Origin of the sequence: Paracidovorax valerianellae, from assembly GCF_900102625.1 — a bacterium.
Lineage (GTDB): Bacteria > Pseudomonadota > Gammaproteobacteria > Burkholderiales > Burkholderiaceae_C > Paracidovorax > Paracidovorax valerianellae.
The window spans coordinates 1-112,827 of record NZ_FMZC01000005.1 but is presented as its reverse complement, the minus strand read 5'-3'; the positions used below and the strand labels follow the sequence as shown (position 1 = coordinate 112,827).

The following is a 112,827-nucleotide window of genomic DNA, read 5'->3' as shown; positions in this document are numbered from 1 at the left end:
TTGTTGGACACCATGTAGCGGCGGTGAAAGCCTTCCATTCGGGGAATGTGTGGCGCCAGCTCGGTGACCGGCTCGCGCGCCTCGGCGCCCGACGTCATCGACACGCCCAGGTCCCCCGTGAAGAGGATGCGGCTCACCGGGTCGTAGAAGTGGAAGTTGCCCTCGGAATGCATGAAGTGCGCCGGCAGCAGCACCAGTTCGTGCCGCCCCAGCGGCAGGTGGCCGCCGCCGTCCGGCACGCCGATCACCCGGTTTTCCGTCTTGCCCACCTTGGTGAAATGCGGCGCGAAACGCTCCCACACGCGCGAGATCACCAGCGTGGCTTTGGTGCTGGTCATCCAGCGGTCGAGAGAAGCGATGATGTCCGGATCGGCGTGCGAGGCGATCAGGTACGACAGCTTGTGCGGCGGGAAGTGCTTGGACATTCCCATGAACAGCTCGTTGAAGGCGAGGTTGCCGCCCGGGTCGATGATGGCGCCCGTGTCGCCGTCCACGATCAGGAATTGGTTGGCCTGAACGGCCTGCCCGTCCTCTTCGATGAGGTCGGAAAACATCAGGCAGGCGTGGTGCTTGTCTCGGTACAGTTCCAGCGGTTCCAGGGCCATGGCATGGGCATTCTTTGAAAAATGCCAATGTAGGCCGGTCCCCACGACAGGGGCTTGATGCGAATCAAGCCCCGGCCAGTCAGCCGCTCAGTCCACCAGTTTTTCGTGGCGGAAGGTGTCGGCGGCGGATTCCCGCGCGCGGATGAGGTGGGCATGGGTGCCATCCACCAGCACTTCGGCCGGCCGGGCGCGGGTGTTGTAGTTGCTGCCCATCGAACTGCAGTACGCGCCGGCCGACAGCACGGCCAGGTGGTCGCCGGGCTGCACGGTCAGCGTGCGGTCGCGGCCGATCCAGTCGCCGCTCTCGCAGACCGGGCCCACCACGTCATAGACCTCGGCCGCTGCGCCGGCCGCCGCAGCCTGCACGGGCACGATGGCGTGGAACGCCTGGTACATCGCGGGCCGGGGCAGGTCGTTCATGGCGGCATCGACGATGCAGAAGTTCTTTTGCTCGCCGGGCTTCACGTAGAGCACCTCGGTCACGCACACGCCGGCATTGCCGACGAGCGAGCGGCCGGGCTCGATCATGAACTGGCGATCACCGAAGCCCCGTGCATCGAGTCTGGCCAGCAGCTTGGCCCACAGCGCATCGGCGGCCGGGGGCGTGTCGCCGTTGTAGTCGATGCCCAGGCCGCCACCGAAGTCGATGTGGTGGATCGGAATGCCGGCCGCCTCGATGTCCTGGATCAGGTCGATCAGGCGGTCGGTGGCGTCGAGGTAGGGGGTCTCGTCGGTGATCTGCGAGCCGATGTGAAAGTCGATGCCCGCCACCTGCAGGCCCGGCAGCGAAGCCGCATGCTGGTAGGCCGCGACGATGCGCTCGTGCGCCACGCCGAACTTGTTGCCCTTGAGGCCGGTGGAAATGTAGGGGTGCGTCTTCGGGTCCACGTTGGGGTTGACGCGGATGCTGATCGGCGCCTTCTTGCCGCAGGCGACGGCCACCTCGCTCAGCACGTCCAACTCGGACTCGCTCTCCACGTTGAAGCAGCCGATGCCGACATCCAGGGCCTGCCGCATCTCGGCCCGCGTCTTGCCGACGCCCGAAAAAATGATCTTCCTGGGGTCGCCGCCGACCGCCAGCACGCGCTCGAGTTCGCCGCCGGAGACGATGTCGAAGCCGCAGCCCTGGCGCGCGAACAGTTGCAGCACCGCCAGCGAAGAGTTGGCCTTCATGGCATAGCAGATCTGCACCTTGCGGCCAGCGAAGCCGCGCTGGTAGGCCGCCAGGGCGTCCAGCATCGACGCCTTCGAATAGACATACAAGGGCGTGTCGTGCTCCCGCGCCAGATCGGCCAGAGGCTTTTGCTCGACGAACAGCGCGTTGTCGCGGTAGGCAATGTGGGGGTGGCCGGGCAGGGTAGGCAAGGTCATGGAGTCGGGGACGAAGCGGGGCGGGAAGGAGAAGGGGCAGGAGGTGCGGGAACGATGGGCGTCGGCACGGGCGTGTCGCGCATCGGGTCCAGCGTCTGCGGCAGGGTGGCCCGCTGGCTGGCGGCGGGATCGGTGGGAAGGTACAGGGGGCCGCGCTGGCCGCAGCCTGCGAAGGCCGCCGCACTTGCAGCAAGGGCAAGCGTCCTGACTAGAATTTGCGATGCTCTCAACATCCGCCGATTCTAATGACTGACCTCGAATTCCTGGACCACGCGGAAAAGCTCCTGCTCGCTGTCGAGCAAGGCTGCGATCGCATCAACGACACCTCCGACGCCGATCTGGACGCCCAGCGCTCCGGCGGCATGGTGACCATCGCCTTCCAGAACGGCAGCCAGATCGTCATCAACCTGCAAAAGCCGCTGCACGAAATCTGGCTGGCCGCGCAGTCCGGCGGCTACCACTACCGGTTCGACGGCCAGCGCTGGATGGACACCAAGGGTGCTGGAGAATTCTTCGAAGCCCTGAACCGGGCGGCGAGCCAGCAGTCGGGATTGCCGCTGTCCTTCAGCGCCGACGAATAGCTGCCAGCCACCTCTGTCGGCAAACTAAAGCCGTTACAAAAAAGCCCTTGCCGCGGTGACCGCGCAAGGGCTTTTTTTCGGGCGATCCGTCGATGGATCAGTTGCGGAACAGATCCAGGATGCGGTTGCGTTCCTCAGCCGGGGGCGGTGCCTGCGGCGGCGTTCCAGGCACTGCGGCCGTCGCGTCTTCCATGCCGACGCTGGCAACCCCTGCGTTGCGGGCGAATTCTTCGTAGAACCATTCGCCGCCCACGTTCACCACGCCGGGCGGCACGGTCGGCTCCGCCACCGGAACACCCTTGAGTGCGCGCTCCATGAAGCTGATCCAGATCGGAAGGCTCAGGCCCCCGCCAGTTTCGCGGCTGCCCAGGTTGCGCGGCGTGTCGTAGCCGATCCAGGTGACCGCGGCCACGGTGGGCTGAAAACCGGCGAACCAGGCATCGACTGCGTCGTTGGTCGTGCCGGTCTTGCCGTAGAGGTCGGGCCGCTTGAGCGTGGCCTGCGCGCGGGCTGCCGTGCCGGAGCGGGTGACCTCCTGCAGCAGGCTGTCCATCACGAAAGCGTTGCGCGCGTCGATGGCACGCGGGTTGTCGGATGTGGCCGGGGGCTGGAAGTCCGACAGGATGCGGCCCTTGTGGTCCGTCACGCGGCTGATCAGGTAGGGGTTCACGCGGTAGCCGCCGTTGGCGAACACCGAATACGCCGACACCATCTGCATGGGCGTGACCGATCCCGCGCCCAGGGCCATGGTGAGGTAGGGCGGGTGCTTTTCGGCATCGAAGCCGAACTTAGTGACCCATTCCTGGCCATTCTTGGGGCCCACGGCCTGCAGAATCCGGATGGACACCACGTTCTTCGAACGGGCGAGCGCCGTGCGCAGGGTCATCGGGCCGTCGTACTTGCCGTCATAGTTCTTCGGCTCCCAGGGCTGGCCGCCCGTGACGCCGGCGCTGAAGAAGAGCGGCGCGTCGTTCACCACCGTGGCCGGGGTGAAGCCTTTTTCAAGCGCTGCCGAATAGATGAAGGGCTTGAAGCTCGAACCCGGCTGGCGCCACGCCTGCGTCACGTGGTTGAACTTGTTCTTGTCGAAGTCGAAACCGCCCACCAGGGCCTTGATGCCGCCGGTGCGCGGATCGACCGCCACCAGGGCGCCTTCGACCTCGGGCAACTGCGTGATGTCCCAGGTCTTCTTGGGTGTCTGAATGATGCGGATGACGGCGCCACGGCGGATCTTGACGTTCGGCGGTGCCTTGTCGCTCAGACCGGAGAGGGCGGGCTTGAGGCCGTCGCCGGTGATCTCGATCGGCTCTCCGCTGGCACGTGCCGCGACGATCTTCTTGGGCGTGGCCTCCAGTACCACGGCCGACATCACGTCGCCGTTGTCGGGGTGCTGGGCCAGGGTGTCGTCGATCACGTCTTCGGCTTCCTGCGCGTTGGTGGGCAGGGCCACGAACTTTTCCGGGCCGCGGTAGTGCTGGCGGCGCTCGTAATCCATGATGCCCTTGCGTAGCGCGATGTAGGCGGCTTCCTGGTCGCCGGCATTGAGGGTCGTGTAGACGTTCAGGCCCCGCGTGTAGGCCTCGTTGCCGTACTGGGCGAAGATGAGTTGGCGGGCCATTTCGGCCACGTACTCGGCGTGGATGCGGGTGGTATCGGGGCCGGAACGAATCTTCAGGTCTTCCTGCTTGGCCACCGCTGCCTCTTGCGCCGTGATGAAACCGTTCTCCAGCATGCGGTCGATGATGTACAGCTGGCGGATGCGGGCGCGCTTGGGGTTGCTGATGGGGTTGTAGGCAGACGGTGCCTTGGGCAAGCCGGCCAGCATGGCGGCCTCGGCCACGGAAATACTTTGAAGCGGCTTTCCAAAATACGCTTCGGACGCTGCGGCAAAACCATAGGCTCGATTCCCGAGATAAATCTGATTCATGTAGATCTCGAGAATCTGGTTTTTGGAGAGCAGATGCTCCAATTTAAACGTTAGTAATATTTCGTAAATTTTTCGAGTGAATGTTTTTTCGGAAGACAAATAAACATTCCGGGCCACCTGCATCGTGATAGTGGAAGCCCCCTGGCTCTTCACGCGGCCGAGATTGGCCAGGGCCGCGCGCACCACGCCTTTGTAGTCAACGCCTCCATGCTGGAAGAACCGCGCATCCTCGATCGCCAGCACCGCATTGGTCATGACCTTGGGAATGTCCTGGATCGGCGTGAGGTTGCGGCGCTCTTCGCCGAACTCACCCAGCAGGGCGCCTTCGACCGAGTAGACGCGCATCGGCAGCTTGGGGCGGTAGTCCGCCAGATCCGAAATGTCCGGCAGGTTCGGATACGCCACTGCCAGCGCCACCGCAATCGTGAGCGCGACTCCAATCGCGCCTGCCGCTGCCAGCCCCAGCAACCAGACGGCGCTGCGAACGATCCAGCGCCACCATGCCGGCCTTTTGGGCGGGTTCTGGTTAGGGTTCTTGTCGGTAGGTGATGACGGCATAGCGTTCCAGGAGAGAGCAACCGGCCATTATAAAAATATGGATCTCGGCCGTCTGCCTTACCGCCTCAACGGGTGGCGCGCCTATACCACAGGCGCATGAAAATCGGTATCGGCGGGGGCGGCAAATGAGCGTCTGCTTTTGACAACGTCAGTTCCGTAACAGCGCCGTAAAACTCTTTGCTGGCCTACTACCTTACTGATAGCATTCATGTGAAGTGTTAAGTTTTGTTGCGTCAAATCGGCAAGTTACGGGGGCTAATCTTGATCTCTTTGGGGTCTTTGTTCAGTCGCCAGTCCGCGCCACTGCTGGGTATCGACATCAGTTCTTCGAGCGTCAAGCTGGTTGAGTTGGGGCGCGACAAGGCAGGAGGGCTGGTACTGGAGCGATGTGCGATCGAGCAGTTGGAGCGCGGTTGGATCACCGACGGCAACATCGAGAAATTCGATGAAGTCGCGGAGGCCCTGCGCAGGCTCGTCAAAAAGAGCGGAACGCGCACCAGGAACGTGGCGCTCGCGCTGCCGCCATCTGCCGTCATCACCAAGCGCATCACCTTGCCGGGCGGCATGTCCGAGCAAGAGCTCGAAGTGCAGGTCGAATCCGAAGCCAACCAATACATTCCGTTCTCCCTCGACGAAGTGAGCCTGGACTTCTGCGTGGTCGGCCCCAGCAAGAATTCGCCAGGCGATGTGGACGTGCTGATCGCGGCCTCGCGTCGTGAAAAAGTGCAGGACCGTCAAGGTTTGGCCGAAGCGGCCGGCCTCAAGCCGGTCATCGTCGACATCGAATCGCATGCGTCCCGAATGGCCGCTGGCCGTCTCATCGAAGCACTGCCCAATCACGGCAATGACGCTCTGGTGGCGCTGTTCGAGGTCGGCGCTTTGACCACCAGCATGCAAGTCATCCGCAATGACGAAGTGCTGTATGACCGCGACCAGGCGTTTGGTGGCGCTCAACTCACGCAGTTGATCGTGCGACAGTACGGCTTTTCTCTGGAAGAGGCTGAAGGCAAGAAGCGCAGCGGAGATTTGCCGGAAGACTACCAGTCCGCCGTGCTGCGTCCGTTCGTGGAAAGCATGGCGCAGGAAATCGGCCGTGCGCTGCAGTTCTTCTTCACCAGCACGCCGCACAACCGCGTCGATCACATCATGCTGGCTGGCGGCTCGGCTCCGTTGCCCGGATTGACCGAAGCTGTCACCCAGCACTCTGGCTGTGCCTGCACCGCCATCAATCCGTTCGAAGGCATGGAAATCGGAAGTGCCGTGCGTTTGAAGAAGATGGTTCGCGAGGCGCCTTCCTACCTCACGTCATGTGGCTTGGCCATGCGGAGGTTCCTGCAGTGATTCTCATCAACCTGCTGCCTCATCGTGAGGCAGCCAGAAAACGCCGCAAGGAAGCATTTCAGGCAACGATGTTCGCATCGTTCCTGGTCGGCTTGGCCATTGCCGGCGGCATCTATTGGTGGTACCAGATGGTGATCACCGGCCAGCAGGACAAGAACCTGTTCTTGCAAAGCGAAATCAAGGTCCTTGAAGGCCAGATCAAGGAAATCGCCTCGATCGAAGAAGAAATTGCCGCCCTGCGCGCGCGCCAGAAGGCTGTGGAAGATCTTCAGTCCGATCGCAATCTGCCGGTTCACTTGCTGAGCGAGTTGGTTCAGCAGTTGCCAGATGGGGTTTACGTTACCAATCTCAAGCAAGTCGATCAGGTCATCACCATGCAGGGGATGGCGCAGTCGAATGAACGCGTGTCAGAGATGCTTCGCAATCTGGCAGACAACACGCCATGGTTTTCGAAGCCTGAGCTTGTGGAAATCGTGGCTGCGAACATCGCGCTCAATCCCCGGGAGCAGCGCCGTGTTGCTTCATTCAACCTCCGTTTCCGGTTGATGCGCACAAGTGAAGCCCAAAAAGCCATGGGCGCTGCGAGTGCTCCGGCCGCTGCGGCCAAAGCGGCTGGGAAGTGAACATGGCAACGAAAAAATCATCATCCATCGATTTTTCGGGCGTGCAATCCGGTCTGGAGCGGCAGTTTCGCAATCTCGATCCCAAAGATCCTTCTTTGTGGCCCGTGTTACCTCGGGCTCTGCTCTGTATTGCGATTGCCGTCGGTATTGCGACCCTCCTGTGGTTCTTCAAGCTCAATGAGTACGAGGCCGAATTGGAAGCCGAGCAAGCCAAGGAAGTGACCTTGCGCGCTGACTATGAAAAGAAACTGGTCAAGGCGGTGAGCCTCGATGCACTCAAGAAGCAACGAGAGCAGGTCCAGCAGTACGTGATCCAACTGGAAAAGCAATTGCCCAGCAAGGCTGAAATGGCCGCTCTTTTGTCTGATATCAATCAGGCGGGCCTGGGCCGGAGCTTGCAATTCGAATCGTTCAAGCCGGGTCAGATTGTCGTGCGCGATTACTACGCCGAGTTGCCAATCGCTATTCGCGTGACGGGCAAATATCACGACATCGGTGCATTTGCAGCAGATATTGCGAATTTGTCCCGAATCGTGACGTTGAATAATATTTCGATCACCCCTGCAAAAGATGCCGGCAGCCTCACCATGGAGGCGACGGCACGAACGTTCCGCTATTTGGACCCTGAAGAAATTCAGGCGCAGCGCCAAGCCGCCAGTGGAGCGAAGAAATGAGAACTTGGCAAATCGCATGCTTGGCTTTATGCGCTGTGTTGGCAGGCTGTGGCTCTTCCGGCGAAGATGAACTCCGGCAATGGATGACGGAGCTTCGCGCCAATACGAAGCCACGCATTACTCCGTTGACGGAACCTAAGCAATTCCAGCCGCAAAACTACAACGCTGAAGGAGCGACGGATCCCTTCAACTCCGTCAAGTTGACTCAGGCTCTCCGCAGGGATTCCACCCAACTGGCCGCCAATGCCACGTTGATTGCCCCGGAGATGGCGCGTCGGAAGGAACCCCTTGAGGCCTATCCTCTGGACACCATGGCCATGGTGGGCAGCCTCAATAAAACAGGTAATCCGACTGCATTGCTCAAGGTCGACAACCTGTTGTACCAGGTCCGTGTGGGGAATTATCTTGGTCAGAATTATGGAAGGATTACCCAGATCACTGAAACAGCCATTCAGTTGAGGGAAGTCGTTCAGGATGCAACGGGTGACTGGATAGAGCGTCAAACCACGCTTGATCTCCAAGAGGGGAAGAAATGATTCAGAAAAACAGTTTTGGTAAACGCTACCGGGCGTTGTTGTTGGCTGCTGTTGCGTCGCTTGGCAGTACCTGGGCTTGCGCTCAGACCGCCATCGAGGCCGTCCAAGGCGTCATGCAGGGCGGGACCGAATTGGTGCGCATCGATTTGTCGCAGCCACTTTCCTCTCTGCCGACCGGTTTTGCCATTCAGGCCCCGGCCAGGATTGCGCTCGATTTTCCTGCGACGACCAACGCCACTGGCAAGTCGCTGGTGGAGGTCAATCAGGGCAATCTGAAGTCCGTGAACATCGTGCAAGCGGGCGACCGGTCTCGCGTTGTTTTGAACCTCAAGCAACCGACGTCCTATCGCGCTGAAATCCAGGGCAAATCCTTGATGGTGTCGCTGGAGCCTGTGTCCAACACGGCGGCGGCACAACCGACCCCTGTGGCGGTTTTTGCCGAAGACCGCAACAACGATGTGCTGCCTTTGCGTGACCTTGACTTCCGCCGTGGTAGTGATGGCGCTGGTCGCGTTATCGTGGGCTTGGCCAACAATCAAGTCGGAGTAGACCTGCGCCAACAAGGCAAGGGTTTGGTGGTGGAGTTCCTGAAGTCGTCGCTGCCGGAAGGTTTGCGTCGCCGCCTGGATGTGACGGACTTCGGCACGCCGGTGCAGATCGTCACCACGTCGCAGCAAGGCGAGCGCGTTCGGATGACCATCGACCCCATCGGTGAATGGGAGCACAGCGCCTATCAGAGCGACAACCAGTTCGTCGTGGAAATTCGCCAGAAAAAGGTGGACCTGAGCAAGCTGACCCAGGGCCCCGGTTTCAGCGGCGAAAAACTGTCGCTGAATTTCCAGAACATCGAAGTGCGATCCTTGCTGCAAGTGATTGCGGATTTCACGAACTTCAACATCGTCACGTCCGATACGGTGACCGGCGCGCTGACGCTGCGTTTGAAGGATGTGCCGTGGGACCAGGCCTTGCAAATCATCATGGATGCCAAGGGCCTCGGCATGCGCAAGTCCGGCACGGTCCTCTGGATTGCCCCCAAGGATGAAATCGACGCGCGGACCAAAAAGGATTACGAGGCAGCGCTGGCAATCCAGAAGCTTGAGCCACTGCGCACCCAGGCGTTCCAGCTGAACTATGCCAAGGCTGCCGACATGGTGACCCAACTGGCAACGAGCACGAGCAGCGGCGGTAGTAGCGGTGTGTCCACACGCTTTCTGTCCGAGCGGGGCAGTGCCATCTCCGAGCCTCGCACCAACCAGCTGTTCGTGACGGACACGCCGAGCAAGCTGGAAGAAGTCAGGCAACTGCTTTCCACGCTGGATGTGGCAGTGCGGCAGGTGATGATCGAAGCGCGGATTGTAGAAGCGCGAGACACCTTCGGCCGCTCACTCGGTGTCAAGTTGGGTGCATCCGATCTGCGGGCTAGCCGCGGTGGTGATGGCGGTTATGGCATTGGCGGCAGCAACCGTGTTGCCTTTGGTACCAGCTATAGCAATGCGGTGTCGACCAGCGGCGCCAGCTCGACGGCCACCGATCCTGGTGGCACGTTCGTCAACTTGCCCGCTCAACTGTCCACGACGAGTGCCGTGGGTTCTTTCGCCCTGTCCATCTTCAATTCAGCAGCCAATCGGTTCCTGACGCTCGAGTTGTCGGCGATGGAGGCAGACGGCCAAGGCAAGATTGTGTCCAGCCCACGATTGATCACGGCAGATCAGACCAAGGCCTTGATCGAGCAGGGCACGGAGTATCCGTATTCCGTCACAGCCCCCAACGGAGCCACCACCATTGCCTTCAAGAAGGCAGTGCTCAAGCTGGAAGTGACGCCACAGATCACGCCAGAAGGCAACATCATTCTTGACCTGGATGTGAACAAGGACAGCCGTGGCGAGAGCACGACGCAGGGCGTGGCCATCGACACGAAACACATCAAGACGCAGGTGCTGATCGAGAACGGTGGCACTGTGGTGATCGGAGGTATCTTCGAGATGGAAGAGACCAATCAGGAAAATAAAATCCCGGTGCTTGGCGACGTGCCGGTCGTCGGCAACCTGTTCAAGAGCCGAACCAAAGAATCGACAAAGCGCGAAATGCTGGTGTTCATTACGCCCAAAGTCATTTCCGATCGCGGACCAGTTCGTTAACTATAGGTAAATAATGAAGTCATTCATCAAAATCATTGCCCTATCGCTGGCTGCCACCTTGGTTGCTTGTGGCGGTGGCGGGGGGAGCGCTGGGACAACGCCTGGAGGCACCACTCCGGTCAGCACAGCAGCTTCGGTCGAAATATTGACCTCAGCCACGGGTTTGGCATCGGCTGATAAGACTGGTCTGACGTTGACTGCCGTGGTGAAGGACGCTGCCAACAATGCGCTGGCTGCACAGACGGTGTCGTTCACGGCTTCTAGCGGCACATTGGCGAGCGTGGTGAGTACCACTGCTGCAGACGGCAAAGCGACCGCCGTATTGACCGCAGGTACAGACCGCTCCAACCGCGACATCGCAGTGACGGTGAAATCCGGGTCAATCACGAAATCCATCACCATTCCGGTGACGGGTACAACCTTGACCGCGTCGGGTTCTTCGTCCCTGCTGACCGGTGCGACGACTAACTTTGCGGTGAGTGTGAAGGACAGTGGAGGGGCTGCCATTGGGGGCAGCACGGTTTCCGTAACGTCCTCTCTGGGCAATGCCATCACGATGGCCAGCACTTCGACGGACGGCAATGGCGCGGTCTCGTTCGGTTACGCGGCAACGCGCAGCGGAACGGACACCGTGACCATCCAGAGTGCTGGTGCACAAACGCAGATTTCCATCAACATCACCAGCGTCGATTTCGCTTTCTCGGCACCTACCGCCAACACTGAAGTCGAGGTCAACACGGCGCGTACGGTATCCGTGCGTTATGCATCCGGTGGTGCAGGTGTAGCCGGCAAAGTCATTTCGTTCAGCACGACCCGTGGCACGGTTTCTCCAAGCCAAGCGACGACCGATGCCAACGGCATCGCTTCCACCCAGGCCTCGGCTGCATCCGTAGGTGTGGCGACGATCAGCGCGGTGGTGGACAACGGTGCCGTGACTACGCTGCCGCTGAACTTCATCGCCTCGACACCAGCGACGCTCGTGCTGCAGACTTCTTCCGCTGCACTGCCTCCCAACGTGGCAGGTAGCTCTGCGAACCAAGTTCAATTGCGTGCTACGGTGCGTGATGCTGCGGGGAATGCAGTCAAGGGCAAGACCGTTTTCTTCACGGCAGTGCAGGATCTGAGCGGTGGCAGCATCAAGACGGGTTCTGCCGTCACGGACGCCAACGGTTTGGCGACGGATGTATTCATTTCCGGCGCAACGTCTACCGCTGCCAACGGCGTGCAGATTCGTGCGACCGTCGCAAATACCAACGTGACCGCTACGTCTTCCCTCACTATCAGCAGCCAAGCACTGTTCATCACGATCGCAGCCAATAACACGATCGAAAAGCTGAATACGACATACCGTAAAACGTTCTCAGTGCAAGTGAACGATGCCAATGGCGCGCCGGTGGCAAATCAGAACTTGACGCTTTCGTACTGGCCTCCGTTCTACCTAAAGGGTTCTCCTCTGGTGTTTAGCGATGCCGCTTCTGCCTGGGGCTACGACACGACACCCAATGGCTTCCTGCTTTCTTGTGTGAATGAAGATGCCAACCGCAATGGTATTTTGGATGCCGGTGAAGATGCCAACGGCAACGGTCAACTGACTCCGGGCTTGCCAGGCGTCATTGCACCTGCTTCCGTCACGACCGATGCTGCTGGATCTGCCGAGTTCACTTTGACTTACGGACAGCAGTATGCCTACTGGGTGAATTTTGAATTGGCAGCCAAGGCCATTGTTTCCGGCACGGAGTCCAGTTCGTTCTTCGCGTTCGTGGCAACAGCCGCTGCATCGGACCTGACCGACAAGACGATTCCTCCAGCTTCGCGTGTGAGTCCATTTGGTACGGCAAGCACTTGCAGTACGCCCAACTGAGCCTCCATCTCATCGGCCTCCCGGGCTCCGGGAAATCCACCGTCGGGCGTCAACTCGCCCGGCGGTTGGGGATTCCCTTCATCGATTCAGACCACGTGATCGAGCAGCGCATTGGCTGCTCGATCCGTGGTTTTTTCGATCGTGAGGGCGAAGTTGCTTTTCGCGATATCGAAGAGCAGGTGATCCACGAGTTGACCTCTGGCAACGGAGCTGAGCAGGCACCCGCACAGGTGCTGGCGACCGGCGGAGGCGCCGTGCTGCGTGCGCCCAACCGGGATCGGCTGAAGGCGCACGGCAAGGTGGTGTATCTCGACGCATCGCCAGAGGACATCGTTCGCCATCTGCGGCACGACACGTCCCGGCCTTTGCTGCAGGGCGCAGACCCTCTCGGCCGCTTGAAAGAGCTGCACCGGCAGCGCGATGCGCTCTACCGGGAGACCGCGCATTACGTCGTGCCCACCGGGCGCGGCAAGACCGTCGCGGCCCTGGTGAACCACATCGCGATGCAGTTGGAGCTTGCTGCTGCCGGCTGACCGACTGACAGGCCGGCTGACTGGCTGACTGGCTGACAGTTGGGTGCTTTGCGTTGCGGCAGAGCCGACGGCGCAAGTCAGGTGCGGGCACCGAATTTTTCGCCTCCATGGGTCTGGCGGCGCAGGCTGTAGAAAAGGCTTGCGCCCATCACCCCTCTCGTTGCCCAGACGTTAAGTCCCGCTCAACCCTGCTGCCGTTGGCAGGCGTTTCGCCCCGAGCAGGCCCGCTAGACTCTCGCCCATGGATTACGACATGCCTTTGGCTTCCCAGGCTTCGGCCGCTTCCCATGCGAACCCCTTTGCCGATGACGGCCAAGCCGACAGTGGCCCCGCGCAGGTGGACATCGCGCTCGGCGACCGCAGTTACCCCATCGTCATCGGCGAAAAGCTGCTGGGTCACTCGAGCACTTACCAGGCCCTGCCGGCCGCCGCTTCGGCATTGATCGTCACCAATTCGACGGTCGCTCCGCTGTACGCCCAGCGCCTGCACGATGCATTGACGGCCCGCTACCCCCGCGTGCTGCAGGTGGTGTTGCCCGACGGTGAAGAACACAAGACTTGGCAGACGCTCAACCTCATCTTCGATGCGCTGCTGTCCAACGGCTGCGACCGCAAGACCGTGATGTTCGCGCTGGGCGGTGGCGTGGTGGGCGATATGACGGGGTTTGCCGCGGCCAGCTACATGCGGGGCGTGCCTTTCGTGCAGGTGCCCACCACGCTGCTGGCGCAGGTGGATTCCTCGGTGGGCGGCAAGACGGCCATCAACCACCCGCTGGGCAAGAACATGATCGGGGCGTTCTACCAGCCGCAACTGGTGGTGTGCGACCTCGCCACCCTCGACACCTTGCCACCCCGCGAGCTGAGCGCTGGGCTGGCGGAAGTGCTCAAGTACGGCCCCATTGCCGACATGGCGTTCCTCGGCTGGCTCGAAACCTCCATCGACGCCTTGCGTGCTGGCGACCATGCTGCTTTGGCGCATGCGGTGCGGCGCAGTTGCGAAATCAAGGCGTTCGTGGTCGGGCAGGACGAGCGGGAAGCCGGCCTGCGCGCGATCCTCAACTTCGGCCACACGTTCGGCCACGCGATCGAGGCGGGCATGGGCTATGGTGTCTGGCTGCATGGCGAAGGCGTGGCGGCAGGGATGGTGATGGCGGCAGAGCTGTCGCGCCGGCTGGGGCTGGTCGATGCGGCATTCGTGCAGCGCCTGCGCGAACTGATCGAGCGGGCCGGCCTGCCGGTGCGCGGCCCGGTGATCGACGCTCGCGACAACGCGGGTCGCTATCTGGAATTGATGCGCGTCGACAAGAAATCCGAGGGCGGCGAGATCCGTTTCGTCGTGATCGACGGCCCGGGGCGTGCGGCGGTTCGCCCGGCGCCGGACGCCATGGTGCGTGAAGTCATCGATGCCTGTTGCGCATGATTGCTATAAAAATCATAGCTATACACCGGGATAAATAATGCGCTGGAGGCCATTTTGATGCAGCAAGCCGGGTTTGCGCCCTACGCCTGTGATCCCGCTGAGAGCCGGGGCCGGCGCCACGCCCAGCCCGCGGCCCCCACGCGCTCTGAATACCAGCGCGACCGGGACCGCATCGTGCACTGCACGGCCTTTCGCCGGCTGGTCTACAAGACGCAGGTGTTCCTGAACCACGAAGGCGATCTGTTTCGCACGCGGCTCACGCATTCGCTCGAAGTGGCCCAGCTGGGCCGGTCGATCGCCCGGTCGCTGCGCATCAACGAAGACCTGGTGGAGGCCATCTCGCTGGCGCATGACCTGGGGCACACCCCGTTCGGCCACGCGGGGCAGGACGCGCTGCACGAATGCATGGCCCGGCATGGCGGCTTCGAGCACAACCTGCAGAGCCTGCGCGTGGTGGACGAACTGGAAGAGCGCTATCCCGACTACAACGGCTTGAACCTGACCTTCGAGGCGCGCGAAGGCATCCTCAAGCACTGTTCCCGCGCCAATGCCGAGCGCATGGAAGCGCTGGAGCCCGGCGGCATCGGCCAGCGGTTCCTGAAGCGCGAGCAGCCCAGCCTGGAGGCGCAGTTGTGCAACCTGGCCGACGAGATCGCCTACAACGCGCACGACATCGATGACGGCGTGCGCTCCGGCCTCATCACCATGGCGCAGCTGAGCGAGGTGCCCTTGTTCGAGCGCTTCCGCGCCGAGGCGGAGCGCGACCATCCCCATTTGGCGGAGCCTGCCGGCCAGCGCCGCCTGTTGAACGAAGCGATCCGGCGCATGCTCAGCGCGCAGGTGTACGACGTGATCGATGCCACGAACGCAGCCATTGCCCAAGCCGCCCCATCCCACGTGGACGATGTGCGCGGGGCGCCGCCGCTGGTGTCGTTCAGCGCGGAAATGCGCGCACAGTCGCAGGCTTTGAAGCGGTTCCTGTTCCAGAACCTGTACCGCCATCCGCAGGTGATGGAAACCACCGGCCGGGCCCAGCAAGTGGTGCGCGATCTGTTCGATGCCTATTCGCGCTCGCCCGAGGCCATGAAGCCCCGCTTTGCCGCACGGGCGGCGGCAGCCAGCGAGGCCCAGCGCATGCGCACAGTGGCCGACTTCATCGCCGGCATGACGGACCGTTTCGCGGTGCGCGAGCACGAACGGCTGACCGGGCAGCGGCTGCTGGCCTGAAGACCTGAGGCATTGGTGGAGGCCTGGGCTATTCAGCGGCAGGCCGATAAAATGGGCGCCCCCGCTGAAAGCCCTTTCCATGACCGAAACCCTCCCTTTGCCGATGCCCGCTTCTTTCCCGCACGACACCGTGAAAGAGGACATGGTGCGCTGGCTGGAGCGTGCGGTCATCGGCCTCAACCTGTGCCCGTTCGCCAAGGCGGTGCATGTGAAAGAGCAGATCCATTACGTCGTGAGCGAAGCCACCGATGGCCGGGCCTTGCTGGAGGATCTGCAGCGCGAGCTGGAGGCGCTGGCGGAAATCTCTCCGGAGCGGCGCGACACCACCCTGCTGATGGCGCCGGGCTGCATGGAAGATTTTCTGGATTTCAACGACTTCCTCGCGCTGGCCGACGATCTGGTCGAGGCCATGGACTTAGGGGGCATCCTTCAGGTGGCCTCGTTCCACCCCCAGTTCCAGTTCGAAGGCACGGACGTGGATGACGTGACCAACAGCACCAACCGCGCGCCGTACCCCACGCTGCACCTTCTGCGCGAGGACAGCATCGACCGGGCGGTGGAGGCTTTTCCTGAAGCCGAGGCGATCTTCGAGCGCAACATCGAAGTGCTGGAAGAGCTGGGTGCCGACGGCTGGAAGGCGCTGGACGTGGGGCCGCGCTGCCCGGTGGCTGCTGCGGGTTCCACGGGTGCCGGAGAGCGCGCATGAAGCGCCCAAAAGGCATCGCCGGGCAAGACAAATCTTCTTCCCCATCGGCGAAGGTATCGCCCGAGGACCAGGTGCTGCAGGAGTTGCGGCCGGGCCAGTCCATCGAGCTTTTGAAAGCGCTGCACATCCTCACCCGGGAAGGGCGCCTCAACCAGGATTCACGGCGCAAGCTCAAGCAGGTCTATCACCTGTTCCAATTCATCGAGCCGCTGCTGCAAGAGCTGTCGCAGGACGGCCATGCTGCCACGCTGGCGGACCACGGGGCGGGCAAGTCGTACCTGGGCTTCATCCTGTACGACCTGTTCTTCAAGGCGCTGGGGCGTGGACACATCTACGGCATCGAGACACGCGCCGAACTGGTGGAGCATTCGCGTGCACTGGCCCAGCGGTTGGAGTTCGAGCGCATGTCGTTCCTGAACCTGTCGGTCGCCGAGTCCACCGACGCCGCCGCGCTGCCGCAGCGCATCGATGTGGTGACGGCCTTGCATGCCTGCGACACCGCCACGGACGACGCCATCGCCTTCGGGCTGGCCAAGCAGGCCCGCGCCATGGTGCTGGTGCCGTGCTGCCAGGCCGAAGTGGCGGCCTGCCTGCGCCAGGGCAAGGCGCTGCAGCTGTCGCGCACGCCGCTGGCGGAGCTGTGGCGCCACCCGCTGCACACGCGCGAGATGGGCAGCCAGATCACCAACGTGCTGCGCTGCCTGCACCTGGAGGCCAGCGGCTACCAGGTCACGGTGACCGAACTGGTGGGCTGGGAACACAGCATGAAGAACGAGCTGATCGTGGCCCGCTACACCGGCCAGAAAAAGCGCAGCGCCGCCGAGCGGCTGCGTGCGATCCTGGCGGAATTCGGGCTGGAGCAGACGCTGGCCGCCCGGTTCGGCCTGGATGCCGAGACCGCCCTGCAGGAAGCGCCTGCGTCGGCTTGAGGGCAGGAGCGGCGCATCCAGCGCCTCGTCGGCGACAGCGGCAGGATTTAGAGCTTTTCGTGCTCCTACCGCCGTATTCATTGCGGATGGTGCTATGAAAAAGATAGCATCATTACCTCATAATTACTGACGTTCCACTGCCGGGCGACCAGCCGGCCCAATGATGATCGGGCTGCAATCCAGCGCAGACCGGCGCCCGATTCTCATTACCATGGCGCCAGCTTCACTCCGCGCGATCCCCACGCCATGGCCCGACTGCCCCGCCTCACCCTTGCCGGCTACCCGCACCATGTGATCCAGCGCGGCAACAACCGCCAGGCCATTTTTGCGGACCGGCAAGACCACGAGACGATGCTGGCGCTGCTGACCGCGCAGGCGCGGCGCTGCAACGTGGCCGTGCACGCCTATGTGCTCATGGGCAACCATTTCCACCTGCTGGCCACGCCTCAAACCGCCGATGGCCTGCCGCTGATGATGCAGGCGGTGGGCCGCAGCTACGTGCGCTATTTCAACAACCGCCACACCCGCACGGGCACCCTTTGGGAGGGGCGATACCGCTCCACCGTGCTGCAGCCCGAGCGCTACCTGCTCACCTGCATGGCCTACATCGACCTGAATCCCGTGCGCTCCGGGCTGGTCGGCCAGGCGGTGGACTATCCCTGGTCGAGCCACGCCCATTGCCTGGGCCTGCAAAGCGACCGGCTCATCACGCCGCACGCGCTGTTCTGGGCGCTGGGCAACACGCCCTTTGCCCGCGAGGTGGCCTATGCCGCGCTGGTCCAGGCCGGAATCAGCGGCCTGCAGCAACAGGCGCTGACCGACTCGGCGCTGTCCGGATGGGCTTTGGGCGAGCCTTCTTTCGTACAGGATTTGCAGCGCCAGACCGAACGCAGGGTCGTGAAGGGCAAGGCAGGGCGCCCGCCCGCCATGCCCAAGGCTGTCACTGAATAGCCCAGCAGCCTATGTGTCCAATAGGCTTATTGCTCCTATATTTGATATGTCCCCAATAAAAGTAAATGCGATAAATTCTCATCGATAATTTGTATCTGACCCTAATTAAAGTGCTTGCCCGACATTGCTGCAATGCACTAACCTTGCGCTCCCTGCGACCTATTTCCCGAGGAGAGCGCCATGACGACGGCTGCCGAAATCAAACACCTGCAACAGCACGGCCTGTATTCATCCAGCAATGAGCACGATGCGTGCGGCCTGGGCTTCGTGGCCCACATCAAGGGGGTGAAGCGCCACGACATCGTGACGCAGGCGCTCAAGATCCTCGAAAACATCGACCACCGCGGCGCGGTCGGTGCCGACAAGCTCATGGGCGACGGCGCGGGCATCCTGATCCAGATCCCCGACGCGCTCTACCGCGAAGAAATGGCCCGGGCCGGCACGGCGCCCGACGGCACCACCGGCGTCAAGCTGCCCCCGGCCGGCGAATACGGCGTCGGCATGATCTTCCTGCCCAAGGAGCACGCCTCCCGCCTGGCTTGCGAGCAGGAGATGGAGCGCGCCATCAAGGCCGAAGGCCAGGTGCTGCTCGGCTGGCGCGATGTGCCGGTCAACCGCGACATGCCCATGTCGCCCACCGTGCGCAAGAAGGAGCCCATCCTGCGCCAAGTCTTCATCGGCCGCGGCAACGACGTGATCGTGCAGGACGCGCTGGAGCGCAAGCTGTACGTGATCCGCAAGACGGCCAGCGCCGCCATCCAGAACCTCAAGCTCAAGCACAGCAAAGAGTATTACGTGCCGAGCATGTCCAGCCGCACGGTGGTCTACAAGGGCCTGCTGCTGGCCGATCAGGTCGGCACCTATTACCTGGATCTGCAGGACGAGCGCTGCGTCTCGGCCGTGGGCCTGGTGCACCAGCGCTTTTCGACCAACACGTTCCCCGAATGGCCGCTGGCCCACCCGTACCGCTACGTGGCGCACAACGGTGAGATCAACACCGTCAAGGGCAACTACAACTGGATGAAGGCCCGCGAAGGCGTGATGGCCTCGCCCGTGCTCGCGGCCGACCTGAAGAAGCTCTACCCCATCAGCTTCGCCGACCAGTCCGACACCGCCACGTTCGACAACTGCCTCGAACTGCTGACCATGGCCGGCTACCCCATCAGCCAGGCCGTGATGATGATGATCCCCGAGCCGTGGGAGCAGCACACCACCATGGACGAGCGCCGCCGCGCCTTCTATGAGTACCACGCCGCGATGATGGAACCCTGGGACGGCCCGGCCTCCATCGTGTTCACCGACGGCCGCCAGATCGGCGCCACGCTGGACCGCAACGGCCTGCGCCCTTCGCGCTACTGCATCACCGACGACGACCTGGTCGTGATGGCGTCCGAATCGGGCGTGCTGCCCATTCCCGAAAACAAGATCGTGCGCAAGTGGCGCCTGCAGCCCGGCAAGATGTTCCTGATCGATCTGGAACAGGGCCGCATGATCGACGACGACGAGCTCAAGGCCAACGTCGTCAACACCAAGCCCTACAAGCAGTGGATCGAGAACCTGCGCATCAAGCTCGACAGCGTGGGCGGCGAAGTCCCTGCGGGCCCGCAGCCGGCCGAGCTGCCGCTGCTCGACCGCCAGCAGGCCTTCGGCTACACGCAGGAAGACATCAAGTTCCTGATGGCCCCCATGGCCAAGAACGGTGAAGAGGGCATCGGCTCCATGGGCAACGACAGCCCGCTGGCCGTGCTCTCGGGCAAGAACAAGCCGCTGTACAACTACTTCAAGCAGTTGTTCGCCCAGGTGACGAACCCTCCGATCGACCCGATCCGCGAGGCGATCGTGATGTCGCTCAACAGCTTCATCGGCCCCAAGCCCAACCTGCTGGACATCAACCAGGTCAACCCGCCGATGCGGCTCGAAGTGAGCCAGCCGGTGCTCGACTTCGCGGGCATGGCCAAGCTGCATTCCATCGAACAGCACACGCAAGGCAAGTTCAAGAGCGCGACCATCGACATCACCTATCCGCTGGACTGGGGCCGCGAAGGCGTCGAGGCCAAGCTGGCTTCGCTGTGCGCGCAGGCGGTCGATGCCATCAAGGGCGGCGCCAACATCCTCATCATCAGCGACCGCGCGGTGAGCGCCACGCAGGTGGCCATTCCTGCGCTGCTGGCGCTGTCGGCCATCCACCAGCACCTGGTGCGCGAGGGCCTGCGCACCACGGCCGGCCTGGTCGTGGAGACCGGCACGGCGCGTGAAGTGCACCACTTCGCCGTGCTGGCCGGCTACGGCGCCGAGGCCGTGCACCCCTACCTCGCCATGGAAACCCTGGCCGAGATGCACGCCGGCATGCCGGGCGACCTGTCGCCTGAAAAGGCCATCTACAACTACGTGAAGGCCATCGGCAAGGGCCTGTCCAAGATCATGTCCAAGATGGGCGTGTCCACGTACATGAGCTACTGCGGCGCGCAGCTGTTCGAGGCCATCGGCCTGAACACCGACACCGTGGGCAAGTACTTCACTGGCACCGCCAGCCGCGTGGAAGGCATCGGCGTGTTCGAGATCGCCGAAGAAGCCATCCGCATGCACAAGGCCGCGTTCGGCGACGACCCGGTGCTGGAAACCATGCTGGACGCCGGCGGCGAATACGCCTGGCGCGCACGCGGCGAAGAGCACATGTGGAGCCCCGACGCCATCGCCAAGCTGCAGCATTCCACCCGTGCCAACAACTGGAACACGTACAAGGAATACGCCCAGCTCATCAACGACCAGAGCCGCCGCCACATGACGCTGCGCGGCCTGTTCGAATTCAAGTTCGACCCCGCCAAGGCCATTCCGGTGGACGAGGTCGAGTCGGCCAAGGAAATCGTCAAGCGCTTCGCCACGGGCGCCATGTCGCTGGGCTCCATCTCCACCGAAGCGCATGCCACGCTGGCCGTGGCCATGAACCGCATCGGCGGCAAGAGCAACACGGGCGAGGGCGGCGAAGACGCGGCGCGCTACCGCCAGGAACTGAAGGGCATTCCGATCAAGCAGGGCGACACCCTGAAGAGCGTGATCGGCGCCGAGAACGTCGAGGTCGACCTGACGCTGCAGGACGGCGATTCGCTGCGCTCCAAGATCAAGCAGGTCGCGTCGGGCCGCTTCGGCGTCACGGCCGAATACCTGTCGTCGGCCGACCAGATCCAGATCAAGATGGCCCAGGGCGCCAAGCCGGGCGAGGGCGGCCAGCTGCCCGGCGGCAAGGTCACCAACTACATCGGCAAGCTGCGCCACAGCGTACCGGGCGTGGGCCTGATCTCGCCACCGCCGCACCACGACATCTATTCGATCGAAGACCTGGCCCAGCTGATCCACGACCTCAAGAACGTGGCGCCGCACGCCAGCATCAGCACCAAGCTGGTGTCCGAAGTGGGCGTGGGCACCATCGCCGCGGGCGTGACCAAGTGCAAGAGCGACCACCTCGTGATCGCCGGGCACGACGGCGGCACGGGCGCATCGCCCTGGTCGTCCATCAAGCATGCGGGCGGCCCGTGGGAAATCGGCCTGGCCGAAACCCAGCAGACCCTGGTGCTGAACCGCCTGCGCGGCCGCGTGCGCGTGCAGGCCGACGGCCAGATGAAGACCGGCCGCGACGTCGCCATCGGCGCGCTGCTGGGCGCGGATGAATTCGGCTTCGCCACCGCGCCGCTGGTGGTCGAGGGCTGCATCATGATGCGCAAGTGCCACCTGAACACCTGCCCCGTGGGCGTGGCCACGCAGGACCCCGAGCTGCGCAAGAAGTTCTCGGGCAAGCCCGAGCACGTGGTGAACTACTTCTTCTTCATCGCCGAAGAAGTTCGCCAGATCATGGCCCAGCTGGGCATCGCCAAGTTCGACGACCTCATCGGCCGCACCGATCTGCTCGACATTCGCGCCGGCATTGCCCACTGGAAGGCTCGGGGCCTTGATTTCAGCCGCCTGTTCGCCCAGCCGAACGTGCCGGCCGACGTGCCGCGCTACCACGTGGACGTGCAGGACCACAACATCGAAAAGACGCTGGACCGCAAGCTCATCGAACGCAGCCAGCCTGCCATCGAAAAGGGCGAGCGCGTGCAGTTCATCGAAGTGGCGCGCAACGTGAACCGCTCGGTGGGCGCGATGCTCTCCGGCGCCGTGACCCGCGCGCATCCCGAAGGGCTGCCCGACGACACGATCCGCATCCAGCTGGAAGGCACGGGCGGGCAGTCGTTCGGTGCGTTCCTCACGCGCGGCATCACGCTGTACCTGATCGGCGATGCGAACGACTACACCGGCAAGGGCCTGTCGGGCGGCCGCGTGATCGTGCGCCCCAGCATCGATTTTCGCGGCGACACCACGCGCAACACCATCGTGGGCAACACGGTGATGTACGGCGCGACCAGCGGTGAATCGTTCTTCGGCGGCGTGGCGGGCGAACGCTTCGCGGTGCGCCTGTCCGGAGCGTCCACCGTGGTGGAAGGCACCGGCGACCATGGCTGCGAATACATGACGGGCGGCACCGTGGTGGTGCTCGGCAAGACGGGCCGCAACTTCGCGGCCGGCATGAGCGGCGGCGTGGCCTACGTGTACGACGAAGACGGCCTGTTCGACACCCGCTGCAACCTGTCCATGGTGACGCTGGAGCGCATCCTGCCCGGCGACGAGCAGACCGCCAGCATCTCGCGCGGCATCTGGCACCGCGACCAGACCGACGAAGCCCAGCTCAAGAAGATGCTGGAAGACCACAACCGCTGGACCGGCAGCAAGCGTGCGCGCGAGCTGCTGGACAACTGGGCGGCTTCCCGCGCCAAGTTCGTGAAGGTGTTCCCGACCGAATACAAGCGCGCGCTGTCCGAAATCCATGAACGCAAGGTGCTGGAGGACCCCGCGACCCCCGCGGTCGCCAACCCTCCGAAGGAAACGGTGCCGGCCAAGTAACCCGGCGCACGCACCACCTTCCGCACAGCATTCACCGACAAGGACACGATCATCATGGGAAAGACCACCGGCTTCATGGAGTACGAGCGCATCGAAGAGGGCTACAAGCCCATCGGCGAGCGCCTGAAGCATTACAAGGAATTCGTCATCGGCCTCGATGACACGCAAGCCAAGATCCAGGGCGCGCGCTGCATGGACTGCGGCACGCCGTTCTGCAACAACGGCTGCCCGGTCAACAACATCATTCCGGACTTCAACGACCTGGTGTACCAGCAGGACTGGAAGAGCGCCATCGCGGTGCTGCACAGCACCAACAACTTTCCGGAGTTCACCGGCCGCATCTGCCCCGCGCCCTGCGAGGCGGCCTGCGTGCTCAACGTGAACGACGACCCGGTGGGCATCAAGTCCATCGAGCACGCCATCATCGACCGCGCCTGGGCCGAAGGCTGGGTCAAGCCCCTGCCCCCGAAGCACAAGACGGGCAAGAAGGTCGCCGTGGTGGGTTCCGGCCCGGCCGGCATGGCGGCGGCGCAGCAACTGGCTCGCGCAGGGCACGACGTGACGCTGTTCGAGAAGAACGACCGCATCGGCGGCCTGCTGCGTTACGGCATTCCCGACTTCAAGATGGAGAAGTCGCACATCGACCGGCGCGCCGACCAGATGGCCGCCGAGGGCGTAACCATTCGCACCGGCGTGTTCATTGGCGCGGCGAAGGACGGCCTGGGCAAGGGCTCCAAGGTCACCAACTGGGCCAAGGAAACCATCACGCCCGAGCAACTGCATAAGGACTTCGACGCCGTGCTGCTCACGGGCGGCGCCGAGCAGTCGCGCGATCTGCCCGTGCCCGGCCGGGACCTGGATGGCGTGCATTTCGCGATGGAGTTTTTGCCGCAGCAGAACAAGGTCAACGCGGGCGACAAGCTCAAGGGCCAGTTGCGTGCCGACGGCAAGCACGTCATCGTGATCGGTGGCGGCGACACCGGCAGCGATTGCGTGGGCACCAGCAACCGCCACGGCGCGGTAAGCGTCACGCAGTTCGAACTGATGCCCCAGCCGCCCGAGGTGGAAAACCGCCCCATGACCTGGCCCTACTGGCCGATCAAGCTGCGCACCAGCTCCAGCCACGAAGAAGGCTGCGAACGCGAATTCGCCATCTCCACCAAGGAATTCATCGGTGAAAAAGGCAAGGTCACCGGCCTGAAGACCGTCCGCGTGGAATGGAAGGAAGGCAAGATGGTCGAGGTGGCCGGCTCCGAGCAGATCCTGAAGGCCGACCTCGTGCTGCTGGCCATGGGCTTCGTGAGCCCGGTCGCTCCGGTGCTCGAAGCCTTCGGCGTGGACAAGGACGCCCGCGGCAACGCCAAGGCCACCACCGACTTCGACGGCGGCTACGCCACCAACGTGCCCAAGGTGTTTGCCGCCGGTGACATTCGCCGGGGCCAGTCCCTGGTGGTGTGGGCCATCCGCGAAGGCCGCCAGGCCGCGCGTTCGGTGGACGAGTTCCTGATGGGGTACTCCGACCTGCCGCGCTGACCCGCCTCAAAAGCGCATGCCGCAGAAACAACGGCGCTCTTCAGAGCGCCGTTTTTCTTGGGACTGGTGGCGCGTGCGGGCAAAAAAAAGCCCCTGCCGTCATGGCAGGGGCTTTTGGCATCGTTGCCTCGGTAAGAAGTGAAAGGTGATGGCGCACAGCCCTTTCACCTTTCCTTCCTTTTCTACCTCCCTCTCTCCCTCTCTACGGACTCAGGGAAATTTCTTTCACGTCGTGTCCAGACGTTGGATTCTGTCGGTCCACCTGTTTTTTGCCCTTAACAGCGGCTGAGAAATCCTTAAAAAACCTGAAATCTCGACGCCGTCACCAGACCGCGAGTTGGCTGCCGCGCGATGCAATCGTTGCAGGATGGCTTGGCGCCGCCCCGAGCGACTTCCAGCCCCGCTGCCCTGGTGGTTGCTTTTGCTTTCATCATGGATTTGCTATCAATATATGAGCAATATGCCGCCGTATTCATTGCGCTGAAGGCCTTTTTGATCCAAAGGCCTTGGCCATCAGAACTTGTACTGCATGCCCACCGTCACCTGCCGCGGGCTGCCCGGCATGACCCAGACGCGGTTGTAGGCGCTGTGGTAGTAGGTCTTGTCGAACAGGTTGTCCACGTCCAGCGACACGCGCAGGCGCTTGTTCAGGTTCCAGTAGGTGGTCAGCTTGGCGACCGTGTAGGCAGGCAGGCGGGGCTCTCCGGTGTCGCCGTGGCGCTCGCCCACGTGGGTGAAGCCGCCGCCCACGCCCAGCAGGCCGCCGCCGGCCAGCGCCATCTCGTGCGTGACGAAGGCGCTGGCGCTCTGGCGCGCGAACTGGGTGATGAGCGGGTCGGCGTCCAGATAGGTGTAGCTCAGCGCCACGCGCCAGCCGGGCGCGACCCAGCCGGCAAGTTCCGCCTCCAGCCCGCGGTTGCGCACCTTGCCCGGCCGCGGCACGAGGTACACGCCGTCGTCGTCCCAGGTCGCCGTGTTGCGCTTGCTGATGTCGAACAGCGCCACGCTGCCGCCCAGGCGCGCATCGGCGCTTTGCCACTTCACGCCCAACTCGCGCGCGTTGCCGATCTCCGGCTTGATCTGCTCGCCCGCGGCCTTGGTCTGGGCCTGCGCGCGGAAGGACCGGCCGGCGCTGGCATACACCGACAGCTCGGGCGTGGCCAGCCAGGTCAGTCCCAGGCGAGGGGAGGTGGCGCTCGGGTCCTGCGTGGTGATGCGGCCCGCGCTGCGCTCGTTGATCTCGCCGCGGTAGCGGTCGTGGCGCACGCCGGCCAGCAGTTTCCACTGGGGCGAGAGGCTGATCTGATCCTGCGCGTAGAAGGCGGTGGTGCGGTCGTTCACCGTGCGGTCGATGGCGCGCGCGGTGAGCGCCGGGCGCGGTCCGGCGCCATACACCGGGTTGGCCACGCTGATGCCGTAGCCGAATCGCCCGCCGCCCGCCTGCGTGAGCATGGTCTGGTCCATGTCGAAGCGCGACACCTCGGCGCCGACCAGCAGGTCGTGCTGGAACGCGCCGGTCGCCAGGCGGCCGTTGAGGTCGATCTGCACCGTGGTGTCGTCGGACTGGAAGTCGCGGCTGATGAGCCGGCGGCACAGCCAGCCGCTGGCCTCGACCGAGGTCTGGCAGGGCGCGGGGCCGTACTGGTGGGATTCGCTGGCCAGGCCGTCGAGCGTGCCGCGCTTGTATTGCAGGCCGGCGCGCAGGCTCCAGTCGGCCGACAGGGCCTGCTCCAGGAAGAACTGGTGCGTCTGGTTGTCCACCGTGATGTCACCGTCGCCGGGCTCGCCGTAAAAGCGCGAGGTAGGCACGGCGCCCAGCTGGCCGTTGACCGACGTCACGCCCCGGTCCAGCGGCGCGCGCTGGCGCAGCCACTCGCCGTCGTAGCGCAGCACCGTGTCGGGGCCGAGCTTCCAGGTGATGGCCGGGGCGATCAGTTCGCGGCGGCTGTGCACGAAGTCGCGAAAGCTGTCCTTGTCTTCCACCGATACGTTGAGCCGGTAGGCCAGCGTGGCGGGCTCGGTGGCGCTGCCGTTCAGCGGGCCGGTGCTGTCGAGCGCCAGGCGCTTGGCGTCGTGCGTGCCGTAGTACGCCTCCACCGAATGGGCCGACTTGAAAAGGGGCTGCTTGGTGACCACGTTCACCGTGCCACCGGGCTCGCTGCTGCCGTACAGCGCACCCATGGTGCCCTTGAGGAATTCGAAGCGCTCCACGTTGGCCGTGTCGCGCGGCGCATTGAAGCCGCGGTTGGCGGGCATGCCGTTGCGCAGCAGGCTCATGCCCATGTCTTCATGCCCCACGAAGCCGCGCATGGCCACGTTGTCCCAGATGCCGCCGAAGTTGTTCTGCCGCGAGACGCCGGCCACGTAGTCCAGCACATCGTCCAGCCGCTGGGCGCCCAGGTCGTCCACCAGTTGCCGCGTGACCACGCGCACCGCCTGGGGCACTTCGCGCAGCGGCGTGTCGGTCTTGGTGGCGCCTTCCGATTCCTGCGCGTGGTACTGCCCGGACTGCTGGCGGCCGACCACTTCGGTCGTGGGCAGCTGGGGCTCGGCCGACGTGCCCGGCGCCTGTCCCTGGGCGAACGAGGGCAGGGCGGCACCCTGCACCAGCGCTGCGAGGCTGGCGGCCGCCAGCAGCGACCGGCGTGGCGCGCGGGCCTTGTTGCTGCCGGTGGTGGCAGCGGCGGCGGTGGAGATGGAGGCGGGAATGCGGTGGCCGGCGGCCGATGGGCGGTGCATGAAAAGCTTCTCTCGTTGGTGGTACGAAAGAGAAGACACGCGGCGCCGGCCGAAGGGGACAGCGATTGCGCGATTTTTTTCAACGCGTGGGCACGCCGGTTCCGTCGCCGGCCCTGGCCTGCGCTGGCGTGGTGGCCGCGGGGCGGCCAGGACAGCCGTCAGAACGTGTGCTTCGCCGTGAAGGTGACGTTGCGCGGCGCGCCGGGCACCACCCACACGCTGTTGTAAGCGCTGGCGTAGTAACGCCGGTCGAACGCGTTGTCCACCTGCAGCGAAAGCCGCAGCGACGGCCCTGCCTGCCAGTGCGCGAGCAGCCGCGTGGTGGTGTAGGCCGGCAGCCGGGGCGAGCCTGCATCGCCCGTGCGCTCGCCCACGTGCGTGAGGCCGCCGCCGATGCCGACCGTGTGGCCTTCTGCGCTGCCAGCGCTGCCGTCCAGCGTCCATTCGCGCACCAGCAGCACGCTGCCGCTCGCACGCGGAAACTGCGGCAATGCCCGCTGCAGCCAGGCCGCGCCGGCCACCACGTTCCAGCCCGGCACGGGGCGGCCCGTCAGTTCGAACTCCACGCCCCGGCTGCGCACGCGGCCCGCCGCCACGCTGTGGTCGGGGTTCTGCGGATCGGTGACGAGTACGTTGCGCTTGGCGATGTCGTAGAGCGCGAGCGATGCCGACAGCCGGCCTTCGGGCGGTTGCCATTTCACGCCGACTTCGCGCGCCAGGCCTTTTTCGGGGGCGAACGCGCTGCCCTGCACATCGACCCCCACGTTCGGGCGAAACGAAGCGCCGACGCTGCCGTACACCGCCCAGCCCAGCGCCGGCAGCCAGGTGAGGCCCGCGCGCGGCGAGAACGCGCCCTGCGCCTGGCGCCGCGTGCCGCCGGCCAGCCGGTCGTCCACCGCCTGGTGGAAGCTGTCGTGGCGCAGGCCCAGCAGCGCCTGCCACTGCGGCGCGAGCTGGATCTGGTCCTGCACATACAGGCCCACGCCGCGCTGGCGTTCGTCGGTGGACAGGAAGTCCTGCGTGGCCGGCCGCAAGGCTCCGTGCACCGGGTCGCGCACGTCGATGCCGTCGCTCTCCCAGGCGCTCGCCGGTGCCTGCTGCATGACCTGCGCAAGCCGGAAGCGGAACACCTCCGCCCCCGCCAGCAGCGTGTGCTGCAGCCCGCCGGCCGCCCACTGGCCCTGCAGATCGATCTGGCCCGACCGGTCGGACGACGCGAAGTCGCGCCAGCGCCGCTGGCGCCACAGCCAGCCGCGCGCCTCCAGGTCGGCCAGGGCATCGCCGTAGCCGTGGCCGTAGGTGGTGGTGCCCCGCATGGTGCCGCGCCGCGCCATCAGGCCCGCATGCAGCCGCCAGCCCGGGGCCAGCGCGTGCTCCAGCAGCCACTGGTGCGTCTGGTTGACCATGGCGAGGTCGCCATCGCCGGGCTCGCCGTAGAACGCGTTGATCGGCACCGTGCCGACCTGCCCGCCGAGCGCGACCACGCCGCGGTCCAGCGGTGCGCGCTGGCGCAGCCATTCGCCGTCGTAGCGCAGCGTGGTGGCGTCGCCCAGGCGCCAGGTGAGCGCGGGCGCCAGCATGTCGCGGCGCGTGCGGACGTGCTCGCGAAAGCTGTCCCGGTCTTCGGCCACCGCCGTGAGCCGGTAGGCGATGCGTGCAGGCGCGGGCGGGCCGTCAACGCTTTCTACCCCCGCGTCCAGCGGCCCGCCCAGCGTGAGCGCGGCGCGCCGGGCGTGCCAGCGGCCCAGGCTCCATTCGAGGGTGCGCAGCGGCTCCCACGGCGCTGGTTGCGTCACCACGTTGATGGTGCCGCCGGGCTCCGAGACGCCGTACAGCGCGGCCACCGGACCGCGCAGGAATTCGAAGCGCTGCACGTTGGCGGTGTCGCGCGGCGCGTTGTAGCCGCGGTTGCCGGCCATGCCGTTGCGCAGCAGGCTCATGCCCGTGTCTTCATGGCCCGCGAAGCCGCGCACGGCCACGTTGTCCCAGGTGCCGCCGAAGTCGTTCTGGCGCGATACGCCGGGCACGTAATCCAGCGCGTTGTCCAGCCGCGTGGCGCCCAGCGTGTCCAGCGCCTCGCGCGACACGGCCGACAGGGCCTGCGGCACGGCCAGGGCGGGCGTGTCCGTTCGCGTGGCCGCGCCGGCCGCATCTGTGGGGGGCCAAGCCATTGGGCCGCCAGACGCTGCGTCGCGCCGCGCCGTCACTCGCACCACGGGCAGCACCTGGGCGTCGGGTCCGGGCAGCGCAGGCGAGGGCGCCACCGTCTGCCGCCGCAGCACGAACACGCCGGGCGATTCTTCGGCCGCCGCGAGCCCGCTGCCCGACAGCAACCGCGCCAGGGCTTCGGCAGCCGTGAGCCGGCCGGCCACGTCTGGCGCCTGCACACCGCGCAGCAGGGCCGCATCGGCCTGCACCGAAGCGCCGGTCTGGGCCGCCAGCGCGGGCAGCCGGTCGGCGAGCGGCCCTGCCTGCAGATCGATGGGGAGCGGCCCGGGGCCCGCTGCGTGCGCGATGGTGGCGCAGGCCAGCAGCCACAGCGCCAGAGAACCGGCCGATGCGCGCACGCGGGCCATCAGCCTGCTGTTTCGGCCGGCAGCACCCGCGCCCAGTAGCGTGTGCGCCAGGCTATGCGCACGGGCAGAGTGCGGGGCAGGGCATTGAGCACGGCATCGCTGCGGTCGATCTGGAACGCGCCGGTGATGCGCAGCCCGGCCACGGCCGGGTCGCACTGCACCACGCCGGCGCGGTAGCGCGCAAGCTCGTTGAGGAAGTCGCCCAGCGGCTGGTTGCGCGCCACCAGCAGGCCTTCGGTCCAGCGCCCGGCGAACGGGTCGGCCGGCGCGGCAGGCGCCAGTTCGCCGGCCGTGAAGCGCAGCGCCTGGCCTGCCGCCACCGTCTGCGCCAGCCCCTCGGCCGTGCGCACGGCCACGGCCCCTTCGTGCACCGTGAGGCCGCAGCCATCGGGCGCATCGCGCATCACGAAGCGCGTGCCCAGCGGGCGCAATTCGCCTTCGCGGGTGGTGAGCACGAAAGGCCGGGGCGCGGCGGCCTGCCGATCCGCAGCGGTTTCGATCAGCACCTCGCCACGCAACAGCCGCACGCTGCGCAGCGTGGGCGAATAGGCCACGTCGATGGCGGTGGCGGTGTTGAGCCAGATGCGCGTGCCATCCGGCAGGGTGATGTCCTGGCGCTCTCCCAGCGCGGTGCGGTGGTCGGCCGTCCACGCCGTGCCCCACTGCCGCCAGGCCAGGTGCGCGGCGGGCACCGCCATCACCAGCCCGCCCAGGGCACGCAGCGCGCGGCGGCGGCCCGTGTCGCGTGCGCGGCCCAGCACGGCCTGGGCGAGTGGCGGCGTGATCAGGCCCAGTTGCGCCTGCATGCGCTGCGCGCGCTGCCAGGCCCGTTCGTTGTCGGGCTGGGCGGTGCGCCAGCGTTCGCAGGCTGCGTGGTCCTGCGCGGTGGCGTGGCCGCTGTGCAGCCGGGCCAGCCATTGGGCGGCGGCGCGCACGGCGTTGCGGTCCAGCGGCACGGCTTCGGGCGAGGGCACCGGCGAGGCCGCGCCGGCCGGTTCTGCGCTGCCGCTCACTCCACCGCCAGGATGCACGCCTCGAACGCCTGCGCCATGTAGCGCTTGACGCTGCGCTCGGTCACGCCCAGCGTGGCGGCGATGCGCGCGTAATCCTGTCCGTCGATCTGCGAGAGCAGGAAGGCCCGCCGCGCACGGTCGGACAGGCCGGCCAGCGCGGTGTCGAGCCGGTGCAGCGCCTGGCGCGCCATGGCGTGCTGTTCGGCCGACGGTAGCTGTGCCTCGGGCAGCGTGGCCAGTGCATCGAGCCAGGCGCGCTCCAGCGACAGGCGGCGAAAGTGGTTGGCAACGAGCCGGCCCGCCACGGTGACCAGGTAGGCGCGGGGCTCGCGGGGGGCAGCGTCATCGCTGCTGTGGCTGTTGTTGTTACTGCCGAGGCTGCCCAGCCGGTGCACGAGCAGGCGCACGAAGGTGTCCTGTGCCAGGTCGGCCGCCTGGTGCGGGCAGCCCAGCTTGGCCCGCAGCCAGCCCAGCAGCCAGCGGTGGTGCTCCCCGTACAGGCGGCCGATCTCGTCGGACGGCCGGGCGGCGGGCAGGGCGGCAGGGTGAGCGGCGGACGCGGGAGCCACGGGCAGGAATCCGATCGAAGGGTGCCCAGGCGGGCTTGTCAATGAGAATGTGTCGCATTATCTCATCCGTAGCGCAGTGGACGGCGCGCCTGCCGAGCCGGGTGTGGTTTTCCGGTGCAGGCATTCGCAATGCCGGTTTGCTATTGTTTTAATAGCTAACTGCCGGCGTATTGATTGCGCTGGAGGCCATTTTGGTGCTGAACGCTGTTTGGAGTGACGCACCGCTTTGGAGCGCTTTCCGGGTCTCGGAGACAATATCGCCCTGGACCCACTCCCTTCGCGCGTGGCCGCCTGCCCTTCGCAGGCCGCCGCGCGCGTCTGCTTTTCGTCTCCCTGGAAACCCCTCACTCAAAGCCATGAAAAAGATTGCAGCCGTTTTATTGATGTCCCTGGGCGCCCTGCTGGCCGGTTGCGGCAAGAACGACAGTGCGCAGCAGCCTGCGACCGCTGCCGCACCTGCCCCCGCCGCCGTCACCAAGATCGTGGTGGGCCTGGACGACAACTTCCCGCCCATGGGCTTTCGCGACGAGAAGAACACGCTGGTGGGCTTCGACATCGACATGGCGCGCGAAGCGGCCAAGCGCATGGGCGTGGAGGTCGAGTTCAAGCCGATCGACTGGAGCGCCAAGGAGGCCGAGCTGTCCGGCCAGCGCGTCGATGCGCTGTGGAACGGCCTGACCATCACGCCCGAGCGCAAGCAGAACATCGCCTTCACCGCGCCCTACATGGAGAACCACCAGATCGTCGTGGTCTCCGCCAAGTCCGCCATCAAGACCAAGGCCGATCTGGCCGGCAAGGTGGTGGGCGCGCAGGAAGGCAGCAGCGCGGTCGATGCGGTCAAGAAGGAAGACGCCGTGTTCAAGTCGTTCAAGGAATTCAAGACCTTCGGCGACAACGTGACCGCGCTCATGGACCTGTCCACCGGCCGCCTCGAAGCCGTGGTGGTCGATGAAGTGGTGGGCCGCTACTACGTGGCCAAGAAGCCCGCCGACTATGCCGTGCTGGATGAAAACTTCGGCACCGAAGACTACGGCGTGGGCGTGCGCAAGGACGACACCGCGCTGCAGGGCCGCCTGGACAAAGCCCTGGCCGACATGAAGCAGGACGGCACCGCCGGCAAGATCGCCACGCAGTGGTTCGGTAAGAACATCGTTAAATAAAGAACAACCCCCTGAGGCGCTGCGCGCCTTCCCCCTTCTCTCGCTTCACTGCGTGATGCGGGAAGGGGGACGCAGCCGGCGCGGCGGGGCGGCCCTTGCGCGGCTGCCGCTGGTCTCGGGCCGCGCCAGTTGCCCAGTCTGTAGGCATTGCCGGCCACAGTCGTTTAGCCATGGACTCTCGTAGCGCATAGATGGATTACGTTCTCTCTCTTCTAGGGCCGATGGCGCAGGGCGCCGCAGTGACCCTGAAGCTCTTCGCCATCACGCTGGTGCTGGCTGTGCCGCTCGGCCTCGCGCTGGCGCTGGCACGCGTGTCGCGCTTCGCGCCGCTGTCGGGGCTGGTCAACGGCTATATCTGGCTCATGCGCGGCACGCCGCTCATGCTGCAGATGCTGTTCATCTATTTCGCGCTGCCGTTCGTGCCGGTCATCGGTGTGCGGCTGCCCGACTTTCCCGCGGCCGTGGTGGCCTTCGCGCTCAACTACGCGGCGTATTTCGCCGAGATCTTCCGCGCCGGCATCCAGTCGATCGACCGGGGGCAGTACGAAGGCGCCAAGGTGCTGGGCATGACATACGGCCAGACCATGCGCCGCATCGTGCTGCCGCAGATGGTGCGCCGCATCCTGCCGCCCATGAGCAACGAGACGATCACGCTGGTCAAGGACACGTCGCTGATCTACGTGCTGGCGCTCAACGACCTGCTGCGGGCTGCGCGCGGCATCGTGCAGCGCGACTTCACGACCACGCCGTTCATCGTGGCCGCGGCTTTCTATCTGACCATGACCCTGGTGCTCACCTGGGGCTTCCAGCGCCTGGAGAAACGCTATGCCAAACACGACGAATGACGCCGCTGGCGCCGCGCCGATGATCCAGGCGCGCGGCCTGCACAAGGCCTTCGGCGCCACGCCGGTGCTGCGCGACGTGTCGCTCACCCTCGGCCGGGGCGAGGTCGTGGCGGTGATCGGGCCGTCGGGCTCGGGCAAGAGCACGTTCCTGCGCTGCCTGAACCACCTGGAAACCATCGACGCCGGCCACATCGCCATCGAAGGCGAGGTGCTGGCCACCACCGACGCGGCGGGCCGCTGCACCTACGTGCCCGAAGCCCGCGTGCGCGGCATCTGCCGCAAGATGGGCATGGTGTTCCAGTCGTTCAATCTGTTCCCGCACCTGACCGTGCTGCAGAACCTCATCGAGGCGCCCATGGTGGTGCGCGGCGTGCCGCGTGAGGCCGCCGTGGCGCGTGCCGAGGCGCTGCTGGCCAAGGTGGGCCTGTCCGAAAAGCGCGACAACTTCCCCGGCCGCCTGTCGGGCGGGCAAAAGCAGCGCGTGGCCATCGCCCGCGCGCTGGCCATGGAGCCCGACATCCTGCTGTTCGACGAACCCACGTCCGCGCTCGACCCCGAACTGACCGGCGAGGTGCTGCGCACCATGCGCGAACTGGCGCGCGAGCGCATGACCATGCTGGTCGTCACCCACGAGATGGGCTTTGCCCGCGAGGTGGCCCACCGCGTGGTGTTCATGGACCGGGGCGAGCTCATCGAATCGGCCCCGGCGGCGGAGTTTTTCGCCAATCCGCAACATGCGCGCACCCAGGCATTTCTTCGCAGCATGCTTTGACCGGCGGGCCATGGCCTTGGAGAATCAAAGCCAAATCGGCCACCAGCGCAATCACCACTAGGGCACATTGCTATAAAAAGCAGAGCATCTATTTTTGCGATGGCTTTGCAAACATCCATGCATGTATGTTTGCGTTACCATCGCGTGCCCGGGGTTTGCCCTTACCCGCGACAATCGCCCGTTGGCCCTTTTTCCGAATCCCCTGAAACCCTGAATGCCTGAGCACCCACAACTGGTCGAACTGCGCAACGTGACGTTCTCGTACGGCGAGCGCGTCATCCTGCGCGACGTGTCGCTGTCCGTGCCGCGCGGCAAGGTGACGGCGCTCATGGGCGCCTCCGGGGGCGGCAAGACCACGGTGCTGCGCCTCATCGGCGGACAGCAACGGGCGCAGCAGGGCGAGGTGCTGGTCGCCGGCCAGGACGTCGGCCGCATGGATTCCAAAGCCCTCTACGCCGCGCGCCGGCGCATGGGCATGCTGTTCCAGTTCGGTGCGCTGTTCACCGACATGAGCGTGTTCGAAAACGTGGCCTTCCCGCTGCGCGAGCACACCGACCTTCCCGAAGAGCTGATCCGCGACATCGTCCTGATGAAGCTGCATGCCGTGGGTCTGCGCGGTGCGCGCGACCTCATGCCCAGCCAGATCTCGGGCGGCATGGCACGGCGCGTGGCGCTGGCCCGTGCGATCGCGCTCGACCCCGAACTCATTCTTTATGACGAGCCCTTTGCCGGGCTCGATCCGATCTCGCTCGGCATCGCGGCCCAGCTCATCCGCCAGCTCAACGATGCCATGGGCCTCACCACCCTGATCGTTTCGCACGACGTCGAAGAGACCTTCCGCGTAGCCGACCACGTGATCGTGCTCGGCCCCGGCACCGTGGCTGCGCAGGGCACGCCCGCAGAAGTGCGCGCCAGCAAGGACCCGCTGGTGCACCAGTTCGTGCACGCGCTGCCGACCGGCCCCGTGCCCTTCCATTACCCCGGCCCCGAGGTCGAGGACGATTTCGGCCCCACCCCCGGAGGTGTGCGATGAGCTGGTGGCGTCCTTCCGATGTGGGCTTCGCGGTGCGCAGCCAGCTGGCCGGCGTGGGCCGTGCGTCGCGCCTGTTCGTTCGCCTGATCGGCCTCTTCGGCGCCACGCTGCAGCGGCCCGGGCTGGTGCGCGACCAGATCCATTTCCTGGGCAACTATTCGCTGTCCATCATTGCCGTGTCGGGCCTGTTCGTGGGCTTCGTGCTCGGCCTGCAGGGCTACTACACGCTGCAGCGCTACGGCTCGGCCGAATCGCTGGGCTTGCTGGTGGCGCTGTCGCTGGTGCGCGAACTGGGCCCGGTCGTCACGGCGCTGCTGTTCGCCGGCCGCGCGGGCACTTCGCTCACGGCCGAGATCGGCCTGATGCGCGCGGGCGAGCAGCTTTCGGCCATGGAGATGATGGCCGTCGATCCGGTGCGCCGCATTCTGGCGCCGCGCTTTTGGGCCGGCGTGTTCACCATGCCGCTGCTGGCGGCGGTGTTCAGCGCGGTGGGCGTGATCGGCGGCTGGGTCGTGGGCGTGCTCATGATCGGCGTGGACGGCGGCGCCTTCTGGGGCCAGATGCAGGGCGGCGTGGACGTGTGGAAGGACGTGGGCAACGGGGTGCTCAAGAGCCTCGTTTTCGGCGTCACCGTCACCTTCATCGCGCTGCTGCAGGGATATTTGGCCAAGCCCACGCCCGAAGGCGTGTCGCGGGCCACCACGCGCACGGTGGTGATGGCGTCGCTCGCCGTGCTGGGGCTGGACTTCGTCCTCACCGCCCTGATGTTCAGTATTTGATGGGCCGCACGCCGGGCCGACTAGGAAAACACACACCATGCAGCATTCCAAGAACGATATCTGGGTCGGCCTGTTCGTCCTGCTGGGCGGGGCGGCGCTGGTCTTTCTGGCCTTGCAGTCGGCCAACCTGCTCCGGCTGAATTTCCAGACCGGCTACCAGGTCACGGCCCTGTTCGACAACATCGGCGGCTTGAAGCCCCAGGCGGCGGTGCGCAGCGCCGGCGTGGTGGTGGGCCGCGTGCAGTCCATCACCTTCGACGACAAGAGCTTTCAGGCCAAGGTGACGCTGGAGTTGCAAAAGCGCTACGCCTTCCCCAAGGACAGCTCGCTCAAGATTCTCACGAGCGGCTTGCTCGGCGACCAATACATCGGCATCCAGGCCGGTGCCGACGAGGCCAATCTGGCCGAAGGCGACCGGATCACGTCCACCCAGTCGGCGGTGGTGCTGGAAAACCTGATCGGGCAATTTCTTTACGGCAAGGCAGAAGGCGGCGGCGGCAGCAGCAGCGCAGCGCCCTCCAGCACAGGTGGCAAAAAATGACGACAACAACGACCATGAAAAGGGCCCTGGCCCACGGCGGCGCACTCGCACTGGGCGCGCTCTTCCTGACGGGCTGCGCGAGCGGCCCGGGGGCCAACCCGCGTGACCCGCTGGAGCCCTACAACCGCAGCATGACGAACTTCAACGAGAACGTTGATTCGATCATCCTGCGGCCTGTCGCCACGGCCTACCGCGACGTAACGCCGCAACCCGTGCGCACTGGCGTCAGCAACTTCTTTGCCAATCTGAACGATGCCTGGTCGTTCGTGAACAACCTGCTGCAACTGCGCGGCGAGGGCGCGCTCAACAGCCTGGTGCGCTTCAACGTGAACACGGTGTTCGGCCTCGGCGGCGTGTTCGACGTGGCCAGCGAAATGGGCGTGGACCGCGCCAAGCAGGACTTCGGCCTCACGCTCGGCCACTGGGGCATTCCCACCGGCCCGTACCTCGTGCTGCCGCTGCTCGGCCCCTCGACCGTGCGCGACACGCTCGCGCTGCCGGTCGATGCCAAGGGCGATCTCGTCTCGTACGTGGACCCGGTGTCGGCGCGCAACTCGCTGTATGCCCTGCGCGTGGTGAACATCCGCGCCAACCTGCTGCGCGCCAGTTCGGTGCTGGACACCGCGGCGCTCGACAAGTACAGCTTTACCCGCGACGTGTTCCTACAGGTTCGCAGCCAGGAAGGCGGCGCGCCGGCCAGCAATGGCGATGAAGAATACGACGATGGCGGCGGCAAGCTGCCCGAAGAGCCGGCTCGCTGAGCCACGGCGGCAATTGCAATTGCAACGATAACTGCGAGGGCGCGTTGCCGTTGCAGTTGCTTGCATCCGTGCACGGGCCCGACGCATCTTTGGCCCGGCCCGCCCCGAAAATGAATGAAGCGAAGGCGCCGCTGTTGCGCGCCCGAAGAAGGAACGACAAGATGATGAATCGACGCACTCTGACCCAAGCAGCCCTTTGCACCGCCGCCGTCCTGTGGCTGGGCGCCCCGCTCGCCGCGCTGGCGGCCGAAGAAGCCCCCGATGCGCTGGTCAAGCGCCTGTCGGCCGATGTGCTGGACACCGTGCGCAACGACAAGAGCATCAAGTCCGGCGACGTGAACAAGATCATGGCCCTGGTCGACAAGACCATCCTGCCGCACGTCAACTTCCGCCGCATGACCGCCGCCGCGGTGGGCCCGGGCTGGCGCCAGGCCACGCCGGACCAGCAAAAGCGTCTGCAGGACGAGTTCAAGACGCTGCTGGTGCGCACCTATTCCGGCGCTTTGAGCCAGGTCAACGACCAGACCATCACCGTCAAGCCGCTGCGCATGGCCGCCGACGACAAGGACGTGCTGGTGCGCACCGAGATCCAGGGCCGCGGCGAACCGATCCAGCTCGACTACCGCCTGGAAAAGACCCCCGGCGACGGCGCTGGCTGGAAGATCTACAACCTGAACGTGCTGGGCGTGTGGCTGGTGGAAACCTACCGCGGCCAGTTCGCGCAGGAGATCAACGCCAAGGGCGTCGATGGCCTGATCGAATCGCTCGTGGCCCGCAACAAGGCCAACGCCGCCAAGGGCGGCTGACCGCCGGCCCTGACGGACAGACCACCATGCTCGTGCTCCCCTCGGAACTGACCCATGCCCAGGCCAATGCGAGCCTGCGCATGCTGCTGCAGGGCTTGAAGGCCAACCGCGACGAGTTGCTGGTGGTGGACGCCAGCGCGCTGGCCACGTTCGACTCGTCGGCGCTGGCGGTGCTGCTGGGCTGCCGCCGCGCGGCGCTGCTGGAAGGCAAGCGCTTCGAGGTCAAGTCGCTGCCCGAGGGCCTGCAAAAGCTCGCGGGCCTTTACGGCGTGCGCGAATTGCTGCCCGCCGCCTGAGGTTTTCACGCTCCGGGCCTTTCACGGGCCCCGGGCCGTTCCTTCGGCCGGCACGGTCACCAGGCTTGCCTGGCAGCCGGTCCGGCCTTTTCTTTCCCATCGCCTTGCGCGGGCACCGGTCGCCGGCACGCCGTAAAATCCCCGGCTCCCATGCCCGCAGTCTCCTTCCAGTCCGTCTCCAAGACCTATTCCACGCCCAAAGGCCCTTTCCAGGCGCTCGACCATGTCAGCCTGGACATCGAGGAGGGCGAGTTCTTCGGCCTTCTCGGCCCGAACGGCGCGGGAAAGACCACCCTCATCAGCATTCTTGCCGGCCTCGCCCGGGCCACCAGTGGCCATGTGCGCGTGCAGGGCAGCGATGTCCAGACCGATTTCGCCGCCGCCCGCCGCAAGCTGGGCGTGGTGCCGCAGGAACTGGTGTTCGACCCGTTCTTCAATGTGCGCGAGGCCCTGCGCATCCAGTCCGGCTACTTCGGCGTGAAGAACAACGAAGCCTGGATCGACGAACTGCTGGAAAACCTGGGGCTGGCCGACAAGGCCACCTCCAACATGCGCCAGCTCTCGGGCGGCATGAAGCGCCGCGTGCTGGTGGCCCAGGCGCTGGTGCACAAACCCCCGATCATCGTGCTCGACGAACCCACCGCTGGCGTGGACGTCGAGCTGCGCCAGACGCTGTGGCACTTCGTCGCCCGCCTGAACAAGGAAGGCCACACGGTGCTGCTGACCACCCATTACCTGGAAGAGGCCGAGGCGCTGTGCAACCGCATCGCCATGCTCAAGCGCGGCCGCATGGTGGCTTTGTCCACCACCTCCGACCTGCTGCAGGGCGCTTCGACGAACGTGATGCGCTTCAAGACCGACGATGCGCTGCCGCCCGCGCTGGCGGCCGTCGCCCGGGTGACCGGCCGCGTGGTGCAGTTGCCCGCCCAGGACGCGCAGGACATCGAACGCCACCTGGCCGTGCTGCGCGCCGCGGGCGTCACCGTGCATGACGTGGAGATCCGCAAGGCCGACCTGGAGGATGTGTTCCTCAACGTGATGGCGCAGGGCAGCTACCCCGACCCGGCGCGCGAGCCCGCGCCGCCCGAAGGGCCCGAGGCCACGGCCGAAGGCGGGGTGCGCCTATGACCGGCTGGCAAACCCTTTTCTACAAAGAGGTGCTGCGCTTCTGGAAGGTGAGCTTTCAGACGGTGGCCGCTCCGGTGCTCACGGCGGTGCTGTACCTGCTGATCTTCGGCCACGTGCTGGAAGACCATGTGAAGGTCTACGACCGCATCAGCTACACCGCCTTCCTGATTCCCGGCCTGGTGATGATGAGCATTCTGCAGAACGCCTTCGCCAACAGTTCGTCCAGCCTGGTGCAGAGCAAGATCATGGGCAGCCTCGTGTTCGTGCTGCTCACGCCGCTGTCGCACTGGGCCTGGTTCGTGGCCTACGTGGGCTCGTCCATCGTGCGCGGGCTGGTCGTGGGGCTGGGCGTGTTCGTGGTGACGCTGGCGTTCGCGCGGCCGGAGTTCGCGGCGCCGCTGTGGATTCTGGCGTTCGCGCTGCTGGGCGCGGCGCTGCTGTCCACGCTGGGGCTGATCGCCGGGCTGTGGGCCGACAAGTTCGACCAGATGGCGGCGTTCCAGAACTTCGTGATCGTGCCCATGACGTTCCTGTCGGGCGTGTTCTATTCCATCCAGTCGCTGCCGCCTTTCTGGCAGACGGTGAGCCACCTGAACCCGTTCTTCTACATGATCGACGGCTTTCGCTACGGGTTCTTCGGCCAGAGCGATACCTCGCCCTGGCTCAGCCTGGGCATCGTGGGCATCGCGTGGCTGCTGGTGAGCGCCCTGGCCGTGCACCTGCTGCGCACGGGCTACAAGATCCGGTCATGAGCCCTTCACCTCTCCCGAACCGCTCCGTGGTCGGCTGCCGTGGGGTGGCCGATACGGCCAGGACGGCCGAGGTGGCGCCTGCGGCCTGCGCCTCGTGGCCTCAAGGCCTGCACAACGCAATGGATCACTTACATGACTGCAGACCAACTCAAAGACCTCATCAGCGCGGGCCTGGCCTGCGACCACATCGACCTGGAAGGCGATGGCCGCCATTGGTACGCCACCATCGTCTCGGCCGAGTTCGAAGGCAAGCGCGCCATCCAGCGCCACCAGCGGGTGTACGCCACGCTGGGCACCCGCATGCAGACCGACGAGGTGCATGCGCTGTCGATGAAGACCTTCACGCCCGCCGAGTGGGCCGCCCAGGGCGCCTGACGCCTGCGCACCTTTTGCTCACTTTTTAATAGCTATCTGCCGGCGTATTTATTGCGCTGGTGGCACTTTTGACTGAAACATCGGGCTTGATGCCATGGACAAACTCCTGATTCGCGGCGGCCGCGCGCTGCATGGCGAGGTGCTGGTTTCCGGCGCCAAGAACGCCGCCCTGCCCGAACTGTGCGCGGCGCTGCTCGCGGCCGAGCCCGTCACGCTGCTGAACGTGCCCCAGTTGCAGGACGTGGCGACCATGCTCAAGCTGATCCGCAACATGGGCGTGGCGGCCGAGCGGTCGGACGACGGCACCGTGCGCATCGACGCCAGCGCGCTGTCCACGCCTGAAGCGCCGTACGAACTGGTCAAGACCATGCGCGCCTCGGTGCTCGCGCTGGGCCCGCTGCTGGCACGCTTCGGCGAGGCGACCGTGTCGCTGCCGGGCGGCTGCGCCATCGGCTCGCGGCCGGTGGACCAGCACATCAAGGGGCTCACGGCCATGGGCGCCGAGATCCTCGTGGAGCATGGCTACATGATCGCCAAGCTGCCGGCAGGGCGCACCCGCCTGACGGGCGCGCGCATCACGACCGACATGGTCACCGTGACCGGCACCGAGAACTTCCTCATGGCCGCTACGCTGGCCGAGGGCGAGACGGTGCTGGAGAACGCCGCGCAGGAGCCCGAGATTTCCGACCTGGCCGAGATGCTGATCGCCATGGGCGCCAGGATCGAAGGCCACGGCACCAGCCGCATCCGCATCCAGGGCGTGGAGCGCCTGCACGGCGCCACGCACCGCGTGGTGGCCGACCGCATCGAGGCCGGCACGTTCCTCTGCGCCGTGGCGGCCACCGGCGGCGAGGCGCTGCTGCGCCACGGCCGTGCCGACCATCTGGACGCCGTGATCGAAAAGCTGCGCGAAGCCGGGGTGCAGATCCAGGCCGAGGCCGATGGCATCCGCGTGAAGAGCGCCGGTGCCGCGCACCTGCGGGCGCAGGGCTTTCGCACCACCGAGTACCCGGGGTTTCCCACCGACATGCAGGCCCAGTTCATGGCGCTGAACGTGGTGGCGCAGGGCACGGCCACGGTCACCGAGACCATCTTCGAGAACCGCTTCATGCACGTGGACGAGCTGGCGCGCCTGGGTGCCCGCATCCAGACCGACGGCAAGGTCGCGGTGATCGAGGGCCTGGGCAGCGCCGCCGGCCGCCTGTCGGGCGCCACGGTGATGGCCACCGATCTGCGCGCTTCCGCCAGCCTGGTCATCGCCGGCCTTGTGGCCGATGGCGAGACCGTGGTGGACCGCATCTACCATCTGGACCGCGGCTACGACTGCATGGAAGCCAAGCTGCGCGGCCTGGGCGCCGACATCGAAAGGGCGGCATGAGCCGCCGCCCGGCTTCCTGGCGCATGGCGACCGGGCCCACTCTTTCTTCACACGTATGACCATGATCACTCTTGCCTTGTCCAAGGGCCGCATCTTCGATGAAGCCCTGCCCATGCTGGCGGCCGCCGGCATCGAGGTGCTGGAAGACCCCGAGAAATCGCGCAAGCTCATCCTGCCCACCAACGACCCCGCCGTGCGCGTGGTGCTGGTGCGCGCCTCCGACGTGCCCACCTACGTGCAGTACGGCGGCGCCGACCTGGGCGTGACGGGCAAGGACACGCTCATCGAGCACGGCGGGCAGGGGCTGTACCAGCCGCTGGACCTGCAGATCGCCAAGTGCCGCGTCAGCGTGGCCGTGCGGGCCGACTTCGACTACGCGCAGGCGGTCAAGCAGGGCTCGCGCCTGAAGGTGGCGACCAAATACACGTCCATCGCGCGCGATTTCTTCGCGACCAAGGGCGTGCACGTGGACATGATCAAGCTCTACGGCAGCATGGAGCTGGCGCCCCTGACCGGCCTGGCCGACGCCATCGTCGATCTGGTGTCCACCGGCAACACGCTCAAGGCCAATCACCTGGTGGAGGTGGAGCGGATCATGGACATCAGTTCGCACCTGGTGGTGAACCAGGCGGCCCTGAAACTCAAGCAGGCGCCGTTGCGCCGCATCATCGACGCTTTTGCGTCGGTCATTCCCTCGGGCAGCTGAAGTTGCTCGGGCGCCTCAGATCGCTCCCCCGAAGTGTCCGGGACACGGCAGAATCCGGGCTGTGTCGAGAAAATTGTTTCTCGATGCATCTTATGTTTCAAAAATCTGAGGTGTTCCATGTTCAAAAAAATCTTGGTGCTGGGTTGTCTGGCTCTGAGCGGCGCCTCCTTCGCCGCCGATGCGGACTTCACGCTGGTCAACCGCACCGGCTATGCGCTCAACGAGGTGTACATCTCGCCCACCAAGATGGACAAGTGGGGCAGCGACCGCCTGGGCCGCAACCAACTGGTGAACGGCGCGTCGCGCAAGTTCAAGTTCGGCGACACCAAGCATTGCGTGCAGGACATCAAGGTCGTGTTCACCGACGATTCGTCGGAAGTCGAGTGGGAGGGCTTCAACCTCTGCGAACTCGACAAGATCACGCTCAAGTACAACCGCAAGACGGGCGACGTATCGGCAGAGACCGAGTGAGCCCGGCGGTTCTTTCTTCCTTTTCGCGATAGAGATCGAGATAGAAAAACCATGAAAGCCACGCCTGTTCGTTTGCGTACCGATAGCGCCGATTTCGAGACCGCTTTCCGGGACCGCCTGCATTGGTCCGCCGAGACCGATGCCGCCATCGAGCAGCGCGTGGCCGACATCCTGGCCGATGTGCAGGCCCGCGGCGACGACGCCGTGCTGGAGTACACCCGGCGTTTCGACGGCCTGGCGGTCGATTCCATGGCGGCGCTGGAGCTGTCGCAGGACGAATTGAAAGCCGCTTTCGACGCCATTCCCGCCGTGCAGCGCAAGGCCCTGGAGGCCGCCGCCGCCCGGGTGCGCCGCTATCACGAAGCCCAGAAGCGGGCCAGCGGCGAAAGCTGGAGCTACCGCGACGAAGACGGCACGCTGCTCGGACAGAAGGTCACGCCGCTCGACCGCGTGGGCATCTATGTGCCGGGCGGCAAGGCCGCATACCCCTCGAGCGTGCTGATGAACGCCATTCCCGCGCACGTGGCGGGCGTGGGCGAGATCATCATGGTGGTGCCCACGCCGCAGGGCGCGCGCAACCCGCTGGTGCTGGCCGCCGCGCACGTGGCCGGCGTGACCCGCGCCTTCACCCTGGGCGGTGCCCAGGCCGTGGCCGCGCTGGCCTATGGCACGGCCACCGTGCCGAAGGTGGACAAGATCACCGGCCCCGGCAATGCCTATGTGGCGAGCGCCAAGAAGCGCGTGTTCGGCACCGTGGGCATCGACATGATCGCGGGCCCGAGCGAAATCCTGGTGCTGGCCGATGGCTCCACGCCGCCCGACTGGGTGGCCATGGACCTGTTCAGCCAGGCCGAACACGATGAACTGGCGCAATCCATCCTGCTGAGCCCCGACGCCGCTTACATCGACGCAGTGCAGGCCGCCATCGACCAGTTGCTGCCCACCATGCCCCGCGCCGAGATCATCGCCAAGAGCCTGAACGGCCGTGGCGCGCTGATCCTCACCCGCGACATGGAAGAGGCCTGCGCCATCAGCAACCGCATCGCGCCGGAACACCTGGAGGTATCGAGCCGCGACCCGCACCGCTGGGAACCGCTGCTGCGGCATGCCGGTGCGATCTTCCTCGGGGCCTACACCAGCGAATCGCTGGGCGATTACTGCGCCGGTCCCAACCACGTGCTGCCGACCAGCGGCACGGCCCGCTTTTCGTCGCCGCTGGGCGTGTACGACTTCCAAAAGCGCAGCAGCCTGATCGAAGTGAGCGAGGCCGGCGCGCAGACGCTGGGCAAGATCGCCGCCGAACTGGCCTACGGCGAAGGCCTGCAGGCCCACGCGCGGGCGGCCGAGATGCGGATCAAGGCCTGACCCGGGCCACCCTGCGTCCGCTCTTTGTGCGCTTAAGGTATTGCATTGGCTGCGGTGCCTACGGAGTGACGTGCCCGATGGCCGAACCAGCCTGGTCGTTCACCCAATCCAGGCTTTTGCCTTTGACGCACCAAGCTGAGTCGCGGACCCAATCGGTGAACCACATAGTCGGGTTGCCCTGCAGTTCCGAGCAAACGGAGTAGCCCAGGCTTGGCATGTAGAAGCGCTGTACTACGGAGGTGACGGGGACCAGCAGCAAAGCAATCCCGCTTGCGACGACCGCAGCATTGGCTGCGAACTCAAACTTCTTGATGAGGCGGTCACTACAGGGTATTGCTCGCATCACGCCCACCACAATGCCTAGCAGGCAAAAAAGTGCGATGAACGGGGCTAACTGTGCGCCAGGTGCGATCCGGACCGCTGGAGCCCGCACTACAATGGCAGCGACCGTGGGGACGAGGATGTAGGCCACCATCAAAGCGGAGCCAATGATCAGCCCTATGTACAGCGGAATGCCCCACACGAGAAGCTTTCGGATTTGCTTGATATCGTTCATCGCAGCAGTGGTTTTCAGTAGCGCACGCATGTGATACGGCATAGCCAGTCTCTCACGCCTCGGTCGATGGCGCGGCCAGCCTCTACTTTCTTCTGTTCGATGGCGTCACGCAGTTCGTCCTGCCAAGATTGCGCAGCAGTGTTGATGTAGTACATGCCCTGGGCCGTTTGATCGGGGATCATCTTGAGCGCAGCGATCACCTTGCTTTTGACTCCATAGCTGTTGTCCAGATAATTCAGCCCCGTGCCGATACCAAAGGCGACAACGGCCATAACAACCAAAGGCAACACGGCCACGGTGGAGACAACCCCTCCGAAAGTGGCTGCTGCACCGTAGGCGATGAGTGCGCCCAGTCCCGCCTTTACAGCCTCCACACCGATCCCACCTACCAAGTCATACATGGTCTTCTCATCGTTGAACATGAAGTCCATCAACTCGATACCCGTGGAGACGACCACGCCCAGCATGAAGCCGCCCTTGGCAATGCCCTGCAGGCTCTTGATACCGAGACCCAGTTGCAGCATCTTTGGGTTTGTCGCGAGGTAACGGGTGCCCTGCAGGGCGCTGCTGCGCCTTGCCGAGTAACCCTTAATGATGATGTATGTGCCAGTCGCCGTGTTCTTGATGAAACTGCCCACCCCGCCCATACCGAGCGCGTTCAGTGTTTTGACGATCGCCAGCGCATCATTGGCACCTTGGGCGGCCGGTCCCACCCAAGGCTCACCCGCATTTGGACTGAACGTCTTCTGCCAGTACTGCCCGAACGTAGACTGAGACAGCATCTTGCGCAGGCTAAATTCCAGCGCCGCGTTGTTCTGAGCCTTGTCCTGCAAGATGCTCATGAATTGACCCTGTGTCAGCACCAAGACGTCCACCTGGTTCTTGTCCATGGACTGGGCCAGGGTCTGTCCATAGCCGACGTTGAAGAACGTGGCCGCAAGTTCTGCGCTCATTCAATCCCCCCTCGAGATTGTGTTTTTGTTGGGGGCGAATGCTAAACGCAGACTGAAACGGAGAAGACGGCAAGATGAAACAAGATGTTTAACCTAGAGTTAAGTGTTTGGTAACCCATCCGCGAGATATTCGGGAATGCCGTAGCGAACTCGTTTGAAGTTACCTCGAAGGTAAACGGTTATTAATTCAAATCGCACGAACTTGTGCACCACGAAGTTCGTGTAGCATTTCAGCCATGAAGAACGTGACCATCACCATGGACGACGCCGCCGCCGAATGGGTGCGGGTGGAAGCTGCCAAGCGCGGCAGCAGCGTCTCACGGCTGGTGGGTGAGTGGCTGGCCGAGAAGATGCGCCAGGAAGACGCCTATGCGCAGGCCATGCGCGAGGCGCTGAGCTTCGAGAGCTGGGGCGCCTCCGACGGCCCGTATGTGCCGCGCGAAATCCTGTTCCGGCGATGAGCACCGTTCCCATCTTTGTGGACACCGAAGTGCTGCTGTGCAGCGTGGATGACCGCGATCCGGTCAGGCAGGCGCGGGCACGCGAGTGGCTCGCGTTCTGCTGGCAAACGCGCAGTGGCCGCGTCAGCTCGCAGGTGCTCAACGAGCTGTACAACCAGGCCATCCAGCGATTTCGCGGGCCGCAAACGCTGCAGCAGGTGCGCGCCCAGGTGCGGCGCTTTCGCGTGTGGCAACCGCCGCACCTGGACGCCTACACCGTCGATGGCGCGTGGGACCTGCAGGACCGCTACGGGCTGGGCTACTGGGATGCGCTCATCCTGTCTTCGGCGCACCAGCAGGGTTGCCGCTACCTGCTGACCGAAGCGCTGCCGCACGACCAGCCCATGGACGCCGTGCGACCCATCAACCCCTTCCTCATCGCCCCCCACGAACTGGACACCGCCGAATGACGAGCACCGCCACGCCCCCTGCCACTGCCGCCAATGCCGCCTCCCTGGCCGCAGGCGCCCTCGACCGCATCCGCCCCGACGTGCGCGCCATGCATTCGTACGCCGTGCAGCCATCGGCGGGCATGCTCAAGATGGATGCGATGGAAAACCCGTTTCGCTTGCCGGACGCGCTGCAAAAAGCCTTGGGTGAACGGCTGGGCGCGCTGGCGCTCAATCGGTATCCCGGCGACCGCATCGCCGATCTGAAAGCCGCGCTGGCCGCCTATGCGGGCATGCCCGTCGGTCACGCGATGGTGCTGGGCAACGGCTCCGACGAACTCATCACCTTGCTGGCACTGGCCTGCGCCCAGCCCGGTGCGGGGCAGCGCGCCACCATGCTCGCGCCCATGCCCGGCTTCGTGATGTACCCGTTGAGCGCGCAACTGCAGGGGCTGGATTTCGTCGGCGTGCCGTTGACGGCCGACTTCGAACTCGACGAGCCCGCGATGCTCGCCGCCATCGCGCGGCACCGTCCGGCCATCACCTACATCGCCTACCCCAACAACCCCACCGCCACGCTGTGGGACGAGGGCGCCGTGCAGCGCATCATCGACGCGGTGGGCGCGCAGGGCGGCCTCGTTGTGATGGACGAGGCCTACCAGCCCTTCGCCAGCCGCACGTGGATTGACCGCATGCGCGCCGAGCCGGCCCGCAACGCGCACGTGCTGCTGATGCGCACGCTCAGCAAGTTCGGCCTGGCTGGTGTGCGGCTGGGCTATCTCATCGCCCCGGCCGCGCTCGCGGCCGAGATCGACAAGGTGCGCCCGCCCTACAACGTGAGCGTGCTCAACTGCGAGGCGGCGCTGTTCGCGCTCGAGCATGCCGACGTGTTCGCGGCCCAGGCTGCCGAACTGCGCCAGGAGCGCACCGCGCTGCTGGCCGCGTTGCGCGCCCTGCCGGGCGTCGAAAAAGCCTGGGACAGCGAAGCCAACATGGTGCTGCTGCGCGTGGCCGATGCCGCCCGCACCTTCGAGGGCATGAAAGCCCGCAAGGTGCTCGTCAAGAACGTTTCTACAATGCACCCATTGCTGGCCAACTGCCTGCGCCTGACGGTCGGCAATGCGGCCGACAACGCCCAGATGCTCGCCGCGCTCCAGGCTTCCCTATGACCTCTTCTGCACTCGTTCCTTCCGTCCCGTCCGACAGCTCCGATGCCGACCGCATTGCGGAGGTGTCCCGCAACACGGCCGAAACCCGCATCCACGTGTGCGTAAACCTCGACGGCACGGGCGAAGCCCGCCTGTCCACGGGCATCGGCTTTTTCGACCACATGCTCGACCAGATCGCGCGGCACGGCCTGATCGACCTGCGCATCGAGTGCGAAGGCGATCTGCACATCGACGGCCACCACACAGTGGAAGACGTGGGCATCACCCTCGGCCAGGCGTTCGCGCGGGCCGTGGGCGACAAGAAGGGCATCCGCCGCTACGGCCACGCCTATGTGCCGCTGGACGAAGCGCTGTCGCGGGTGGTGGTCGATTTCTCGGGCCGCCCGGGGCTGCACCTGCACATTCCGTTCACGGCCGGCAGCGTCGGCGGGTTCGACACGCAGCTCACCTACGAATTCTTCCAGGGCTTCGTGAACCACGCGGGCGTCACGCTGCACATCGACAACATCAAGGGCATCAACGCCCACCACCAGTGCGAGACGGTGTTCAAGGCTTTCGCCCGCGCGCTGCGCGCCGCGCTGGAGCGCGACCCCCGCGCGGCCGGTGTCATTCCCTCCACCAAAGGGTCCCTCTAAGGTTTAAGCCAAATTGGCATCCAGCGCTTATCCAATATGCGCAAGCAGCTATGAAAAGTGAAGCAAAAACCGTGGCCGTCGTCGACTACGGCATGGGCAACCTGCGCTCCGTCTCGCAGGCCGTTCAGGCCGCGGCCGAGGGCACCGGGTGGACGGTGGTCGTCACCTCCCGCCCCGAAGAAGTGCGCGCCGCGCAGCGGGTCGTGCTGCCAGGGCAGGGCGCCATGCCCGACTGCATGCGCGAACTGCGCGAATCCGGTCTGCAGGCTTCGGTGATGGAGGCCGCCGCGGCCAAGCCGATGTTCGGCGTGTGCGTGGGCATGCAGATGCTGCTCGATCGCAGCGCCGAGGGCGACACGCCCGGCCTGTCGCTGATCCACGGCGACGTGCGCAAGTTCGACCTGGGTGGCCGGCTGCAGCCCGATGGCAGCCGCTACAAGGTGCCCCAGATGGGCTGGAACCGCGTCGCCCAGATGCCCCACGGCGGTGCGGTGCACCCGGTGTGGGCTGGCGTTCCAGACCAGAGCTACTTCTATTTCGTGCACAGCTTCTACGCGCGCCCGCTGGATGCGGCGCATTGCGCGGGCGAAGCCGACTACGGCGGCCCCTTTGCAGCGGCCGTTGCGCGCGATAATATTTTTGCCACGCAATTCCATCCGGAAAAGAGCGCGGAGCACGGCCTGGCGCTCTATCGCAACTTCCTTCACTGGAATCCCTGATCCTCAACCCCCCTGCCGGGCCTGTGGCCTGGCCTGGCACCTCCTAGCCTTTCCATCATGCTGCTCATCCCCGCCATCGACCTCAAGGACGGACACTGCGTGCGCCTCAAGCAAGGCGATATGGACCAATCGACCACCTTCGGAGAAGACCCCGCCGCCATGGCGCGCAAATGGGTCGTCGCCGGGGCGCGCCGGCTGCACCTCGTGGACCTGAACGGCGCATTCGCCGGCACGCCCAAGAACTACACGGCCATCAAGTCCATCCTGAAGGAAGTCGGCAGCGACATTCCGGTGCAGCTCGGCGGCGGCATCCGCGACCTGGACACGATCGAGAAGTACATCGATGGCGGCTTGCGCTACGTGATCATCGGCACCGCCGCCGTGAAGAACCCGGGGTTCCTCAAGGACGCCTGCAGTGCCTTCGGCGGCCACATCATCGTCGGCCTGGACGCCAAGGACGGCAAGGTCGCCACCGACGGCTGGAGCAAGCTCACCGGCCATGAAGTGGTGGACCTCGCCAAGAAGTTCGAGGACTGGGGCGTCGAATCCATCATCTACACCGACATCGGCCGCGACGGCATGCTCTCGGGCATCAACATCGAAGCCACCGTCAAGCTGGCGCAGTCGCTCACCATTCCGGTCATCGCCTCGGGCGGGCTGGCCAACATGGCCGACATCGAGAAGCTGTGCGCGGTGGAGGACGAAGGCATCGAAGGCGTGATCTGCGGCCGTGCCATCTACTCTGGCGATCTGGATTTCGCGTCGGCGCAGACCCGTGCCGATGAACTGAACGGCGTGGCCTGAAGCACGCCGGGCGACGGCGGCCCGGTCGCCGCTTTCGCCTTATTAAGCGCTGAATTCACGGCTCCCGGCACCGGGAGCCGTTTTTCGTTCCAAGGGGCCCTGGGCCCGTTTTGGCGGGCCGCGCCTCCGCGCCTCCGCGCCTCAGCAGCCTGGCAAAGCCCGTCCCTGGTTCACCGCCGCCACCGTCTGCAGCAGGCCCGTCCAGTACGACGGCAGGGCGTCCCAGGGGTTGCCGACGTCGGCCACGGGGTCGTATTCGAGGTTCGTCATGTAGATGGGACCGGCGTTGTAGCGGTTCGATGCCGCCGACTGCACGGCGCGCTGCATGTCGGCGCAGGTGGCGGTGTTGTGCACCAGCGAACTCTGGCGGCTGTTGGACAGCGTGTACAGCCAGGGCGTGGTGCGCGGGTCGTAGCTGGCGTAGGTGACGTTGCGGCCTTCGAAGGTGACGAGTACGTCGGCCACCGCGGCGTAGCCGGCAGACGGCACCATGCCGGGGTTGCCGATCACCCGCAGGCTGGCGTCCTTGGCCTTGATGTAGCTGTAGATCTCACGGTAGAAGTCGAGCCGCGTGGTTTCGGAGGCCATCTCGTCCAGGAAGATGCCGCTGATCGCCCCGCGCCCGAAGAGCGCGATGTAGTTGTCGATGTTCGCCTTGATGCTGGCCAGCGAGCGCGATCCCGTGCCGTAGCCCGTGAACACGTAGCCCACCACCTTGCCGCCCGCGGACACGAACGCGTTGACGGCGCTGACATAGCTGGCCTCGGCGGTGGTGAACACGCCGTTGTTGGGGTTCAGGATGGCCGTCACCGAGACGGCCGGATTGGCCGCCGCGCCGCTGGCCAGCAGGGCCCAGCCCTGGCTCGACGCCGGATGGAAATATGCGGGCACCAGCACCTCCAGCGCTGCAGGCGCCGGGCGCAGATACACCACGCGCGTGGCGGTGACCGACTGGCCCGAGACGGTGGTGGTGGCGCTGATCTCCTGGCGGCCGGCTGCAGCGCCTGTCAGGGCGGCCGTCGCCACGCCGGCACGGGTGGCGCCCGTGGTGGAAAACGGGCCGGGCAGGGCGGAGAAGCTCACGGCCGTGCCGTCTGCCGCGTCCACGCCGTTGACGGTGACGCGGGCCGTGACCGACAGCGCGGCAGTGGCGGTGAAGACGGCCTCGGCCTCGGGCGCGGTCAGGGTGATGGCGATGCTGGTCGGTGTGGGCGTCGTCGGCGTCGTGGGGTCGCTGGAGCCGCCTCCGCCACCGCCGCCGCATGCGGCCAGCAGAGCGGCCAGGGACAGGCCGCACCAGCGGCTGATTCGGGCAATGCGGGAGGTGGGGGCAGGAAGGCGGTGCATGGTGGTTCCTCGGGCGGAGCAGTGCAGGGCGGATGGGCGTTGGCGAGATTGTCGGTTCGCAGGTGGGTTGGCACCAGGGGGCGATCAGCAGTTGGGCGGGGTGGCACCCCGATTCACGGCGTCCACGGTGCCCAGCAGCTGCGTCCAATAGGCCGGCAGCGTGTCCCAGGGGTTGCCTTCCTGGGTGTCGGGGTCGAAGGTGTCGTCCGTCACATAGATGACGCCGCTGTTCATGCGCGCCGTGGCCGCCGCGCGCACCGAAGCCTGCATGGCGGCGCAGTTGGCGGCATCGTGCACCAGGGCGTTCTGGCGGCTGTTGGCCAGTTGGTAGAGCCACCCGCCCGTGGCGCGGGGGTCGTAATCGGCAAAGCTGGCCTGCCGGTTCTCGAAGGTCACGAGGGTGTCGGCCACGGCGGCGTAGGCTGCATCGGGCACGGTGCCCGGGTTGCCCACCACGCGCAGCGTGGCGCCCTTGCTCTTGATGTAGTCGAAGAGCTGCCGGTAGTAGGCCAGCCGGCCGGGCGCCGATGACATCTCGTCGATGAAGAAACCGCTCACGACCCCCGTGCCGTAGAGGCTGAGGTACTTGTCGATGTTGCCCTTGACCTTGCTGATCGAGCGCGACCCGTAGCTGGTGTAGACATAGCCCAGCAGCTTGCCCCCCGATTGAACGAAGGATCGGGCGGCCGCCGTGAACTCGGGGTTGGCGCGGGTGAAGACGCCGTTGTTCGGGTTGAGGATGGCGGTGACGCTCACCGATGGATAGGCCTGTGCGCCAGCGGCCATGGCGTCCCAGGGCGAGCCTGCCGATGGGTAGAAATACGCCGGCACCAAGATTTCCATCGGAGCGGGCGGCGGCCGCACATACAGCGTGCGGCTGGCGGTGGCCGCGCCGCCGCCGCTCAGCGCAACCGATGCGGTGAGCGTCTGCCGTCCCGTCGCGGTGGGCGTGAATGCCGTCACCGCCTGGCTGCTCAGCAGCGAAGCCGCCAAGGGGATGAAACTGCCGGAAGTGGCGGAAAAATCGATGGGCAAGCCGTCTGCGAGGATGGCGGCGCCGGACTGCAGCGTCAGCGAGACCGGCACGGTGGCTCCCAGATCGAAAACGGCCTGGTCCGGCGGGGTGTCGAAGGCCACCTGCGCACCGGCTGCCGCGGCCTCCGCCTTCTGCCCGGCCACTTCGGCAGGTTCGCTGCCACTGCCTCCACCGCCCCCTCCGCAGGCGGAGAGCAGTGCCGCCGACATCAGCCCTGCGAGGGCCGGAGCACTCCAGCGAAACAAGGTTCGGCCCAGCGATGCGCCATGGATCGTCTTCGGCATGACTCCCCCCTTTTTGTAACGGCTTCGATGAATGCTGTTCGATTCATTGTCCACCGCCGTCGTGGCGGGCTACTGCAGCATGAACGTTTCGTACTCCAGCCGGTTGAGTTGGCGCGACAGCAGGTACATGCCGGTGCACAGCGTGAGCAAGGTGGACAGGGCAAAGCCATAGCCGTAGAGGGCGGCGCCGGTGTACAGGGTGAAGCCGGTGAGCGCGATGTTCAGCAGCACGAACTGCACGCACAGCACCAGCACGATGCGCCGCTGGTCCAGGTAGAAGAACACGTTCAGGATGGCCATGAGCCCCACCTGCAGCCCCGCGCCGATCACCTGCACGTGCAGCAGCGGCAGGTAGAGCCGCGAGATGCCCAGCACGTCCAGCACTGCCGGGCCCGCCACGAACGTGACCAGAATGGCCAGCGTCTGGATCTTGCCGATCTCGCCCAGGCCCTGCTGGATCGAATAGACCATTTCATCGCGCATGGCCTCGATGTATTCGAGCGAGCCGCCACTGCGCACCGCGTCGTAGAATTTGTCGTAGTACTCGACGAAGTCGGTTTCGATGCGCACCAGGAACACGGCCATCCCGGGAATGATGGACAGGTAGGCCAGGAACACCGGCAGGTCGTAGATGATCGACGCGCGCAGCCCGCCGATGATGCTCTGGGACGTCGGCGGGAAGTACCAGAACATGAACTTGTCGATCCAGATGCCGAAGTTGTACAAAAACCCGATGGCCACCAGCGACGGATACAGCAGCTTGCGATGCGCGAAATCGAATGCGATCAGCCGGCCCTTGGGGTTGAACTCCTGCACCACCAGAATCCACATGCCGGCCAGCAGCAGGTAGTTGCCCAGCACGAAGCCGGCCAGCAGCCCCTCCAGCCCCCAGGGGCGCATGAAGAGAGAGCCGATCACGATCACCGCGTAGGCCAGCCCGAACAGCGCCACGATTTCCTTGTAGCGCTTCATGCCGGACAGCAGCACCGTCAGCACCCACACGTCGCACATCAGCGTGAAGCCCGCCAGCATGAGCATGCGGTACACGAGTCCCAGGTTGGGGAGCAGTGTGAACAGCGCGAGTGTTCCCAGCGCCCCGGCCACCAGCGATACCACCAGCAGCAGGCCGTGCAGGTTGGGCAGGATGAGGTCTTTGCGCTTTTCGAAAAGCCGGTCGGACACGAATCGCGTGAAGGCCAGTTGCACCAGCCCGGTGAGGATCAGGCTCCCGGCGACCATGTAGGTGACCGAGGTCTGGAACTGCGTGACGAGAAAGCCCGGCACGACCACGCTGGCGCTGAAAATCCCGATGAGCAGAATGCCCACGATGGAGAAGACCCAGGGGCCCGAGCCGATGACGCCGGCATAGGCATAGGCCTGCACCAGGCTCACCAGCGTGTTCTTGCGCAGCATGCGGCGCAGTTCGAAACCAATGCCAGCCATCAGCGGGGGCCCTCCGTCTTCTGGAACGCGGCTTCGTACACGCGGCGGTAGCGGTCGAACATCATCGTGTCGGTGTAGTAGCGCTCCACGCGCGCGATGGCCGCGCGGCTGGCGGATTCCCAGGCCAGCGGATCGTTCAGCAGCGACAGCGAGGCATCGGCCAGGCGCTGCGGGTCGGCGATCGGCACGACCTTGCCCGAAGCGCCCAGCGCCTTGTCTTCATCGTCCAGCCCCTCGATCAACTGGCGGCACGAGCCCACGTCGGTGGACACCGTGGGCACGCCCGCCGCGTAGCCCTCCAGGATCACCAGTGGCAGCGCTTCGCTGATCGACGAAAGAATCACCAGCCCGATGCGCGGCATCAGGTCTTCCACGCGCTGAAAACCCAGGAAGCGGATGTTCTGCTCCAGGCCCAGGCTGCGCACGAGGTTCGTGCACTCCTGCGCATAGGCCGGGTCTTCTTCGGTGGGTCCGGCGATCCAGCCCTCGGCCTGCGGCAACTGGTTGACCACGCGGCGCATGGCGCGGATGAAAGTCTTGATGTCCTTGATGGGCACCACACGGCCGATCAGGCACAGCACCGGCGGCACCTCGGCCGGCCGCTTGTCGCGCAGCGGGGCGAAGCGACCCAGGTTGATGCCGTTGGGAATGTTGAAGGTGCGCGACGCTTGCGCGCCATCGGTCACCTGGCGCAACCGGTTGGTCTCGTAGAGCGCGATGATCGGGTCGGCTGCGGCATAGCAGTAGTAGCCCAGCCACTCGAAGAACTGGATCCACATCTGGCGGAAGTACGACAGCTCGGTCGGGTCGCGCTGGAAGATGTTGCGGTTGTCGCGGATCCACTCGCTCTTGAACAGGTCGATCTTGCGTTCCTTGGTGTAGATGCCGTGTTCCGACAGGATCAGCGGCACGCCGCGCGCCTGCTCGATCAGCCCGCCGAGAAAGCCGGCATACCCCGTGGAGGCGCAATGCACCACGCGCACCGGGATGAGCTGCTTGGCCACGCGCGCCAGCGTCCACAGCGGCTGGTACATGATGCGCACCGTCCAGAAATAGTCCACGAACGAGGGATCGGTGCAATGGTCGCGGTAGCTTTTGCAGATGATCTCCCAGGCCCGCTCGCTGTAGAGAAAGTCTTCCAGCGGCAACTGGCCGCCCGGCTGCATCTGCCGCGTGATCTCGCGGAACGCGGCCATGGTCTCGGGGGTGCGGTCGCCCGTGCGGAACGATTCGACCAGCGTGTGCACCATGTCCAGCGCCGCGCGGCTGCCCTTGCGCCGGGCAGGGAGCGTGCGCACGCCCAGGTGGTCGTAGAGGTAATGCTCCTCGAAGTGCACGACGTTCGGCGGCAGTTCGTACTTGAACTTGGAATAGTCCTCGCGGCGGCTGCCCAGGAAGACGATGGCGAAGCGGTACTCCGGGTAGGCGCGGATGATCTGGTTGATCCAGCTCGACACGCCGCCGCTCACATAGGGGAACGTGCCCTCCAGCAGCAGGGCGACATCGGCCTCGCTGGCCTTCGGCCCGGTCATGGCGCGCTCCAGTAATCGAGGATGGGGCGCAGCCGCGGCAGCGCGCGCCACTGGTTGAGTTGCTGCACCAGTTCGCGCGTCTGCGCGAAGTCGCGCCGCTCGAAACACAACTCGGCCTGGTAGGGCAGTACGCGGGTAGCGGGCAGGCCCAGTTCGCGGGCGCGGGCATAGGCGCTTTCGGCCTCGTCGATGCGGCCCAGCAGATGCAGCAGGCGGCCGCGGCGCAGGTTCAGTTGAGGATGATCCGCCTGCTGAGCCAGCACCTGGTCGCAATACTGCAGCGACTCTTTCACCGCGTGGTCGCGCAGGTCGCCCTGCACCAGCTCCTGGTACACCAGTTCCCAGTACAGGTCGGACAGGCGAAACGCCGACTCGATCGTGAGCGGGCCCGGAGTGTCGCCTTCGTCCAGCTTGGCCTGGCGCAGCGCGTCCAGTTCGCTGTCGATGGTGCGGTTGATGCGTTTTTCCAGCGTGTCCAGCATGCCGTAGGCCAGCAGGCGCAGGTCTTCGCTCGGGTCGCTCAGCACCGTGCGCAGCAGGGGCGAGGCGATGCGCCCGGACACATGCTGCAGCGCCACCATGGCACGCATGCGGGTCTGCATGGGCGCCTGGCTGTTGCCCAGGAAGGACCTGAGTCCCGCCTGGCGAAAGCTGCCCTGCATGCGCTGGTGGCGGTCAAACTCGGGCAGGCGCAGCGATTCGAAGTCGCCCTGGGATGCGGGGCTGCGGTAGATGCGCAGCACCACCACTGCGGCGATCACTCCGATGAAGCCGACGACGGGCACGGCATAGCTGAAGGCCGCCATCAGTCCCAGCACCGGCGCACGGGGCTTGGCCTGGTCGCCCGACAAAAAGGGCAGCAGAAACAGCGACAGCATCAGGCAGGCACCGGCGTGCACGATCAGGTAGCTCGACAGCGCCGCGTCCGTGTGGCCTTCCAGGAGCGCGGGCCCGCTCCATGCGCCGATCTCCAGGAGCAGCGCGGAGATGCCGAACTTGATGTTAAGCATGCGCCATCCCGTTCAACCGCTTGAGCACGGCAATGGTTTCGCCGTTCAGCGCAATGATGTGGGGGAACACGCCGGCCTCGGCCAGTGGCTTGCCGCTCTTCTGGCCCGACCAGACTTCCAGCCGGTTGATGTAGCCCTCGGCCGTTGCCGTGTCGCCCAGCGGCATCAGCATGGCCAGCACCTGGCGCTCCGGCCCGGTGATGAGCCAGCTTTCGTCGAGTTCGCGTTTCAGGCGTTCGATCTGGCCCGGCAGGCCGGCTTCCATGGCGCGGGGTAGGAACTCCAGCGCCACGATCACGCTGGGCACTTTGGCGCTGTCGCGGATGTGGGCGAGGCGCTGCGCCTCGAAAGCGAAGTCGGCCGGGCAGTCGGGCAGCTCTTTGAGGATCGGCGCGGCCACGGTCTGCATGGCCAGCCCATCGGTGTAATAGCCCAGCAGCAGATTGATCGTTTGCAGGTTCTCGGCCTGCAGCGAGAAGAACGGCATGTCCTCGATGACGAGCAACCCGTAAATCTCGCCCCCTAGGTCAAGCAATGGCGCCGCAGCCAGATAGCGTGTCTGCTGCTGGTCGGCCAGCATCTGGCTCACGTGGCAGAGCTTGCGCGTCTCCAGCGCCTGCTGCACCAGCGGATCGCGCGGGTCGAGCTCGGTGCCGCTGCCGATGCGCGCCACGGCCCGGGCCTCGATGTTGTCTTCGGTGGCGGCATAGAGCGCTGCCGACTCCAGTTGGCAGTACTGGGCCAGCAGCCGCAGCAGGGTCTGCGCGCCCTGGGCCGCATCCTCCTGCGAGCCGCCCAGCGCCTGCAGCGTGGACAGCGCATCGCGCATCGACATCGGCCGGCCGATCAGCTCCTGCTCCAGCCGGTCGTGCGACAGGCGCAGCAGGTAGTACTGGCGCACCAGGTGTTCCAGGCGCTGATCGAGGTACAGCTGTACGTTCTCGGCGCGCCGGGTGCGGGCCTGCCACAGGCTGGAAAACTCGCCCACCAGCATCACGAGGATGAGGCCCCCCAGAAAGTAGATCTGCGGAAAGGCGTCGTAGTGCCCGAGGTTGATTGCCAGCCAGCCTGCCAGCAGCACGCAGGCGGCTCCCAGCCCGGCCAGGGGGCCGTAGCGCAAGGCCACGATCACCGGCGCCAGCCACGACCAGGGAAACTCCGCCTGGGTCCACAGAGGGTCGTCGGGCTCCAGCACCAGGCCCAGCGCCAGCGCGATGATCGGCAACAGCAGCGTTTCGCCCAGCATGATCGCGGGGCGCGTGTCGGTGTCCGCCAGCTTGCCCAGCAAGTTAGCGGGAAGGTGCCGAACGCTCGGCTCGGCCGCCGGCTCGGGCGCGGCCGCGCCGACAGTGCGCCGCCGTTCAGCCGACGAGATCGTCTCTGGCGCCATGGCTTCAGCGGGCTCGCGACAGGCCGGAGTCCAGCAGGTCGCGGATCAGCTTCTGCGCCACGCCTGACAGGGCTTCGCGGCTCCAGCCGCTCTTGCCGCCCGTTCCGCTCCAGATCGTGTCGCCCGAGGCCACGTCGATGATCTGCAGCGTCACGCCCGCGGCCGGCTCGCCGTCCACGCCGACCTTGTAGCGCCATTCGTCCACGGCCCCGGTCAAGGCGTACTTGGCCTGCTGTTCACGCGCCCAGGCCAGTACTTCCTGCTGGCGTTTGGCGTCGCCCGCGTCGAACAGCGCTTCCTGCTGGGTGCTGGTGGGGTAGCGCTGGATGCGGCCCACGCCGCGTGCGTGCAGCAACGCCTGGGCGATGGCTTCGGCTCGGTTGCCGGCCAGCGGCGTCTCGGTGTGGTTGGCGAACGGCAGCACCACCCATGTGGCGTTGCGCTCCAGCGCCGGCGGCTCGCCGCGGTCGATGGTGGAGCAGGCGGCCAGCAGCAGCAAGGCGCCGCCAGCGGCGAAAACTTGCAGGCGTTGCAGCAGGTTGCGGTGGTGTTGCATGGTGGGTTCCTTTGAAGGCGACATCAGAAATGGAGACGGTAGGTGAACAGCAGGGAGCGCGTGAGGCCTTGCAACTGAAGGCCCGACTTGCCCACGCCCCAGCTCAGGCCCAGGTGGTCCGCGCCGAGCACGCTGCCGGCCATGCCCAGGCGCAATTCGTAGCCGGGGCCGAGCACGCTGTGCCAGGTGCGGCTCGCCGTGGCGAAGGGCAGCAGGGCACGGGTGTACTCCTGCTCGTAGCGCATGTTGGTGGACACCTGCAGGCCGTAGAAGCTGAAGCTCTCCGGCAGGAAGAAGTCCTGCCCCAGCGGCCCGGCGTTCGCCGGCACGTAGCGGCGCACTTCCAGGTCCCGCGGCGCGAGCGTATTGAGGTCGCGCCGGGTGAAGTCGTGGTGCGACCAGAAGGCGCCGAACTCCAGCAGTGGCGTCTCCTGCCGGTAGGTGTGCGTGTAGTTGATCGAGGTGTGCCGGCCGCTGCCCAGGGAGGCGCCGGTCTGCAGCGTGTAGCGCTCGTCGGCGTAGCCGATGGTGAACTGGTCCTGCCGCGTGGCCTGGTAGCGCAGGCTGGCGCCGGCACGGTCCTTCATGCCGGCGATGCGCAGCGCCAGGCTCTCCTGGCTGGGCAGCTGCATGCCCAGTTCCATGCGCAAGGTCAGGCGGTTGTCGATGCGCTGCTCGTGCTCGACCTGCAGCGGCGTGTAGGCCAGAAAACTCTCGCGGCGCCCCGCGCGGAACATGGTTTCGCCATCGGGATGCCGCCAGCGCACCTGCACGTCCAGCGCCCGTTCGTCAGGCGGATTGCGCACCACCAGCGCGCTGGTGGCGTGCCGGCGGATGCTGATGAAGTTCACGTCCATCGCCAGCCGCGGGCTGATTGCGATGTGGAACACCGCATCGGACTCGCTCTCGTCCATGCCGCCCAGTTGCTGGTACTGCAGCTTGGTGCCCGCATGGTCGCTGAAGGCCAGCAGGCTTTCGGTGAGCTGCAGGTGCAGGGGCTGGTCGTCGTGCTGGTCCTGCTGGGCGTCGAACGCGGCGGTCTGTGCGAGGCGGATGTCGTTCACCGCGCGCGCCGCGTTCACGCGGTCGTAGCGGGGCAGGCGTTCGTCGAACTCCTGCAGCAATTGGCCGGTGGCCGACTTGTCGTCTTCGGCCAGCGCCACGGTGATCTCGGCCCACAGTGGCCGATTGCTGCGCACGCCGCGGCTGCGCGCGTACTGGTGCCACAGAAAGCCGCGCTCGGCCGTGTATTCGCCGGCATCCTGCAGCCAGCCGATGGCCGTTTCGGCCGCTGCGTTGGACATGTTGCCCTGGGCATCGCGGTCCAGGCGCAGCAACTCGCGCAGCACGTCGACCGACGGGTCGCCGGGCTTTTGCGTGAGGAACAGCCGGGTGCGGGCGATGCGCCGTGTCTGGTCCAGTCCCTCTTCGGTCAGCCAGCGCTTGCGGGCCTGCGCGGGGGTGAGCAACGCGCCGCCGTCGCCCTTGCGCACCGACTTCCATTCGCGCGACAGCAGTTCGCGGCGCAGTCGCCATGAGCGGTCGGACTGCTGGTTCTGGTCCAGCGCGTCGGCATAGTTCATGAGCCACAGGAAGTCGTCCTGATGCTCCTTCAGGTGCGGCGTGAGGTAACGGTCCAGCGCCACCTGTGGCAGCGACAGGGCCTGGTAGGCCGCCGCCAGCGCGTCGTGCACGTCGCTGTCGCGCGCCCAGCTGCGCTCCTGCGTGGCCAGCAGCGTGCGCAGCGAAACAGCGTCGTTGCTGTCGATGAACAGCCACATCAGCGCTTGGCGCATTTCCGACGAATCGGGGCTCAGCCGCAGACCGGCTTCGAAGTGCCGGCGTGCCTCGGGCAAGTTGCCGGTGTTCTGGTAGTAGGTGCCGGCCAGCCGCAAAAACTCGGGCAGTTGCCAGAAGCGGGCGAGCGACCGCTTGGTCGCCGTGGGGCTGGTGTCCAGCTGGGCGAGGAGGGGGCCAAACGCCTCCCACCGGCTGCGGCCTGAGTACAACGACAAGGCTTCGACCAGATAGCGCGGCTCGTCGAACCGCTGCCACGCCAGTACCGATACGCGGGCGGCTTCCAATGGTTGGTCGGTGATGAGCAGCCGCACCAGGGCATCGAAGTCCGACACATCGGTGCCTTTGGTTTCCACCAAGCGGCGGTAGGCCTGCACGGCCAGGTCGTTGCGCTCGCGGCTCTCGGCCAGTTGGCCTGTGAGCCGCCAGAAGTCGGTTTCCATGTCCTGCGGCGGCAGTTGCTGCTGCTGCGCCGTTTCCAGCCATTTCAAGCCCTCGTCGGGCCGGCCGTGGGTGAGGGCGAGCACCGCTGCCCGCATGGCACGGGTGGGGGTGACCTGCGCCTTGTCGCTCAACAGCCTGCGCCAGTTGTCGAGCGCCAACGTGGGCTGGCCGGCGCGCTCAGCCAAGTTGGCCAGCAATTCCACCGCCTGCGGGCTCTTGGCGTGGTCTTTCAAGTAGTCGATGGCGGGCTGGGGCTCGCCGATGCGCTCATAGGCATCCACCAGCGCCCGCACCAGCGTGAAATCGTCGGGGCGGCTGCGCAACTGGTGGCGCAGCGCCTGCACCAGCGCGCCATCGTCGAACTGGCCGGGCGCCAGGCGCAGCACGGCCTGCCACGCGGTTTCCTTTTGGGTCTGCCGGGCGATGAACAGCCAGTTTTCCAGCGCGGGGCCGGGGCGCTGCGTCCATTCGGACACCTGCGCCAGCCGCTCGCGCCAGGCCAAGTCCTGTGGCTGCTGTTGCACGGCGGCATTGGCCAAAGCCCAGGCATCGTCCAGCTTGCGGTTTTCCAAAAAGACCTCGTAGCCCAGCGTGTAGATCTTGTCGTCGAAGGGCAGGCCGGGCGGGGGCACGTTGCGCGGAACGGGCCGCGCTGCCGGCGCGCTTGCCGCAGGGGTTGCGGAAGGGCCCGCCATGCGCTGCACACGCCATGGCCCAGCCAGCGCCGGATGGGGCGTCTGCATGCGCAGCCACGGGGGCACCAGCCAATCGGCACCGTCGTCGTATCGGCGCTGCGGTGGGGCGACGGGGCGCGCGCTGCCCATGGGGCGCAGCAGGGCGCCCACGGGCAGCATGGCCCCGGCTCCCGCATCGGCATCGGCCTGCGCAAAAGTGTCGGCCTGACCGGTGATCTGGCGTCCGAGCGAGATGCGCAGCAGGCGCCGTACGTAGCGGTCAGCCACGGCCGGCTTGCCGGCGGCGCGGGCCAGGTTGGTGATCATCAGCAGCGTTTGTGGATCGTCGGCCAGGGGGCCGATCTCTCGCTCGGCCAACGCCAGTGCAGCCACTGCCTGGTTGCCCGATTGCAGGGTGCGCACCGCTGCCAGATAGAAGTCCTTGGCCTGCTGCGGGTCGGGCGTGACCTGGCGCGCCAGCAGGTACAGCTCGGCGCTGCCGAAGTAGTCGCCCGTGCCCAGCGCTTCCTTGGCGGCGCGTTCGTAGAGTTTTGCCGCTTCGCGCGGATCGCTGGCTTCCTGGGCCAACTGGCGACTCATGGCGACGCCGGTCGCCCGGTCTTCCATTTCGGCGGCGCGGCGTGCCAGCATCAGCTGCCGGTCGGCGGGCCACTTTTCCTGGGCCAGAACTTTCAACTGCCGCTTGAGCCCTTCACGCTGCGATTTGCGGCGTTCGGTTTCCTTCTCGGGCGTGCGCTGGTACTCGGCATACGACAGGTCCCACAGGCTCCACAGCGCGTCGCGGTGCAGTTGCGGATCGGAGGAGTCCAGGGCAGGCTGCAACGTGGCCCGGGCATCCGCCATCTCGCCCAGGGCAATCTGGCGCTGGGCCAGCAGCAGCCGCAGGCGCGGGTTGTCGGGGTCGCTGCGCAGCAGATTGGTGAGGTAGGCGACCGACAGCGCCGTGTCGGTGGTTTCGGACAGCCGCCGTTCCAGATCCTGCCGGGGGTAGAGCAGCCACAGTCCGCCGCCGACCATGCTGGCCAGCAGGGCGATCAGCCACGAAGGCGCCAGGACGGGGCGCTCAGCGGGCTGGGCACTGGAGCTGGATTTGCGCAGCAGCATCGGCGATCCGGAATTGTTGAACGTCCGGACCGGCCTGGACGGCCGCCCGCGTGGGGGTGAGCAATTTCTGGTTGGCGCGCACCTGGCAGTTGCCGGCGGCGGCCAGGCTGAACGCCAGCGGCGCGTGGGCCTTCAGGGTGAATTCGGTGCGCGCGCCCTGGTCGCGCACGCTCCAGTCGCCGATGCGGCCGTTGGCATCGAACAGGTAAGGACCCTGGGGGCCGGGGCTCGCCGTTTTCGTGGGCGTCGGTGCCGCCGCTGAGGCTGTTGAGGCCGATACCGCAGGGGCTGCTGCGCCGGCGCCGCTGCCGTCTTCACGCATCTGTACCCATGCCGTGCCGCCGGTCAGGTGCACGTAGGTGCCTTCCGCGCCGCCGCGGTAGCCGGCCACGCCCTGGCTGGCCTGGACCAGCGGCGTGCCCAGAGCGGGCGGCAGGCGCAGGGTGCGCAGTTCGCCATCGCCACGCACGCGCCAGCCTGCGCCGTCGCGAGCCACCGCATAGGTGTGAAAGTCGCGCACCTTGCGGATGAATTCGGAGGCGAACACCGGGTGCAGCGGCTGGGCCACGGCCCAGTCGTACACCTTGCGCAGCACGTTGAGGCCGGCGCGCTTGGTGGTGGAATACACGTGGTAGTAGATGTCCACGGGCTTGATGCGCCGGGGCGTTTCCGTCATCTCGAAGCTTTGCAGCACCTGCTCGTAGCCGTAATACGGCCCGCGCCAGAGGTTGGTGTAGATGTTCTCGTTGGTGATCGGGGCGTACACCTGCAGGTAGCCGCTCTTCTGGATGCCGTGGGCGCCCACTGCCGTGAGCGACGGATTGGTGCGCGTGATCGAGGTGTCGCCGCCATTCATGTTGAGCAGCCCTGCGCGCTCGGTGATCTCCAGCGCTTCGGCGCCCGGCGCCGTGTCGCCCGACCACAGCAGGATCTTGACCTTCTTGTCCGGTGGAGCCAGGCGGGAGTTGATGTAGTCGGTCGAGCCCACGATCTCGCGCTTCAGATCCATGGTGTAGCCGGGCACGTCCAGGCTCATGGCCGCTTCCGAGTTCTCGCTGAACAGCCCGTGGCGCACGCTCCGGTCCCACAGGAAGGGGTGCGAGTAGGTGTGGCTGGCGATCTCGACATGGGGCAGGCGGAACATGCGCCGCGCGATGTCTTCCAGCTCCTTGCTCATCTCGGGGTGCAGGCCGTGCGGTGCGATCTCGGCCTCGATCACCGACATGGTCTGCGGCACCGTGCGGTATTTTTCGAACACTTCCTTGAGCAGCACCAGGCCCGCGTTGGGGCTGCCGGGCAGTTCGGCCAGGGACGGGAAACCGTCACCGTCCACGTGCGAGAACATCAGCCGGCGGCCATTTTCGGTGGTCACGTCCGGCACGGGAATGGGGGGCAGTCGCAGCGCCTGCGTGAGAAAGGCGAAGGGATCGATCACCCAGCGCGCGTAGTCGGTACCCGGCACCTCCACCACCACGAAAGGGTCCACCACGAAGCCGCCCCAGGCCATGATCGCGCCGCCGATGAAAGACTGTCCGCGCTGGTCCTTGTACTCGACCAGGGAGCGCCCCGCCTGAATCGGCACGCCGTTGCGCGTCACCCGCTCGAACTGGGCCCGGCTGGCTGGCTCCACCGCCATCTCGAACCCCATCATCGGGTCCTGCACCACGGATTTCTGCGTGCCGCGCGGCGGCGTGGCGTTGCCCTGAATGCCGAGTTTTTCGTTCAGTTGCCGGTCCAGCGCAAAGCCGAAATTGCCGAGCACGGCCAAAGGCGTTCCCTCGGCCAGCCGCGCCTGCAGCCACTGGTTCATGGCCTTGGTGCGGGTTTCCGGCAGAAAGCCGGAGAACCACGTCACGATGCCGGCATAACGGTCCTGATAAACGCCAGCGGGCAGTTCGTTGCGCACGTCGGCATAGTCCACCACGTAACCCATGTGGTTGAGCGGCATCTGCAGGAAGCGGTGGGCCGCAGCGTAGTTCAGCGCCGGGCTCTCGCCGCCGTAATAGACCACCAGCACCCGGCGCGGCACGACTTCGATGCTCCCCACGCCGACGGTGAGCACCTGGCTATCCGTCACCCAGGGAATGAAGCCCAGGTCCTTGATCTTCTGCGCCGTGGCGCGGGTCAGTTCACGGTCGGCCGGCGGCACGTAGTCGATGGCCAGCACCGGCAGGCCGTCGCGCTCGCGGATCGTGCGCAGCTGGCCCATCAGCCATTCGCGGTCTTCCGCCTTGACGGGCTCGTAGCGCTGGGTGCCGGCGTTCCAGCCCTGGTAGAGCGACTCGGCCGCGACCATCTGGATCTTGTCCTTGACGCGCGGCACGATCTCGAAGCCTCGGTTCAGGATGAGCTTGATGCCGGGAAAGCGCTGGTGCAGCAGTTCGATCACGCGGACGATGCCTGCCTGTTGCGCCGCCTCGTCGAACTGGTTGGCGAGCCGGTAGGAATCGAGCGTGTCCATGAAAAACCCGCGGTAGCCCTTTTCCCACAGCGGCCCGACCACCCGCGTCGCGAAGAACTCGGGCCAGTCGGCCGGGGTCTGGTCGATCACCTCGGAATTCCACGCGCCGTTGCGCGCCAACTTCCAGGCCGCGGGAATGTCCTGGTAGTAAGGCCGCGAGGCCTGCACCTCTGCCACCGACACGTAGCCATACAGCTCACTGCCGCTTTTGCGGTAGGCGACCGGGTCCTGCCCATGGCCCGGCTCCACGACGACGATGTCGAACACCTTCAGTTCCGACAGCGGCGCGTTCTGCCCGTAATGCAGGGCCACGGCTGGCGAAGGCGCGCCCCAGGCCGGCAGGGCCAGAAATAGGCTCAAAAACAACAGGCGTAACGTGGAATGCACGGCGTTGGGTATTGGAAATCGGTCGGTGGAAACAATTCGTTCGCAGGTGATCTCGTTCGGATCACTGATGTCTGCGTTCGTGGAAGCAAGGCTCTTCCTTGGGGACTTCGCTACTTATAGACACATTGACGTGGAAACGGGAGGTGGATACACCTCCGTATTAATAAAAACAATCGACACAATAGCTTTCATATGTCCATATTTCACACCGAAGACGGTCCCGGGTTTAAATACCGGAACACTTGCGGTCCAAGGGGTTGACGCATTGGCTGATTTCATGATTCCGGGTGCGAGAAAGACCTCTCCCGCGCGCAGCCCGGGAGGGATACGCAGCGGCGGGCCATTCGGTTTCAAAAGGAGAATTTCGTGATCCTCGTCACAGGCGGTGCCGGCTTCATCGGCTCCCACACTTGCGTGGCGCTGGCGGCAGCCGGCATTCCCTATCTCATCCTGGACAACTTCTGCAACAGCCGGCGCTCGGTGCTGGAGCGCATGGCCCGCATCACGGGCGCCGCACCCCAGTACGTCGAGGGCGACATCCGCGACGAGGCGTTGCTGGCCCGTGTCTTCGCAGATCACCCCATCGAAGCGGTGGTGCATTTCGCAGCGCTCAAGGCGGTGGGCGAATCGGTGCGCAAGCCGCTCGACTACTACGACAACAACGTCTCCGGCACGGTCGTGCTGCTGCGCGCCATGCAGGCCGCGGGCGTGCGGTCGCTGGTGTTTTCTTCCTCGGCCACCGTGTATGGCGAGCCCGCTACGGTGCCGATCCGCGAGGACTTTCCACTGTCGGCCACCAACCCCTATGGCTGGACCAAGCTGATGATGGAGCAGGTGCTGGCCGATGTGGACACGGCCGAACCCGGCCAGTGGCGCATCGCCCGCCTGCGCTACTTCAACCCCGTGGGGGCTCATGAAAGCGGCCTGATCGGCGAAGACCCGCAGGACGTGCCCAACAACCTGCTGCCCTACGTGGCCCAGGTCGCCGTCGGCCTGCGGGAGAGCCTGAGCGTCTACGGCGACGACTACCCCACGCCCGACGGCACTGGCGTGCGCGACTACATCCACGTGAGCGACCTGGCCGACGGCCATGTGGCCGCGCTGCGCTACCTGCGCGAGCACCCTGGGCTGCTCACGGTGAATCTGGGCACGGGCCGGCCTGTGTCGGTGCTGGAGATGGTGCGCGGCTTCGAGCAGGCGAGTGGCCGGCCGGTGCCTTACCGGGTAGTGGCCCGCCGCCCGGGCGACGTGGCCCAGTGCTGGGCCGACCCGGCGCTGGCCGAGCGGCTTCTGGGCTGGAAGGCCCACCACGGGCTGGACCGCATGTGCGCCGACGCCTGGCGCTGGCAGGACGGCGCGGCGCGCTCGCTCTGACGAGGCCGCCGCCGGCCGGCCATAGGCCCTGACGGGCCTGGCTCAGGCCGGGTTCTGTGCGTTGGCTGCGCCGCCGTGCGGTGGATCGGGCTCGGTGTCCAGCGTGGCGGCGTGCACGGCGGCCTCTTCTTCGGACAGCAGCGCGCCTTCCCACTTGGCCACCACTGCGGCGGCGATTGAATTGCCCACCGCATTGGTCGCCGAGCGTCCCATGTCGAGGAAGGTGTCCACGCCCAGGATCAGCAGCAGCCCCGCTTCGGGAATGTCGAAGTGGTTCAGCGTGGCGGCAATCACCACGAGCGAGGCGCGCGGCACGCCGGCCATGCCCTTGGAGGTCAGCATCAGGATGAGCAGCATGGTCACCTGCGTCTCCAGCGGCAGGTGAATGCCGTAGGCCTGCGCGATGAACAGCGTGGCGAACGTGCAGTAGATCATCGAGCCGTCGAGGTTGAACGAATAGCCCATCGGCATCACGAAGCTGGAGATGCGGCGCTCGACGCCGAACCGGTCCAGCGCGTCCAGCAGCTTGGGGTAGGCGGCCTCGGAACTGGCCGTGGCGAACGACAGCAGGAATGCCTCGCGGATGTTGCGCAGCAGCACCACGATGCGCTTGCCCAGCGCCAGGTAGCCGGCCAGGACGAGCACGCCCCACAGGATGAACAGCGCCAGGTAGAAGTCGCCCATGAACACCGCGAACTTCAGCAAGATGCCCAGCCCGTTCACCGCCACCGTGGCCGCCATGGCCGCCAGCACGGCCACCGGGGCGAACTTCATCACGTAGCCGGTGATCTTCAGCATCACGTGCGACAGCTCTTCGATGCCGCGCACCAGTGTGCGGGCCTTCTCGCCCAGCGCGGCCAGCGCCACGCCGAAGAACATCGAGAACACCACGATCTGCAGAATCTCGTTGTTGGCCATGGCCTCGACGAACGAGCGCGGCACCAGGTGGTTCACGAAATCCTTGAGCGTGAATTTCGAGGTCGCCAGTTGTGCGGACTGCGAAGCGTCCGGCAGCGCCAGCCCCATGTTGGCGCCGGGCTGCAGCACGTTGGCCAGCACCAGGCCGAGCAGCAGCGACACCAGCGACGCGGTCAGGAACCAGCCCATGGCCTTGGCGAACACCCGGCCCACCGATGCGGCATCGCCCATGTGCGCAATGCCCACGACCAGCGTGGAAAACACCAGGGGCGCGATCAGCATCTTGATGAGGCGCAGGAACACGTCGGAGCCGATGGAGATGTAGCCCGCGATGCGCGCCGCCTCTTGTGGCTCCAGCACGTTGGCGTGGATCAGGTGGCCGATCACGATGCCCAGCACCATGGCGATGATGATGCCGACCGCGGGCGGGAGCTTTCTTTTTTGGGATGGCATGGGTGAATGGGCGCTGCCGGGACGTCCTCGCAAGGCGGACAGGGCTGCACCAATTTGGGGAAAACCCGCGATTGTGCGGCATCCCGGGCGGGGGTCCGTTACCGACGGAACGGCCTGTCCGCCGGCCCTGCGCTTCTACAATCGCCGCATGCCTGCCAACCTGCCCGCGCCGCCGTCCGTGCGCCCCCTGTCTTTCCACGGCCAGCCTGCGCTGCAGCTGGCCCTGCCCACCGGCGAGACCGCCACCGTGGCGCTGCAGGGGGCCCAGGTGCTCTCCTGGACCGGCCGCGACGGCGCCGAGCGCATGTACTTCAGCCCGCGCGCCCGGCTGGACGGCCACTCCCCCATCCGCGGCGGCATTCCCGTGTGCTTTCCCCAGTTCAACCAGCGCGGCCCCCTGGCCAAGCACGGCTTCGTGCGCAACCTGCCCTGGCATGTGGAGAGCAGCAGCGATGGCGACGGCAACGACGCTGCCGATGCCGGCGTGGTCCGCGCGGTGTTCGCACTGGACGACACCGCCGAAACCCGTGCCTGGTGGCCGCATGGTTTCGCCGCCCGCCTGACCGTGGAGCTGTCCGCCGAACACCTGCGGCTGGATCTGTCGGTGCGCAACACCGGCACCACGGCCTGGGATTTCACCGCCGCGCTGCACGGCTACTACCGCGTGAGCGACATCGCCGCCACCCGGGTGGAGGGGCTCGACGGCTGCGCGCGCTGGGATTCGGTGGCCGACGTGCATTCGGTCCAGCAAGGCCCCGTGGCGTTCGACGGCGAATACGACTCCATCTTTTCGGCGGCGGCCCAGCCCCTGCGGCTGCACGCGGGCGACCATGCCTTGACGCTCGCGCAAAGCCCGTCGTGGATCAACACGGTCGTCTGGAACCCCGGCGCCGCGCTCTGCGCCACGTTGCCCGACATGCCCGCCGACGGCTACCGGAACATGGTGTGCGTCGAAGCGGCCTGCATCGACCAGCCCGTGCACCTGGAGCCCGGTGCCGAGTGGTCCGGCTGGCAGCGCCTGGGTGCCGCCTGAGCACGGCTCCGGTTCCACCGCCATCACCGTTACCACTGCCTCAATCGTTTTACGGCCTCAGCCGCTTTCTTTTTCCGGAACCTCCATGCTCGCCAAACGCATCATTCCCTGCCTCGACGTGACCGGTGGCCGCGTGGTCAAGGGCGTCAACTTCGTCGAACTGCGCGACGCGGGCGACCCCGTCGAGATCGCCGCACGCTACAACGGCCAGGGCGCCGATGAGCTCACCTTCCTCGACATCACCGCCACCAGCGATGGGCGCGACCTGATCCTGCCCATCATCGAAGCCGTGGCCAGCCAGGTCTTCATTCCGCTGACGGTGGGCGGGGGCGTGCGCACGGTCGAAGACGTGCGCCGTCTGCTGAACGCTGGCGCCGACAAGACGAGCTTCAACTCCGCGGCCATCGCCAACCCCGAGGTCATCAGCGCGGCCTCCGCCAAGTACGGCGCCCAGTGCATCGTGGTGGCCATCGACGCCAAGCGCCGTCAGGGCGACGACCTGCAGGCGCGCGGTGAAGGCTGGGACGTGTACAGCCACGGCGGCCGCAAGAACACTGGCCTCGACGCCGTCGAATGGGCCACCGAGATGGCGCGGCGCGGGGCGGGCGAAATCCTGCTCACCAGCATGGACCGCGACGGCACCAAGTCCGGATTCGACCTGCAGCTGACGCGCGCCGTGAGCGACGCGGTGAGCGTGCCGGTGATCGCCTCGGGCGGCGTCGGCAACCTCGATCACCTGGCCGACGGCGTGCAGCAGGGCGGGGCGGATGCCGTGCTGGCTGCCAGCATCTTCCATTACGGCGAATACACCGTCGGCCAGGCGAAATCGCGCATGGCCGAGCGTGGCATTCCGGTGCGCCTGTGATGGCCCGCATCGAAGCCCGCAGCCGGGCCCGCACGCGCATTGCGGCGGTCTGTACCGTTCTTTTCGCCGCCGCACTGGCGGGCTGCGCACAAGTCCCGCGCAATGCGGGCGCCACGCCGGCCCCGTCGTATGCCTCGGGCTATTTCGACCGCGCGCCGTGCGTGGACCGCATCGGCCGCTGCTTTGACGCCACCATCGGCGGCCAGCCGGTCGAGGTGATCGCCACCCGGGAAGAGTTCGAGCGCCTGCGCACGCAGCTGCGCGCGCTGAACGGCGGTGTGCGCGACGTGTACTGGATCGTGCGCCGTCCGCTGGGACGCGCCGCAGCGCTCGACGTGGAAACCGTCGCTAACGATTTCGGTCGCGCATACGTCGGCGAGCCGCGCGAGGAAGCCGACGTGACGGTGTACGCCCTCGACGGCCAGGACCTGGAGAGCGAAACCGAGCACGTCGCCAGCCCGGACGTGCGCATCGGCGGCCGCCCGGCCGTGGTGCAGCAGGAGACGCTCACGCAGGACACGCTGCCCCCCGGCCGCTACGCCTTCGCCATCAAATACCTGGGCCGTGCCAACTGGGACCGCAAGTGGGTCTTCCTGACGGTGCAATGACGAAGGCGCTGGGGCTGTGCATGAAAATGGCCTCCAGCGCAATAAAGACTAGGGTGTATAGCTATAAAAATCATAGCAAACCACCCCAAATGCCGCAGTGCAGCAAATGACCGAGAATGACTCCATGAACTGGCTCAACGAAGTGAAATGGGATGCGCAGGGCCTGGTGCCCGCCATCGCGCAGGAAGCGGCCACGGGCGATGTGCTCATGTTCGCGTGGATGGACCGCGAGGCCCTGGCCAAGACGGCGGAACTGGGGCGTGCCGTGTATTTCAGCCGGTCGCGCGGCAAGCTCTGGTTCAAGGGCGAGGAATCGGGCCACGTCCAGACGGTGCACGAGATCCGCCTGGACTGCGACAACGACGTCGTGCTGCTCAAGGTGACGCAGCTGGGCCACGAGCCCGGCATCGCCTGCCACACCGGGCGCCACAGCTGCTTTTTCAGCGTGCTCAAGGATGGCGCCTGGCAGGCCGTCGATCCGGTCTTGAAAGACCCCGAGTCCATCTACAAATAACGGTAATGCGCATGACCATTCCTCTCGCCGATCTGGAGGCCCCTGCGGCCCGCCCGTCCGAAGACGCGCTCGCGCGCCTGGCCGCCGTCATCGAAAGCCGAAAGCCCGCCCATGGCGGAGATGCCGATAAAAGCTACGTGGCGCGGCTGCTGCACAAGGGGCCTGACGCTTTCCTCAAAAAGATCGGCGAAGAAGCCACCGAAGTGGTCATGGCCGCCAAGGACGTGGACCATGGCGCCGACCCGTCCAAACTCGTGTACGAGGTGGCCGATCTGTGGTTCCATTCCATGATCGCCCTGGCGCACTACGGCCTCACACCGGCCGACGTGGTGGCCGAGCTGGAGCGCCGCGAAGGCACCAGCGGCATCGAGGAAAAATCCCTGCGCAAGGCCATTGCCCGCGCCAACGACGAAGGAGCGACCCCGTGAGCGACATCATCGACGTGGAACCGAACGAGCGGGCCGAATCGCTCAAGACGGTGGGGTGGATCAGCTACATCCTGCACCTCATCGTCGCCGTGGGCGCCGTCATTCCCGGCGCGCAGCCGGGCGCGGTGCTGCTATTGATCGCCCTGGTCATTGACCTGGTCAAGAAGAGTGATGCCGACGGCACCTGGCAGGCCAGCCATTTCTCCTACCGCATCCGCACCGTGCTCTGGGCTGGCGTGCTGTACGTGCTGACCGCGCCGCTGTGGCTGCTGTTCATCGCGCCGGGCTGGATCGCCTGGGGGCTGATCTCCATCTGGTTCCTGTACCGCATCGTGCGGGGCATGGTGGCGATGAACAAGGGCCAGGCGCTCGATGTCTGAGGGCGCCGCCCGCGCGGCGCCGCTGCGGCTGAACCTCGCCCTGCAGGGCGGGGGCTCCCACGGGGCGCTGACCTGGGGCGTGCTCGATGCGCTGCTGGAAGACGGCCGCTTCGTGTTCGACGGCATCAGCGGCACCAGCGCCGGGGCCATGAATGCCGTGGCGCTGGCGCACGGCTTCGCGCAGGCGGCCAAGGCCCACCGGCACGGTGGCGCCGACGAAGTGCACCGCGCCGGCTGCGAACTCGCCCGCGAGACGCTCAAGCGGCTGTGGGAGGGTGTCGGCACCATGGGCAGCCTGCTGTGGGGTGTGCCGCTGGCCTCCAGCCCGTTCCTCGGGATGATGTCGCAGTGGCTCTCGCCCTACCAGACCAATCCGCTGGACATCAACCCGCTGCGCCGCCTGCTGGAGCGCGAGGTCGACTTCGACGTGCTCAGCGCGGCCCGCCACCCGCGCGTTTTCGTGTGCGCCACCAACGTGCGCACCGGGCGCGGCGAAATCTTCTCCGGCAAGGCCTTGAGCGCCGATGCGGTCATGGCCTCGGCGTGCCTGCCGCTCATGTTCAAGGCCGTGCAGATCGGCACCGAGCACTACTGGGACGGCGGCTATTCCGGCAACCCCGCGCTGCACCCGCTGATCTACAAGACCGAGTGCAGCGACATTCTGCTCGTGCAGATCAACCCCATCGAACACGCCGAGGTGCCCGACACGGCCTCCGAGATCATGGAGCGCATGAACGAGGTCACCTTCAACGCCAGCCTGCTGGCCGAGATGCGCGCGATCGAGTTCGTGCGGCGCCTGCTGGCCGAGGGCAAGCTGGACGCGCAGCGCTACAAGAGCGTGCGCATGCACCGCATCGACGGCGGCTCGGTGCTGGCACCAATGGGCGCGTCCAGCAAGACACGCGCCGACCTCTCGTTCATCCGCCAGTTGTTCGAACTGGGCCGCATCGCCGGCCAGGGATGGATCAAGGCCCACCATGCCGACGTGGGCGTGCGCCCCACGGTGAACATCGCAGACAATGCCTGACCCGGCGGCGCCACGGCGGCGCCCCTTTTCCTCCGACCCCACCATGCAGCACGATCCGAACTGTCTTTTCTGCAAGATCATCGCGGGCCAGATACCGTCCAAAAAGGTCTATGAGGACGAAGAAATCTTCGCCTTCCACGACATCCACCCCCACGCGCCCGTGCACTTTCTGATGGTGCCCAAGCTGCACGTGCACTCCATGGCCGGCGTGACCGAAGCGCATGCCGGCGTGCTGGGCCGCATGATGGTGCTGGCGCCCCGGCTGGCCGCCGAGCAGGGCTGCAACCCTTATCCGGACGGCGGTTTCCGCATCGTGGTGAACACCGGCACCGAGGGCGGGCAGGAGGTGCACCACCTGCACATCCACGTTCTGGGCGGCCCCCGCCCCTGGCTCAAGGGCTGATCGAGGCGCTGCTTCAAGGCGCCGTGCGGCGGCGGTTGTGTGGCCCGGGCGGGCATCGCCGCAGCCACACCTCCGCGCGCCGCAGGGGTATGAACTTCCCCGTCATGCGGCGGGTCTAGAATGGTCTGTATTCGTTAGGAGATTGTCATGGGTTCGTTTTCCATCTGGCACTGGCTGATCGTGCTGCTGATCGTGGTGATGGTGTTCGGCACGAAGAAGCTCAAGAACATGGGCTCCGATCTGGGCGGCGCCGTCAAGGGCTTCAAGGACGGCATGAAGGACGGTTCCGCCACCGACACGCCGCCAGGCACGCCTCCCACGGGGCAGGTCATCAACAACACCGCCGCAGATCCCAAGGGCACCACCATCGACGTCGAAGCCAAGCACAAGGGCTGAGACGGCGGCATGAAAAAGCCCACGGGCCGGTACTGCTTCCATGATTGATATTGGTTTGTCCAAAATGGCGCTCATCGGCGCCGTGGCGCTCATCGTCATCGGCCCCGAAAAGCTGCCACGCGTGGCGCGCACCGTCGGGACGCTGCTGGGCAAGGCGCAGCGCTACGTCGCCGACGTCAAGTCCGAGGTCAACCGTTCCATGGAACTGGATGAGCTGCGCAAGATGAAGGAAACGATGGAAGGCGCCGCCCGCGACGTGCACCAGACCATCCATACCAGCGCCAGCGACTTCGAAAAAGACTGGAACAACGACCTCGCCGGCACCTCTGGCAGCACGTCCGGCGACGCCGATGCCGGCCTGCCGTACGACGCACTGGGCGAATCTACCGTGGTGCCCGCGTACAAGCACCCCGGCAAGAACTGGCGCCTCAAGCGTGGCGCCACGCCGCAGTGGTACAAAGCCCGCAGCGGCGTGCGCACCAAGGCCCTGTCGGGCGCGGCGCGCGTGGCCCGGTTCCGGCCCCAGAAATTCCATTGATGGCTGCGCACCCCGCGCAGCCACCCGCGCGGGTGCAATGCCCGCCCCACCTGCACCATGTCCGAAATCCCCACTAAAGAAGACGAGCTGGCCGGCACCGAGCAGCCTTTCGTGCAGCACCTCATGGAGCTGCGCGACCGTCTGGTCAAGGCGCTGATCGCCATCGGCATCGCCGCGGGCATCCTGTTCCTGTACCCCGGCCCCGGCGCGCTGTACGACCTGCTGGCCGCGCCGCTGGTGGCGCACCTGCCCAAGGGCGCCACGCTGATCGCCACGTCGGTGATCTCGCCATTCATGGTGCCGCTCAAGATTTTGCTGATGTCGGCCTTCCTGGTCGCGTTGCCGGTGGTGCTCTGGCAGGTGTGGGCCTTCGTGGCGCCGGGCCTGTACTCGCACGAGAAGAAGCTGGTGCTGCCGCTGGTGGTCTCCAGCACGCTGCTGTTTCTGGTGGGCGTGGCGTTTTGCTACTTCTTCGTCTTCGGCCAGGTGTTCGCTTTCATCCAGAGCTTTGCCCCCAAAAGCATCACGGCGGCGCCTGACATCGAGGCGTACCTGAGCTTCGTGCTCACCATGTTCCTGGCGTTCGGCCTCTCGTTCGAGGTGCCCATCGTGGTGATCGTGCTGGCACGCATGGGCATCGTCAGCGTGGAAAAGCTCAAGGGTTTCCGCGGCTATTTCATCGTGCTGGCTTTCATCATCGCCGCCGTGGTCACGCCCCCGGACGTGGTGTCGCAACTGGCCCTGGCCGTGCCGATGTGCCTGCTGTACGAACTGGGCATCTGGGCCGCTCAAATCTTCATCCGCCATACCAAGGCGCCTGAGGATGAGCAGGCACAAGAGCCGACCTGAAAGGCGGGATGAGGTCTTTTGTGGCGTGAGGGCGATCTTTCCTCGTGCCGCAATTTGATGCATGCCCCAACATCCTGGCGTGCGGTTTTGTCCAGGACCTTTGCTGCGCATTCCTTGCCGGCGACGAAAGCCGCGACGTTCTGCGGCTCGGCCCTGTCGCCGCACGACTCCTGCCCAGCCCGAGCCGGCTCAGAGCGCCCGGCTTGAGCGCGGGCAGCGCATCTGTCGATTGCCGTCCACCGCACGGGTGGGCAGCAAGACACAAGCGGCCCACTTCAGTCCTTGAGCTTCCACCCTGGGATCGCCGGTGTTGAGCTCTGCGCGATCACGAAAGCGCGATCACGAAAATGAGAGCGGTACCCCGCGGGGAAGTGCGGGCCCTTTCCGCGCTGCTTTCTCGATCTCTCAGCGCTGCTGCTGTTGAGGCACCTGCTGCGCGCGCTGCGGCCGGGGGCGGGTGCCCGGCACCACTTCCAACTCCACCCGCGAATCGCCGCGCTGCAGTTGGAACGTGGCCGGCGTGCCCGGCTTCAGCGATGCTACGGCGGTGAGCAGGGCGGAGACGCTGGCTGTCGGCTTGTCCTCGACCTGCACGATCACATCGCCCGGACGCATGCCGGCACGGGCGGCGGGGCCGTCCTGCAGCACGCCGGTGATGATCACGCCTTCGGAAGCCTTCACACCGAAGGTCTGGGCCAGTTCGGGCGACAGCTCGTTCGGCTCCACGCCGATCCAGCCGCGCGTGACCTGCCCGTCCTTCACGATGCCGTCCAGCACCAGCTTGGCGGTGGACACCGGAATGGCAAAGCCGATGCCCATGCTGCCACCCGAGCGCGAGTAGATCGCGGTGTTGATGCCCATCAGGTTGCCGTTCACGTCCACCAGCGCGCCACCGGAGTTGCCGGGGTTGATGGCCGCGTCGGTCTGGATGAAGTTCTCGAACGTGTTGATGCCCAGTTGGCTGCGGCCCAGTGCGCTCACGATGCCGCTGGTCACGGTCTGCCCCACGCCGAAGGGGTTGCCGATGGCCAGCACATGGTCGCCCACGGCCAGCTGGTCGGAGTTGCCCAGCACGATCACGGGCAGCTTGTCCAGTTGCACTTTCAGGATGGCCAGGTCAGTGTCCGGGTCGGTGCCGATCACGGTGGCGCGTGCGCGGCGGCTGTCGGTCAGCGTGACCTCGATCTCATCCGCGCCCTCGACCACGTGGTTGTTGGTGAGGATGTAGCCGTCCGTGCTGATGATCACGCCGCTGCCCAGCCCGGTCTGCGCCTGCGTGCCCTGGTCGCCGAAGAAGAACTGGAACCACGGGTCGTTGCTGCGCGGGTGGCGCACGGCCTTGCTGGTGTTGATGCTGACTACCGCCGGCGCGGCCTTGCGCGCCGCCGCAGCGAAGCTGCCGGGGGCAGGGGGTGCGGCGGGGGTGCTCGGCGCCTCGATCAGGGCCACCCCTGCGCTGCTGCGCGTCGCGCCACGCCGCAGCCAGTCCGGCTGGAGGGTTACGACGACGAAGTAGGCGGCGACGAGTACCGTCACGGTCTGGGAAAACAGCAGCCAAAAGCGCTTCATGGTGGTCTGGAGTGAAAACCGGGGGAAGGGCGATTGTCGCCACTTTGGGCCGCACCCTGCACGAACAAGCCCCCTGGGCCGTCAGCCCGGGGTCAGCCCCATGGGCCGCTCCCTCAGGGCAAACCCTTAAAATTGCGCGTCTGCCACCGCGCTCCCTTGCCCGTTCTTTTTCGCGGCCGGGCCCACCGGCCCCGCCGCCTGCGACACGCCCCATCCGGAAATGCCTGCTGAACGTCGGCCGCGAACCGCCACCGCGGTGCCGCGCAGTCCTGCCATCGATTTCCCCGGAACCTGCCCATGACCTCCACTTCTCCCGCCGCCGGCCCCACTGGCGCCGCGCCCCGCCGCCCGCTCACCCGCCACGACTACCAGACGCTCGGCCTGTCCGCCCTCGGCGGCACGCTCGAGTTCTACGACTTCGTCATCTACGTGTTTTTCGCCGCCGTGCTGGGCGGGCTGTTCTTTCCCGCCGACATGCCCGACTGGCTGCGCCAATTGCAGACCTTCGGCATCTTCGCCGCCGGCTACCTGGCCCGGCCCGTGGGCGGCATCGTGATCGCCCACTTCGGCGACAAGCTCGGCCGCAAGCGCATGTTCACGCTGTCGATCTTCCTCATGGCCGTGCCCACGCTGGTCATCGGCCTGTTGCCCACCTACGCCAGCATCGGCGTGGCGGCACCGCTGCTGCTGCTGGCCATGCGCGTGCTGCAGGGCGCTGCCATCGGTGGCGAAATGCCCGGCGCCTGGGTGTTCGTGGCCGAGCACGTGCCCGCCAATCGCTACGGGCTGGGCGTGGGCACGCTCACCGCCGGCATCACGGGCGGCATCCTGCTCGGCTCGCTGGTCGCGATCGGCATCAACCGCAGCTATGCGCCTGCCGAGGTGCAGGAGTTCGCGTGGCGCATTCCGTTCATCCTGGGCGGCGTGTTCGGCTTGGTGTCGGTGTACCTGCGGCGCTTTCTGCACGAAACACCGGTCTTCCAGGAGTTGGCCGCCCGCCGCGCCGTGGCGCGCGAACTGCCGGTCAAGACCGTGCTGCGCGACCACCGCGGCGCCATGCTGCTCGTGGCCCTGATGACCTGGGTGCTCTCCACCGCCATCGTGGTCGTGGTGCTCATCACGCCCACCTATCTGCAGAAGGTGTTCCACATTCCCGCCACGCTGGCGCTGGAAGCCAACGCCGTGGCCACGCTCACCCTCACCATCGGCTGCGTCATCGTCGGCTGGGCCACTGACCGCTTCGGCACGCGCCCGGTCATGCTGGTGGGCTGGGGCGGGCTGGTCGTGACCACCTACCTGTTCTACACCGGCCTGCCGGGCACACCCGCTTCGCTGGTGTTCCATTACGGGCTGATCGGCCTGTTCGTGGGCTCCATCGCCCTGCTGCCCATCGTGGGCGTGCGTGCGTTCCCGCCCGAGGTGCGCTTCACCGGCCTGTCCTTCTCGTACAACATGGCCTATGCCGTGTTCGGCGGCATCACGCCCATCCTCATCACGCTGTGGCAGCAGCACGACGTGCTTGCCAATGCCCATTACGTGGCGGCCATGGGCGTGCTCGGTTTCGCGCTGGGCTTCGTACCGCTGGCCTCTCGTGGCTGGCAGCCTGCGGCCAAGGCCTGATGCGCCAAGCCTGCCATTGACGGGCTACAGTCAACGACGAGGCCAGCAAAACCCTAGGAGCAGACGATGAAGATCGAAGGTGCGTGCTACTGCGGCGCGATCGAATACCAGGCGGAAGTACAGCCCGGCACGGCAACCGTCTGCCACTGCAACGATTGCCAGGCTCAATCGGGGTCGGCCTTTCGCGCCAACATCGCCGCGCCCGCATCCAGTTTCGTGCTCGTGAAGGGCACGCCTCGCACATACATCAAGACGGCGGCCAGTGGAAACCAGCGCGTCCTTGCGTTTTGCGAGGTGTGCGGCAGTTCGCTGTATGCGTGCGATGTGACCGATCCGCAGGCCTATTCATTGCGAATCGGCACGGTCAGGCAACGGCAGGAACTCGGCACACCGCAGCGCCAGATCTGGACAAAACGACGCCATGAATGGGTTGCACTGCCCGACGGCGTCAAGTCTTTTGAAGGGCAGCCTTAGCCAGGGCTCAGCCACTGAACTGCTCCAGAGCAGTTTTTGTACTTTTGGCCTCGGGCTTCTCAAGACACAGGGCGGAAGTCGGGCCCGCCAGGCCGCAGAGCTTTGGCTGGTCACTACCCCATTGCTGAAGGGCGGGGCAGGCACCACTGCATGTCGCCGGCGGCGCCTCCTTCGCGACAGGCTACATTTGGCCGACAAATCAATGGCTCCTGAATGCTCCCGCCAGATCACTTTCTGGCGGCGGCCATGAAGCGTCGTTCGATGCTGGATCAGGCGCCTAAAAATCACTACAACAGTCGAAAGAAGAGAGAAACCGATGGCCAAATGCGCGTTTTGCAGTTCAACCATTTTGTTCGGCGGAAAGCGCCAAGGGGAAGCGCGATTCTGCAATGCCCAATGTGAGCAACGCGGCGTGCTCGCCAGCGTCGCGAGCCAGTTGCCATCGCACCAAGTGGACCCGTTCGTGCGAATGGTCCACCTTGGGAACTGCCCGAAATGCAAAGGCGCTGGTCCAGTGGACGTGCACGTTTCCTACCGGGTCTGGTCCGCGCTGGTGATGACCTCCTGGTCCAGCCGCCCGACCGTGTGCTGCAAGCGCTGCGGCGTCAAGAAGAGGCTCGGCGATACGGCGTTCTCTTTATTGCTCGGCTGGTGGGGGATTCCTTGGGGAATCCTCATCACGCCCCTTCAAATGGGTCGAAACGCATTCGGGCTTTTCAGGATGCCAGAGCCGTCGTCTCCGTCCCCTGCGCTTGAAAGAATGCTCAGGCTGCAAATGGCGGCTGAGCAGGTCGAGGGGCGACTTCGCAATGAGCCTGTTCTCTGAAGAAGCACACCAGCATGTCTGACCTGATTGAATGGTCAGCTCCCGGCATGGCGAGACCTCAACAGCGGAAAGCCGGTCTCACGCCAGAAGCCGATGCTGACTTGGCCGGACGACATGCCTCCATGGCTGTAGCGTTCGACAAATACAGAGGATGCTGTCTCGTCCAACGGCGAACCGACCAGGCGCTCGAAAGTCGCTTCAAGCAATGCATTGAGTGGCCTCTCGCCCGATGGCAAAGGGATACCTACGAGCACTTCTGCCATCTCTTGCCAAAGATACGGATCGCCGCGAAGTCCCCACTGGAGTGGCGGTGGCTTGAAAAGATCCGATACGTACTGGACGGGTGTCATTAGGAATTTCTGCGCTGACTGGGCCCATAAAAGAGATGGCGCTTTCCCGGCTTCGACCGTGCATCCAACTTGCGCAAGTCCAGCCGTTTCTGTTCGTTGCGCAGGTGCGTCAGACCAGCCCGGCGTCGGCATGGTTGCAGGGCCCGCTCTGGAAGCCCGGCACGCGGTACTCTTGCGGCGGTATCGCCCACCCGGCTGCGGTGGTGGCGGCCGGTGACTCGATGGGCACAGTCTTCCTCTGCAGCAAACCTTGAACAAGGGCGTCCACGGCAAGGCTGTTTTCGGTCGGCGCGACCAAGCTGACTTACGCCGCGATCACCAACAGGGCGGATTGTAGAGAGCACGCCATTGATCTCGGGCAATGCGGCTGGGCTGCGCATCTGGCGCTGCGCCTGCCGCAAGCTGGCCGATGGCCGGGCGGTGAAATCGAAGCCACAATCGTTCCATGACCAGCCCCATCGCTTCCCCCTCCCACGACACCACGGCCGCTACCCCCGGGGTTTCCCGGCAAGACCTGCAGCGCGCGTTCGACACGCTGCTGCAGCCCGAGCGCTTCAAGGACTACGGCCCCAACGGGCTGCAGGTGGAGGGCAAGGACCGCATCGCCCGACTGGTGAGCGGCGTGACCGCCAGCCGTGCGCTGATCGATGCGGCCATCGAGGACGGGGCCGATGCGATCTTCGTGCACCATGGCCTGTTCTGGCGCGGACAGGACGGCCGCGTGACGGGCTGGATGAAGCAGCGGCTGCAGCGGCTGCTGGCGCACGACATCAGCCTGTTCGCCTACCACCTGCCGCTGGATGCGCACCCCGAACTGGGCAACAACGCGCAACTGGGCCGCGTGCTGGGCGTGGCGGCCGATGCGCGGTTCGGCGAGCAGGATCTGGGATTTGCCGGCCCCGCGCAATTCGCCGATGCGCAGGCCCTGGCCCGGCATGTGGAGAGCGTGCTCGGCCGCTCGGTGACGCTGGTGCAGCCCGAGCCACGCCCCATCGCCCGCCTGGCCTGGTGCACGGGCGGAGCGCAGGGGTACTTCGAGGGGGCGATCGCCGCCAGGGCCGACGCCTTCATCACGGGCGAGATTTCAGAGCCGCAGGCCCATCTGGCGCGCGAGACGGGCGTGGCCTTCATCGCGGCGGGCCACCATGCCACCGAGCGCTACGGCGCACCGGCCGTGGCTAAGCGGGTGGCCGCGCAGCTGGGCATCGCGCACCGGTTCATCGAGATCGACAACCCGGCGTGACGCTGTGAAAGCGTGAAAACGTTAAAGCGCCTGAGGGAAGTGGATTGCTATCAAATAAATAGCAGTACTCCCTAGTGATGATTGCGCTGGAGGCCTGAAAGGCTTGAACCGCCCCGGCGCCAGCGCATCCCGGGCTGCCGTCCGGCTACATCACCCGCCCGTACCACCAGACCGACAGCACCGCGGCCAGCAGCATGAGCACGGCGCCGGCCAGCGCGAGCAGGGCGGACACCTCGGTTTCCTTCTTCTCCACGGTCAGGCGCGAGCTGAGCGTTTCGTACACCTTCTGCAGATCGGCGGCGGTGGCGGCGTGAAAGTATTCGGCGTTGGTGCGCAGGGCCACGGCCTTCAGCGTGTCTTCGTCCAGGCGCACGCGCATGGACCAGCCTTCGAAACCGATCGTCTCGCCGGCCACGGTGCCCACGCCGACGGTGTACACGCGCACGCCCCGGTCGGCGGCCCATTGGGCGGCTTCCAGGGGGTCCACGCCCGTGGTGCGTTGCCCGTCGGTGAGCATGATGATGGCGGCCGAGGTGTACGAGCCTGGCGCCACGGGCGTGAAGGCCTTCCGGCCCTGGGCGCGGCCCACTTCGTCGATCGGCTGCGAGCGCATGGTCTGCCGCCCGCCCAGAGCGGCAATGTCGATGCCCGAGTCGGGGAACAGCGTGGCCAGCGACAGCAGGATGCCGTTGCCTGTCGCCGTGCCGCGCTGCAGCTGGAAGCTGTCGATGGCCTTCACCAGGTCTTCGTGGTTCTGCGTGGGCAACTGCGCCAGCTGGGCGCTGCCGGCGAAGGCGACCACGCCCACGCGCACGTGGCGCGGCAGGTCGGCGATGAAGGCCTTGGCGGCGTTCTGCGCGGCGGTGATGCGGTCGGGCAGCACGTCGGCGGCGCGCATGCTGCCCGAGACGTCCATGGCCAGCATGATGGTCTGCTGCTGCGAGGGCAGGGTGATGACGGCCAGCGGACGGGCCGCCGCCAGCAGCAGCGCGGCCAGCCCCAGCAGGAACAGCACGGGTGGAACGTGGCGCCGCCAGGTGGTGCGCCCGCCGAGCGCTTCGCGCACGAGCCCCAGGCTGGGGTAGTGCAGGGCGGTGGCGCGGCGGCGGCGCAGCAGCCAGGCATAGAGCAGCACCAGCACCGGCAGCACCAGCAGCAGCCAGAGGAACGAGGGCCAGAGGAAAACCATGGTGCAGCGGCTCCTACTTTTCTTTCTTGCTACGCGGCCCGGGCCGCAGCGTGCCAGGGCGCCGGAGGGCGGTACGCGGGCTTGGCCGGCTGGCGGCCCCGCAGTTCCATGAAGCGGACCAGGGCGTCCAGCAGATCGTCGCCGGTGGCCAGCTCCAGCGTGTCGGCCCCGGCGCGCGCGAGCGATTCGCGCAGGGCGGCTTCGCGCTGCGCGGCCAGCCGCGCGAAGCGGTGGCGGAAGGCCTTGTCGCGCGTGTCCACCTGCAACTGGTCGCCGGTCTCGGGATCGCGCAGAGTGACCAGGCCCACGTCGGGCAGCGCCAGCTCCAGCGGATCGAGCAGGCGCACGGCCACCACGTCGTGGCGCTGCGCGAGCTGGGCCAGGGGCTTTTCCCAGCCGGGCGCGGTGATGAAGTCCGACACCACGAACACCGCCGAGCGGCGGCGCACCGTGCCCAGGGCCGTGCCCAGCAGGCGGGCCAGGTCGGTGGCGCCGGGCGGGGCGGCGGCCGGCACCGCAGGGCGGGCCTGCAGCAGACGGTGCAGCAGGTGCAGCACGTGGGCCCGGCTGGCGCGGGGCGGCAGGATGGCGTCCACGCCTGCGGCCGGTCCGGAAGCCGCTGCGGTGCGGCCCGGGGTGCGTGCGGCCTGGGGCCGGGCCGGTGCGCCGGTGCCGGTGCCGTAGAGCATCGCTCCCACGCGATTGCCGTGGCGCGTGAGCAGGCGCGCCAGCACGGCCACGAAGCCCGCGAGGATGTCGCGCTTGGCCTGCCCCGGCGGTCCGAAGTCCACCGAGGGGCTCAGGTCCAGCAGGAACCAGGCCGCCATTTCGCGGTCTTCGGAGAACACGCGCACGTGCGGCACGGCGAGCCGCGCGGTCACGTTCCAGTCGATGTGGCGCACGTCGTCGTGCGGCTGGTATTCGCGCAGGTCGGCCAGGTCCAGCCCGCCGCCGCGCAGCAGCGTGCGGTAGTCGCCCTGCAGCAGGCCGTCGAGCCGGCGGATCACCGTCCACTCGAGCTGGCGCAGCAGCCGCTCGGCCTGGCCGGGCAGCGCCGCCGCGCTGTGGGCTGCGTGCGCGGGCGTGGCCGGGCCGTCAGGCGCGTTGCGGCTCATGGCGGGCCCCGTTCTGAGCATCGTGGTGCAGCGGCCGGGGCGGCGCGGGCAGCTTGGCCATCAACTGGGCGATGAGCGCATCGGCATCGAGGCCGTCCGACAAGGCCTCGTACGACAGCGTGATGCGGTGGCGCAGCACGTCGGGCGCGAGGTCGGCCATGTCTTCGGGCAGCACGTAGGCGCGGCCGCGCAGCATGGCCAGGGCGCGCGCGCCTTCGGCCAGGTGGATGGTGGCGCGAGGGCTCGCGCCGCAGGCGATGCGCGGCGCCATGTCGGCCAGGCCGTATTGGCCGGGTGCGCGGGTGGCCGCCACCAGGCGCACGGCGTATTGCAGCAGCGACGGGTCCACGTACACCGTGCGGCATTCGGCCTGCAGCGCGGCGAGCTGGCCGGTGCTGGCCACTGCGGCCACCTGCACGGCGGGCGCGAGCGCGCGCTGGGCGATGACGAACTCTTCCTCTTCGGTGGGGTAGCCCACCAGCACTTTCATCATGAAGCGGTCCACCTGCGCCTCGGGCAGCGCGTAGGTGCCTTCGGTTTCGATGGGGTTCTGCGTGGCCATTACCAGGAAGGGCTCGGGCACGCGGTGCGTTTCACCGGCAATGGTGACCTGGCGCTCCTGCATCACTTCCAGCAGCGCGCTCTGCACCTTGGCGGGCGCGCGGTTGATCTCGTCGGCCAGCAGCAGGTTGGTGAACACCGGCCCGCGCGTGGTGCTGAATTCGCCCGTGCCCTGGTGGTACATGCGCGTGCCCACGAGGTCGGCGGGCACGAGGTCGGGCGTGAACTGGATGCGCTTGAACTGGCCCTGCACGGTGCTGGCCAGCGTCTTGACGGTCAGTGTCTTGGCCAGCCCCGGCACGCCTTCGACCAGCAGGTGGCCCTGCGACAGCATGGCCACCATCACGCGTTCGAGAAAGCGGTCCTGCCCGACCACGACGCGCTTGACCTCATAAAGGATCTGCTCCATCAGCGTGGCCGTGCCGGGGGACTGCGACGGGAATTCCATGGGCGGGCTCCGAAAGGATGAAGGTAGGAATAGAGAAAGAAAGAAGAAGGGAACAGGCGCTAGAACGGCGGCATGCCGACCGCGGCCGCGGCGTTCTCGATGGGCACGGCAAAACCGATGCCGATGAAGGTGCGCGCTGGCGTGGGGTTCAGGATGGCGGTGACGATGCCGACCACCTCGCCATCCAGCGTGACGAGCGGCCCGCCCGAGTTGCCAGGGTTGGCAGCCGCATCGAACTGGATCAGGTGCTGCAGCTCGCGCTTGCCTTCGGGCGAATCGAACTCGCGCTCCAGCCCCGACACCACGCCCGCCGAGGCCGAGGGCCCGATGCCGAACGGAAAGCCCACCGCCACCACCGGATCGCCCGGGCGCAGGTTCTGCGTGGAGCGCAGCGGAGCTGCGACGAGGTCGTCCGGAATCTTGTGGGCCTGCAGCACCGCCAGGTCGTTCTCGGGCTGCACGCCGGTCACGCTGGCGCTGGCTTCCATTCCGTCGGAGAAGACGACCTGCACGCGCGTGGCGCCCTGCACCACGTGCAGGTTGGTCAGGATCACGCCCTTGTCCAGGATCACCACACCGGTGCCGATGCCGCGCTCGACCTCCTTGCCCTTCTTGGTGTGGCTGTAGCCGATCACGCGCACGACCGATGGGGCGATGGTCTCCACGGCGCGCGCGGTGGCTGCGGGCAAGGGCTGCGTCTCCAGCGTGCGCAGCACGGCGGCGTCGATGTCTTTTTGCGTGATGGAGGGCGCGGCGGGGCGCTGGCCCATCCAGACGCTGGCAGCCAGCAGCACGGAGAGAAGGGCGATGGCGGCCCACAAAGCGCGCTGCGTGGTGCGCTGGGAGTTTGGGGCCTGCGGGCCGTTCGGTGCGGGGTGGGGGTTGGCGGAATGTTCGCCCGAGGGACCCGATGGCGCATCGCCCATCCCGCGGCCGCGTGCGGTGGCGGCCTCGTCCGCTGGCGCCTCGGGAGCGCTGCGGCGGTCGGAGCGGGAGCTGCTGTAGCGGGGCGGCCTGGGCATGCTGACACCTCTGAAAGCGGGCGCGCCACAGAGGGGGTGGCGGCGGAACGTTCACGGTAGCACGGAAAAGCCCGCCGCGCCTGTCACAGGGCGTATCGGGCATCATCGGCGCATGGACACCTGGATCGACACCCATTGCCACCTGGATGAGTTCGAGGCCCATGCCGGGCTCGACCACCTGGACCGCGTGCGCCGCGATGCAGCCAAGGCCGGCGTGGCCCACTGCGTGCTGCCCGCGGTCGAGCTTGCCAACCTGGACGCCGTGCGCCGCCTCGCGCACCGCCACGGCGACAGCTACGCGCTCGGCATCCATCCCCTCTTCACCGGCCGCGCCGGCGATGGCGACGTGGACACGCTGGCCCAGGCGCTGGAGGCCCACCACGCCGATCCGCGCCTGGTGGCCATCGGCGAGATCGGCCTCGACTATTTCGTGCCCGCGCTGGACGGCCCGCGTCAGGAGCGCTTCTACCGCGCCCAGTTGCAACTGGCCCAGCGGTTCGACCTGCCGGTGATCCTGCACGTGCGGCGCTCGTCCGACAAGGTGCTCAAGGGCCTGCGCGAGCGGCGCGTGCGCGGCGGCATCGCCCATGCCTTCAACGGCAGCCTGCAGCAGGCCGAAGCCTTCATCGCGATGGGCTTCAAGCTCGGCTTCGGCGGGGCGGTCACGTTCGACCGTGCGCTGCAACTGCGGCGGCTGGCGGCGGAGTTGCCGCTCGAATCGCTCGTGCTGGAGACCGATGCCCCCGACATTCCGCCGCACTGGCTGTACGTGACGGCCGCCGAGCGGGCCGCCGGCGCACCGCCTGCGCGCAACAGCCCGGGCGAGCTACCGCGCATCGCCGAGGTGGTGGCGGGGCTGCGCGGCATGCCGGTGGATGAGCTGGCGCAGGCCACGCGGGCCAATGCCATCGCTGCGCTGCCCCGGCTGGCATCGCTGCTGGACGCTTGAGGGTTTCAAGGTTTGAGTGTTTTTGGCCTCCAGCGCAATCAGCACTAGGGTGTATTGCTATTAATTTGATAGTAAATGGGTCTGGGCTGTAGAAAGTGACTTCCTTGCCCCCGATCCCGAGCCCGCCCCCAGCGCCGCGCGAGTTCTCCCCGCTGAGGGATTCCGCTCCTTCCTCCGACAATTTTTCTCCCCGAAGCGCATCGATCATGGCCGCCATGGACCTTTTCTCCCCACCGCCCGAACCCGCGCCGACAACACCTGCGGCCCCGCGCCTGGCCGGGCTGGCGCCGGTGGTGTCTTCGCGCACGGTGGTGCTGGTGCTGGGCAGCTTTCCCGGTGCGGCGTCGCTGCGGGCGGGGCAGTACTACGGGCACCCGCAGAACCACTTCTGGCGCATCCTGCAGGCGCTGTGGCCGGCGCAGCCGCTGCCCGGGCGGGACGATTACGCCGGGCGGTGCGCATGGCTGCTGGACCGGGGACTCGGCCTGTGGGACGTGTATGCGGCCTGCGAGCGCGAGGGCAGCCTGGACGCCGACATCCGCAACGCCGTGGTGAACGATTTCCAGGCGCTGCGCGGGCAGTGTCCGCGGCTCGCCGCCATCGCCCACAATGGCGGGGAGAGCTTCCGGCACGCCAAGGCCGTGCGCGCGCAAATGGGCCTGCCCCCCGCGCTGCTGGAAGGCGGCGTGCAGTCCCTGCGGCTGCCCTCCACCAGCCCGGCCAATGCGTCGTGGAGCTTCGAGAAAAAATGGAACGCCTGGGCCACGGCCCTGGGCACTTATGGATTGGTGTGACGATTTGACCCGCAAGAAAACCGCCAGCGACTTCCCCGAAGTGAGCGTCTCCGACGACGGCGAGGTGCGCCACCTGCACCTGGGCACGCCGTGGATCCAGGGCTCGATGCGCGTGGCCGAGCCGTTCGAGCTCGAACTGGAATACGTGCAGCGCATGATGGCCTGGCTGCTCTTCGTCGAGCCCGCCAGCGTGACCAAGCGCCACGCCATGCAACTGGGCCTGGGGGCCGGAGCGCTCACCAAGTTCAGCCACAAGAAGCTGCGCATGTGCGCCACCGCCATCGAGCTGAATCCGCAGGTGCTGGCCGTGTGCCGCGCCTGGTTCAAGCTGCCGCCGGACGGCTCCAAGCTGCGCGTGGTGCTGGCCGATGCCGCCCAGGAAATCCGCAACCCCATGTGGCTGGGCACGGTCGATGCGCTGCAGGTGGACCTGTACGACCACGAGGCCGCCGCGCCCGTGCTGGACAGCGCCGATTTCTATGCCGACTGCCGCGCGCTGCTGTCCGAGGACGGCGCCATGACGGTCAACCTCTTCGGCCGCGCCTCCAGCTACGAGCGCAGCCTGGGCAAGATGGCCGAGGCCTTCGGGACCGATGCGCTGTGGGCCTTCAAGCCCACGCGCGAGGGCAACACCGTGGTGCTGGCGCAGCGCACGCCCACCCGGCCCAAGCGCGCCGATCTGCTGGCGCGTGCCGAGGCGGTGCAGGCCCGCTGGGACCTGCCGGCCACCAAGTGGGCGCGCGTTTTCAAGCCGGTGGCCGCATGACCCCGGCCGCCGCGGCGTCCCTGGCGCAGCAGGGCGGCAGGGGCACCACCCCATTTCTCCTTTCTTTGAATTCCTGAACGAGGCCCGCCCATGAGCACCGCCGCAATCGCCGATCCGAAGCCCAAGCCGCCCGCGTACACCGGGCCGCTGGAGTGGCGGCGGCTGGTGGACTGGCTGCATGCCGATGGCGTGATCTCGGCCGAAGAAGCCGCCCGCACCATCGCGCGCTGCTCGCAGGCCGAAAGCCGCCAGCACCCGCTGGTGCGCCTGGCCAACGTGGCCATGGCCCGCGCGAGCGACGGCCGCCCGCTGGACGCCGAGCTGCTCACCCAGTACCTGGCCCAGCGCAGCGGCCTGGGCTACCTGCGCATCGACCCGCTCAAGGTGGACGTGGGCCGCGTGGCCGACACCATGAGCGCCAGCTACGCCGAGCGCCACAAGGTGCTGCCGGTGCAGGTCACGCCCAAGGAGGTGGTGATCGCCACGGCCGAGCCTTTCATCGACGACTGGGTGGCCGAGGTCGAGCGCCAGGCGCGGCGCACCGTGCGCCGCGTGGTGGCCAACCCGCAGGACATCCAGCGCTTCACGGCCGAGTTCTTCGCGCTGGCCAAGTCGGTGCGTGCCGCGCAGAAGGCGGGCGGGGCGTCGGCGGGCAACAGCTTCGAGCAGCTGGTGGAGCTGGGCAAGAGCAACAAGCAGCTCGACGCCAACGACCAGGGCGTGGTCAAGGTGGTGGACTGGCTGTGGCAGTACGCCTTCGACCAGCGCGCGAGCGATATCCACCTGGAGCCGCGCCGCGAGCAGGGCGTGATCCGCTTTCGCATCGACGGCGTGCTGCACCCGGTTTACCAGATGCCCATGGGCGTGCTGAACGCCATGGTGGCGCGCGTGAAGCTGCTGGGCCGCATGGACGTGGTGGAGCGCCGCCGCCCGCAGGACGGCCGCATCAAGACCCGCAACCCGCGCGGCGACGAGGTGGAAATGCGCCTGTCCACCCTGCCCACGGCCTTCGGCGAAAAGATGGTGATGCGCATCTTCGACCCCGACAACGCCGTCAAGGACCTGGACGCGCTGGGTTTTTCGCAGCACGATGCCACGCGCTGGGAGGCGCTGGTCAAGCGCCCGCACGGCATCATTTTGGTGACCGGGCCCACGGGCTCGGGCAAGACCACCACGCTGTACTCCACGTTGAAGCGCGTGGCGACCGAAGAGGTCAATGTGAGCACGGTGGAAGACCCGATCGAAATGATCGAGCCCAGCTTCAACCAGACCCAGGTGCAGCCGCAGCTCGATTTCAATTTCGCCGAGGGCCTGCGCGCATTGATGCGGCAGGACCCGGACATCATCATGGTCGGCGAAATCCGCGACCTCGCCACCGCCGACATGGCCGTGCAGGCCGCGCTCACGGGCCACCTCGTGTTCAGCACGCTGCACACCAACGACGCACCCAGCGCCGTCACCCGCCTCATGGAGCTGGGCGTGCCGCCCTACCTCATCAACGCCACGCTGCTCGGCATCCTCGCGCAGCGGCTGGTGCGCACGCTGTGCAAGCAATGCAGGCAAAAAGACGAGGCGTCCTCGGTCGATGCGCTGGCCGACGTGGTCAAGCCCTGGAAGCTCAACGGCGGCTACCAGGCCTACAAGCCCGTGGGCTGCGTCGATTGCCGCATGACGGGCTTTCACGGGCGCATGGGCCTGTATGAACTGCTCACGGTGAGCGAGGCGCTCAAGGACCGCATCAACCAGGCGCCATCCGTCGACGTGCTGCGCCGCCAGGCCGTGCAGGATGGCATGCGCCCGCTGCGCCTGGCCGGCGCGCTGCGCGTGGCCGAAGGCATCACCACGCTCGAAGAGGTGATCGCGGCCACGCCGCCGCTGGAGTGATTCGAGGTCAGCGCGGGACGCTCGCAGGGGCCTGTCAGCAGGCCGGAAAACGTCTCTCCGACGGGGCGTCACCCTGCGGTTTTCCCTAGGCGCTGGATAGGTGGAATCCACATCGATCCGCGGCGGACCGGACTGCACAATCGCCCGTCAAGTTCTTGTAAGGAGACGTTTTCGTGAAAATCAAGAGCCAGAAAGATTTCTTTTCGGGCCTCATGTTCATGGGGGTGGGTGTGGCCTTCGCGGTCGGCGCCTCCAACTACAACATCGGCAACGGAGCCCGCATGGGCCCCGGTTACTTCCCCCTGATCCTCGGCATCATCCTCGCCATCCTGGGCGCGGCGATCACGTTCTACGCCACGGTGGTGGAGAGCGTGGACGGCGACAAGATCGGCAAGTGGGCATGGAAGCAGCTGTTCTACATCCTGGCCTCGAACTTCGCGTTCGGCGTGCTGCTGGCGGGGCTGCCCTCGTTCGGCGTGCCGGCCATGGGACTGATCGTCGCCATCTACGCGCTGGTGTTCATCGCCAGCCTCGCGGGCGACACGTTCAAGGCCAAGGAAGTGTTCGTTCTCGCCACCGTTCTCGCGGTGGGCAGCTACGTGGCTTTCGTGTGGGCGCTGAAGCTGCAGTTCCCTGTGTGGCCCAGTTTCATTTCGGGTTGAGCAGGAGCATCGAAAACCATGGAATTGTTTGACAACCTGGCGACCGGCTTCGGCGTCGCCTTCACGTTTCAGAACCTCATCTACTGCTTCGTCGGCTGCCTGCTGGGCACGCTGATCGGCGTGCTGCCGGGCATCGGGCCCGTGGCCACCATCGCCATGCTGCTGCCCGCCACGTACGCGCTGCCCCCCGTGGCCGCGCTGATCATGCTGGCCGGCATCTACTATGGCGCGCAGTACGGCGGATCGACCACTGCCATTTTGGTGAACCTGCCGGGCGAGTCATCCTCGGTGGTGACGGTGATCGACGGCTACCAGATGGCGCGCAAGGGCCGTGCGGGCCCCGCGCTTGCCGCGGCTGGCTTGGGCTCGTTCTTCGCCGGCTGCGTGGGCACGCTGATCCTGGCTGCGTTCGCGCCGCCGCTGACCGAAGTCGCCTTCAAGTTCGGCCCTGCCGAGTACTTCTCGCTGATGGTGCTGGGCCTGATCGGCGCCGTGGTGCTGGCTTCGGGCTCGCTGCTCAAGGCCGTGGCCATGATCGTGCTGGGCCTGCTGCTGGGCCTGGTCGGCACCGACGTGAACTCGGGCGTCGCCCGCTACAGCTTCGACATCCCTGAACTGACCGACGGCATCAACTTCGTCGTGATCGCCATGGGTGTGTTCGGCTACGGCGAAATCATCGCCAACCTGTCCAAGCCCGAAGACGACCGCGAGGTGTTCACCGCCAAGGTGCACGGCCTCATGCCGACCAAGGAAGACTTCAAGCGCATGATCCCCGCGGTGCTGCGCGGCACGGCGCTCGGCTCTGCGCTGGGCATCCTGCCCGGTGGCGGTGCGCTGCTGGCGGCCTTCGCGGCCTACACCATCGAAAAGAAGACCAAGCTGCAACCCGGCGAAGTTCCTTTCGGCAAGGGCAACATCCGCGGTGTGGCGGCGCCTGAATCGGCCAACAACGCCGGTGCGCAAACGTCGTTCATCCCGCTGCTGACGCTGGGCATTCCGCCCAACGCCGTGATGGCGCTGATGGTGGGCGCGATGACGATTCACAACATCCAGCCTGGTCCCCAGGTGATGACGAGCAACCCCGAACTCTTCTGGGGTCTGATCGCCTCGATGTGGCTCGGCAACGCGATGCTGATCATCCTGAACCTGCCGCTGATCGGTCTGTGGATCAAGCTGCTGACCGTGCCTTACCGCTGGCTGTTCCCCTCCATCGTGCTGTTCTGCGCGGTGGGCGTGTACGGCACGAACAACAACACGTTCGACGTGTGGCTGGTCGGTATCTTCGGCTTCATCGGGTACCTGTTCCACAAGCTGGGCACCGAGCCTGCGCCGCTGCTGCTCGGGTTCATCCTGGGCCCGATGATGGAAGAAAACCTGCGCCGAGCCTTGCTGCTGTCGCGCGGCGACTGGAGCGTGTTCGTCACGCGCCCGATCTCCGCCGGCCTGCTGGCTGCCGCCGTGCTGCTGCTCATCATCGTGCTGCTGCCGGCCGTGAAGAACAAGCGCGAAGAAGCCTTCGTCGAGGATTGACGCCCGGTTGGGTACCCCCTTCACGATTGAGAAAAACGGCACCTTCGGGTGCCGTTTTTCTTGGTGCTGGTGGCGAGGGCGGGACCAAGGCTCAGGGCATGATTTCGGCATCGGTCAGCGGTGGACAGTCAGTGCACTCCGGCGGAATGTTCTCGAACACCACGTCGCGCCCTACGCGCACTTTGTTCATCGGTGGGTTGAGGTACCAATACAGCTGGCCGTTGATCCAGAGGTCCACTACGGCGCTGGTGCCCAGCAGGGTTTCGGGCGCGATCCGATACAGACGTACGAAAGACGGCATCTTGAAATCAGGGTGAATGAGGCTCTGCAGCAACGAGGCTTCGTAGTATTCCAAACGATAGACGTTGCGTGGGCTGATGGAGATACCTTTCAATGTGGGGGTGCATGCATACCAGAGCGCTACTGTCGCAGCGGCAAAGAGCAAGGCCCAGGATGCCCGTCGCAGATATTGGTTCGAGAAATTTTTCATTGGATCTCGCCAGGAGATTTTTTGTGGAAAAGGCAACTGGATTCGACGCACGTCCGATAGCACCATAAAGTCACCTACTCTCTGATTATTCGTGCGCCAGTTGCGGAAGTCCTGGTTCTGGACGGCCGTGAAGAACAAGCGCGAGGAGCCTTCGTCGAGGAATGACACCCGGTTGGGTACCCCTTCACGATTGAGAAAAACGGCACCTTCGGGTGCCGTTTTTCTTGGGGCTGGTGGACAGGGGCGTGAGAGGCTCAGGGCATGATTTCGGCATCGGTCAGTGGCGGACAGTCAGTGCACTCCGGCGGAATGTTCTCGAACACCACGTCGCGCCCTACACGCACCTTGTTCATGGGCGGGTTGAGATACCAATACAACTGGCCGTTGATCCAGAGGTCCACCACATCGCTTTCGCCCAGCAGTGTTCTCGGCTCTACGCGATAAAGCCGAATCACGTGGGGATAACGCATGTCCATGTGGGTTAAACGTTGAAGCCAGGAGGCTTCGTAGTAGTCCAACCGGTACACACGGCGGGGGCTGTAGTGACTTCGATCGTAGGTTGGCGTCACGAAGTACCAGCCCCCGACGATCAAGGCAATCGCGAGAGCAGCCCGTTTTAGAAGACCCCGATATTTTTTCATTCCGCGCACCTCACTTCACCACTGGAATTTCAGCGGGAATGCCAGTCGAATCCTGTGCACATTCGACAGCACCATGAAGTCTCCACCTCGATGATTTTTTCCTCGCCATTGGCGAAAATCCTTGTTCTGCACGATGTACTTGTACCCTTGCACCGTGCTGGGAGGTTCATCCACTACGGCGTCATCAACGGGTACGTTCAGCCGCGTGCTGACACCACACTCCACGCCGCTAAAACCCCAGCAGCCTAATGGCTGGGAGATGAAGTTGCCGCCGTCGTTGAAGTCATAGGCATCACGCAAATAAAAGCCGAGCTCTTCGATTTCCACTTTGGCTTTGCCCGGTCCCTGGGGAAAAACCGTGCCCGATACCGCCACATTCATTTGTGCTTCTCCCATCGCGCCATAGAAGTCGTCCATGGGATCACTCCATCTGCCAAACGACAGGTAGTTGACTTGGCACGTGTCCTCCAGGATTTTGGCCGGCAGCGCGAGATTGCCTAAACGCCAGCACTGGTCCTGGCGCCCTCTGCTTTGGCGATCCACTCGGTCTTTCAGTTGGGCAATGCCTGCAGGGCTTGCCCATTTCGATCGCAAGCTGGCCATGGCCGCCTGCACCCGTGCGAAACCTAATGCCCATTCCATCATGACGGTGCTTTCGTCGAGATGCTGAGCAGGAAGTTGAATCAGACGACTGGGGGGTTCGCTGAATTTCATTTCCTTTGTCATCTGGTATGCCGCACCTTTAAACCACCGCTCCATCAACGCCGCCGCCACCGGCCACCCTAAGCGCGAGCGCATCACCGATGAAATGTCCCGCAACTGGAACAAGCGGGTGGCATATTGCGGCGCGTTCTTGCGCCCAAGCATCGACTGCAGGGCTTCCTGCGGCGCCTTGAGAAGATCGACCATTTCCCTAACTCCCTTTGTTTTTCGGTCACGCTGAGGCTTGCGCGACCCGGCAGATTATGGGGAAAAAATGGGTTCAATCCCGCAGCGGTATTACATGATTGGGTTGCGAGACGTAACCCTGAAGCAAATCAACGCGGTGTTCCACGATGCCGCACGGCGGTGCTCTGGGCGGGGCAGCAGACAACGGCGGCCCCGCCGGTATCGCCAATCGCGGGGCGGGCCGCGCACAGGGCCGATGGCTGCACCGCCACCTGCGTGCGACACTGAATGAATGCGCACCAGGCCGACGCGCCGGGCTGCCCAACCCCCCGAATCCATGCAGCAGTCCACACCCCCCGATACCTCTTTCTCCACGGCTGCGGCCGTCGACGTTTCCGCTCCCGTGGCAGGCAAGCCTAGTGGGCCTTCGCCCGCGCCGAATGCCGGCGTGGCCACCGGCATGGCGCTGGCCCTGGTCGGCGCCATCGCGTTCAGCGGCAAGGCGATCATCGTGAAGCTGGCGTACCGCCATGGCGTGGACGCGGTGACGCTGATCATGTACCGCATGCTGTTCGCGCTGCCGATCTTCGCGGCCATGGCGTGGTGGGCGAGCCGGGGCAAGCCGCCGCTCACGCGCCGCGACTGGGCGGGCGTGGCGTGGCTGGGGTTCACGGGCTATTACCTGGCGAGCTTTCTCGACTTTGCGGGGCTGGCGTACATCAGCGCCGGGCTGGAGCGGTTGATCCTGTATCTCAACCCCACGCTGGTGGTGTTGCTGGGCTGGGCGCTGTATGGCCGCAGCATCCGCTGGGGCCAGATGCTGGGCATGGCGATCAGCTATTGCGGCGTGGTGCTGGTGTTCGGGCACGAGGCCGGGCTGCAGGGCGCCTATGTGGCCTGGGGCGTGCTGCTGGTGTTTCTGTCGGCGGTGAGCTATGCGGTCTATCTGGTGTACAGCGGCGAGATGGTCAAGCGCATCGGCTCGTTGCGGTTGGTAGGTCTGGCCACCACGGTGGCCTGCGTGTGCTGCCTGGTGCAGTTCGTGGTGCTGCGGCCCATGAGCGCGGCGGCGGTGGCGCCCGAGGTGCTGTGGCTGTCGCTGCTCAACGCCACGCTGTGCACGGCCGTGCCGGTGCTGCTGGTGATGATGGCCATCGAGCGGGTGGGCGCGGGCATGGCGGCGCAGGCCGGCATGGTGGGGCCGCTGTCCACGATCCTGATGGGGGTGTGGCTGCTGGACGAGCCCTTCACGCTGTGGGTGGCGTCCGGCACGGCGCTGGTGTTGGCGGGGATTTTCGTGTTCACCCGCATGGCCGCGCGCAAGCCCGCTGGCGGCTGACGGCGACCGGTACACGGCTGCGCGCCGCATGGGGTTGCGCCGCCGTATGTCCCCTGGCGGGCGCCGGCGCGCGGCGCTTCGTATCATGGCCCGTTGATCGCAGCAGTGCCCGATGGCGGGTTTGCGATCGATCCCTTCGTGATTCGTGTTGGGCCGGGCGCACCGGCCGTGAAAGGAGACTATGGACCTGGGTATCGCCGGTAAATGGGCGCTGGTGTGCGGCGCCAGCAAGGGTTTGGGCTACGGCTGCGCCGAGGCGCTGGTGCGTGAGGGCGTGAACGTGGTGATCAACGCGCGCAACGCGCAGGCGCTGGAACAAGCCGCTGCGCAACTGGTGGCCGCGGCCGCGAACGAATCGGCCACGCTGGCGCACAAGCATCCCCAGCCGGTGGTGCTGGCGGTGGCGGCCGACATCACGACGCCCGAGGGCCGCGTGGCCGCGCTGTCGGTGGCGGGCGGACCGGGCGATGCGTTCGACATCGTGGTGACCAACGCCGGCGGTCCGCCGCCGGGCGACTTCCGCGACTGGGACCGCGACGCATGGATCAAGGCGGTGGATGCCAACATGCTCACGCCGATCGAGCTGATCAAGGCCACGGTGGACGGCATGGCGGCACGGGGCTTCGGCCGCATCATCAACATCACGTCGAGCGCAGTGAAGGCACCCATCGACATCCTGGGCCTGTCCAACGGCGCGCGCAGCGGCCTTACGGGCTTCGTGGCCGGCGCGTCGCGCAGCGGCATCGCCGCCAAGGGCGTGACGATCAACAACCTGCTGCCGGGCAAGTTCGACACCGACCGGCTGGCGGCCACCATACAGGCCGCGGTGAAGAAGACGGGCAAGAACGAAGACGACGTGCGCCGTGCCCAGCAGGCCGCCATTCCGGCCGGCCGCTACGGCACGCCGCAGGAGTTCGGGGCAATCTGCGCCTTCCTGTGCAGCGTGCAGGCCGGCTACATGACGGGCCAGAACGTGCTGGCGGACGGCGGCGCGTTTTCCGGCACGTTCTGATACCGCTGCGTTCCGAGGGCTCGGCACTGTTGACTCAGTGCTGTCCTCGGGCGCAACTCGCGATGGGCCGCGGGGTGCGCGGGCTTTAAGCCGGCGGCCGTGCAGTGGCGGCTGCATCGCGCGGCCGTTTGCGCCGCCGTTCGCGCATTCGCAGGCCGAGCACCAGGCTGCCGACGAACACGGTGAGCGCGAGGTAGGCCTGCAGGTAATAGCTCCAGCCCTGCTCGGCATAGAGGTAAGGGCCGACGTCGGGGGAATGGATCTCCATCAGCAGCCCGGCGAACCACAGCGCCGGCAGCACCGCCAGCACGGCGCCCAGCCACCGGCGGTGGGCCATGGCGGCCATGCAGATGCCCGAGGCCGCGAGCGCCACGACCCAGATGAACCAGAGCGAAGGCTCCTTGTCACTGACCTCGGCGAAGGCCATCCCCGGCAGGAGGGCCAGCGCGAGGCCGGTCAGCCGGGTGGATAGCGGACGGTGAGCGGTATGTAGCATTCGGGCAGGCCTCCCAGTTCGCTTTTGAGCTTTTCGACGAACTTGTCGATGTGCACGGTCAGGTCGATGCAGCCTGCGCTGCCCGGGTTCGCCCCGCCGTGGATGAAGAAGCCGCCCCGGCCATGGGTTTCGGTGCCTGGATACGGATGGATGGTGAGCCGGAAATTGCCCCACGCGACGCGCGGCGAGCGGTACAGGTTCTTGAGCCAGTTGTTGGCCCACATCTCGGACGGCTGGATCCAGTAGTCGCCCTCGGGAATCGGCCCGGCGTTGCGGGTCTTCTGCCATTCGGTGGAGTAGTCGAAGTGGCCGTTCTTTGGTTTTCCGGACACTGCGGGCAAGGCGAGCACGGATTGCGTGCCGGTGGCCCGCAGGACTTTGCCGTCGAATTGCAGTGCGATTTTCGATTGCAGGCATCCGGGGGCGTGGGGTCGGCTGCGCTCCAGGGCGTAGGGATCGGACATGGTGAAGGCGGGGGTTGGGCCGCGCTGGGGAAGGGCGCCGCAGGCGGGACACCCGGGGCGGTTCAGCGCGGCCGGCCGATTCTAGAAGTGGGCCCAGCGCATGCCGGTGCATTTTTGTAATGCAGGGTGACCGGACGTATCGCCCGACCGATCGTTTGCTCCGCGCTGCCGTTGTTAGTTTGCAGCCGCGCGGCTACACCGACCAGGTGCGCGGCCGTTGCGCCGGCATTTGCCAGCAGTGCGCGCGCCAGGCGGCCCACACGGTCTGCAGCAGGGCCATGGCAGGCTCCACCACCGGCGCCAGCACGCGCACGACGACCACGTTCGGGTGCGGGCTGGTGGCGCCGGCAGTCGCTGCCAGCGGGTGCGCGTCGATGGCGGAGCGCGCCACGTCCAGCGCGCCTTCGCGCCGGTCGCGGGCCAGGGCCTCGCCTGCGATGAAAAAGATCGACGCCATGCATCGGTGCCCGGCCAAACCCAACCTGCCGTCGAGCAGCAGCTTGTCGGCCGCATCGATGCGGCCGCGCTCCAGCCACACGCCCGGCACTTCGATGTGCTGCGTGAAGCAGCCGGTTTCGAAGGGCTGGCCGGCGTGCGGCAGGCCCAGCGCGGTGACGTCCCAGCCCAGGCATTCGGCGCCTGGGGCCACCTCCAGCGTGAGCCGGTTCTCGGCCTGGCAGGCGTTGTAGCAAAGGGCTTCGAGGGGCAACCATTCGAGCCGCGCACCGGGCGCCAGCACCGCGTGCGTGCGCTGCAGCGCGGGGGCGCCGGTGGAGCGATAAAAGCGGGTGGCTCCAGGGGTGGTCACGAGGCCGTGCGCGCCGGCCGCGACCGTGGTGCGGATGTCCAGCGTGTCGCCGCCGACCAGCCCGCCAGGCGGATGCACCAGCACGTTGTGGCATACCGCATCGCCTTCGGGGTACAGGCTTTGCAGGATGCGCAGCGGCCCGTCGTGCTCGAAGCGTGCCACCGTGCGATCGGCCTCGCGGCGGTAGTCCAGTTGCAGTTGGGCGTGCCAGGTCATGCGTTTGCTATCAAATAGTGAGCTATTACCGCATGATATACGCCGGCAGGAGGCCGATTTGGCATTGAGCTGCCCGCGGCACGCCTCAGGCTTTCCACGCCCCCTGGTGGGAGGCCGAAGACGCTTCGATCAGCGCCGGGCCGATGCATTCGATGGGGTGGGCCGAGGCGGCGAACACGTCGCGGCACGACAGCTCGGCGTCGCGCTGGTCCAGCCGCTCGCCACGGAACGCGCGCAGCCGCACGGCATCGATGCCGTACACCACGCGGCCGATGTTGGCCCAGAAGATCGCGCCCGCGCACATGACGCAGGGCTCGCCGGAGGAATACAGCGTGGCCTGCGCGAACGCCTCGCGCGGGTGCTTCGGGCTGGCCAGGCGCACGGCCGAGGTCTCGGCATGGGCCGTGCAGTCGCCCGTTTCGCCGTTGCTGTTCCAGGCCTCGGCCAGGATGCGGTCGTCCGCCCCGACGATGACGGCGCCGAACGGGCGGTTGCCGCGCGCACGGGCCTGATCGGCCAGGGCGATGGCACGGCGCAAATACAGGCCATCGCGTTCGCCGAGCGGCACCTCTTCGGGCAGCGGGGCGCTCATGCCGCCACCTTGCGGTCGGCGGCCGCAGGCAGGAACGCCGGATTGAACACGCGCTCCGCCGCCGGCTTGCGCGCCAGGTTGAAGGTGGTGGCGATCTCGTCGATCTGCCGCGCCAGCACGTCGGGCTGCACGCCGCCCAGGCCGATCGCCTGCGTCTCGGCGGTGGCGATGTACTGCCGCGTGATGGCCCAGCGGGCGCGTTCCATGTCCATGTTCAGGATGGGTTCGCGCGCCTTGATGGCGGCCATCGCGGCATCGGGGCTGGCCAGCGTTTCGCGCAGGGCGCGGTGGGTGGCGCGCAGGAAGGCCCGCGCCGCATCGGGCCGCTCCTGAAGCAGCCGCCCGGCGAGGATGGCGTTGCCGTACAGGTTCAACCCGGTCTTGCCGTATTCGAGCACGGCCAGGTCCTGCGGGGGCATGCGCGCGAACAGCGACACGGCCGAATCGTGGAAGTAGGTGGCCGCGTCCACGTCGCCGCGCACCATCACGTTGTCGCGCGCGCTGAAGTCGGTGGTGACCCACTGGAACAGCTCGGGGCTGGTGTTCAGCTGCCGCGCCACCATGGGCCAGCTGCGGCGGGTGGACTCCACGGCGGCCGCGGCCACCCGCTTGCCTTTGAGCGACTGGAAATCGGCCGTCACGCCGCGGTCCTTGCGGCCGATGATGACGAAGGGCGCGCGGTTGTAGTACTGGTAGATGGCCTGTACGGGCGCATCGGCGTTCTGCGCATGGAATTCGGCGAGCGCGCTGATGTCGCCCAGCCCCAGGTCGTAGGCGCCGCTGGCCACCCGCGTGATCGATGCCACCGAGCCGGAGCCGACGTCGATGGTCACGTCCAGTCCCTCTTCCTTGTAGTAGCCCTTGGACTCGGCCAGGAAGAACGGCCCCGTCTGGCTGGTCACGCGGAAGTCGAGCGTGAACTTGAGCGGTGTGAGCTTGCCCTGCGCGTGCACGGCGGGGGCTGCGAGGGAGGAGCCCAGCGTAGCGGCAAGGGCGGAGGCGGCGGAAGTGGAGAGAAAGCGGCGGCGTTGCATGGCGGGGCTCCAGGTTCGGTACGGACAACCGGCCACGGCACATCGGCGCCGTGCATCGGTGCGAACTGAGCAATTTCCGGGCACCGGCGCCGTCGTGGGACAGGCCGGGCTGAACGCTTCTACTCGCGGTGAGCGTTGCAGGAAGCATGCCCGCGATCGGCTACAGGGCAGCGTGGGCGGCGTGCCAAGGGACGGCGCTGTGGCAATGCGCCCACCGCTGCATGGCGGTGCATCGCCAGCGAAAGGTCGCGTTCCTGGTGCACCGCGATCCCCGTTGCGGGGAGGCGGGCACAGGCCGGCCACCGAAGCGCCGACGCCCAGCGAGGGGACCAGGCAATGCCACACGGAGCGCCGCCCTGGCGTGCCATTTGCTTACGGTGCCGGCAAGAGTAGAAGCGTTCAGCCCGATGGCCTGCCCCGCGCAGTCCCGTCGGCGGGTCATTGCTCTTGAAGCCGGTGGCGGTCGCCGGCGCACGTGGCCTTGCCGGCCGGCGTGCGCTGCCGGGCGCTGCCTTTGTCCCTTCAAGAGCCCCGTGGCGCAGTGCATGCCTGCCTTCATCCGCACCGCCATGGGCCTTGTATCCACGACGAGGAAGCCATGCAGAGCACGACCGACCATCCCACCACCGCCAGCCACGCCACCACGGCCGATGTCCGCGCCGAACTGGAAAAGGAAGCCCGCATGGGCGGCCTGGGCGCTGAAACCAGCACGCGCGAAATCCGCCGCATCGACCTGACGGATTTCGAACACCGCAAGGAAGAGATTGCCGAGCAGCTGTGGAGCGCCTCGGTGGAGATCGGCTTCTTCCAGGTGACAGGCCACGGCATTCCGGTGGAAGACATCCGCAGCGCCTTCGCGCGTGCCGAAGCGTTTTTCGACCTGCCCCGCGAGACCAAGGCGCAGTGGCCGTTGGCGCGCAATGCGGGCTGGGAGCACAAGGCGCAGGTGCGGCCGTCCACCCGCACGCCTGACCAGAAGGAGTCGTATCAAGTCACGCGGCCGCGCATGGCCGGCCTGTGGCCGACCGAGGCCGAACTGCCGGGCTTTCAGGAAGCGACGCTGCGATTCGAGTCGCAGTGCTGGCACGTGGGCATGCAACTGCTGTCGTGCTTTGCGCACAAGCTGGGTTTTGCGCAGGACTTCTTCACGCAGGCGCACGACCCGTCCAGCGCGGCCTACCAGAGCACGCTGCGCATGCTGCACTATTTCGCGGTGGACCCGGCGCTCAAGGACGAACTGGGCCTGTGGCGCGCGGGCGCGCACACCGATTTCGACTGCCTCACGCTGCTGTTTCAGCGCCCCGGGCAGGGTGGCCTGCAGGTGCTGCCCGGCAAGGAGATGGAAAGCCGCCAGTGGACCAGCGTGGAGCCGGCCGAAGGCGTCATCACCTGCAACATCGGCGACATGCTGACCCGCTGGAGCGACGACCAGTTGCCCAGCAACTTCCACCGCGTGCGCAATCCGCTGCCGCACGAATACCAGGGCGCGCGCTACAGCCTGGCGTTCTTCTGCCAGGCGAACGAGGACGCAGCGGTCGAAGGCCCGGGCCGCAAATACCCCGCCATTCAGGCCGGCGAATACCTGCGCCAGCGCATCACGGCGAATTTCGCCAAGTATTGAGCGGGGCCGGGGCGGGCCGGACTGCCCTGCGGCGCGCCGGCTAGGCCAGCGCCGCCAGTGGCGCCGGCATGGTTTCGGAGAAGCCGCGGGCCGGCAGCACGATGTGAAAGACGCTGCCCTGGGCCGCGTTGCGCGCATGGATGCGGCCGCCGAAGGTCTCGACGATCTTGCGGCAGATGGCCAAGCCCAGGCCGGTGCCGCCGGAGCCGTCGCGCGTTTTGCTCGACTGCACGAAGGCCTCGAAGATGCGCTCCAGCTCTTCATCAGGAATGCCGGGCCCCTGGTCTTCGACCTCGATGTGGATCTGCGTCAGGCCATCGAGAAAGCCGCGCAGTTCGATGGTCGATCCGCCGGGTGAAAACTTCACCGCGTTTGCCAGCACGTTGCGCACCACTTGCTGAAACCGCAGAGGGTCGGCCTTGGCGACCAGCGGCAGGTCCGGCAGGTCCAGCTGCAGGTGCAACCGGTGCCGTGCGAGCAAGGGCTCGAACTCCCGCGCCACCGAGCGGATCAGCCCGCGCAGGTCGATGCGTTCCAGATGGAACGTGCCCACCGTGCTCTCGATCTTGGCCACGTCCAGCAGATCGTTCACCAGGGTGAGCATGCGCTGCCCGGCAGAGTGGATGTCGCCGAACATCGCCGCCAGCCGAGGATCGGTGGGGCTGCGCGGCGAGCCCAGGGTGCCCAGTTCGGCGAAGCCGATGATCGACTGCAGCGGCGTGCGCAGCTCATGGCTCATGTTGGCCACGAACTCCGACTTGGTGCGCGACGCTTCCTCCGCCGCGTCCCGCGCTTCCTGGATGGCGCGCTCGGCCATGCGGAAGTCGGTCACGTCCATCAGGATGCTGAGCACGCCGGTGGCCTGGCCCGCTTCGTCGGTCACCGCGGCCTTGAAGATGCGCGCGTCGCGGCGCGAGCCGTCGCCGTGCAGCAGCCGGGTTTCCAGCGTCACCTGGCCGCCTCGCGCCAGCAGTTGGCGGTTGGCTTCTTCCAGCACCGTGGCCTCTTCGTGCGGCAAGAAGGCATGCAGCTTTTCGCCGATCACCTGCGCGCGGGGCTGGCCCTTGTATTCCTCCCAGGCACGGTTCACCAGCACCAGGCACTGGTTCGTGTCGGTGAGCGACATGGGCAGCGGGTTCGTATCGAGCAGCAGGTTCTGGAAAGCCAGCTGCGCGTGGAGTTTCAGCTGTGCCTGCCAGCGCTCGGTCACGTCCACCGCGCTGCCCGCGAAACCGGCGATGCGCCCTTCGCTGATGAGTGGCACCACCGCCAGCTCGAACAGCAGGTGGCGGCCTTCGGCGGTGCGGATCAGCGCCTGGCAGGTGCGTGCCTGCGCGGTGGAGGCGGTGTCCAGCATCGCCGTGACATCGCTGCGGCTCACCGAATCGACGATGTCTTGCAGTTTCTGCCCGACGGCATGCGATGGGCTGCGACCGCTCAGGGTGTCCCACCGCGCGTTGGCATAGGTGATGACGCCCTGCGCATCGGTGCGGAAGATCAGCTCCTGCACGCTGCTGATCAGCACCGCCAGGTCGTGCTGGCTCTGTGCGATCTTTCGCTGCGCCAGGTTCATGGAGCGCTGCGCTGCCTCCCGCGAGCGCAGGCCGCGCCAGGCGGTGGCCGTCAGCCCCAGCGCCAGCAGCACGGCGGCCAGGCCGATGCCCAGGAAGCTCTTTGCGCCCTGCAGCCATCGGCTCTGCGCCATGGCGAGGGGCTCCTCGACGATGGCCACCAGCGGCTTGTCGCGAGAGGCACGGAAAGCCAGGATGCGGTCGCTGCCCAGCACGCCCTGGCCCACGTAGCTGGCGATGTCGCGCTGGGGCAGGTAGCTATGAAAGATGGGTAGTCCGTCGATGCGCTGGCCCACCAGCGCCGCGGTGGGGGCGGAAGTCGCCAGCACCTGTCCGTCGTCGCTGGCGATCACCGCGTCGTAGCTGAGCGACTCCAGCGTGAGGTACTGGAAGTTCGACAGCGCACCGGGATTCATCAGCCCCACGATCATCAGGTCCTTGCCGCCGTCGGTGCGGAAACCACGCAGCAGCGGAATGAACGAAATGCCGGGCGGCGAGGTGTCGGGAGCGGTCGTGCGCCGCAGGCTGCCCAGGCCGCGGCCCTGTATCAGAGGGCCGATCCGCTCATGCTCCTCTTCGGTCCAGGGGCCCAGTTTCGAGACGTCGATGTAGGTACCCGCCTCGCCGCTCACGGTGCTGGCGATCACCAGGCCTTTGGTGTCCACCGCTGCCACGCCGCGCATGAAGGACAGCCCCACCAGCACCTGACGCATCGCGGATTCCATCGCCTCCCGGTCGGGGCGGGCTTCGGTCATGGCGGGCGAATGCGCCAGCATGCCCAGGGCCATGTCGCCGGCTTCGATGGTGCGGGCGGCCTGGCTTTCGATGATTCGGGCGAGCAACTGGGCCTGCGCCTGGCTGGCGGCCATGGTCGTGCGCATGTCGTTCATGGCCAGCAAGGCCACGGCCACCGCGGCGAGCAGCGCAGCGGCCAACCCGGCCACGAGAACGATGCCGCTGGCCGGCAGTCCGCGAAAGCGCGGGCGGCGTTCCACGGCGGAAAGGTGAGGGGTGGGGATGCGGCGGGCCATATCAGGGCTCGATGACCTGTTCCAGGCCGTTCTTCTGCGCGGCCGCCTTGAGTCGGCCGTCGCGCTTGATGCGGGCCACGAAGTCATTCATCTGCGCCAGCCAGCCGGTGTCCCCGGGGCGCACGGCATAGGCATAGGAAAGCATCTGCACGGGACGGGCCGGCGCGATCAGCCGGGCCCAGTCGTCGTTGTCCAGCAGGCGGCGGCTGTAGAAGTAGTTCGTCATGAACGCGTCCACACGGCCGGACATCAACTCCTGCTCGCGCGAGGTGGGCGGGCTGGTCGGCACCACCGTGGCGTGCTGCAGGTGGGCGGCCATGAAAGACTCCAGGGACGTTCCGCGCAGCACGGCTACCCGCACGCCCGGACGGTCGATGTCGGACCATTGCCCCACCACGGCGTTGTTCTTGGTGGTGATCGCATACACGTCGCTGTGCAGGTAGGGCTGGGTGAAGCTCAACGAATTCAGGCGCTGCGGCAGCACGGCGATGGCGAACATGGCGACGTCGCAGCGATGGCTGTTCAGGTCGTCCACCACCGCCGTGAAAGAGGAGTCGACATATTCGATGCGTGCGCCCAGGTCTTTGGCCAGCTCGCCCGACAGGTCGATGTCGATGCCCTTGAGCTCGCGGGTGCGGGGGTGGCGGTAGGTCACGCCGTAGTACTCGGGCCAGATGCAGGCGCGCACGACACCCGTGGAACGCACCCGCTCCGACACCGAGCCTGCGTGCACCGCAGGCAAGGCGTGAAGGGCCGCTCCTGCAAGCATCGCCAATGAAAGGAAAATCCGCTTCATGCCATCCATTTCTTCAGGGCAGGGCCCTGCGGTGGAGAGAGAGGCAGGCCCTCAGTGCCAATGCCCGATGCGCTATCGGTAAACCGTAGCGCACGCGAAGGGCAACCATCAGGGTCAGCGCATCATAGAGGCGGCCTCCCGCCGCAGGGTCCCTGCCATTACGGGGGCACGAGGCATATGGATTCAGTGCCTCCGGGCTGGGCGCAGCCCCACGGCGCACTCCCGCCATGCCGTGCCGTTGGCGGCCGCTGGAGTGGGGGTGGTGAAAATAAGGCTGCATGGCTCGGTTTGCGAAATGATAAAAATATAGAATCGCGTTGCATTTTGATTTTAATCAGAAAAATCATTTTTATCATCTTTAATTTTCGTGCGTCTGTACCAACAGGAGCACAATTCACCCATGGCGATATCTGCTCCTGAGATTTCTGACGCAAACGATCACTGCACCACCCTCGAAGTGGCAAAGATGCTCGGCATGGCCGTCCGATCCGTTCAACTCATGGTCGACCGTGGGGAATTGCAAGCGTGGAAAACGCCCGGGGGGCACCGTCGCATTTCCCGCACGTCCGTGCAGCAATGGATGCAAGGCAACAAGGCCAGGCCCGCTGAGCCGGCCAACGGCGGCGCGTACGGCAGCCGGCGCGATGCCGCAGCGCCCGCCGGCCCCAAAAAGCCGTTGCTGCTGCTCATCGAGGACTCGACCCATTTCCAGAACCTGATCCAGCTCATCGTGCAGCAGCAGTTTCCCGACGTGGGACTGCAGGTGGCCGACGATGGCATTGCCGGGCTGGCGCTCTATGGGCAGTTGCAGCCCGACATATTGATCGTCGACATCCTGCTGCCTGGCCTGGACGGGGCCACCCTGATCACCACGCTGCGCTCGCACTCCCAGTTCGCGCGCAGCGAACTCATCGTGGTGACCTCGCTGGACGAGACGCAGCGCGCGCCCTATGCCTTCGCGCTCAAGGGCGTGGCCGTCATCCACAAACCCCAACTGGTGGCCGAACTGCCCGGAGCGTTGCAGGCCTGCCTGGAAAAGCTGCGGCATGCCAACGCCTGATCCGATCGTCCTCCTGGTGGAGGACGACGCATCCGTATCCCGTTTCGTCGGCATGGTGCTCGACGGACTGCCGGTGTCGCTCCACGTGTGCGCCAGCGTGGAAGAGGCCCTGGAATTTCTGGCGCAGCAACGTGCGCAGCTCATCATCACCGACCTCATGATGCCGGGCGAGTCCGGCATGGGGCTCATCCAGCGCATGGCGGCCGACCCGGCACTGGCCGCAGGCGCCAAGGTCGTGGTCTTCAGCGCGGGGCTGAACACGGCGGTGCGCGCACAACTGGCGTCGATGAACATCTGGCGCACGCTGGCCAAGCCCGCTTCGGTCGGTGACTTGCAAGGCTGCGTGCGGGATGCGCTGGAACTGTTGAGACCTGCCGAAGCCGCAGCGCCGGCTGTGCTTGAAGCCAGCGCGATGCGGGGAGTGGCCGAAGGCCTGGCCGACCATGAAGGCCAGGCGCTCGCCAAGCACTTCGCCAACAACCGGCCCCTGTTCGATACCTACCGCGACCGCTGCGTGGTGCAGTTCGCCAAGGACTGCGACGAGGGCGACCGGGCGGTGGGAGCATCGGACCTGGCCGCGTTGCGCCGGCTGGGCCACAACCTCCGCACCGTGCTGCTCACCCTGGGACGCAGCGAAGGCAGCCGCTTGGCGGGCGTTATGGAAGAGGCCGCCCTGGCCGAAGACGGCTCGGCGGCCATCGCCGGCTGGAAGGCTTTGAGAGAACACCTGGCATCCCGGTAGCTGGGAACCAGGAGCAGAACCCGCTGCCCACGGGCGCAATCCGTGCACCCTGATGAAAACACCGCTTGGCGTCCACGCGCCCAAGCGGTGCCTTGGATCAGCGGGCGAGGGCGGCGCCCAGCCGGGGAGCGGCTCCGGCGCTGGCATAGGCCGAAGCGCCGAGCGCTCCACCGCTGGTCTTCCTGCCTGCCTTGGCAACCGCACCACTGCCGGCCTCCGACTGCGCGCCGAGCTTGAAGATCGCCACGGCCTGCAGCAGTTGCTGGGCCTGCGTGCTCAGGCTGCTGGCGGCGGCAGCGCTTTCTTCCACCAGGGCCGCGTTCTGCTGGGTGACCTGGTCCATCTGCGTGATCGCCTCGCCCACCTGAGCCACGCCCTGGCTCTGCTCGGTGCTGGCGGCGCTCACCTCTCCGATGATGTCCGTGACGCGGCGGATGGCCGTGACCACTTCCGTCATGGTGCTGCCGGCCTTCGCCACCAGCGCCGTGCCTTCGCCGACCTGGGCCACGCTGCTGTCGATCAGTGCCTTGATCTCTTTCGCGGCGGCCGCGCTGCGCTGCGCCAGGCTGCGCACTTCGCTGGCCACGACCGCAAAGCCCCGGCCCTGCTCACCGGCCCGCGCCGCTTCCACCGCGGCGTTGAGCGCCAGGATGTTGGTCTGGAAGGCGATGCCATCGATCACGCCGATGATGTCGGCGATGCGCTTGGAGCTGTCGTCGATGACCTTCATGGTGCCCACGACGTCGTTCACGACCTGCCCGCCCTGCACGGCGACGGCCGAAGCGCTCACGGCCAACTGGTTGGCCTGGCGGGCGTTGTCCGCGTTCTGTTTCACGGTGCTGGACAGCTCCTCCATCGAGGCCGCGGTTTCTTCCAGTGCGCTGGCCTGCTGCTCGGTGCGGGCCGACAGGTCGCTGTTGCCCTGGGCGATCTCGGCGCTGGCCGTGGCCACGCCGTCGGAGCCATGGCGCACGGTGGCGACCACCGAGGTCAGCGCTGCCTGCATGCGTGCCATGGCGGCCATCACGCTTTCCGTATCGCCGCTGCGTACTGCCAGCGCCGCACTCAGGTCGCCGGCCGCCACGTTGTTGGCGGCCTCTGCCAGGGCCGCAGGTTCGGCGCCCAGCGAGCGAGAAAGATCGCGAACGATGAGCCAGCCGACCAGCACGCTGACGACCAGCATCAGCGCTGCGGCCACGCCCAGCACCACCGCCATGTTGTTGGCGTGGGCCAGCGCCTCCTTGGCGACCTGGGTGGCCAAGCCCTGCTGGATTTCGCGGGACGCATCCACGGCGCTGAACAGGTTGTTTTGCAGGGTGCGCAATTCCTTGATCAGCAGCGCTCCCGCCGCGGCGCTGTCGCCCGCTTCCGCCAGGGCAATGGCCCGGTCGACCGTCTGGTTGTAAGGATCGCGGTTGGTATTGATGATGCGCAACTGCTCACGGGTCGCGGGCAGGGCCAGCGCCCCATCCAATTTCTGGAGCAGTGCGGCATTGGCCGTGCGCGCGTCGATGACCTTCTTCTTCTCGCCCTGGCGCAAGGCCGGGTCGGTGGAAATGATGATGTTGCGCACCGCGCGCGCGCCGTTGTTCAGGTTGTCCTTGACCTCGGTGAACTGCGCGACCTTGACCATGCGGTTGGCCGACACCTCCGCCAGATCCTGGGCCAGGCCCTGCATGCGGAGCGCTGCGAGCAGTGCGATGGCGACGCCGAGGGTGGCGAGCAGCCCGAATCCGATGATCAATCGGGTGGAGATCTTGAGGTGTTTCATGGACGGTTTCTCTTCAACAAGGAACTGAAAATATCATAAATATCATTTTTACTGATTATGGCATTTCTAAGTCAAACGTGTGCAAACGTTTCCGCAGTAAGGACGCCGTCAACACCAAAAGTGGAAAAATGGCCACGTCGGCCCAGGACGGCTTGGCCTTCGCTGCCCTGGCACAGCGGATGTGGCAGGCGGGGCAGTGCCCTCCACGCGGTGTGAAGCGGACAGAGAAAAGGCAGAAGAAGAAGGATGGGCGCCGAGACCGCCCTCAGCGCTCGGAGCCCGGGCGACCGCGCCCATGTCGCCACCGACGCGGTGCACCCCACGGGCTTCATGCTCAAGACGCGCGCCGAAGACGGCAGCGATCCGCAGATCGAATACTTCCGCAAAGGGTCGGCCGCCAGCCACCTCGGCGTGGCCGATGCACCCGCGGGCGCCTTTCCGGCGCGCCACCTGCACCTGACCGGCATCACGCCCGCGCTGTCGGCCAGCACGCGGGAGCTGGCCTTTCACCTCGCGCGGCAGGCCCGTGCGGCGGGCGCCACCATCTCGTTCGACCCCAACCTGCGGCCCCGCCTGTGGCCGTCGCCCGAAGCCATGGCCGAGTGCATCAACGCCCTGGCAGCGCTGTGCGACACCGTGCTGCCGGGCCTGGGCGAAGGCCGCCTGCTCACCGGGCGCGACACCGCCGAAGGCGTGGCCGACTTCTACCTCGCGCAGGGCGCGCGGCAGGTGGTCGTGAAGCTCGGGCCCGAAGGCGCGTTCCATGCCCAGCAGGGCGGGGCGCGAGGCACCGTCCCCGGCCAGCCGGTGGCGCGCGTGGTGGACACGGTGGGCGCTGGCGACGGCTTCGCAGTGGGCGTGATCAGCGGCCTGCTGGAGGGCCAGGACCTCGCCCGCGCCGCCGCGCGCGGCAATGCCATCGGCGCGCGGGTGGTGCAGTTTCCCGGCGACTCGGACGGGCTGCCGACGCGGCAGGAGCTGGGCGAAGGCGTCTGAAGGGTTCAGGGTGATTGCTATAAAAAGTATAGCTATACACCCTAGTGGTTATTGCGCTGGAGGCCTTTTTGATGCATAGCCTGCTAGCGGGCCTGCCGGGCTCCACCCCTCGTCGGCCGCACGGCGGCTGAGGCGTCTTTCACCTCAGCCCTTGCCCATCAGCCGTTCCGGCTCACTGCTCGGTGTAGTGGTAGGTCAGCCCGCCGTCCACTGAGTGGGTGCCGCCCGTGATGTAGCCCGCGTCTTCGCTGGCGAGAAACGCCACCAGCCCTGCCACGTCTTCCGGCGTGCCGAGCCGGCCCATGGGGATCTGCGCCTGCAGGGCCTTGAGCTTGGCCGGGTCGTTCAGCAGCTTTTCGTTGATGGGCGTGGCGATGGCGCCGGGCGCCACGTTGTTGATGCGGATCGACAGCGGCGCCAGTTCGCTTGCCAGGTTGCGTGCCAGCATGCGCAGCGCGCCCTTGCTGGCGCAGTACGAGGCGAAATGCGGGAAGGCGATCTCTTCGTGCACCGAGCTGATGTTCACCACGGCGCCACCGCGCTGCAGCGCGCGGCGGTGCAGCACGAAGGCCTGCGTGGCGAAGAACAGGCCCTTCACGTTCGTGTCCATGACCAGGTCGTAGTCCTCTTCGGTCACGTCCCAGAAATCGGCGTGGCGCTCCACGCCCGCGTTATTGACCAGGATGTCGAGGCCGCCGAGCGCCTCGACCGAGCGCTCGACCAGTTCGGCCGCGGCGCTGGCGATGCCGATGTCGGCCGGCACATACACCGCGCGCCGGCCCAGCGCTTCGATCTGCGCGATGAGCTCGCGCGGGGCGCCATCGGGCTTGCGGCCATTGAGTGCGACGTCGGCGCCCTCCTGGGCAAAGCGCAGCGCGATGGCGGCGCCGATGCCTTGGGTGCTGCCGGTGACGAGGGCGGTTTTCTGGGAAAGGCGTGGCATGGGCAGGGCAGGTCGGTTGAGTGAGAAAAGGCAGGCCGGCGGATCGCCGGGCCACGTGCCATTTCATCCCCGTTGGCCCGCCCACCGTGTCAGCCAATGGCGCAATGCCGCCCGGCGGCGCCTGTGAAGGTTCAGCCCCCGCCGGCACTGGGCAAAAGCGCTCGCAGCCAGCCGAGCCCGTCGCTGGTGCCGCCCGCCACCGCGCCGCGCGCGGGGCGGTATTCGCAGCCGATCCAGCCGGCATAGCCCAGCTCGTCCAGCAACTGGAACAGGTAGGGGTAGTTCACTTCGCCGACATCCGGCTCGTGCCGCTCGGGCACGCCGGCGATCTGAATGTGGCCCACCCGGCCGGTGGGCACGTAATGGCGGATCTTCGTGGCCAGGTCGCCTTCGACGATCTGGCAGTGGTACAGGTCCATCTGCACCTGCACGTTCGGCGCACCGATCGCGGCCACCAGCGCATGGGCTTCGTCCTGCCGGTTCAAAAAGTAGCCGGGCATGTCCCGTCCGTTGATGGGCTCGATCAACACCTGCAGGCCGTGCGGTGCAGCCAGATCGGCCGCGGCCCGCAGGTTGGCGATGTAGGTCGTGCGCAGCGCTTCGCGGGTGTGGCCTGCGGGTGCCAGCCCCGCCATCACGTGGATGCGCGGCGTCTGCAGCGCCTGCGCATAGCCGATCGCCTGCACGATGCCCGCGCGGAACTCCGCTTCGCGCCCCGGCAGGCACGCCGTGCCGCGCTCGCCGGCGCCCCAGTCACCGGGCGGGGCGTTGAACAGCACTGTCTCCAGGCCCTGGGCATTCAGGCGCGCAGACAGTTCGGCGGGCGCATGGGCGTACGGAAAGAGAAACTCGACCGCCCGGAACCCGTCGCGCGCCGCAGCGGCGAAGCGGTCGAGAAAGCCGAACTCCTGGTAGAGCAGCGAGAGGTTGGCGGCAAAGCGAGGCATGGGCGTTGGCTTTCTGGCGCGGTCAATGTTTGCGAGTGGTTGCGAGTGTCCCCGATGGCTGGATGAGCGAATGATGGGCGGCGCAGGCAATTCACCCAGCCTGACCGAGGGTTTTGCGCTGTCGAAGAACTGTCATCTTTGGTGGCCATCATGGCCGCTTCACCCACAGCGACCCAGTCCCGTTCGGGTCTGCCACCGATGACACGCCGAGTCACGATCCAAACCCCGTTGGGAGAGCAGCTGCAGTTCCGGCGGCTACAGGGCCGGGAAGACCTCAGCCAGCTGTTCGCGCTGGATGTGGATTTGCTCAGCGAGAGCAAAAGCATCGACCCCAAGGCGCTGCTCGGCAAACACGCCAGCGTCGTGGTGGAAACCGAAGTGGGCGGTCGGCGCTACCTGGACGGCATCGTCACGCGCTTTGGCCTGCAGGGCGAAGACCACCGGTATTACTCGTATCGGCTGCGCCTGAACCCGTGGCTGTGGCTGGCCACGCGCAAGAGCGACTTCCGTGTCTTTCAGAACAAGACCGTGCCCGACATCATCGAAGAGGTGCTCGGCAAATACGGCCACCCGCTGCAAAAGCGCCTCACCCGGGCGTATCGCAGCTGGGACTACTGCGTGCAGTACGACGAAACCGACTGCGCCTTCGTCTCGCGCCTCATGGAGCATGAAGGCATCTACTACTACCACCAGCACGGCGCCGGCCAGCACACCCTGACCCTGGCGGACGACATCGTTGCCTCCCACAGCCCGCTGCCCGGGGCCGCCGTCATCCCGTTCTACCCGCCCGAGAAAGCCGCCGTCGCCGACAAAGAGAACATTCACGCGTGGGAGCTGCACCAGAGCATCCACTCCG

At 66.3% G+C, this 112,827-nt stretch carries 104 protein-coding genes and 1 pseudogene (1 of these 105 only partly in view); 66 read left to right on the top strand and 39 right to left on the bottom strand.

The genetic code is table 11. From position 1 onward, the window contains the following. The 3 genes from BLT03_RS10475 to lptM form a co-directional block, all read right to left on the bottom strand. Window positions 1-605 carry the 5' portion of an oxygen-binding di-iron domain-containing protein gene (locus BLT03_RS10475; RefSeq protein ID WP_092743295.1) on the bottom strand. Its footprint begins 238 nt before the window's first position, so 605 of the gene's 843 nt are visible here — the first part of the coding sequence; it begins with the start codon at window positions 603-605; its stop codon lies beyond the left edge, outside the window. Window positions 606-692: 87 nt separating this feature from the next. Continuing rightward, window positions 693-1,976, bottom strand: coding sequence for a diaminopimelate decarboxylase (gene lysA, locus BLT03_RS10470; RefSeq protein ID WP_092743293.1), 1,284 nt, complete (start codon window positions 1,974-1,976; stop codon window positions 693-695). Beyond that, window positions 1,973-2,209 (bottom strand): LPS translocon maturation chaperone LptM, encoded by a 237-nt coding sequence (gene lptM / locus BLT03_RS10465; protein ID WP_092743291.1) that lies wholly within the window; start codon window positions 2,207-2,209, stop codon window positions 1,973-1,975. Before lptM ends, lysA begins: the two co-directional genes overlap by 4 nt. Before the next feature lie 12 nt (window positions 2,210-2,221). Between lptM and cyaY the strand changes: the two genes are divergently transcribed. Beyond that, window positions 2,222-2,557: an iron donor protein CyaY gene (cyaY, locus tag BLT03_RS10460; RefSeq protein WP_092743289.1), complete on the top strand. Its 336-nt coding sequence runs from the start codon at window positions 2,222-2,224 to the stop codon at window positions 2,555-2,557. Between the two features lie 97 nt (window positions 2,558-2,654). Here the strand turns inward: cyaY and BLT03_RS10455 are convergent, their stop codons facing one another. Continuing rightward, window positions 2,655-5,042 (bottom strand): penicillin-binding protein 1A, encoded by a 2,388-nt coding sequence (locus BLT03_RS10455; protein WP_175537724.1) that lies wholly within the window; start codon window positions 5,040-5,042, stop codon window positions 2,655-2,657. Window positions 5,043-5,303: 261 nt separating this feature from the next. Between BLT03_RS10455 and BLT03_RS10450 the strand changes: the two genes are divergently transcribed. The 14 genes from BLT03_RS10450 (at window position 5,304) to BLT03_RS10385 (ending at window position 24,449) form a co-directional block, all read left to right on the top strand. Continuing rightward, the gene (locus BLT03_RS10450; RefSeq protein ID WP_092743287.1) at window positions 5,304-6,383 is read left to right on the top strand and encodes a pilus assembly protein PilM; all 1,080 of its coding nucleotides are present in this window, start codon (window positions 5,304-5,306) and stop codon (window positions 6,381-6,383) included. Beyond that, on the top strand, window positions 6,380-7,006 hold the full coding sequence (locus BLT03_RS10445; RefSeq protein ID WP_092743579.1) for a PilN domain-containing protein: 627 nt from the start codon (window positions 6,380-6,382) through the stop codon (window positions 7,004-7,006). Before BLT03_RS10450 ends, BLT03_RS10445 begins: the two co-directional genes overlap by 4 nt. Before the next feature lie 2 nt (window positions 7,007-7,008). Further along, on the top strand, window positions 7,009-7,680 hold the full coding sequence (locus BLT03_RS10440) for a type IV pilus inner membrane component PilO (RefSeq protein WP_092743285.1): 672 nt from the start codon (window positions 7,009-7,011) through the stop codon (window positions 7,678-7,680). Next, on the top strand, window positions 7,677-8,216 hold the full coding sequence (locus BLT03_RS10435) for a pilus assembly protein PilP (RefSeq protein WP_092743283.1): 540 nt from the start codon (window positions 7,677-7,679) through the stop codon (window positions 8,214-8,216). Before BLT03_RS10440 ends, BLT03_RS10435 begins: the two co-directional genes overlap by 4 nt. Next, a complete protein-coding gene (locus BLT03_RS10430) occupies window positions 8,213-10,354 on the top strand; it encodes a type IV pilus secretin PilQ (RefSeq protein WP_092743281.1) in 2,142 nt (713 codons plus the stop codon). The genes BLT03_RS10435 and BLT03_RS10430 overlap by 4 nt, the downstream gene beginning before the upstream one ends. 13 nt (window positions 10,355-10,367) lie before the next feature. Next, entirely contained in the window at window positions 10,368-12,215 is a 1,848-nt protein-coding gene (locus tag BLT03_RS10425; RefSeq protein WP_092743279.1) for an Ig-like domain-containing protein, read from the top strand. Beyond that, window positions 12,197-12,748: a shikimate kinase gene (locus BLT03_RS10420; RefSeq protein ID WP_175537723.1), complete on the top strand. Its 552-nt coding sequence runs from the start codon at window positions 12,197-12,199 to the stop codon at window positions 12,746-12,748. Before BLT03_RS10425 ends, BLT03_RS10420 begins: the two co-directional genes overlap by 19 nt. A 253-nt stretch (window positions 12,749-13,001) precedes the next feature. Further along, entirely contained in the window at window positions 13,002-14,168 is a 1,167-nt protein-coding gene (aroB, locus tag BLT03_RS10415; protein WP_092743575.1) for a 3-dehydroquinate synthase, read from the top strand. Between the two features lie 57 nt (window positions 14,169-14,225). Then, window positions 14,226-15,395, top strand: a complete 1,170-nt coding sequence (locus BLT03_RS10410) for a deoxyguanosinetriphosphate triphosphohydrolase (protein ID WP_092743277.1) — start codon at window positions 14,226-14,228, stop codon at window positions 15,393-15,395. Window positions 15,396-15,474: 79 nt separating this feature from the next. Next, on the top strand, window positions 15,475-16,101 hold the full coding sequence (locus BLT03_RS10405; RefSeq protein WP_092743275.1) for a DUF1415 domain-containing protein: 627 nt from the start codon (window positions 15,475-15,477) through the stop codon (window positions 16,099-16,101). After that, a complete protein-coding gene (locus tag BLT03_RS10400; RefSeq protein ID WP_092743273.1) occupies window positions 16,098-17,030 on the top strand; it encodes a class I SAM-dependent methyltransferase in 933 nt (310 codons plus the stop codon). Before BLT03_RS10405 ends, BLT03_RS10400 begins: the two co-directional genes overlap by 4 nt. Before the next feature lie 246 nt (window positions 17,031-17,276). Beyond that, window positions 17,277-17,981 carry a transposase gene (locus BLT03_RS10395; RefSeq protein ID WP_092743271.1) on the top strand — a complete coding sequence of 235 codons (705 nt, stop codon included), beginning with the start codon at window positions 17,277-17,279 and terminating at the stop codon, window positions 17,979-17,981. Between the two features lie 180 nt (window positions 17,982-18,161). Then, entirely contained in the window at window positions 18,162-22,916 is a 4,755-nt protein-coding gene (locus BLT03_RS10390; RefSeq protein WP_092743269.1) for a glutamate synthase-related protein, read from the top strand. A 54-nt stretch (window positions 22,917-22,970) separates the two neighbouring features. Next, window positions 22,971-24,449 carry a glutamate synthase subunit beta gene (locus BLT03_RS10385; protein ID WP_092743267.1) on the top strand — a complete coding sequence of 493 codons (1,479 nt, stop codon included), beginning with the start codon at window positions 22,971-22,973 and terminating at the stop codon, window positions 24,447-24,449. A 513-nt stretch (window positions 24,450-24,962) separates the two neighbouring features. Here BLT03_RS10385 and BLT03_RS10380 read toward each other — a convergent pair. The 4 genes from BLT03_RS10380 to BLT03_RS10365 all read right to left on the bottom strand — a co-directional run bounded on the left by BLT03_RS10380 (window position 24,963) and on the right by BLT03_RS10365 (window position 31,346). Next, the gene (locus tag BLT03_RS10380; RefSeq protein WP_092743265.1) at window positions 24,963-27,188 is read right to left on the bottom strand and encodes a TonB-dependent siderophore receptor; all 2,226 of its coding nucleotides are present in this window, start codon (window positions 27,186-27,188) and stop codon (window positions 24,963-24,965) included. A gap of 158 nt (window positions 27,189-27,346) precedes the next feature. Next, a complete protein-coding gene (locus BLT03_RS10375) occupies window positions 27,347-29,764 on the bottom strand; it encodes a TonB-dependent siderophore receptor (RefSeq protein WP_092743263.1) in 2,418 nt (805 codons plus the stop codon). Continuing rightward, window positions 29,764-30,777 (bottom strand): FecR domain-containing protein, encoded by a 1,014-nt coding sequence (locus BLT03_RS10370; protein WP_245711323.1) that lies wholly within the window; start codon window positions 30,775-30,777, stop codon window positions 29,764-29,766. Before BLT03_RS10370 ends, BLT03_RS10375 begins: the two co-directional genes overlap by 1 nt. Continuing rightward, window positions 30,774-31,346 carry a sigma-70 family RNA polymerase sigma factor gene (locus BLT03_RS10365; protein WP_434802344.1) on the bottom strand — a complete coding sequence of 191 codons (573 nt, stop codon included), beginning with the start codon at window positions 31,344-31,346 and terminating at the stop codon, window positions 30,774-30,776. Before BLT03_RS10365 ends, BLT03_RS10370 begins: the two co-directional genes overlap by 4 nt. 356 nt (window positions 31,347-31,702) lie before the next feature. On the opposite strand from BLT03_RS10365, the gene BLT03_RS10360 reads away from it, so the two are divergent. From BLT03_RS10360 to hisD, 16 genes are all read left to right on the top strand, one after another. Further along, window positions 31,703-32,506, top strand: coding sequence for an amino acid ABC transporter substrate-binding protein (locus tag BLT03_RS10360; RefSeq protein ID WP_092743261.1), 804 nt, complete (start codon window positions 31,703-31,705; stop codon window positions 32,504-32,506). A gap of 191 nt (window positions 32,507-32,697) precedes the next feature. Beyond that, on the top strand, window positions 32,698-33,351 hold the full coding sequence (locus BLT03_RS10355; RefSeq protein WP_092743259.1) for an amino acid ABC transporter permease: 654 nt from the start codon (window positions 32,698-32,700) through the stop codon (window positions 33,349-33,351). Then, window positions 33,332-34,123, top strand: coding sequence for an amino acid ABC transporter ATP-binding protein (locus tag BLT03_RS10350; protein ID WP_092743257.1), 792 nt, complete (start codon window positions 33,332-33,334; stop codon window positions 34,121-34,123). The genes BLT03_RS10355 and BLT03_RS10350 overlap by 20 nt, the downstream gene beginning before the upstream one ends. A 214-nt stretch (window positions 34,124-34,337) precedes the next feature. Continuing rightward, the gene (locus BLT03_RS10345; protein ID WP_092743255.1) at window positions 34,338-35,156 is read left to right on the top strand and encodes an ABC transporter ATP-binding protein; all 819 of its coding nucleotides are present in this window, start codon (window positions 34,338-34,340) and stop codon (window positions 35,154-35,156) included. Then, the gene (gene mlaE / locus BLT03_RS10340; protein WP_092743253.1) at window positions 35,153-35,935 is read left to right on the top strand and encodes a lipid asymmetry maintenance ABC transporter permease subunit MlaE; all 783 of its coding nucleotides are present in this window, start codon (window positions 35,153-35,155) and stop codon (window positions 35,933-35,935) included. Before BLT03_RS10345 ends, mlaE begins: the two co-directional genes overlap by 4 nt. Window positions 35,936-35,972: 37 nt before the next feature. Further along, on the top strand, window positions 35,973-36,476 hold the full coding sequence (gene mlaD / locus BLT03_RS10335) for an outer membrane lipid asymmetry maintenance protein MlaD (RefSeq protein WP_092743251.1): 504 nt from the start codon (window positions 35,973-35,975) through the stop codon (window positions 36,474-36,476). After that, window positions 36,473-37,237 (top strand): MlaA family lipoprotein, encoded by a 765-nt coding sequence (locus BLT03_RS10330; protein WP_092743249.1) that lies wholly within the window; start codon window positions 36,473-36,475, stop codon window positions 37,235-37,237. Before mlaD ends, BLT03_RS10330 begins: the two co-directional genes overlap by 4 nt. A 161-nt stretch (window positions 37,238-37,398) precedes the next feature. After that, window positions 37,399-38,043 carry an MlaC/ttg2D family ABC transporter substrate-binding protein gene (locus tag BLT03_RS10325; protein ID WP_092743569.1) on the top strand — a complete coding sequence of 215 codons (645 nt, stop codon included), beginning with the start codon at window positions 37,399-37,401 and terminating at the stop codon, window positions 38,041-38,043. Beyond that, window positions 38,040-38,339, top strand: a complete 300-nt coding sequence (locus BLT03_RS10320) for an STAS domain-containing protein (RefSeq protein ID WP_491899760.1) — start codon at window positions 38,040-38,042, stop codon at window positions 38,337-38,339. Before BLT03_RS10325 ends, BLT03_RS10320 begins: the two co-directional genes overlap by 4 nt. Window positions 38,340-38,489: 150 nt before the next feature. Beyond that, entirely contained in the window at window positions 38,490-39,467 is a 978-nt protein-coding gene (locus BLT03_RS10315) for an ABC transporter ATP-binding protein (protein ID WP_092743245.1), read from the top strand. Beyond that, window positions 39,464-40,219 (top strand): ABC transporter permease, encoded by a 756-nt coding sequence (locus tag BLT03_RS10310; RefSeq protein WP_092743243.1) that lies wholly within the window; start codon window positions 39,464-39,466, stop codon window positions 40,217-40,219. Before BLT03_RS10315 ends, BLT03_RS10310 begins: the two co-directional genes overlap by 4 nt. 132 nt (window positions 40,220-40,351) lie before the next feature. Beyond that, complete coding sequence (locus BLT03_RS10305) at window positions 40,352-40,594, top strand: BolA family protein (protein WP_092743241.1); 243 nt, start codon at window positions 40,352-40,354, stop codon at window positions 40,592-40,594. A gap of 94 nt (window positions 40,595-40,688) precedes the next feature. Beyond that, a complete protein-coding gene (gene murA, locus BLT03_RS10300; protein ID WP_092743239.1) occupies window positions 40,689-41,972 on the top strand; it encodes a UDP-N-acetylglucosamine 1-carboxyvinyltransferase in 1,284 nt (427 codons plus the stop codon). A gap of 61 nt (window positions 41,973-42,033) precedes the next feature. After that, window positions 42,034-42,678, top strand: a complete 645-nt coding sequence (gene hisG / locus BLT03_RS10295; RefSeq protein ID WP_434802343.1) for an ATP phosphoribosyltransferase — start codon at window positions 42,034-42,036, stop codon at window positions 42,676-42,678. Between the two features lie 117 nt (window positions 42,679-42,795). Further along, window positions 42,796-43,149 (top strand): hypothetical protein, encoded by a 354-nt coding sequence (locus BLT03_RS10290; RefSeq protein ID WP_092743235.1) that lies wholly within the window; start codon window positions 42,796-42,798, stop codon window positions 43,147-43,149. 51 nt (window positions 43,150-43,200) lie between these two features. Beyond that, entirely contained in the window at window positions 43,201-44,514 is a 1,314-nt protein-coding gene (gene hisD / locus BLT03_RS10285; protein ID WP_092743233.1) for a histidinol dehydrogenase, read from the top strand. 58 nt (window positions 44,515-44,572) lie between these two features. On the opposite strand, the gene BLT03_RS10280 is transcribed toward hisD, so the two are convergent. Continuing rightward, window positions 44,573-45,070, bottom strand: coding sequence for a hypothetical protein (locus tag BLT03_RS10280; protein ID WP_092743231.1), 498 nt, complete (start codon window positions 45,068-45,070; stop codon window positions 44,573-44,575). A gap of 14 nt (window positions 45,071-45,084) precedes the next feature. Beyond that, window positions 45,085-46,023, bottom strand: a complete 939-nt coding sequence (locus tag BLT03_RS10275; RefSeq protein WP_092743229.1) for a hypothetical protein — start codon at window positions 46,021-46,023, stop codon at window positions 45,085-45,087. 236 nt (window positions 46,024-46,259) lie between these two features. Here BLT03_RS10275 and BLT03_RS10270 point away from each other — a divergent pair, with 236 nt between their 5' ends. The 6 genes from BLT03_RS10270 to hisA are packed head-to-tail and all read left to right on the top strand — an operon-like array spanning window position 46,260 to window position 50,239. Continuing rightward, entirely contained in the window at window positions 46,260-46,484 is a 225-nt protein-coding gene (locus BLT03_RS10270; RefSeq protein ID WP_092743227.1) for a CopG family transcriptional regulator, read from the top strand. Continuing rightward, window positions 46,481-46,933 carry a PIN domain-containing protein gene (locus BLT03_RS10265; RefSeq protein WP_092743225.1) on the top strand — a complete coding sequence of 151 codons (453 nt, stop codon included), beginning with the start codon at window positions 46,481-46,483 and terminating at the stop codon, window positions 46,931-46,933. The genes BLT03_RS10270 and BLT03_RS10265 overlap by 4 nt, the downstream gene beginning before the upstream one ends. Continuing rightward, window positions 46,930-48,081, top strand: coding sequence for a pyridoxal phosphate-dependent aminotransferase (locus BLT03_RS10260; protein WP_092743223.1), 1,152 nt, complete (start codon window positions 46,930-46,932; stop codon window positions 48,079-48,081). The genes BLT03_RS10265 and BLT03_RS10260 overlap by 4 nt, the downstream gene beginning before the upstream one ends. Beyond that, window positions 48,078-48,716 carry an imidazoleglycerol-phosphate dehydratase HisB gene (gene hisB, locus BLT03_RS10255; RefSeq protein WP_092743221.1) on the top strand — a complete coding sequence of 213 codons (639 nt, stop codon included), beginning with the start codon at window positions 48,078-48,080 and terminating at the stop codon, window positions 48,714-48,716. The genes BLT03_RS10260 and hisB overlap by 4 nt, the downstream gene beginning before the upstream one ends. Before the next feature lie 50 nt (window positions 48,717-48,766). After that, the gene (gene hisH / locus BLT03_RS10250; protein WP_092743219.1) at window positions 48,767-49,435 is read left to right on the top strand and encodes an imidazole glycerol phosphate synthase subunit HisH; all 669 of its coding nucleotides are present in this window, start codon (window positions 48,767-48,769) and stop codon (window positions 49,433-49,435) included. Between the two features lie 57 nt (window positions 49,436-49,492). Continuing rightward, a complete protein-coding gene (gene hisA, locus BLT03_RS10245) occupies window positions 49,493-50,239 on the top strand; it encodes a 1-(5-phosphoribosyl)-5-[(5-phosphoribosylamino)methylideneamino]imidazole-4-carboxamide isomerase (RefSeq protein WP_092743217.1) in 747 nt (248 codons plus the stop codon). Window positions 50,240-50,380: 141 nt separating this feature from the next. Here the strand turns inward: hisA and BLT03_RS10240 are convergent, their stop codons facing one another. From BLT03_RS10240 to BLT03_RS10200, 9 genes are all read right to left on the bottom strand, one after another. Continuing rightward, a complete protein-coding gene (locus BLT03_RS10240; RefSeq protein ID WP_092743215.1) occupies window positions 50,381-51,586 on the bottom strand; it encodes a spherulation-specific family 4 protein in 1,206 nt (401 codons plus the stop codon). Window positions 51,587-51,670: 84 nt separating this feature from the next. Further along, window positions 51,671-52,906, bottom strand: a complete 1,236-nt coding sequence (locus BLT03_RS10235; protein WP_092743213.1) for a spherulation-specific family 4 protein — start codon at window positions 52,904-52,906, stop codon at window positions 51,671-51,673. A gap of 69 nt (window positions 52,907-52,975) precedes the next feature. After that, window positions 52,976-54,349, bottom strand: a complete 1,374-nt coding sequence (pelG, locus tag BLT03_RS10230) for an exopolysaccharide Pel transporter PelG (RefSeq protein ID WP_092743211.1) — start codon at window positions 54,347-54,349, stop codon at window positions 52,976-52,978. Next, window positions 54,349-55,881, bottom strand: a complete 1,533-nt coding sequence (pelF, locus tag BLT03_RS10225) for a GT4 family glycosyltransferase PelF (protein ID WP_092743209.1) — start codon at window positions 55,879-55,881, stop codon at window positions 54,349-54,351. The genes pelG and pelF overlap by 1 nt, the downstream gene beginning before the upstream one ends. Then, window positions 55,878-56,891: a hypothetical protein gene (locus tag BLT03_RS10220; RefSeq protein ID WP_092743207.1), complete on the bottom strand. Its 1,014-nt coding sequence runs from the start codon at window positions 56,889-56,891 to the stop codon at window positions 55,878-55,880. Before BLT03_RS10220 ends, pelF begins: the two co-directional genes overlap by 4 nt. Then, on the bottom strand, window positions 56,884-58,281 hold the full coding sequence (locus BLT03_RS10215) for a PelD GGDEF domain-containing protein (protein WP_092743205.1): 1,398 nt from the start codon (window positions 58,279-58,281) through the stop codon (window positions 56,884-56,886). Before BLT03_RS10215 ends, BLT03_RS10220 begins: the two co-directional genes overlap by 8 nt. A gap of 4 nt (window positions 58,282-58,285) precedes the next feature. After that, window positions 58,286-58,837, bottom strand: a complete 552-nt coding sequence (locus BLT03_RS10210; protein ID WP_092743567.1) for a penicillin-binding protein activator LpoB — start codon at window positions 58,835-58,837, stop codon at window positions 58,286-58,288. A 23-nt stretch (window positions 58,838-58,860) separates the two neighbouring features. Continuing rightward, on the bottom strand, window positions 58,861-62,877 hold the full coding sequence (locus BLT03_RS10205) for a tetratricopeptide repeat protein (RefSeq protein WP_175537722.1): 4,017 nt from the start codon (window positions 62,875-62,877) through the stop codon (window positions 58,861-58,863). After that, window positions 62,837-65,725, bottom strand: a complete 2,889-nt coding sequence (locus BLT03_RS10200; protein WP_092743203.1) for a bifunctional glycoside hydrolase/polysaccharide deacetylase family protein — start codon at window positions 65,723-65,725, stop codon at window positions 62,837-62,839. The genes BLT03_RS10205 and BLT03_RS10200 overlap by 41 nt, the downstream gene beginning before the upstream one ends. A gap of 366 nt (window positions 65,726-66,091) precedes the next feature. On the opposite strand from BLT03_RS10200, the gene galE reads away from it, so the two are divergent. Continuing rightward, complete coding sequence (gene galE, locus BLT03_RS10195) at window positions 66,092-67,099, top strand: UDP-glucose 4-epimerase GalE (RefSeq protein ID WP_092743201.1); 1,008 nt, start codon at window positions 66,092-66,094, stop codon at window positions 67,097-67,099. Window positions 67,100-67,141: 42 nt separating this feature from the next. Here the strand turns inward: galE and BLT03_RS10190 are convergent, their stop codons facing one another. Beyond that, window positions 67,142-68,470, bottom strand: a complete 1,329-nt coding sequence (locus BLT03_RS10190; protein ID WP_092743199.1) for a dicarboxylate/amino acid:cation symporter — start codon at window positions 68,468-68,470, stop codon at window positions 67,142-67,144. A gap of 148 nt (window positions 68,471-68,618) precedes the next feature. Between BLT03_RS10190 and BLT03_RS10185 the strand changes: the two genes are divergently transcribed. The 11 genes from BLT03_RS10185 to tatC all read left to right on the top strand — a co-directional run bounded on the left by BLT03_RS10185 (window position 68,619) and on the right by tatC (window position 75,511). Continuing rightward, window positions 68,619-69,503, top strand: coding sequence for a D-hexose-6-phosphate mutarotase (locus BLT03_RS10185; protein ID WP_092743197.1), 885 nt, complete (start codon window positions 68,619-68,621; stop codon window positions 69,501-69,503). Between the two features lie 85 nt (window positions 69,504-69,588). Next, window positions 69,589-70,368, top strand: a complete 780-nt coding sequence (gene hisF, locus BLT03_RS10180) for an imidazole glycerol phosphate synthase subunit HisF (protein WP_092743195.1) — start codon at window positions 69,589-69,591, stop codon at window positions 70,366-70,368. Then, a complete protein-coding gene (locus BLT03_RS10175; protein ID WP_245711322.1) occupies window positions 70,368-70,976 on the top strand; it encodes a hypothetical protein in 609 nt (202 codons plus the stop codon). The genes hisF and BLT03_RS10175 overlap by 1 nt, the downstream gene beginning before the upstream one ends. A 124-nt stretch (window positions 70,977-71,100) precedes the next feature. Further along, on the top strand, window positions 71,101-71,490 hold the full coding sequence (hisI, locus tag BLT03_RS10170) for a phosphoribosyl-AMP cyclohydrolase (protein WP_245711321.1): 390 nt from the start codon (window positions 71,101-71,103) through the stop codon (window positions 71,488-71,490). Between the two features lie 11 nt (window positions 71,491-71,501). Further along, entirely contained in the window at window positions 71,502-71,918 is a 417-nt protein-coding gene (locus tag BLT03_RS10165) for a phosphoribosyl-ATP diphosphatase (RefSeq protein WP_092743561.1), read from the top strand. Beyond that, a complete protein-coding gene (locus BLT03_RS10160) occupies window positions 71,915-72,298 on the top strand; it encodes a DUF4870 family protein (protein WP_092743191.1) in 384 nt (127 codons plus the stop codon). Before BLT03_RS10165 ends, BLT03_RS10160 begins: the two co-directional genes overlap by 4 nt. Then, window positions 72,291-73,325: a patatin-like phospholipase family protein gene (locus BLT03_RS10155; RefSeq protein ID WP_092743189.1), complete on the top strand. Its 1,035-nt coding sequence runs from the start codon at window positions 72,291-72,293 to the stop codon at window positions 73,323-73,325. The genes BLT03_RS10160 and BLT03_RS10155 overlap by 8 nt, the downstream gene beginning before the upstream one ends. A gap of 43 nt (window positions 73,326-73,368) precedes the next feature. Then, window positions 73,369-73,728, top strand: coding sequence for a histidine triad nucleotide-binding protein (locus tag BLT03_RS10150; protein ID WP_092743186.1), 360 nt, complete (start codon window positions 73,369-73,371; stop codon window positions 73,726-73,728). Window positions 73,729-73,875: 147 nt separating this feature from the next. Then, window positions 73,876-74,124, top strand: a complete 249-nt coding sequence (gene tatA, locus BLT03_RS10145; RefSeq protein ID WP_092743184.1) for a Sec-independent protein translocase subunit TatA — start codon at window positions 73,876-73,878, stop codon at window positions 74,122-74,124. A gap of 40 nt (window positions 74,125-74,164) precedes the next feature. Beyond that, on the top strand, window positions 74,165-74,662 hold the full coding sequence (tatB, locus tag BLT03_RS10140; protein WP_092743182.1) for a Sec-independent protein translocase protein TatB: 498 nt from the start codon (window positions 74,165-74,167) through the stop codon (window positions 74,660-74,662). 57 nt (window positions 74,663-74,719) lie between these two features. Continuing rightward, window positions 74,720-75,511: a twin-arginine translocase subunit TatC gene (tatC, locus tag BLT03_RS10135; RefSeq protein WP_092743180.1), complete on the top strand. Its 792-nt coding sequence runs from the start codon at window positions 74,720-74,722 to the stop codon at window positions 75,509-75,511. A gap of 405 nt (window positions 75,512-75,916) precedes the next feature. On the opposite strand, the gene BLT03_RS10130 is transcribed toward tatC, so the two are convergent. Then, the gene (locus tag BLT03_RS10130; RefSeq protein WP_092743178.1) at window positions 75,917-77,080 is read right to left on the bottom strand and encodes a S1C family serine protease; all 1,164 of its coding nucleotides are present in this window, start codon (window positions 77,078-77,080) and stop codon (window positions 75,917-75,919) included. Between the two features lie 297 nt (window positions 77,081-77,377). Here BLT03_RS10130 and BLT03_RS10125 point away from each other — a divergent pair, with 297 nt between their 5' ends. The 3 genes from BLT03_RS10125 to BLT03_RS10115 all read left to right on the top strand — a co-directional run bounded on the left by BLT03_RS10125 (window position 77,378) and on the right by BLT03_RS10115 (window position 80,000). Next, window positions 77,378-78,700 carry an MFS transporter gene (locus BLT03_RS10125; RefSeq protein ID WP_092743176.1) on the top strand — a complete coding sequence of 441 codons (1,323 nt, stop codon included), beginning with the start codon at window positions 77,378-77,380 and terminating at the stop codon, window positions 78,698-78,700. 66 nt (window positions 78,701-78,766) lie between these two features. Beyond that, complete coding sequence (locus BLT03_RS10120) at window positions 78,767-79,174, top strand: GFA family protein (protein WP_092743174.1); 408 nt, start codon at window positions 78,767-78,769, stop codon at window positions 79,172-79,174. A gap of 316 nt (window positions 79,175-79,490) precedes the next feature. Continuing rightward, on the top strand, window positions 79,491-80,000 hold the full coding sequence (locus tag BLT03_RS10115) for a hypothetical protein (protein ID WP_092743172.1): 510 nt from the start codon (window positions 79,491-79,493) through the stop codon (window positions 79,998-80,000). Between the two features lie 35 nt (window positions 80,001-80,035). On the opposite strand, the gene BLT03_RS10110 is transcribed toward BLT03_RS10115, so the two are convergent. After that, window positions 80,036-80,350, bottom strand: a complete 315-nt coding sequence (locus BLT03_RS10110) for a hypothetical protein (RefSeq protein ID WP_092743170.1) — start codon at window positions 80,348-80,350, stop codon at window positions 80,036-80,038. A gap of 445 nt (window positions 80,351-80,795) precedes the next feature. On the opposite strand from BLT03_RS10110, the gene BLT03_RS10100 reads away from it, so the two are divergent. Then, window positions 80,796-81,593 (top strand): Nif3-like dinuclear metal center hexameric protein, encoded by a 798-nt coding sequence (locus tag BLT03_RS10100; RefSeq protein ID WP_092743166.1) that lies wholly within the window; start codon window positions 80,796-80,798, stop codon window positions 81,591-81,593. A 145-nt stretch (window positions 81,594-81,738) separates the two neighbouring features. On the opposite strand, the gene BLT03_RS10095 is transcribed toward BLT03_RS10100, so the two are convergent. Genes BLT03_RS10095 through BLT03_RS10080 form a run of 4 tightly spaced genes read right to left on the bottom strand, consistent with a single transcriptional unit; the run spans window position 81,739 to window position 85,928 of the window. After that, window positions 81,739-82,782, bottom strand: coding sequence for a VWA domain-containing protein (locus BLT03_RS10095; protein ID WP_092743163.1), 1,044 nt, complete (start codon window positions 82,780-82,782; stop codon window positions 81,739-81,741). Between the two features lie 29 nt (window positions 82,783-82,811). After that, on the bottom strand, window positions 82,812-83,897 hold the full coding sequence (locus tag BLT03_RS10090; protein WP_092743161.1) for a DUF58 domain-containing protein: 1,086 nt from the start codon (window positions 83,895-83,897) through the stop codon (window positions 82,812-82,814). Then, window positions 83,878-84,906, bottom strand: coding sequence for an AAA family ATPase (locus BLT03_RS10085; RefSeq protein ID WP_092743159.1), 1,029 nt, complete (start codon window positions 84,904-84,906; stop codon window positions 83,878-83,880). Before BLT03_RS10085 ends, BLT03_RS10090 begins: the two co-directional genes overlap by 20 nt. A gap of 59 nt (window positions 84,907-84,965) precedes the next feature. Continuing rightward, a complete protein-coding gene (locus tag BLT03_RS10080; protein WP_092743157.1) occupies window positions 84,966-85,928 on the bottom strand; it encodes a S1C family serine protease in 963 nt (320 codons plus the stop codon). 112 nt (window positions 85,929-86,040) lie between these two features. Here BLT03_RS10080 and BLT03_RS10075 point away from each other — a divergent pair, with 112 nt between their 5' ends. The 6 genes from BLT03_RS10075 (at window position 86,041) to BLT03_RS10050 (ending at window position 92,513) form a co-directional block, all read left to right on the top strand. After that, complete coding sequence (locus BLT03_RS10075) at window positions 86,041-86,877, top strand: TatD family hydrolase (protein ID WP_092743155.1); 837 nt, start codon at window positions 86,041-86,043, stop codon at window positions 86,875-86,877. Window positions 86,878-87,092: 215 nt separating this feature from the next. Next, on the top strand, window positions 87,093-87,671 hold the full coding sequence (locus tag BLT03_RS10070; protein ID WP_092743559.1) for a DNA-deoxyinosine glycosylase: 579 nt from the start codon (window positions 87,093-87,095) through the stop codon (window positions 87,669-87,671). After that, the gene (locus BLT03_RS10065; protein WP_092743153.1) at window positions 87,658-88,437 is read left to right on the top strand and encodes a class I SAM-dependent methyltransferase; all 780 of its coding nucleotides are present in this window, start codon (window positions 87,658-87,660) and stop codon (window positions 88,435-88,437) included. Before BLT03_RS10070 ends, BLT03_RS10065 begins: the two co-directional genes overlap by 14 nt. 90 nt (window positions 88,438-88,527) lie before the next feature. Continuing rightward, window positions 88,528-90,321, top strand: coding sequence for a type IV pilus assembly ATPase TfpB (gene tfpB, locus BLT03_RS10060; RefSeq protein WP_092743151.1), 1,794 nt, complete (start codon window positions 88,528-88,530; stop codon window positions 90,319-90,321). 173 nt (window positions 90,322-90,494) lie between these two features. Next, the gene (locus BLT03_RS10055; protein WP_092743149.1) at window positions 90,495-90,983 is read left to right on the top strand and encodes a tripartite tricarboxylate transporter TctB family protein; all 489 of its coding nucleotides are present in this window, start codon (window positions 90,495-90,497) and stop codon (window positions 90,981-90,983) included. An 18-nt stretch (window positions 90,984-91,001) separates the two neighbouring features. After that, window positions 91,002-92,513 carry a tripartite tricarboxylate transporter permease gene (locus tag BLT03_RS10050; protein WP_092743147.1) on the top strand — a complete coding sequence of 504 codons (1,512 nt, stop codon included), beginning with the start codon at window positions 91,002-91,004 and terminating at the stop codon, window positions 92,511-92,513. Window positions 92,514-92,604: 91 nt separating this feature from the next. Here the strand turns inward: BLT03_RS10050 and BLT03_RS10045 are convergent, their stop codons facing one another. The 3 genes from BLT03_RS10045 to BLT03_RS10035 all read right to left on the bottom strand — a co-directional run bounded on the left by BLT03_RS10045 (window position 92,605) and on the right by BLT03_RS10035 (window position 94,553). After that, window positions 92,605-93,171 (bottom strand): DUF6402 family protein, encoded by a 567-nt coding sequence (locus BLT03_RS10045; protein ID WP_434802342.1) that lies wholly within the window; start codon window positions 93,169-93,171, stop codon window positions 92,605-92,607. 86 nt (window positions 93,172-93,257) lie between these two features. Continuing rightward, complete coding sequence (locus BLT03_RS10040; protein ID WP_092743145.1) at window positions 93,258-93,644, bottom strand: hypothetical protein; 387 nt, start codon at window positions 93,642-93,644, stop codon at window positions 93,258-93,260. A gap of 15 nt (window positions 93,645-93,659) precedes the next feature. Then, complete coding sequence (locus tag BLT03_RS10035; protein ID WP_092743143.1) at window positions 93,660-94,553, bottom strand: DUF6402 family protein; 894 nt, start codon at window positions 94,551-94,553, stop codon at window positions 93,660-93,662. A 439-nt stretch (window positions 94,554-94,992) separates the two neighbouring features. Between BLT03_RS10035 and BLT03_RS10030 the strand changes: the two genes are divergently transcribed. Beyond that, window positions 94,993-95,871, top strand: coding sequence for a DMT family transporter (locus BLT03_RS10030; RefSeq protein ID WP_092743555.1), 879 nt, complete (start codon window positions 94,993-94,995; stop codon window positions 95,869-95,871). Window positions 95,872-96,052: 181 nt separating this feature from the next. Further along, window positions 96,053-96,883: an SDR family oxidoreductase gene (locus BLT03_RS10025; RefSeq protein ID WP_092743141.1), complete on the top strand. Its 831-nt coding sequence runs from the start codon at window positions 96,053-96,055 to the stop codon at window positions 96,881-96,883. 85 nt (window positions 96,884-96,968) lie between these two features. Here BLT03_RS10025 and BLT03_RS10020 read toward each other — a convergent pair whose 3' ends face one another. The 5 genes from BLT03_RS10020 to BLT03_RS10000 form a co-directional block, all read right to left on the bottom strand. Then, window positions 96,969-97,379 (bottom strand): hypothetical protein, encoded by a 411-nt coding sequence (locus BLT03_RS10020; protein ID WP_139160367.1) that lies wholly within the window; start codon window positions 97,377-97,379, stop codon window positions 96,969-96,971. After that, entirely contained in the window at window positions 97,340-97,843 is a 504-nt protein-coding gene (locus BLT03_RS10015; protein WP_092743137.1) for a tlde1 domain-containing protein, read from the bottom strand. Before BLT03_RS10015 ends, BLT03_RS10020 begins: the two co-directional genes overlap by 40 nt. Window positions 97,844-98,036: 193 nt before the next feature. Continuing rightward, window positions 98,037-98,867 (bottom strand): urease accessory protein UreD, encoded by an 831-nt coding sequence (locus tag BLT03_RS10010; protein ID WP_092743135.1) that lies wholly within the window; start codon window positions 98,865-98,867, stop codon window positions 98,037-98,039. A gap of 85 nt (window positions 98,868-98,952) precedes the next feature. Beyond that, entirely contained in the window at window positions 98,953-99,459 is a 507-nt protein-coding gene (locus tag BLT03_RS10005) for a nucleoside deaminase (RefSeq protein WP_092743133.1), read from the bottom strand. Beyond that, entirely contained in the window at window positions 99,456-100,493 is a 1,038-nt protein-coding gene (locus BLT03_RS10000; protein ID WP_092743131.1) for an ABC transporter substrate-binding protein, read from the bottom strand. Before BLT03_RS10000 ends, BLT03_RS10005 begins: the two co-directional genes overlap by 4 nt. A gap of 598 nt (window positions 100,494-101,091) precedes the next feature. Between BLT03_RS10000 and BLT03_RS09995 the strand changes: the two genes are divergently transcribed. Beyond that, window positions 101,092-102,114, top strand: a complete 1,023-nt coding sequence (locus BLT03_RS09995; RefSeq protein ID WP_092743129.1) for an isopenicillin N synthase family dioxygenase — start codon at window positions 101,092-101,094, stop codon at window positions 102,112-102,114. A gap of 40 nt (window positions 102,115-102,154) precedes the next feature. Here BLT03_RS09995 and BLT03_RS09990 read toward each other — a convergent pair whose 3' ends face one another. Continuing rightward, window positions 102,155-104,716 (bottom strand): sensor histidine kinase, encoded by a 2,562-nt coding sequence (locus BLT03_RS09990; protein ID WP_245711320.1) that lies wholly within the window; start codon window positions 104,714-104,716, stop codon window positions 102,155-102,157. A 1-nt stretch (window position 104,717) separates the two neighbouring features. Continuing rightward, the gene (locus tag BLT03_RS09985) at window positions 104,718-105,512 is read right to left on the bottom strand and encodes an ABC transporter substrate-binding protein (RefSeq protein WP_092743550.1); all 795 of its coding nucleotides are present in this window, start codon (window positions 105,510-105,512) and stop codon (window positions 104,718-104,720) included. A 466-nt stretch (window positions 105,513-105,978) separates the two neighbouring features. On the opposite strand from BLT03_RS09985, the gene BLT03_RS09980 reads away from it, so the two are divergent. Then, the gene (locus BLT03_RS09980; protein WP_245711329.1) at window positions 105,979-106,572 is read left to right on the top strand and encodes a response regulator; all 594 of its coding nucleotides are present in this window, start codon (window positions 105,979-105,981) and stop codon (window positions 106,570-106,572) included. Continuing rightward, on the top strand, window positions 106,559-107,314 hold the full coding sequence (locus tag BLT03_RS09975) for a response regulator (protein ID WP_092743125.1): 756 nt from the start codon (window positions 106,559-106,561) through the stop codon (window positions 107,312-107,314). The genes BLT03_RS09980 and BLT03_RS09975 overlap by 14 nt, the downstream gene beginning before the upstream one ends. 97 nt (window positions 107,315-107,411) lie before the next feature. Here the strand turns inward: BLT03_RS09975 and BLT03_RS09970 are convergent, their stop codons facing one another. After that, complete coding sequence (locus tag BLT03_RS09970; RefSeq protein WP_092743123.1) at window positions 107,412-109,085, bottom strand: methyl-accepting chemotaxis protein; 1,674 nt, start codon at window positions 109,083-109,085, stop codon at window positions 107,412-107,414. A gap of 219 nt (window positions 109,086-109,304) precedes the next feature. Here BLT03_RS09970 and BLT03_RS09965 point away from each other — a divergent pair. Next, window positions 109,305-110,081, top strand: a pseudogene (locus BLT03_RS09965) (sugar kinase); the annotation flags it as partial. A gap of 172 nt (window positions 110,082-110,253) precedes the next feature. Here the strand turns inward: BLT03_RS09965 and BLT03_RS09960 are convergent. Together BLT03_RS09960 and otnI are read right to left on the bottom strand one after the other, a co-directional pair. Continuing rightward, window positions 110,254-111,024, bottom strand: a complete 771-nt coding sequence (locus BLT03_RS09960; protein WP_092743119.1) for an SDR family NAD(P)-dependent oxidoreductase — start codon at window positions 111,022-111,024, stop codon at window positions 110,254-110,256. A gap of 131 nt (window positions 111,025-111,155) precedes the next feature. Then, entirely contained in the window at window positions 111,156-111,971 is an 816-nt protein-coding gene (gene otnI, locus BLT03_RS09955; protein WP_092743117.1) for a 2-oxo-tetronate isomerase, read from the bottom strand. 198 nt (window positions 111,972-112,169) lie between these two features. Here otnI and BLT03_RS09950 point away from each other — a divergent pair. Then, the coding region (locus BLT03_RS09950) for a type VI secretion system Vgr family protein (RefSeq protein ID WP_139160366.1) at window positions 112,170-112,827 on the top strand (658 nt) is incomplete at its 3' end.

Bases quoted from the DNA above. Each gene is read 5' to 3' on its own strand.
- lysA (WP_092743293.1), bottom strand. From the start codon at position 1,976: ATGACCTTGCCTACCCTGCCCGGCCACCCCCACATTGCCTACCGCGAC.
- lptM (WP_092743291.1), bottom strand. From the start codon at position 2,209: ATGTTGAGAGCATCGCAAATTCTAGTCAGGACGCTTGCCCTTGCTGCA.
- cyaY (WP_092743289.1), top strand. From the start codon at position 2,222: ATGACTGACCTCGAATTCCTGGACCACGCGGAAAAGCTCCTGCTCGCT.
- BLT03_RS10455 (WP_175537724.1), bottom strand. From the start codon at position 5,042: ATGCCGTCATCACCTACCGACAAGAACCCTAACCAGAACCCGCCCAAA.
- BLT03_RS10440 (WP_092743285.1), top strand. From the start codon at position 7,009: ATGGCAACGAAAAAATCATCATCCATCGATTTTTCGGGCGTGCAATCC.
- BLT03_RS10435 (WP_092743283.1), top strand. From the start codon at position 7,677: ATGAGAACTTGGCAAATCGCATGCTTGGCTTTATGCGCTGTGTTGGCA.
- BLT03_RS10430 (WP_092743281.1), top strand. From the start codon at position 8,213: ATGATTCAGAAAAACAGTTTTGGTAAACGCTACCGGGCGTTGTTGTTG.
- BLT03_RS10425 (WP_092743279.1), top strand. From the start codon at position 10,368: ATGAAGTCATTCATCAAAATCATTGCCCTATCGCTGGCTGCCACCTTG.
- aroB (WP_092743575.1), top strand. From the start codon at position 13,002: ATGCCTTTGGCTTCCCAGGCTTCGGCCGCTTCCCATGCGAACCCCTTT.
- BLT03_RS10410 (WP_092743277.1), top strand. From the start codon at position 14,226: ATGCAGCAAGCCGGGTTTGCGCCCTACGCCTGTGATCCCGCTGAGAGC.
- BLT03_RS10405 (WP_092743275.1), top strand. From the start codon at position 15,475: ATGACCGAAACCCTCCCTTTGCCGATGCCCGCTTCTTTCCCGCACGAC.
- BLT03_RS10400 (WP_092743273.1), top strand. From the start codon at position 16,098: ATGAAGCGCCCAAAAGGCATCGCCGGGCAAGACAAATCTTCTTCCCCA.
- BLT03_RS10395 (WP_092743271.1), top strand. From the start codon at position 17,277: ATGGCCCGACTGCCCCGCCTCACCCTTGCCGGCTACCCGCACCATGTG.
- BLT03_RS10390 (WP_092743269.1), top strand. From the start codon at position 18,162: ATGACGACGGCTGCCGAAATCAAACACCTGCAACAGCACGGCCTGTAT.
- BLT03_RS10385 (WP_092743267.1), top strand. From the start codon at position 22,971: ATGGGAAAGACCACCGGCTTCATGGAGTACGAGCGCATCGAAGAGGGC.
- BLT03_RS10380 (WP_092743265.1), bottom strand. From the start codon at position 27,188: ATGCACCGCCCATCGGCCGCCGGCCACCGCATTCCCGCCTCCATCTCC.
- BLT03_RS10375 (WP_092743263.1), bottom strand. From the start codon at position 29,764: ATGGCCCGCGTGCGCGCATCGGCCGGTTCTCTGGCGCTGTGGCTGCTG.
- BLT03_RS10360 (WP_092743261.1), top strand. From the start codon at position 31,703: ATGAAAAAGATTGCAGCCGTTTTATTGATGTCCCTGGGCGCCCTGCTG.
- BLT03_RS10355 (WP_092743259.1), top strand. From the start codon at position 32,698: ATGGATTACGTTCTCTCTCTTCTAGGGCCGATGGCGCAGGGCGCCGCA.
- BLT03_RS10350 (WP_092743257.1), top strand. From the start codon at position 33,332: ATGCCAAACACGACGAATGACGCCGCTGGCGCCGCGCCGATGATCCAG.
- BLT03_RS10345 (WP_092743255.1), top strand. From the start codon at position 34,338: ATGCCTGAGCACCCACAACTGGTCGAACTGCGCAACGTGACGTTCTCG.
- mlaE (WP_092743253.1), top strand. From the start codon at position 35,153: ATGAGCTGGTGGCGTCCTTCCGATGTGGGCTTCGCGGTGCGCAGCCAG.
- mlaD (WP_092743251.1), top strand. From the start codon at position 35,973: ATGCAGCATTCCAAGAACGATATCTGGGTCGGCCTGTTCGTCCTGCTG.
- BLT03_RS10330 (WP_092743249.1), top strand. From the start codon at position 36,473: ATGACGACAACAACGACCATGAAAAGGGCCCTGGCCCACGGCGGCGCA.
- BLT03_RS10325 (WP_092743569.1), top strand. From the start codon at position 37,399: ATGATGAATCGACGCACTCTGACCCAAGCAGCCCTTTGCACCGCCGCC.
- BLT03_RS10315 (WP_092743245.1), top strand. From the start codon at position 38,490: ATGCCCGCAGTCTCCTTCCAGTCCGTCTCCAAGACCTATTCCACGCCC.
- BLT03_RS10310 (WP_092743243.1), top strand. From the start codon at position 39,464: ATGACCGGCTGGCAAACCCTTTTCTACAAAGAGGTGCTGCGCTTCTGG.
- BLT03_RS10305 (WP_092743241.1), top strand. From the start codon at position 40,352: ATGACTGCAGACCAACTCAAAGACCTCATCAGCGCGGGCCTGGCCTGC.
- murA (WP_092743239.1), top strand. From the start codon at position 40,689: ATGGACAAACTCCTGATTCGCGGCGGCCGCGCGCTGCATGGCGAGGTG.
- hisG (WP_434802343.1), top strand. From the start codon at position 42,034: ATGATCACTCTTGCCTTGTCCAAGGGCCGCATCTTCGATGAAGCCCTG.
- BLT03_RS10290 (WP_092743235.1), top strand. From the start codon at position 42,796: ATGTTCAAAAAAATCTTGGTGCTGGGTTGTCTGGCTCTGAGCGGCGCC.
- hisD (WP_092743233.1), top strand. From the start codon at position 43,201: ATGAAAGCCACGCCTGTTCGTTTGCGTACCGATAGCGCCGATTTCGAG.
- BLT03_RS10280 (WP_092743231.1), bottom strand. From the start codon at position 45,070: ATGAACGATATCAAGCAAATCCGAAAGCTTCTCGTGTGGGGCATTCCG.
- BLT03_RS10275 (WP_092743229.1), bottom strand. From the start codon at position 46,023: ATGAGCGCAGAACTTGCGGCCACGTTCTTCAACGTCGGCTATGGACAG.
- BLT03_RS10270 (WP_092743227.1), top strand. From the start codon at position 46,260: ATGAAGAACGTGACCATCACCATGGACGACGCCGCCGCCGAATGGGTG.
- BLT03_RS10265 (WP_092743225.1), top strand. From the start codon at position 46,481: ATGAGCACCGTTCCCATCTTTGTGGACACCGAAGTGCTGCTGTGCAGC.
- BLT03_RS10260 (WP_092743223.1), top strand. From the start codon at position 46,930: ATGACGAGCACCGCCACGCCCCCTGCCACTGCCGCCAATGCCGCCTCC.
- hisB (WP_092743221.1), top strand. From the start codon at position 48,078: ATGACCTCTTCTGCACTCGTTCCTTCCGTCCCGTCCGACAGCTCCGAT.
- hisH (WP_092743219.1), top strand. From the start codon at position 48,767: ATGAAAAGTGAAGCAAAAACCGTGGCCGTCGTCGACTACGGCATGGGC.
- hisA (WP_092743217.1), top strand. From the start codon at position 49,493: ATGCTGCTCATCCCCGCCATCGACCTCAAGGACGGACACTGCGTGCGC.
- BLT03_RS10240 (WP_092743215.1), bottom strand. From the start codon at position 51,586: ATGCACCGCCTTCCTGCCCCCACCTCCCGCATTGCCCGAATCAGCCGC.
- BLT03_RS10235 (WP_092743213.1), bottom strand. From the start codon at position 52,906: ATGCCGAAGACGATCCATGGCGCATCGCTGGGCCGAACCTTGTTTCGC.
- pelG (WP_092743211.1), bottom strand. From the start codon at position 54,349: ATGGCTGGCATTGGTTTCGAACTGCGCCGCATGCTGCGCAAGAACACG.
- pelF (WP_092743209.1), bottom strand. From the start codon at position 55,881: ATGACCGGGCCGAAGGCCAGCGAGGCCGATGTCGCCCTGCTGCTGGAG.
- BLT03_RS10220 (WP_092743207.1), bottom strand. From the start codon at position 56,891: ATGCTTAACATCAAGTTCGGCATCTCCGCGCTGCTCCTGGAGATCGGC.
- BLT03_RS10215 (WP_092743205.1), bottom strand. From the start codon at position 58,281: ATGGCGCCAGAGACGATCTCGTCGGCTGAACGGCGGCGCACTGTCGGC.
- BLT03_RS10210 (WP_092743567.1), bottom strand. From the start codon at position 58,837: ATGCAACACCACCGCAACCTGCTGCAACGCCTGCAAGTTTTCGCCGCT.
- BLT03_RS10205 (WP_175537722.1), bottom strand. From the start codon at position 62,877: ATGCTGCTGCGCAAATCCAGCTCCAGTGCCCAGCCCGCTGAGCGCCCC.
- BLT03_RS10190 (WP_092743199.1), bottom strand. From the start codon at position 68,470: ATGCCATCCCAAAAAAGAAAGCTCCCGCCCGCGGTCGGCATCATCATC.
- BLT03_RS10185 (WP_092743197.1), top strand. From the start codon at position 68,619: ATGCCTGCCAACCTGCCCGCGCCGCCGTCCGTGCGCCCCCTGTCTTTC.
- hisF (WP_092743195.1), top strand. From the start codon at position 69,589: ATGCTCGCCAAACGCATCATTCCCTGCCTCGACGTGACCGGTGGCCGC.
- BLT03_RS10175 (WP_245711322.1), top strand. From the start codon at position 70,368: ATGGCCCGCATCGAAGCCCGCAGCCGGGCCCGCACGCGCATTGCGGCG.
- hisI (WP_245711321.1), top strand. From the start codon at position 71,101: ATGAACTGGCTCAACGAAGTGAAATGGGATGCGCAGGGCCTGGTGCCC.
- BLT03_RS10165 (WP_092743561.1), top strand. From the start codon at position 71,502: ATGACCATTCCTCTCGCCGATCTGGAGGCCCCTGCGGCCCGCCCGTCC.
- BLT03_RS10155 (WP_092743189.1), top strand. From the start codon at position 72,291: ATGTCTGAGGGCGCCGCCCGCGCGGCGCCGCTGCGGCTGAACCTCGCC.
- BLT03_RS10150 (WP_092743186.1), top strand. From the start codon at position 73,369: ATGCAGCACGATCCGAACTGTCTTTTCTGCAAGATCATCGCGGGCCAG.
- tatA (WP_092743184.1), top strand. From the start codon at position 73,876: ATGGGTTCGTTTTCCATCTGGCACTGGCTGATCGTGCTGCTGATCGTG.
- tatB (WP_092743182.1), top strand. From the start codon at position 74,165: ATGATTGATATTGGTTTGTCCAAAATGGCGCTCATCGGCGCCGTGGCG.
- tatC (WP_092743180.1), top strand. From the start codon at position 74,720: ATGTCCGAAATCCCCACTAAAGAAGACGAGCTGGCCGGCACCGAGCAG.
- BLT03_RS10130 (WP_092743178.1), bottom strand. From the start codon at position 77,080: ATGAAGCGCTTTTGGCTGCTGTTTTCCCAGACCGTGACGGTACTCGTC.
- BLT03_RS10125 (WP_092743176.1), top strand. From the start codon at position 77,378: ATGACCTCCACTTCTCCCGCCGCCGGCCCCACTGGCGCCGCGCCCCGC.
- BLT03_RS10120 (WP_092743174.1), top strand. From the start codon at position 78,767: ATGAAGATCGAAGGTGCGTGCTACTGCGGCGCGATCGAATACCAGGCG.
- BLT03_RS10115 (WP_092743172.1), top strand. From the start codon at position 79,491: ATGGCCAAATGCGCGTTTTGCAGTTCAACCATTTTGTTCGGCGGAAAG.
- BLT03_RS10110 (WP_092743170.1), bottom strand. From the start codon at position 80,350: ATGACACCCGTCCAGTACGTATCGGATCTTTTCAAGCCACCGCCACTC.
- BLT03_RS10100 (WP_092743166.1), top strand. From the start codon at position 80,796: ATGACCAGCCCCATCGCTTCCCCCTCCCACGACACCACGGCCGCTACC.
- BLT03_RS10095 (WP_092743163.1), bottom strand. From the start codon at position 82,782: ATGGTTTTCCTCTGGCCCTCGTTCCTCTGGCTGCTGCTGGTGCTGCCG.
- BLT03_RS10090 (WP_092743161.1), bottom strand. From the start codon at position 83,897: ATGAGCCGCAACGCGCCTGACGGCCCGGCCACGCCCGCGCACGCAGCC.
- BLT03_RS10085 (WP_092743159.1), bottom strand. From the start codon at position 84,906: ATGGAATTCCCGTCGCAGTCCCCCGGCACGGCCACGCTGATGGAGCAG.
- BLT03_RS10080 (WP_092743157.1), bottom strand. From the start codon at position 85,928: ATGCCCAGGCCGCCCCGCTACAGCAGCTCCCGCTCCGACCGCCGCAGC.
- BLT03_RS10075 (WP_092743155.1), top strand. From the start codon at position 86,041: ATGGACACCTGGATCGACACCCATTGCCACCTGGATGAGTTCGAGGCC.
- BLT03_RS10070 (WP_092743559.1), top strand. From the start codon at position 87,093: ATGGACCTTTTCTCCCCACCGCCCGAACCCGCGCCGACAACACCTGCG.
- BLT03_RS10065 (WP_092743153.1), top strand. From the start codon at position 87,658: ATGGATTGGTGTGACGATTTGACCCGCAAGAAAACCGCCAGCGACTTC.
- tfpB (WP_092743151.1), top strand. From the start codon at position 88,528: ATGAGCACCGCCGCAATCGCCGATCCGAAGCCCAAGCCGCCCGCGTAC.
- BLT03_RS10050 (WP_092743147.1), top strand. From the start codon at position 91,002: ATGGAATTGTTTGACAACCTGGCGACCGGCTTCGGCGTCGCCTTCACG.
- BLT03_RS10040 (WP_092743145.1), bottom strand. From the start codon at position 93,644: ATGAAAAAATATCGGGGTCTTCTAAAACGGGCTGCTCTCGCGATTGCC.
- BLT03_RS10035 (WP_092743143.1), bottom strand. From the start codon at position 94,553: ATGGTCGATCTTCTCAAGGCGCCGCAGGAAGCCCTGCAGTCGATGCTT.
- BLT03_RS10030 (WP_092743555.1), top strand. From the start codon at position 94,993: ATGGCGCTGGCCCTGGTCGGCGCCATCGCGTTCAGCGGCAAGGCGATC.
- BLT03_RS10025 (WP_092743141.1), top strand. From the start codon at position 96,053: ATGGACCTGGGTATCGCCGGTAAATGGGCGCTGGTGTGCGGCGCCAGC.
- BLT03_RS10020 (WP_139160367.1), bottom strand. From the start codon at position 97,379: ATGCTACATACCGCTCACCGTCCGCTATCCACCCGGCTGACCGGCCTC.
- BLT03_RS10015 (WP_092743137.1), bottom strand. From the start codon at position 97,843: ATGTCCGATCCCTACGCCCTGGAGCGCAGCCGACCCCACGCCCCCGGA.
- BLT03_RS10010 (WP_092743135.1), bottom strand. From the start codon at position 98,867: ATGACCTGGCACGCCCAACTGCAACTGGACTACCGCCGCGAGGCCGAT.
- BLT03_RS10005 (WP_092743133.1), bottom strand. From the start codon at position 99,459: ATGAGCGCCCCGCTGCCCGAAGAGGTGCCGCTCGGCGAACGCGATGGC.
- BLT03_RS10000 (WP_092743131.1), bottom strand. From the start codon at position 100,493: ATGCAACGCCGCCGCTTTCTCTCCACTTCCGCCGCCTCCGCCCTTGCC.
- BLT03_RS09995 (WP_092743129.1), top strand. From the start codon at position 101,092: ATGCAGAGCACGACCGACCATCCCACCACCGCCAGCCACGCCACCACG.
- BLT03_RS09990 (WP_245711320.1), bottom strand. From the start codon at position 104,716: ATGGCCCGCCGCATCCCCACCCCTCACCTTTCCGCCGTGGAACGCCGC.
- BLT03_RS09985 (WP_092743550.1), bottom strand. From the start codon at position 105,512: ATGAAGCGGATTTTCCTTTCATTGGCGATGCTTGCAGGAGCGGCCCTT.
- BLT03_RS09980 (WP_245711329.1), top strand. From the start codon at position 105,979: ATGCTCGGCATGGCCGTCCGATCCGTTCAACTCATGGTCGACCGTGGG.
- BLT03_RS09975 (WP_092743125.1), top strand. From the start codon at position 106,559: ATGCCAACGCCTGATCCGATCGTCCTCCTGGTGGAGGACGACGCATCC.
- BLT03_RS09970 (WP_092743123.1), bottom strand. From the start codon at position 109,085: ATGAAACACCTCAAGATCTCCACCCGATTGATCATCGGATTCGGGCTG.
- BLT03_RS09960 (WP_092743119.1), bottom strand. From the start codon at position 111,024: ATGCCACGCCTTTCCCAGAAAACCGCCCTCGTCACCGGCAGCACCCAA.
- otnI (WP_092743117.1), bottom strand. From the start codon at position 111,971: ATGCCTCGCTTTGCCGCCAACCTCTCGCTGCTCTACCAGGAGTTCGGC.